At 41.9% G+C, this 115,343-nt stretch carries 98 protein-coding genes, 2 tRNA genes and 4 pseudogenes (2 of these 104 only partly in view); 58 read left to right on the top strand and 46 right to left on the bottom strand.

Annotated elements, in window-relative coordinates; genetic code table 11:
* From CJF29_RS16555 to rho, 3 genes are all read right to left on the bottom strand, one after another.
* Nucleotides 1-951, bottom strand: the 5' portion of a protein-coding gene (locus CJF29_RS16555) for a sensor histidine kinase (RefSeq protein ID WP_099147216.1). It extends 900 nt beyond the left edge of the window; the window shows 951 of its 1,851 coding nt (coding positions 1-951); the start codon lies at nt 949-951; the stop codon falls past the left edge of the window.
* 90 nt (nt 952-1,041) lie between these two features.
* On the bottom strand, nt 1,042-2,508 hold the full coding sequence (locus tag CJF29_RS16550) for a sulfatase (RefSeq protein ID WP_176553165.1): 1,467 nt from the start codon (nt 2,506-2,508) through the stop codon (nt 1,042-1,044).
* 284 nt (nt 2,509-2,792) lie between these two features.
* Entirely contained in the window at nt 2,793-5,117 is a 2,325-nt protein-coding gene (gene rho, locus CJF29_RS16545) for a transcription termination factor Rho (RefSeq protein ID WP_099147214.1), read from the bottom strand.
* Nucleotides 5,118-5,353: 236 nt separating this feature from the next.
* On the opposite strand from rho, the gene CJF29_RS16540 reads away from it, so the two are divergent.
* Nucleotides 5,354-6,190 carry a 4Fe-4S binding protein gene (locus CJF29_RS16540; RefSeq protein WP_176553164.1) on the top strand — a complete coding sequence of 279 codons (837 nt, stop codon included), beginning with the start codon at nt 5,354-5,356 and terminating at the stop codon, nt 6,188-6,190.
* On the opposite strand, the gene tilS is transcribed toward CJF29_RS16540, so the two are convergent.
* Nucleotides 6,175-7,455 (bottom strand): tRNA lysidine(34) synthetase TilS, encoded by a 1,281-nt coding sequence (gene tilS, locus CJF29_RS16535; RefSeq protein WP_099147212.1) that lies wholly within the window; start codon nt 7,453-7,455, stop codon nt 6,175-6,177. The two genes, CJF29_RS16540 and tilS, sit on opposite strands and share 16 nt — an antisense overlap.
* A gap of 145 nt (nt 7,456-7,600) precedes the next feature.
* Between tilS and feoB the strand changes: the two genes are divergently transcribed.
* From feoB to CJF29_RS16505, 6 genes are all read left to right on the top strand, one after another.
* Entirely contained in the window at nt 7,601-10,087 is a 2,487-nt protein-coding gene (feoB, locus tag CJF29_RS16530) for a ferrous iron transport protein B (RefSeq protein WP_004311369.1), read from the top strand.
* The gene (locus CJF29_RS16525) at nt 10,084-10,299 is read left to right on the top strand and encodes a hypothetical protein (RefSeq protein WP_004300786.1); all 216 of its coding nucleotides are present in this window, start codon (nt 10,084-10,086) and stop codon (nt 10,297-10,299) included. Before feoB ends, CJF29_RS16525 begins: the two co-directional genes overlap by 4 nt.
* 51 nt (nt 10,300-10,350) lie before the next feature.
* Nucleotides 10,351-10,422: transfer RNA gene (locus CJF29_RS16520), tRNA-Cys, on the top strand.
* A gap of 220 nt (nt 10,423-10,642) precedes the next feature.
* Complete coding sequence (locus CJF29_RS16515) at nt 10,643-11,236, top strand: hypothetical protein (protein ID WP_008648786.1); 594 nt, start codon at nt 10,643-10,645, stop codon at nt 11,234-11,236.
* Between the two features lie 200 nt (nt 11,237-11,436).
* Entirely contained in the window at nt 11,437-14,460 is a 3,024-nt protein-coding gene (locus CJF29_RS16510; RefSeq protein WP_022200197.1) for a PAS domain-containing protein, read from the top strand.
* Nucleotides 14,461-14,500: 40 nt separating this feature from the next.
* Nucleotides 14,501-15,379, top strand: coding sequence for a DMT family transporter (locus CJF29_RS16505; protein WP_022200196.1), 879 nt, complete (start codon nt 14,501-14,503; stop codon nt 15,377-15,379).
* Between the two features lie 59 nt (nt 15,380-15,438).
* Here CJF29_RS16505 and CJF29_RS16500 read toward each other — a convergent pair.
* Nucleotides 15,439-15,512: transfer RNA gene (locus CJF29_RS16500), tRNA-Thr, on the bottom strand.
* A gap of 94 nt (nt 15,513-15,606) precedes the next feature.
* Between CJF29_RS16500 and CJF29_RS16495 the strand changes: the two genes are divergently transcribed.
* Nucleotides 15,607-16,209, top strand: a complete 603-nt coding sequence (locus tag CJF29_RS16495) for a TlpA family protein disulfide reductase (protein ID WP_004300781.1) — start codon at nt 15,607-15,609, stop codon at nt 16,207-16,209.
* A gap of 144 nt (nt 16,210-16,353) precedes the next feature.
* Here the strand turns inward: CJF29_RS16495 and CJF29_RS16490 are convergent, their stop codons facing one another.
* Nucleotides 16,354-17,085 (bottom strand): class I SAM-dependent methyltransferase, encoded by a 732-nt coding sequence (locus CJF29_RS16490; protein WP_099147211.1) that lies wholly within the window; start codon nt 17,083-17,085, stop codon nt 16,354-16,356.
* 95 nt (nt 17,086-17,180) lie between these two features.
* Between CJF29_RS16490 and CJF29_RS16485 the strand changes: the two genes are divergently transcribed.
* On the top strand, nt 17,181-17,366 hold the full coding sequence (locus CJF29_RS16485; protein WP_004300779.1) for a hypothetical protein: 186 nt from the start codon (nt 17,181-17,183) through the stop codon (nt 17,364-17,366).
* Nucleotides 17,367-17,584: 218 nt separating this feature from the next.
* On the opposite strand, the gene CJF29_RS16480 is transcribed toward CJF29_RS16485, so the two are convergent.
* The 6 genes from CJF29_RS16480 to CJF29_RS16455 form a co-directional block, all read right to left on the bottom strand.
* Complete coding sequence (locus CJF29_RS16480; protein ID WP_022200194.1) at nt 17,585-17,962, bottom strand: VOC family protein; 378 nt, start codon at nt 17,960-17,962, stop codon at nt 17,585-17,587.
* Between the two features lie 14 nt (nt 17,963-17,976).
* Nucleotides 17,977-19,122, bottom strand: a complete 1,146-nt coding sequence (locus CJF29_RS16475; RefSeq protein ID WP_099147210.1) for a DUF4468 domain-containing protein — start codon at nt 19,120-19,122, stop codon at nt 17,977-17,979.
* A 13-nt stretch (nt 19,123-19,135) separates the two neighbouring features.
* Complete coding sequence (locus CJF29_RS16470) at nt 19,136-19,867, bottom strand: MBL fold metallo-hydrolase (RefSeq protein WP_022200192.1); 732 nt, start codon at nt 19,865-19,867, stop codon at nt 19,136-19,138.
* A gap of 67 nt (nt 19,868-19,934) precedes the next feature.
* Complete coding sequence (gene pdxH, locus CJF29_RS16465; protein WP_004300774.1) at nt 19,935-20,582, bottom strand: pyridoxamine 5'-phosphate oxidase; 648 nt, start codon at nt 20,580-20,582, stop codon at nt 19,935-19,937.
* Between the two features lie 43 nt (nt 20,583-20,625).
* Nucleotides 20,626-21,330, bottom strand: coding sequence for a pirin family protein (locus CJF29_RS16460; protein WP_099147209.1), 705 nt, complete (start codon nt 21,328-21,330; stop codon nt 20,626-20,628).
* Between the two features lie 63 nt (nt 21,331-21,393).
* On the bottom strand, nt 21,394-22,395 hold the full coding sequence (locus CJF29_RS16455; RefSeq protein ID WP_099147208.1) for a 2-hydroxyacid dehydrogenase: 1,002 nt from the start codon (nt 22,393-22,395) through the stop codon (nt 21,394-21,396).
* Nucleotides 22,396-22,603: 208 nt separating this feature from the next.
* Between CJF29_RS16455 and CJF29_RS16450 the strand changes: the two genes are divergently transcribed.
* Nucleotides 22,604-24,049 (top strand): OmpP1/FadL family transporter, encoded by a 1,446-nt coding sequence (locus CJF29_RS16450; protein WP_008648779.1) that lies wholly within the window; start codon nt 22,604-22,606, stop codon nt 24,047-24,049.
* Between the two features lie 83 nt (nt 24,050-24,132).
* Here the strand turns inward: CJF29_RS16450 and CJF29_RS16445 are convergent, their stop codons facing one another.
* Complete coding sequence (locus CJF29_RS16445) at nt 24,133-25,422, bottom strand: DcaP family trimeric outer membrane transporter (RefSeq protein ID WP_004321443.1); 1,290 nt, start codon at nt 25,420-25,422, stop codon at nt 24,133-24,135.
* Nucleotides 25,423-25,585: 163 nt separating this feature from the next.
* Between CJF29_RS16445 and CJF29_RS16440 the strand changes: the two genes are divergently transcribed.
* From CJF29_RS16440 to CJF29_RS16410, 7 genes are all read left to right on the top strand, one after another.
* Nucleotides 25,586-26,092, top strand: a complete 507-nt coding sequence (locus CJF29_RS16440; RefSeq protein WP_004300768.1) for an RNA polymerase sigma factor — start codon at nt 25,586-25,588, stop codon at nt 26,090-26,092.
* A 239-nt stretch (nt 26,093-26,331) separates the two neighbouring features.
* Entirely contained in the window at nt 26,332-27,012 is a 681-nt protein-coding gene (locus CJF29_RS16435; RefSeq protein WP_004321442.1) for a queuosine precursor transporter, read from the top strand.
* Nucleotides 27,013-27,020: 8 nt separating this feature from the next.
* Entirely contained in the window at nt 27,021-27,680 is a 660-nt protein-coding gene (gene queC, locus CJF29_RS16430; protein ID WP_004300765.1) for a 7-cyano-7-deazaguanine synthase QueC, read from the top strand.
* A 580-nt stretch (nt 27,681-28,260) separates the two neighbouring features.
* Nucleotides 28,261-28,716, top strand: coding sequence for a preQ(1) synthase (queF, locus tag CJF29_RS16425; RefSeq protein WP_004304260.1), 456 nt, complete (start codon nt 28,261-28,263; stop codon nt 28,714-28,716).
* Between the two features lie 37 nt (nt 28,717-28,753).
* A complete protein-coding gene (locus CJF29_RS16420) occupies nt 28,754-29,395 on the top strand; it encodes an HD domain-containing protein (protein WP_099147207.1) in 642 nt (213 codons plus the stop codon).
* A 78-nt stretch (nt 29,396-29,473) separates the two neighbouring features.
* Complete coding sequence (locus CJF29_RS16415) at nt 29,474-29,773, top strand: DUF6922 domain-containing protein (protein WP_004311349.1); 300 nt, start codon at nt 29,474-29,476, stop codon at nt 29,771-29,773.
* A complete protein-coding gene (locus CJF29_RS16410; protein WP_022200187.1) occupies nt 29,728-30,327 on the top strand; it encodes a nucleotidyl transferase AbiEii/AbiGii toxin family protein in 600 nt (199 codons plus the stop codon). The genes CJF29_RS16415 and CJF29_RS16410 overlap by 46 nt, the downstream gene beginning before the upstream one ends.
* A 19-nt stretch (nt 30,328-30,346) precedes the next feature.
* Here the strand turns inward: CJF29_RS16410 and rlmH are convergent, their stop codons facing one another.
* The gene (rlmH, locus tag CJF29_RS16405) at nt 30,347-30,820 is read right to left on the bottom strand and encodes a 23S rRNA (pseudouridine(1915)-N(3))-methyltransferase RlmH (protein ID WP_061447741.1); all 474 of its coding nucleotides are present in this window, start codon (nt 30,818-30,820) and stop codon (nt 30,347-30,349) included.
* 127 nt (nt 30,821-30,947) lie between these two features.
* On the opposite strand from rlmH, the gene CJF29_RS16400 reads away from it, so the two are divergent.
* The 7 genes from CJF29_RS16400 (at nt 30,948) to CJF29_RS16370 (ending at nt 36,568) form a co-directional block, all read left to right on the top strand.
* Entirely contained in the window at nt 30,948-31,340 is a 393-nt protein-coding gene (locus CJF29_RS16400) for a DUF4783 domain-containing protein (RefSeq protein ID WP_004326554.1), read from the top strand.
* Nucleotides 31,333-32,181, top strand: coding sequence for a carboxylating nicotinate-nucleotide diphosphorylase (nadC, locus tag CJF29_RS16395; RefSeq protein WP_004300759.1), 849 nt, complete (start codon nt 31,333-31,335; stop codon nt 32,179-32,181). Before CJF29_RS16400 ends, nadC begins: the two co-directional genes overlap by 8 nt.
* 249 nt (nt 32,182-32,430) lie before the next feature.
* Nucleotides 32,431-32,982, top strand: coding sequence for an RNA polymerase sigma factor (locus CJF29_RS16390; protein WP_004300758.1), 552 nt, complete (start codon nt 32,431-32,433; stop codon nt 32,980-32,982).
* A complete protein-coding gene (locus CJF29_RS16385; protein WP_099147206.1) occupies nt 32,966-34,015 on the top strand; it encodes an outer membrane beta-barrel protein in 1,050 nt (349 codons plus the stop codon). The genes CJF29_RS16390 and CJF29_RS16385 overlap by 17 nt, the downstream gene beginning before the upstream one ends.
* 11 nt (nt 34,016-34,026) lie before the next feature.
* Nucleotides 34,027-34,551, top strand: coding sequence for a DUF4943 family protein (locus CJF29_RS16380; RefSeq protein ID WP_004304253.1), 525 nt, complete (start codon nt 34,027-34,029; stop codon nt 34,549-34,551).
* Between the two features lie 177 nt (nt 34,552-34,728).
* The gene (locus CJF29_RS16375; protein ID WP_008648769.1) at nt 34,729-35,454 is read left to right on the top strand and encodes a DUF4858 domain-containing protein; all 726 of its coding nucleotides are present in this window, start codon (nt 34,729-34,731) and stop codon (nt 35,452-35,454) included.
* Between the two features lie 169 nt (nt 35,455-35,623).
* A complete protein-coding gene (locus CJF29_RS16370) occupies nt 35,624-36,568 on the top strand; it encodes an NAD(P)H-dependent flavin oxidoreductase (RefSeq protein WP_099147205.1) in 945 nt (314 codons plus the stop codon).
* 160 nt (nt 36,569-36,728) lie between these two features.
* Here the strand turns inward: CJF29_RS16370 and ald are convergent, their stop codons facing one another.
* Complete coding sequence (gene ald, locus CJF29_RS16365) at nt 36,729-37,835, bottom strand: alanine dehydrogenase (protein ID WP_099147204.1); 1,107 nt, start codon at nt 37,833-37,835, stop codon at nt 36,729-36,731.
* Nucleotides 37,836-37,964: 129 nt separating this feature from the next.
* A pseudogene (locus CJF29_RS16360) lies at nt 37,965-38,648 on the bottom strand (WG repeat-containing protein).
* 353 nt (nt 38,649-39,001) lie between these two features.
* Between CJF29_RS16360 and CJF29_RS16355 the strand changes: the two are divergent.
* Nucleotides 39,002-40,075: an IS110 family transposase gene (locus tag CJF29_RS16355; protein ID WP_008645115.1), complete on the top strand. Its 1,074-nt coding sequence runs from the start codon at nt 39,002-39,004 to the stop codon at nt 40,073-40,075.
* Between the two features lie 415 nt (nt 40,076-40,490).
* Here the strand turns inward: CJF29_RS16355 and CJF29_RS16350 are convergent, their stop codons facing one another.
* From CJF29_RS16350 to CJF29_RS16340, 3 genes are read right to left on the bottom strand one after another with little or no spacing between them, the layout of a single operon-like run.
* Complete coding sequence (locus CJF29_RS16350) at nt 40,491-41,828, bottom strand: RagB/SusD family nutrient uptake outer membrane protein (protein ID WP_074560177.1); 1,338 nt, start codon at nt 41,826-41,828, stop codon at nt 40,491-40,493.
* A gap of 12 nt (nt 41,829-41,840) precedes the next feature.
* On the bottom strand, nt 41,841-45,188 hold the full coding sequence (locus CJF29_RS16345; protein ID WP_074560175.1) for a SusC/RagA family TonB-linked outer membrane protein: 3,348 nt from the start codon (nt 45,186-45,188) through the stop codon (nt 41,841-41,843).
* 32 nt (nt 45,189-45,220) lie between these two features.
* Complete coding sequence (locus CJF29_RS16340) at nt 45,221-47,854, bottom strand: zinc-dependent metalloprotease (protein WP_099147564.1); 2,634 nt, start codon at nt 47,852-47,854, stop codon at nt 45,221-45,223.
* Between the two features lie 198 nt (nt 47,855-48,052).
* Between CJF29_RS16340 and CJF29_RS16335 the strand changes: the two genes are divergently transcribed.
* The 3 genes from CJF29_RS16335 (at nt 48,053) to CJF29_RS16325 (ending at nt 53,323) form a co-directional block, all read left to right on the top strand.
* Nucleotides 48,053-49,705, top strand: coding sequence for a M23 family metallopeptidase (locus CJF29_RS16335; protein ID WP_099147567.1), 1,653 nt, complete (start codon nt 48,053-48,055; stop codon nt 49,703-49,705).
* Between the two features lie 25 nt (nt 49,706-49,730).
* The gene (locus tag CJF29_RS16330; RefSeq protein WP_099147566.1) at nt 49,731-51,368 is read left to right on the top strand and encodes a C69 family dipeptidase; all 1,638 of its coding nucleotides are present in this window, start codon (nt 49,731-49,733) and stop codon (nt 51,366-51,368) included.
* Between the two features lie 209 nt (nt 51,369-51,577).
* Nucleotides 51,578-53,323 carry a phospho-sugar mutase gene (locus CJF29_RS16325; protein ID WP_032854661.1) on the top strand — a complete coding sequence of 582 codons (1,746 nt, stop codon included), beginning with the start codon at nt 51,578-51,580 and terminating at the stop codon, nt 53,321-53,323.
* 360 nt (nt 53,324-53,683) lie between these two features.
* Here the strand turns inward: CJF29_RS16325 and CJF29_RS16320 are convergent.
* Nucleotides 53,684-54,601 (bottom strand): annotated as a pseudogene (locus CJF29_RS16320) (DUF418 domain-containing protein); the annotation flags it as partial.
* A 79-nt stretch (nt 54,602-54,680) separates the two neighbouring features.
* Here CJF29_RS16320 and CJF29_RS16315 point away from each other — a divergent pair.
* Together CJF29_RS16315 and CJF29_RS16310 are read left to right on the top strand one after the other, a co-directional pair.
* On the top strand, nt 54,681-55,091 hold the full coding sequence (locus tag CJF29_RS16315) for a hypothetical protein (RefSeq protein ID WP_002558307.1): 411 nt from the start codon (nt 54,681-54,683) through the stop codon (nt 55,089-55,091).
* Entirely contained in the window at nt 55,033-56,109 is a 1,077-nt protein-coding gene (locus tag CJF29_RS16310; protein WP_002558306.1) for a transposase, read from the top strand. The genes CJF29_RS16315 and CJF29_RS16310 overlap by 59 nt, the downstream gene beginning before the upstream one ends.
* Nucleotides 56,110-56,136: 27 nt before the next feature.
* On the opposite strand, the pseudogene CJF29_RS16305 reads toward CJF29_RS16310, so the two are convergent.
* The 9 genes and pseudogenes from CJF29_RS16305 to cdd all read right to left on the bottom strand — a co-directional run.
* Nucleotides 56,137-56,856, bottom strand: a pseudogene (locus CJF29_RS16305) (acyltransferase family protein); the annotation flags it as partial.
* 79 nt (nt 56,857-56,935) lie between these two features.
* A complete protein-coding gene (locus tag CJF29_RS16300; RefSeq protein WP_099147026.1) occupies nt 56,936-57,499 on the bottom strand; it encodes a Crp/Fnr family transcriptional regulator in 564 nt (187 codons plus the stop codon).
* Nucleotides 57,500-57,505: 6 nt separating this feature from the next.
* Nucleotides 57,506-58,294, bottom strand: a complete 789-nt coding sequence (gene nudC, locus CJF29_RS16295) for an NAD(+) diphosphatase (protein WP_099147005.1) — start codon at nt 58,292-58,294, stop codon at nt 57,506-57,508.
* An 84-nt stretch (nt 58,295-58,378) separates the two neighbouring features.
* On the bottom strand, nt 58,379-60,079 hold the full coding sequence (locus CJF29_RS16290; protein WP_099147006.1) for an ABC-F family ATP-binding cassette domain-containing protein: 1,701 nt from the start codon (nt 60,077-60,079) through the stop codon (nt 58,379-58,381).
* A 369-nt stretch (nt 60,080-60,448) separates the two neighbouring features.
* Nucleotides 60,449-60,937: a GNAT family N-acetyltransferase gene (locus CJF29_RS16285; protein WP_099147007.1), complete on the bottom strand. Its 489-nt coding sequence runs from the start codon at nt 60,935-60,937 to the stop codon at nt 60,449-60,451.
* Between the two features lie 117 nt (nt 60,938-61,054).
* On the bottom strand, nt 61,055-62,428 hold the full coding sequence (locus CJF29_RS16280) for an FAD-dependent oxidoreductase (protein ID WP_099147008.1): 1,374 nt from the start codon (nt 62,426-62,428) through the stop codon (nt 61,055-61,057).
* A 100-nt stretch (nt 62,429-62,528) separates the two neighbouring features.
* Nucleotides 62,529-63,110, bottom strand: a complete 582-nt coding sequence (locus CJF29_RS16275; RefSeq protein WP_074560335.1) for a DUF417 family protein — start codon at nt 63,108-63,110, stop codon at nt 62,529-62,531.
* Nucleotides 63,111-63,198: 88 nt separating this feature from the next.
* A complete protein-coding gene (locus tag CJF29_RS16270) occupies nt 63,199-64,038 on the bottom strand; it encodes an AraC family transcriptional regulator (protein ID WP_004300715.1) in 840 nt (279 codons plus the stop codon).
* A 2-nt stretch (nt 64,039-64,040) separates the two neighbouring features.
* On the bottom strand, nt 64,041-64,523 hold the full coding sequence (cdd, locus tag CJF29_RS16265; protein WP_074560338.1) for a cytidine deaminase: 483 nt from the start codon (nt 64,521-64,523) through the stop codon (nt 64,041-64,043).
* A gap of 110 nt (nt 64,524-64,633) precedes the next feature.
* Between cdd and CJF29_RS16260 the strand changes: the two genes are divergently transcribed.
* From CJF29_RS16260 to CJF29_RS16155, 22 genes are all read left to right on the top strand, one after another.
* A complete protein-coding gene (locus tag CJF29_RS16260) occupies nt 64,634-65,539 on the top strand; it encodes a glucosaminidase domain-containing protein (RefSeq protein ID WP_099147009.1) in 906 nt (301 codons plus the stop codon).
* Between the two features lie 195 nt (nt 65,540-65,734).
* Nucleotides 65,735-67,111: an NAD(P)/FAD-dependent oxidoreductase gene (locus tag CJF29_RS16255; protein ID WP_074560340.1), complete on the top strand. Its 1,377-nt coding sequence runs from the start codon at nt 65,735-65,737 to the stop codon at nt 67,109-67,111.
* A gap of 182 nt (nt 67,112-67,293) precedes the next feature.
* Nucleotides 67,294-68,541 (top strand): efflux RND transporter periplasmic adaptor subunit, encoded by a 1,248-nt coding sequence (locus CJF29_RS16250; RefSeq protein WP_074560342.1) that lies wholly within the window; start codon nt 67,294-67,296, stop codon nt 68,539-68,541.
* A 17-nt stretch (nt 68,542-68,558) separates the two neighbouring features.
* Entirely contained in the window at nt 68,559-69,224 is a 666-nt protein-coding gene (locus tag CJF29_RS16245; protein WP_074560344.1) for an ABC transporter ATP-binding protein, read from the top strand.
* A 68-nt stretch (nt 69,225-69,292) separates the two neighbouring features.
* Nucleotides 69,293-69,919, top strand: coding sequence for a GIN domain-containing protein (locus CJF29_RS16240; RefSeq protein WP_074560346.1), 627 nt, complete (start codon nt 69,293-69,295; stop codon nt 69,917-69,919).
* Nucleotides 69,920-69,975: 56 nt separating this feature from the next.
* Entirely contained in the window at nt 69,976-71,253 is a 1,278-nt protein-coding gene (locus CJF29_RS16235) for an ABC transporter permease (protein WP_074560348.1), read from the top strand.
* 1 nt (nt 71,254) lies between these two features.
* Nucleotides 71,255-72,523 carry an ABC transporter permease gene (locus CJF29_RS16230; protein WP_099147010.1) on the top strand — a complete coding sequence of 423 codons (1,269 nt, stop codon included), beginning with the start codon at nt 71,255-71,257 and terminating at the stop codon, nt 72,521-72,523.
* A gap of 31 nt (nt 72,524-72,554) precedes the next feature.
* Nucleotides 72,555-73,844 carry an ABC transporter permease gene (locus tag CJF29_RS16225; protein ID WP_074638367.1) on the top strand — a complete coding sequence of 430 codons (1,290 nt, stop codon included), beginning with the start codon at nt 72,555-72,557 and terminating at the stop codon, nt 73,842-73,844.
* 29 nt (nt 73,845-73,873) lie between these two features.
* Complete coding sequence (locus CJF29_RS16220; protein ID WP_074559222.1) at nt 73,874-75,127, top strand: ABC transporter permease; 1,254 nt, start codon at nt 73,874-73,876, stop codon at nt 75,125-75,127.
* Between the two features lie 84 nt (nt 75,128-75,211).
* Nucleotides 75,212-77,821 carry a PAS domain-containing sensor histidine kinase gene (locus tag CJF29_RS16215; protein WP_074559223.1) on the top strand — a complete coding sequence of 870 codons (2,610 nt, stop codon included), beginning with the start codon at nt 75,212-75,214 and terminating at the stop codon, nt 77,819-77,821.
* Between the two features lie 129 nt (nt 77,822-77,950).
* Complete coding sequence (locus CJF29_RS16210) at nt 77,951-79,429, top strand: TolC family protein (RefSeq protein ID WP_074559224.1); 1,479 nt, start codon at nt 77,951-77,953, stop codon at nt 79,427-79,429.
* A 94-nt stretch (nt 79,430-79,523) separates the two neighbouring features.
* Nucleotides 79,524-80,873: a sigma-54-dependent transcriptional regulator gene (locus tag CJF29_RS16205; RefSeq protein WP_074559225.1), complete on the top strand. Its 1,350-nt coding sequence runs from the start codon at nt 79,524-79,526 to the stop codon at nt 80,871-80,873.
* 26 nt (nt 80,874-80,899) lie between these two features.
* Nucleotides 80,900-82,192, top strand: coding sequence for a sensor histidine kinase (locus tag CJF29_RS16200; RefSeq protein ID WP_008999915.1), 1,293 nt, complete (start codon nt 80,900-80,902; stop codon nt 82,190-82,192).
* A 97-nt stretch (nt 82,193-82,289) separates the two neighbouring features.
* Entirely contained in the window at nt 82,290-84,842 is a 2,553-nt protein-coding gene (locus CJF29_RS16195) for a DUF5686 and carboxypeptidase-like regulatory domain-containing protein (RefSeq protein ID WP_074559226.1), read from the top strand.
* 108 nt (nt 84,843-84,950) lie between these two features.
* A complete protein-coding gene (locus tag CJF29_RS16190) occupies nt 84,951-86,240 on the top strand; it encodes an inositol-3-phosphate synthase (RefSeq protein WP_008999917.1) in 1,290 nt (429 codons plus the stop codon).
* Nucleotides 86,241-86,402: 162 nt separating this feature from the next.
* Nucleotides 86,403-86,882 carry a phosphatidylglycerophosphatase A gene (locus CJF29_RS16185; protein ID WP_008999918.1) on the top strand — a complete coding sequence of 160 codons (480 nt, stop codon included), beginning with the start codon at nt 86,403-86,405 and terminating at the stop codon, nt 86,880-86,882.
* Between the two features lie 14 nt (nt 86,883-86,896).
* On the top strand, nt 86,897-87,364 hold the full coding sequence (locus CJF29_RS16180; protein WP_008999919.1) for a GtrA family protein: 468 nt from the start codon (nt 86,897-86,899) through the stop codon (nt 87,362-87,364).
* An 88-nt stretch (nt 87,365-87,452) separates the two neighbouring features.
* Nucleotides 87,453-88,103 carry a CDP-alcohol phosphatidyltransferase family protein gene (locus CJF29_RS16175; RefSeq protein WP_008999920.1) on the top strand — a complete coding sequence of 217 codons (651 nt, stop codon included), beginning with the start codon at nt 87,453-87,455 and terminating at the stop codon, nt 88,101-88,103.
* A gap of 52 nt (nt 88,104-88,155) precedes the next feature.
* The gene (locus CJF29_RS16170) at nt 88,156-89,073 is read left to right on the top strand and encodes a phosphatase PAP2 family protein (RefSeq protein WP_008999921.1); all 918 of its coding nucleotides are present in this window, start codon (nt 88,156-88,158) and stop codon (nt 89,071-89,073) included.
* Between the two features lie 47 nt (nt 89,074-89,120).
* Nucleotides 89,121-90,131, top strand: a complete 1,011-nt coding sequence (locus tag CJF29_RS16165; protein ID WP_099147011.1) for a lysylphosphatidylglycerol synthase transmembrane domain-containing protein — start codon at nt 89,121-89,123, stop codon at nt 90,129-90,131.
* A gap of 61 nt (nt 90,132-90,192) precedes the next feature.
* On the top strand, nt 90,193-91,365 hold the full coding sequence (locus CJF29_RS16160) for an iron-containing alcohol dehydrogenase (RefSeq protein WP_099147012.1): 1,173 nt from the start codon (nt 90,193-90,195) through the stop codon (nt 91,363-91,365).
* 230 nt (nt 91,366-91,595) lie between these two features.
* On the top strand, nt 91,596-92,930 hold the full coding sequence (locus tag CJF29_RS16155) for an ATP-binding protein (protein ID WP_099147013.1): 1,335 nt from the start codon (nt 91,596-91,598) through the stop codon (nt 92,928-92,930).
* 149 nt (nt 92,931-93,079) lie between these two features.
* Here CJF29_RS16155 and CJF29_RS16150 read toward each other — a convergent pair whose 3' ends face one another.
* The 6 genes from CJF29_RS16150 to CJF29_RS16125 all read right to left on the bottom strand — a co-directional run bounded on the left by CJF29_RS16150 (nt 93,080) and on the right by CJF29_RS16125 (nt 97,396).
* Nucleotides 93,080-93,529 carry an N-acetylmuramoyl-L-alanine amidase gene (locus CJF29_RS16150; RefSeq protein WP_099147014.1) on the bottom strand — a complete coding sequence of 150 codons (450 nt, stop codon included), beginning with the start codon at nt 93,527-93,529 and terminating at the stop codon, nt 93,080-93,082.
* A gap of 18 nt (nt 93,530-93,547) precedes the next feature.
* A complete protein-coding gene (locus CJF29_RS16145) occupies nt 93,548-93,841 on the bottom strand; it encodes a hypothetical protein (RefSeq protein WP_099147015.1) in 294 nt (97 codons plus the stop codon).
* A 121-nt stretch (nt 93,842-93,962) separates the two neighbouring features.
* A complete protein-coding gene (locus CJF29_RS16140) occupies nt 93,963-94,469 on the bottom strand; it encodes an HU family DNA-binding protein (RefSeq protein ID WP_099147016.1) in 507 nt (168 codons plus the stop codon).
* Nucleotides 94,470-94,657: 188 nt separating this feature from the next.
* A complete protein-coding gene (gene dnaB / locus CJF29_RS16135; protein WP_099147017.1) occupies nt 94,658-96,037 on the bottom strand; it encodes a replicative DNA helicase in 1,380 nt (459 codons plus the stop codon).
* A gap of 4 nt (nt 96,038-96,041) precedes the next feature.
* Nucleotides 96,042-96,665, bottom strand: coding sequence for a hypothetical protein (locus CJF29_RS16130; protein ID WP_099147018.1), 624 nt, complete (start codon nt 96,663-96,665; stop codon nt 96,042-96,044).
* Between the two features lie 461 nt (nt 96,666-97,126).
* A complete protein-coding gene (locus CJF29_RS16125; RefSeq protein ID WP_099147019.1) occupies nt 97,127-97,396 on the bottom strand; it encodes a DUF4248 domain-containing protein in 270 nt (89 codons plus the stop codon).
* A gap of 202 nt (nt 97,397-97,598) precedes the next feature.
* On the opposite strand from CJF29_RS16125, the gene CJF29_RS16120 reads away from it, so the two are divergent.
* Nucleotides 97,599-98,543 (top strand): tyrosine-type recombinase/integrase, encoded by a 945-nt coding sequence (locus CJF29_RS16120; protein ID WP_099147020.1) that lies wholly within the window; start codon nt 97,599-97,601, stop codon nt 98,541-98,543.
* A gap of 396 nt (nt 98,544-98,939) precedes the next feature.
* Entirely contained in the window at nt 98,940-101,894 is a 2,955-nt protein-coding gene (locus tag CJF29_RS16115; protein ID WP_099147021.1) for a hypothetical protein, read from the top strand.
* A gap of 511 nt (nt 101,895-102,405) precedes the next feature.
* Here CJF29_RS16115 and CJF29_RS16110 read toward each other — a convergent pair.
* A complete protein-coding gene (locus CJF29_RS16110; protein ID WP_099147022.1) occupies nt 102,406-103,980 on the bottom strand; it encodes an Rne/Rng family ribonuclease in 1,575 nt (524 codons plus the stop codon).
* Nucleotides 103,981-104,263: 283 nt separating this feature from the next.
* On the bottom strand, nt 104,264-104,539 hold the full coding sequence (locus CJF29_RS16105) for an HU family DNA-binding protein (protein WP_004300646.1): 276 nt from the start codon (nt 104,537-104,539) through the stop codon (nt 104,264-104,266).
* 211 nt (nt 104,540-104,750) lie between these two features.
* On the opposite strand from CJF29_RS16105, the gene mutY reads away from it, so the two are divergent.
* The 4 genes from mutY to CJF29_RS16085 all read left to right on the top strand — a co-directional run bounded on the left by mutY (nt 104,751) and on the right by CJF29_RS16085 (nt 108,414).
* On the top strand, nt 104,751-105,800 hold the full coding sequence (gene mutY, locus CJF29_RS16100) for an A/G-specific adenine glycosylase (RefSeq protein ID WP_099147023.1): 1,050 nt from the start codon (nt 104,751-104,753) through the stop codon (nt 105,798-105,800).
* A 91-nt stretch (nt 105,801-105,891) separates the two neighbouring features.
* Nucleotides 105,892-106,371 carry a single-stranded DNA-binding protein gene (locus CJF29_RS16095; RefSeq protein WP_004304191.1) on the top strand — a complete coding sequence of 160 codons (480 nt, stop codon included), beginning with the start codon at nt 105,892-105,894 and terminating at the stop codon, nt 106,369-106,371.
* A gap of 77 nt (nt 106,372-106,448) precedes the next feature.
* Nucleotides 106,449-107,804 carry a gliding motility-associated protein GldE gene (locus CJF29_RS16090; protein WP_099147024.1) on the top strand — a complete coding sequence of 452 codons (1,356 nt, stop codon included), beginning with the start codon at nt 106,449-106,451 and terminating at the stop codon, nt 107,802-107,804.
* Nucleotides 107,782-108,414, top strand: a complete 633-nt coding sequence (locus CJF29_RS16085; RefSeq protein WP_099147025.1) for a 4'-phosphopantetheinyl transferase family protein — start codon at nt 107,782-107,784, stop codon at nt 108,412-108,414. Before CJF29_RS16090 ends, CJF29_RS16085 begins: the two co-directional genes overlap by 23 nt.
* Before the next feature lie 161 nt (nt 108,415-108,575).
* Here CJF29_RS16085 and CJF29_RS16080 read toward each other — a convergent pair whose 3' ends face one another.
* The 9 genes and pseudogenes from CJF29_RS16080 to CJF29_RS16040 all read right to left on the bottom strand — a co-directional run.
* Nucleotides 108,576-108,800 carry a (4Fe-4S)-binding protein gene (locus CJF29_RS16080; RefSeq protein ID WP_004300640.1) on the bottom strand — a complete coding sequence of 75 codons (225 nt, stop codon included), beginning with the start codon at nt 108,798-108,800 and terminating at the stop codon, nt 108,576-108,578.
* 8 nt (nt 108,801-108,808) lie between these two features.
* Complete coding sequence (locus CJF29_RS16075) at nt 108,809-109,111, bottom strand: GNAT family N-acetyltransferase (protein ID WP_004300639.1); 303 nt, start codon at nt 109,109-109,111, stop codon at nt 108,809-108,811.
* A gap of 80 nt (nt 109,112-109,191) precedes the next feature.
* Nucleotides 109,192-109,762, bottom strand: a pseudogene (locus CJF29_RS16070) (hypothetical protein).
* A gap of 112 nt (nt 109,763-109,874) precedes the next feature.
* On the bottom strand, nt 109,875-111,653 hold the full coding sequence (gene tnpC, locus CJF29_RS16065) for an IS66 family transposase (RefSeq protein ID WP_004300191.1): 1,779 nt from the start codon (nt 111,651-111,653) through the stop codon (nt 109,875-109,877).
* An 88-nt stretch (nt 111,654-111,741) separates the two neighbouring features.
* Nucleotides 111,742-112,086, bottom strand: a complete 345-nt coding sequence (gene tnpB / locus CJF29_RS16060) for an IS66 family insertion sequence element accessory protein TnpB (protein WP_004297053.1) — start codon at nt 112,084-112,086, stop codon at nt 111,742-111,744.
* A 1-nt stretch (nt 112,087) separates the two neighbouring features.
* The gene (locus tag CJF29_RS16055; protein WP_170834904.1) at nt 112,088-112,456 is read right to left on the bottom strand and encodes a hypothetical protein; all 369 of its coding nucleotides are present in this window, start codon (nt 112,454-112,456) and stop codon (nt 112,088-112,090) included.
* 272 nt (nt 112,457-112,728) lie between these two features.
* Nucleotides 112,729-113,358 (bottom strand): IS630 family transposase, encoded by a 630-nt coding sequence (locus CJF29_RS16050; RefSeq protein ID WP_255299464.1) that lies wholly within the window; start codon nt 113,356-113,358, stop codon nt 112,729-112,731.
* Nucleotides 113,328-113,741 (bottom strand): helix-turn-helix domain-containing protein, encoded by a 414-nt coding sequence (locus CJF29_RS16045; RefSeq protein WP_099147678.1) that lies wholly within the window; start codon nt 113,739-113,741, stop codon nt 113,328-113,330. The genes CJF29_RS16050 and CJF29_RS16045 overlap by 31 nt, the downstream gene beginning before the upstream one ends.
* Before the next feature lie 219 nt (nt 113,742-113,960).
* A protein-coding gene (locus CJF29_RS16040; protein ID WP_099147514.1) for an MAC/perforin domain-containing protein crosses the window boundary here: on the bottom strand, nt 113,961-115,343 show its 3' portion. Its footprint extends 60 nt past the window's final position; only the last 1,383 of its 1,443 coding nucleotides appear in the window; the start codon falls outside the window, past its right edge — the gene reads right to left on this strand; it ends in the stop codon at nt 113,961-113,963.

Genomic DNA, 115,343 nt, shown 5'->3' with positions numbered 1-115,343 from the left:
ATTGATTTGGCGAATATAATTCATTGCGTCCAAAGAGTCTTTGCACGTATTGAATATTTCATAAATTTCACATGCTTCCTTGTTGTTTCCCATTAGTGTAAGTATGTGTGCACGATCTTTCAGCACTTGCAGGGATTTATATGAGTTGGCTGCTTTGGTATGCGAAAGTAATTCGTCAAGTGTGGTTAGTGCCTGAGTGTATTCTTTGGATTCAGTGTAGTAGCGTGAATACAGGTATTTAATCATTAAATGAAAATATGGGTACTGATGTTGCCGGTTGATTTGTTCGGTTTGTCGTATATGGTTTAATGCTTCCGGAAGATGATGCGTCTGGATGCAATAGAATGCCTGACAGTAAACAAGGTGAAAATCGTCTTGGGGATTCGTATCCTTGTCAATAACAGATTCGAGTTCCCGGATATTGTCTTCTATATCTGTCATTTGGTGATAGTTGAGCTTCGTCAGGATAAATTGAGACAAGATCGTTTTGATATATTGGTTGGCATGAGGGAGTTTCTGAATGATTTCTAATGCTTCCTTATACGATTCGATGGCAACTTGTGGTGTTGACGAACTTAAATAAGTATTTCCAATGGCGTGTAATGCGAGTGCTGTTCCCAAAGGATAGTCCATTTCTCTGGCTTTCTGGTACATCTGATTGGCCTGGTTGATGGCGAGACTGATGTTGCCTTCTGTGATTAAGGCTTGAACGGTCAGCAGATTTATCTGGAATAGGAGTGGGTATTGTTGTTCCTTTTGTAATTCCGGTTCTAAAAGTTTTTCCCAGGCAATGATGCTGTCGACAGGGGCGTCCGGACTGAATGGATGATTGTATTCAAGTAAAGGTTGTAATAAAGAAAGACGCTCTGAATTTGTGCGTGCAGCATATAAGGTGACCGATATTAATGCGGTTACGACTATTGCAATTATATGACGTCTGTGTTTTTTCACTTGATATAAGAATTGCTTGCTTGTAAGTTTATCTGCAAAAGAACTAAAAAGAGTGAAGATTACAAAGAAATCTTCACTCTTTTTTATAATTTATTTTCTTTTGAGTATCTCTCGTACTCCAGGGCCCTCGTGGTTGGGGTAGCCGGGAGTATGGTTTCTGCATCGTGGAGCGGCATCTACTTTCAAACTCCGGTAATCGTCTTTGGTGCGGGCGATGTAATCATCAAGCATGGCACGGTGTTCGGCGAGAATTTTACTGTATTTGGGGTCTTTGGCGAGATTCTTACGTTCTCCCGGATCCTTTTTCATATCATATAGCTCTTCACCGTTACCTTCCAGATAGTGAGTGTACTTGTATCTCGGTCCCCGTACCATACGTCCGGGAGTAACGACATATTCATATTCGCTATGCCATTCAGAAACTACATAGGGGTGAGTTTTTTTCTGTTTTTCTCCTTTTAATATAGGTGCAAGGCTGATTCCCGGTTTTTCGGCCGGAACAGGAATTCCAGCCAAATCACAAAGAGTAGGCAGAAGATCCAGTGTAGGTTGTGTCAATACTTGGTCTATGGGCTTTTTCTGTTGTTTGATTCCGGGACCTGCAAAGATAAACGGTACGTTGGTCATTTCATCGTAGAAGCTGATATGTTTGGTCACCATGCGGTGTGAAGCCATTCCATCACCATGGTCAGCCATGATAATAACGATTGTGTTTTTTCCGGCAGGAGTGGAGTAGAGGGCTTTCAATACGCTGTCTACTTGCTTGGAAACCATCTTGGTATAGTGTTGGAAAGCAGCAATGTAATGACGGTAATTCTCTTCATTCCAATGAGAGGCTTGGGTCATGCGGCGATGACTGCAGCAGATGTATTGCACAGGTTTAGGGATATTGCTCCAGTCTTCTACATCGAAATTGGCCGGTAGTTCCGGAAGGGTTCCGCTGATGGGGCGGTCGGTATGTACTCCTTCGTTCGCTCCTACAAATCCACAGATATTGTGAGGGTTCTGAAAATCAGCGATACAGATGAATGGTTCTTCCGGTGGATTACTTAGATAAGCAACAGCGTCTTCACATGTTCCTACGTCTAGGAAGCTGTCGTTATTAACCGGGAATTCCGGATCGGTGAATGGCTTGGCTACCGGTTCTTTATGCTTGAATCCTCTAAGTGAACCCATGTCGTGTGTTTTTCCGAAGTGTACGGCTTCGTAACCGTTTTCAGAAAAAAGACTTCCTAATGTCGGTACATTTTCGGGAATACGTGGGTTGATAGGTTCGCTGGAGTTGGAACGTACATTGGTTTGATGAGGCATCATGCCACTCCATAAAGCAGCGCGTGAGGGTTGGCTGAGAGGGCAGCCTACATAAGCATTGGAGAAGATAACTCCTCGTGAAGCGACTTCGTCAATAGGGAGGGTGCAGCCTTGTGTTTGTCCGTAAGCTCCCACAACGCGTTGTGTTAAATGGTCGCACTGGATAATCAGGAAATTGGGCTTTTCTTGGGCCTGCGCTGTCACGCTGCACAGGGCTAATCCCATGAATGGATAAATAGTTTTCATTACTGGTTAGAATTAAGTAATATTTGATTTGGAAGCAAAAGTAGGAAAAAAGGAAACGTAAAAAAGGGCGAGGTAGTAGTTTTGGACGCAAATGAAAGTATTTTGTACAAAAATGAAAGGTGTGGCAAGCGGTTAGGGGTAACTATCGGTGATGGGAGTTGAATGATAAGTGATAAACGGCAGGTGATAAGTCATAAAATGGGTTACAGAAAAAGAAAACGGTGAATAAACTGCACTTGTTATGGCGCAGTTTGTTCACCGTTTATTTATAAGTTTGCTGTTGATTAGCTGTTCATGCTCATCAGGAATTCGTCGTTGTCTCTGGTTTTTTCCAGACGGTCTTTAACGAAGTCCATTGCTTCGATCGGATTCATGTCGGCAAGATATTTGCGTAATATCCACATGCGGTCAAGAGTTGTTTTATCAAGCAACAGGTCGTCGCGACGAGTGCTGGATGCAGTAATGTTGACTGCCGGGAAGATGCGTTTGTTTGACAGGTTGCGGTCGAGCTGCAACTCCATGTTACCTGTACCCTTGAATTCTTCGAAGATAACTTCGTCCATTTTAGAACCGGTATCGATCAATGCGGTAGCAATAATAGTCAGTGAACCACCGTTTTCAATATTACGGGCAGCACCGAAGAAGCGTTTAGGTTTATGAAGTGCATTTGCATCCACACCACCGGAAAGAACTTTACCGGATGCAGGAGATACTGTATTGTATGCACGAGCCAGACGAGTGATAGAATCAAGGAAGATAACTACGTCGTGACCACATTCTACCAGACGTTTTGCCTTTTCCAATACGATACCTGCAATTTTTACGTGGCGTTCTGCCGGTTCGTCGAAAGTAGAAGCGATTACTTCTGCATTAACGCTGCGTGCCATGTCTGTTACTTCTTCCGGGCGTTCGTCAATCAGCAACATAATCATGTAAACTTCCGGGTGGTTGGCTGCGATAGCGTTGGCGATATCTTTCATTAAGATGGTCTTACCTGTCTTTGGTTGGGCAACAATCAATGCACGTTGGCCTTTACCGATAGGAGCGAAAAGATCGACGACACGGGCAGACATAGAGTCTGAATAACCGCCTTTGCAAAGTTTGAACTTTTCATCCGGGAAGAGAGGTGTCAGATGTTCGAAAGGAACACGGTCGCGAACGAAAGCTGCGTCACGTCCGTTGATCTTCGAAACCTTTACCAATGGGAAATATTTTTCTCCTTCTTTGGGTGGACGGATAACTCCTTCTACTACATCACCGGTTTTCAGACCAAATAGTTTGATTTGAGACTGTGATACATAAATATCGTCCGGAGAAGAGAGGTAGTTATAGTCGGAAGAACGGAGGAATCCGTATCCGTCCTGCATAATTTCCAAAACACCTACTCCGTTGAGAATATCGTCGAATTCATAAGGCTTTTCGCGCTCAATAACCTTGCGTTCCTGCTGCTGTTGTACCGGAAGGTTCTCACCCGCATTGTTCTGCTGAGCGGCACGTGGCATCGGTAAGCGTTGTTGGTTTTGGTTCTGGTTCTGATTCGGGTTCTGATTTTGATTTTGATTTGGGTTCTGAACCTGATTCTGGTTATTGTTGTTACGCTGGAAATTATTATTGTTGCTATTGTTGTTATTGGCGTTATTGCCATTGTTGTTAGCATTATTGTTGCCGTTGTTATTGTCGCGTGAGCGAACAATACGCGGACGTTGCTGCTGGGACTGCTGCTGTTGAGATTGTTGTTGCTGTTGAGGATGAGATGGTTGTTCCGGTGCTGTCTGTGCTGATTCTGTTTTAGTAGCTTCGAATTTTCCGAATAATTCGGTAGGAAGCTCTATTTTTTCAGAAGGCAGATCTTCGATTGGAATAAAATCATCGTCGTCAACGCTGGATAAGATATTGCTTTCCTCGTCGATAACGGGTGCAGCTTTCTTTTGTGGTTTATCTATCACCTTTTTCTCTACAACAGGTTTGTTAGGTTCAGTAGCCGGTTTATTTGTTTCTGCAACAGGCTTATTTGCTTCTGCAGCTGGTTTGTTTTTTGCTTTCTTCTCAGCTGTTTGCTGTTGTACCGGAGCTGGCTTTTCCGTAGTACCAGTAGCTTTCTCTGCAACAACAGGTTTAGGTTCCACTACTTTGGGTGCTGCCGGTTTTGCATTTTCTACTTCTTTTTTCTCTTCTGCGTCAGAGCTCTTACGAGGACGGCCTACTTTACGCTTGGGAGTAGCAGTGTTTTCTGCTTTAGCTTCTACAACAACAGTTTCTTTTTCTTTGTTTGTACTTTCTTCTTTCTTGGAAGGTTGTGGTGTAGCTTTTACAGGAGCGGTCTCTTTTGTCTTGTTAGCCTCTCCACTCTTTGTTGCGGAAACCACTTTGTCTTCTTTTTTGGTAGGAGCTACCCGTGAACGCTTTTTCTTTTGTTCTTCATTTTTGCGTTCTTCTTTTAGCTTATCTGCGGCAACTTTCTTTGTAGCTCCTACAATGGCCTGTTCATCGAGTATTTTATAAACAAGGTCTTCTTTTTTGTATGAGTCTGCTTTTTTTATGCCTAACTCTTTGGCAATAACTTGAAGTTCCGACAGATTTTTGTCGTTTAATTGGATAATGTTATACATATAGTATGGTAAGTTATTAATATTTCTTTTTTTGCTGAATTATGGACAGCATTACTACAGCTCATGGCTACAGATATGCGAGCATACGTTTTGTTTTTTATTCTGAATTAGGGATGTATATGTTGAATCGTAGAATGTTTCAACGGGGCAAAGATAATAATTTTTTTTGGTTTCATGAACAATCAAACATTTTTTTCCACGTAAAAGTGTATCTTTGCTACATAAAAGAAAATAGTATGACAGTAAATGAAGCTCATTTAATTTATTTTTCGCCTACACACACATCTAAACAAGTTGCGGAGGCGATTGTTCACGGGACGGGCATAAAAAATATTTTTCCTATTAATGTAACGCAGCAGATTGCGGATGAAATTGTGATTCCTACATCTTCTTTGGCTATTATTGTAGTGCCTGTGTATGGAGGACATGTCGCTCCTTTGGCAATGGAACGTTTGCAGTATATCCGTGGAGTGGATACTCCTACCGTTTTGGTAGTGGTTTACGGAAATCGCGCTTATGAAAAAGCTTTAATGGAACTGGATGCTTTTGCTATTCCTCACGGATTTAAAGTAATTGCCGGGGCAACTTTTATTGGAGAACATTCATATAGTACCGACAAATACCCGATTGCAGTGGGATGTCCTGATGAATCGGATTTAGCCTTTGCTGCGGAGTTTGGGAAGAAAATCATGGAAAAAATACAGACAGCTGATAGTATGGATACCCTTTATCCGGTGGATGTACGTGCTATCAAACGTCCGAGTCAACCATTCTTTCCCTTGTTCCGTTTTTTGAGGAAAGTCATCAAGTTACGTAAAAGTGGTACACCGCTTCCCCGCGTTCCTTGGGTGGAAGATGAGGATTTGTGTACCCATTGCGGGTTATGTGTGGTCCGTTGTCCGGCAGGGGCTATAACGAAAGGGGACGAGCTACATACGGATGAGGCTAAATGTATCAAATGTTGCGCTTGTGTAAAAGCTTGCGTTAGGAAAGCAAGGGTGTATGAAACTCCTTTTGCAGCTTTGTTATCAGATTGCTTCAAGAAACAGAAGTTGCCTCAGACTATTTTGTAAATCACGACGCGCTTAGTCGTTTCATCAATACGAAAGCGGTTGTCTGTTCGTTCGCCTATCAGCCATGCGATGTGTTCTCCACAGCAGAGTACCCATTGGCGTTCTTTTTGGCTGATAGAAAATTTGCGGTCGGTCAGATAATCGCTTATTTTTTTCTTTCCTTTCATTCCAAAAGGAATAAAAGTGTCTCCCGGCTGCCATTTTCGGTAATGAATTTCTCCATTCAGTTTGTCGGCATCAAAACAGGCAATTTCCTTTTCACATGGAATGAGAAAATCCGGGGTGTATTCTTTTTCTTCTTTGATAATTTGAAAAGGAGGAAGAGTCTCATTTTCAGATTCAACTGTTTCTATTAATAGGAATTCTCTGTCTTTTATCACTCTCCATTCTTTGCTACAGAATTGCTTGCCCGGTTGGCTATGAAGCGAATGGGCGATATCTTTGATTTGTGCGGAATTGAATCCTAGAGGATGCAGGACTTCGAATAAGATGGCTTCGGGTGCCGGTTCCTTTACTAAATCACTGATTCGGATACCTTCTGCTGTAATGACTTTCTTTTTAGTTTCCTCTATACATTTATTATATATAGTAGCTACATCATTCAGATAATTACTCGTATCTGTCAGAGTGTTTTTGACTGACGGATTAATTTCCTGCATGAGGGGAAGGAGGTTGAGCCGAATTTTATTGCGGGTATATTCGTCTTCCAGATTGGTGCTGTCTGTCACATAATCTTGTCCGATGTTTTGCAGGTAACGAATTATTTCTTCGCGGTTGATACAAAGCAGAGGGCGTACGATGGCTCCATTGCGGGGGCGGATTCCTAACAGACCGGTAATTCCTGTTCCCCGAATCAGGTTAAGTAGTATAGTTTCTATGCTATCATCCTGGTGATGGGCCACAGCGACAACATCTGCCTGACATTCTTTTCTAATTTTCTCGAACCATTGGTAGCGGAGTTCCCGTGCGGCCATTTCAATCGAAATATGTTTTTCTGTTGCATATTGGGTCGTGTTGAAATCAATGGTATGTAAATGGATTTCCATTCTTTCGCAAAGTTGGCGGACAAATAACTCGTCCCGGTCTGACTCTTTGCCTCGCAGGTGGAAATTACAATGTGCGGCTTCGCAATGATAGCCTGCTGTATGCAGAATATATAGTAATGCCACCGAGTCGGCACCACCACTCAATGCGACCAGGATTTTATCATCTGGTGAGAATAAATGTTCCTTTTCTATATATTTTGTAACGCGTTGTTGTATCATACCTGCAAAGATACGAGTTTATCAATAAGTTTTTTTATTTTTTCTGAATCTTTTAGAGGATGAAAAAAGCTGCTATTTAAAAACATTCTAAATAATTTGCATGCTCCGAAGTTATGAATTATCTTTGCCAAAAATTTTGAGAGTTATGCGTTTGTCCGAATTAAAAACAGGAGAAAAAGGTGTTATTGTAAAGGTATTGGGGCACGGTGGTTTTCGTAAACGTATTGTGGAGATGGGCTTCATTAAAGGTAAAACGGTTGAAGTGCTGTTGAATGCTCCGCTAAAAGATCCCATAAAATATAAAGTTTTAGGTTATGAAATTTCTCTTCGTCGTCAGGAAGCTGAAATGATCGAAGTTATCAGCGAAGAGGAAGCAAAAAAACTGGCCGAGAAGACTGTTTATCATGAAGGATTGCCTGAAGACCTTTCAGTAAAAGAAGAAGATATGAAACGGTTGGCGTTAGGTAAACGCCGTACCATCAATGTTGCTTTGGTCGGAAACCCGAACAGTGGCAAGACTTCTTTATTTAATCTTGCATCCGGTGCTCATGAGCATGTTGGAAACTACAGCGGCGTAACCGTGGATGCCAAAGAAGGTTATTTTGATTTCGAAGGTTATCATTTCCGTATTGTCGATTTGCCGGGAACTTATTCTTTGTCTGCTTATACGCCGGAAGAAATCTATGTCCGTCGTCATATTATCGATGAAACTCCGGACGTGATTATTAATGTAGTCGATTCCTCTAATCTGGAGCGAAACTTATATCTGACTACTCAATTGATAGATATGAATGTCCGCATGGTGGTAGCTCTGAATATTTATGATGAGTTGGAAGCCAGTGGAAATACATTGGATTATCATCTGTTGAGTAAGTTGTTCGGGGTGCCGATGTTGCCTACTGTCAGTAAGAAAAATCGTGGATTGGATACCTTGTTTCATGTTGTTATCAATCTGTATGAAGGAGTAGACTTCTTTGATAAACAGGGAAATATGAATCCGGAAGTTCTTAAGGATTTGACCGAATGGCATGATTCTCTGGAAGATCGTAAGAACCACGAGGAAGAGCATTTGGAAGATTATGTACGTGAACATAAAAAGACGGGGCGTGTCTTCCGGCATATTCATATCAATCATGGTCCTGATATCGAAAAAGCGATTGAAGCTGTAAAAAGTGAAGTGTCCAAAAACGAATTTATCCGTCATAAATATTCTACCCGTTTCCTATCCATTAAATTGTTGGAGAATGATCCTGACATTGAGCGCATTGTGCGGACATTACCAAATGCGGATGAGATATTCCATGTCCGTGATAAGATGTCGAAGCGTGTTCAGGACACAATGAATGAGGATTGTGAATCGGCTATTACGGATGCTAAATATGGATTTATCAGTGGTGCACTGAAGGAGACATTCACAGATAATCACTTGGAGCAGGCGCAGACAACAAAAGTGCTGGATTCGATCGTAACTCACCGTGTCTGGGGATTTCCTATTTTCTTCCTTTTTATGTATCTGATGTTTGAGGGTACGTTTGTCATTGGAGAATATCCGATGATGGGGATTGAATGGCTTGTCGAGCAGATTGGTGACTTGTTACGCAATAATATGGCGGAAGGTCCATTTAAAGATTTGCTGATTGATGGAATTATTGGTGGGGTAGGAGCGGTTATTGTCTTTTTGCCGAATATCTTGATTTTGTATTTCTGCATTTCTCTTATGGAAGATTCGGGTTATATGGCTCGTGCAGCTTTTATCATGGATAAAATCATGCATAAAATGGGATTGCACGGAAAATCATTCATTCCTTTGATTATGGGATTTGGATGCAATGTACCTGCTATTATAGCTTCCCGTACTATTGAGAACCGGAAGAGCCGTCTTATTACAATGTTGGTAAATCCTTTGATGTCTTGCAGTGCGCGTCTGCCAATTTATTTATTGTTGGTGGGTGCTTTCTTCCCGAACAATGCAAGTCTGGTGTTGTTAAGTATTTATGTGATTGGTATTGTACTGGCTGTGGTAATGGCCCGCTTGTTTAGCAAGTTTCTGGTGAAGGGTGATGATACTCCATTTGTGATGGAACTTCCACCTTACCGGATGCCGACAGCAAAATCGATCTTCCGTCACACATGGGAAAAGGGAGCGCAGTATTTGAAAAAGATGGGAGGCATTATTATGATTGCTTCTATTATAATCTGGTTCTTGGGGTATTATCCGAATCATGATGCTTATGAAACAGTTGCCGAGCAGCAGGAAAATTCTTATATCGGCCAGTTGGGACGTGGTATAGAGCCAGTTATAAAACCACTGGGATTTGATTGGAAACTAGGTATTGGCTTGCTTTCCGGTGTGGGAGCGAAAGAATTGGTAGTAAGTACATTAGGTGTCTTATATGCAGATGATCCGGATGCTGATTCAGTAAGTTTGGCAGAACGAATTCCGATTACTCCATTGGTTGCTTTCTGTTATATGTTGTTTGTATTGATTTACTTCCCGTGTATTGCGGCGATAGCGGCTATAAAACAGGAATCGGGTAGTTGGAAATGGGCGCTTTTTGCTGCTTGTTACACAACGGGATTGGCTTGGCTTGTATCATTTGCTGTTTATCAGATTGGAGGATTGTTTGTATGAATAATTGGCAAGATTGGGTAGTCGGAGTACTGGTTGTACTCTGCATTGCCCGCGTCATATATGGAATATTTCGTTTTTTTCGTCGTACGCGAGAAAATCAGAATCCTTGTGACAGCTGTGTAAGTGGCTGTGAACTAAAGGATATGATGGACAAGAAACGCGGAGAGTGCGATGTAAAGAAAAAAAGTACAAAGAAAAATTGCTGCGGATAGTTGGTAGTTTCAAAATTTGTACTACCTTTGCAACCGCAAACGAGAAATAATGGTTCCTTGGATGAGTGGCTTAGTCAGCGGTCTGCAAAACCGTGTACGGCGGTTCGAATCCGCCAGGAACCTCAAGTAACACTTTGAATTCCTTGAAAGTCAAGTACTTTCAAGGAATTTCTTTTTTGGGGGACCATTCTGGGGACCAATTAGGTAGTATATTATGGATATACCGTTACTGCATGCGCTAATCCTTTTTATTTTAGGTTTTTCCCTACTGACAATTATGGAATTCACTTATTAATTCTGATTTTCCTGCGTTACTTTTGTTCTAAACCAAAAGAAAAACGCCATGAAAAAGATTTTATTTATCCTGTTTGTTGCCCAGTTTATTTTGGCTCCTTATATAATAAAGGGCTATGGTGCAAATCTTGTTGAAGATAATTATGAGTATTCGGGAGTTGACCAAGGGAGAGAGACTGTTGAAAAGGATATTTTAGGTAATATCATTATCCGTGATGATAATGGTAATAGAAAGACTATTGAAAAGGATATCTTAGGGAATATCATCATTCGTGATGATAAAGGCAATAGAAAGACTATTGAAAAGGATATTTTGGGGAACATCATTATCCGTGATGATAGAGGCAATAGAAAGACTATTGAAGAAGATATTCTAGGAAATACCATTATCCGGGACGATAAGGGTAATAGAAAAACTATAGAGAAAGATATTCTGGGAAATACTATTATTCGCGATGACAAAGGTAATAGAAAGACGATTACAAAAGATATCTTTGGGAATACTATTATCGAGGATGATAAGGGGAATAGAACAACTATTAAAAAAGATATTTTTGGAAACGAAATAATTGAATATGGTAACGGTCATGGGAAAATTATTAAAAAGGATATTTTTGGAAATACAGTCATTGAGGAGTATTAAAATGTACTTTTTAAAATGATAATATATGGGATGTCATTTGAGATAGGGGTTATTCACAATATCGTGGATAGCCCCTTATTGTATGTTATAACCTGGCAATAATATTTTCGCTATAAAATCATATTATAATCGTAAAAGTGTATATATTTGCATAGTGCGGAGATAAAATATTTATTTCTAAGTTATTCAAGGATAAAGAAATGGAACACAAACAATTACTAACTGTATTTAATTCACTTCCTGTTGGAATAGGTTTCTTCACAGCCGATGGCACTCTGGTAAGATGCAATGAAAGCTTCTGCCGAATTTTTGGCGCTGACTCGCAAACGCTTCTTGGTAATAAACTCAACATAAATGAAAATTCTGTGGTTCCTGACGTGGTGAAGGAAGCAGTTCGTCGTTGTGTTCCGGTACAGATGAGTTTTTTGTATGATTTCGATAAACAGAGAACCGATAAACGCTTTTTCTCTACGCGTACCCGGACCTGCTATTTGAAATGTAATGGTAATCCTCTTTATGACAATGATGGCAAGTTTGTTAATTACATTTTTATCTTTGAAGATATTACAGAAACGGTGAAAAGTGAAGAGGTACTCCGTCAAAGTCGCCGGAAAACGGAGCTTGCTATGAAGGCAGCCAACATCATGTTTTGGGAATTTGATGCAGTGGCCAAATTATTTTATAGTGATAATGAACCGCTGAATGGATACGATCAGTCTAAGCCAGTTAGTATGGCACTATATCTGGAGACTTTGCATCCGGATGACCGTAGTCAGGTTACTGAAGTAATGGAAAGAATGAGCAATGGGGAAGATTTTTCTTTTTCTTTTGATAGCAGGGTTATGTTACCGGATAGCTCAACCTGGCAATTTTGTACGATAAGCGGTGCTCCTTATGAATTTGATTCTAATAAGAAGGTATTGAAATATGTTGGTACCCGAAAGAATAATACGGAGGTGCAGAAAAAGGAGCAGTTCTTCTATAATATATTAAATAATCTTCCGTTATCTGTTCATATCAAAGATGTAGAGAATGATTTCCGCTATGTTTTTTGCAATGAAGAGAGTAAGCTCATGTTTGGTACCAGCGAAGATAAAACTACTTATGATGTGCTGAGTGAAGAAGAAGTAGAGCGTATTCAGAAGACTGATTTAGAGGTATACAATACTGGGAACCCTTATTTCGGCATGGAACGTATTATACTGAAGGATGGACGCAGCTATGATACTATTGTTCGCAAAAGTATAATTGAAGATGATGGCAAACGCTTTCTGTTAAATACCCGCTGGGATCAGAGTTTACAAAATGAACTGAAGCGTCGTGCACAGCTGTTAACTGTCACTATGGAAGCGATGAATGCCTTCACCTGGTTTTTTGAGCCGGCTAAGAACAGGGTGAGTTTCGGTGAAGGTTTTGATAAAAATGGGAAAAAGGCATCAGAAATTAATTCGGTCGAGAAATATCTGACTCTCGTACATCCTGATGACCGACAAAAGTTTGCTGAAACTTTGCAAAAGGCGGTAGAACTAGGAAGCGGTGTATGGGATGTGGAATATCGCATTGACTTTAAAGGAGATGGCATGTATCAATGGTGGGAAACGCGTGGCCTTGTTGAAACCACAACTTTGAACGATGCTCCTTATAAGTATTTGTTCGGTATGACGCAAAATATCGATTCCTATAAACAGACTGAATTGACCTTACTAAAGAATAAAGAAATACAGGACGCTTTGGTACGACAGAATGAACTGGTTCTTAACAATACGAATTCAGGGTTGGCCTACATCACGAAGGAATATATGGTTCAATGGGAAAATATTTCGTTATGTTCAAAAAGTCTTTCTTTTGAAGCCTACAAAAAAGGTGAACTTTGCTATAAAAGTACATATAATCGTACTTCTCCCTGTGAAAATTGTGTGATGCAACGTGCTTTTGTTTCATTACAGACGGAACAGATGAAGTTTTCGTTGGACAGTGCGCATACCGTTGAAGTGTTTGCCACTCCCGTAGTTCTTGAAGATGGATCTGTGGATGGTGTTGTAATTCGCGTGGATGATGTAACGGAGCGTGAAAAAATGATTAAGGAATTGCAGGAAGCCAAACATCAGGCAGAGCAGTCTGATAAATTGAAATCTGCGTTCCTGGCGAATATGAGTCATGAAATCCGTACTCCCTTGAATGCTATTGTAGGTTTTTCGGAGTTGATGGCTTATGCCGGAGAAGAAGAAAAGGCGGACTATATCCAGATTATTAATAGTAATAATGAGTTATTGCTAAAACTGATAAATGATATACTTGATTTATCCAAGCTGGAAGCCGGTTCGGTAGAACTGAAATACGAACCGTTCGACTTATCCGAACATTTTGAAAACATGTTTACTTCCATGAAGCAGCGCCTGAAGAATCCAGATATCGTGTTAACTGAAATCAATCCTTATCACTGTTGTCGGGTAACTCTGGACCGTAATCGCGTGGCACAAATTATAACGAATTATGTCACTAATGCTATCAAATATACTTCAAAAGGTTCTATTAAAATGGGATATGCATGTAAGGATGGAGGCGTCTATTTTTATGTGAAAGATACCGGTATTGGTATAGCTGATGATAAAAAAGGAAAAGTATTCCAGCGTTTTGAGAAACTTGATGAGTTTGCCCAAGGTACCGGACTTGGACTTTCTATTTGCAAGGCAATTGCAGAAGCTATGGGAGGTAAAGTCGGCTTTGAATCGGTACACAATGAAGGATCGCTGTTTTGGGCATTTTTACCTTGTGAAGTCGATACACTTTCTATGGTAGAAGAGAAGAAAGAAGAGAATATCTCCGGAGGAGAGTTTGGTGCGAATGACGAAGTGATGGAGAAGAGTGCCGGTCGGAAAACAATTCTCATAGCTGAAGATATACAAAGTAATTATCAGCTGGTGTCTACTATCCTGAAGGATCATTATGATTTACTGCATGCGGAGAATGGGCAAAAGGCAGTGGAAATAGCGCGTAGCCAACATGTCGATTTGTTGTTGATGGATATGAAAATGCCTGTACTGGATGGATTGAAGGCTACAGCTGAAATACGTAAGTTTAATGCTAGCTTACCTATCGTCGCACTTACCGCCCATGCTTTCGATTCTGACCGGATTGCTGCAATAAAGGTCGGCTGTAATGAATATCTGGTTAAGCCGCTTGAAAAAATGAAATTAATGGTGGCATTAAAGAAATATTTATAATCTTTGCATTGTGAATATCTGGAATTAGTTGAATATATCGATGAATCGTATTAAAGGTATACTTTATGCGGCGGTATCCTCCTCCACTTTTGGGCTGGCTCCGTTTTTTTCTATAACTCTGTTGTTAGCTGGTTTTTCGGCTTTCGAGGTGCTTTCTTATCGTTGGGGAGTGGCTGCTATTGTATTGACACTGTTTGGATGGTGTTCGGGATGTAATTTCCGGCTGGCAAAGAAAGATTTGTTAGTCGTTTTTTTATTAAGTTTGTTGCGGGCAACCACCTCATTCAGTTTGCTCATTGCCTATCAGAATATAGCCACGGGGGTAGCATCGACTATTCATTTTATGTATCCGTTGGCTGTATCATTGGCAATGATGTTTTTCTTTCATGAAAAGAAATCTCTTTTGGTGATGCTTGCTGTTTTAATGTCTTTGTTTGGTGCTGCTTTACTGTCATCGGGAGAGTTGGAGGCGAAAAGTGGTGATACAATAGTAGGATTGGTGGCGGCTTGTATTTCTGTCTTTTCTTACGGAGGATACATCATTGGGGTTCGAACAACACGAGCCGCTCAAATCAATTCCACTGTACTGACATGTTATGTTATGGGGATGGGAGCTGTTTTCTATCTGATAGGAGCTATGGCAACTTCCGGGCTTCATCTGGTGACAGACGGTTATATATGGCTGATTATTTTAGGACTTGCATTGCCGGCTACGGCTATTTCCAATATAACTTTGGTACGGGCAATTAAGTATGCGGGACCTACACTGACTTCTATTTTAGGTGCGATGGAACCACTGACAGCCGTTGTGATCGGTGTCTTTGTTTTTAAAGAACTGTTTACCCTGAATAGTGCTATTGGAATTCTTTTGATTTTGTTGGCTGTGGGTATGGTAGTATTTCGTAAGCAAAAATCTTAAAGAAGATATTAATAAAAAATGCTGCTTATCTGATGTGATAAACAGCATTCATTCTGGAGAGCCTCTTGTCGGATTCGAACCAACGACCCCGAGATTACAAATCACGTGCTCTGGCCAACTGAGCTAAAGAGGCGTTTTTCTTTTGCGGGTGCAAAGGTATGAATTTCTTTTAAAAATGCAAATACATCGCATACTTTTTTTATATTTGCAAAGTTACCAATGATTAGATGAAAATGAAAATTATGAATGTATGTAGTGTGGCGCTTTTAGCCATAGGTATATGGGCTTGTTCCGGACAGAAGAAAGGAACGGCGAATGTTGAAGTTGCAACAGATAGTGTAGAAGTAACTGCGGATGCAAAATCAGTTCAGGCAGATAGTACAGGATATATTGTTCGGGTAGGAGAGATGGCTCCGGATTTCACAATTACCTTGACAGATGGGAAGCAAGTGAGTTTATCTTCCCTTCGTGGTAAAGTTGTCATGTTGCAGTTCACTGCAAGCTGGTGTGGGGTTTGCCGTAAAGAAATGCCGTTTATCGAGAAGGATATTTGGTTGAAGCATAAAAATAATGCAGACTTTGCTCTGATTGGCATTGACCGTGACGAACCGCTTGACAAAGTACTGGCTTTTGCAAAATCTACCGGAGTCACTTATCCGTTAGGACTGGATCCGGGAGCTGATATCTTTGCGAAGTATGCATTACGTGAATCTGGAATAACGAGAAACGTGTTGATTGATAAGGAAGGGAAAATTGTAAAGCTGACTCGTTTATATAATGAGGAAGAGTTTGCTTCTCTTGTGCAGGCAATTAATGAAATGCTGAAATAAAAGAGAGCCTTCATCAGATGTTTCCAACGGAACATATATGAGTATATAAAAATAGTAACGCTATCCTGATGTGATGGCGTTACTATTTTGGTTATATAGTGACGCTATCCGGAGTGTATACCGTCACTATATGAAGATGCATTTTCAAGCAATGCTAAGTTTGACCAGGTAATCGTAATGCTTTCCTTCTTTTATCAATTCTGCCTTAAAACCACATTCGGAAGCATATAAGCTAAGAGTCTGGAAATCTACATATAACCAGTCGAATGTGTCTCCTTTTACATCTTTATATTGCATTTGGAAGTCGATCTCTCCGTAGTAATCTCCGGCCAGATCGATGACTATGCTACCGTCTTCCTCTTCAAAAAGATAACGCAAATCACTGGAATCCATAAATATGCATCCACCGGGGTGGAGAATACGTTTCATCCGTTGGAAAAATTCGGGCATATTATTCAGCCGTCCGATGATTCCGGAACCATTCATGAGCATTAGGATTGTATCGAATGTTTCGGAAAATGTTTCATCAAAAAGGTTGATGAGGCGGGGATCGTTCACTCCACGTTGTTTCATTACTTCGACAGATAAAGGAGAAATATCAATGGCGCATACGTCTTTTCCCATTTCCTGAAGTGCCAGCGCATGGCAACCACTTCCGGCACCTACATCCAAAATCCGTCCAGTAGCCATTTGCAGGGCGGTACGCTCTAGTATAGGCATAGACTGTATACGACGAAACAGTTCTTTGACGGGAATTTCATCTTCTTCGAATTGAGAAGAAAATACCCGCAAACGATCAGCTCTGTGATGATTAAAATAATCAGAAATAGCGGTTCCCATCGGGTCCTTTTCTGCAGAAAGAGTTGTTGTTGCCATTGGTGGTTACGATTGTTAACTCTGCAAAGATAAATAAATCCGCAGAAAAGGGTTATCTTTGCCGTCGGAAATGTTGAATACTAATCAATGATTATATGAGTATAGAAGAAGCAATCATGGGTGGAATCGTCTTTAAAGGTAAGAAAGATAAGCCCAAAGAAGAGGAAAAGGTGAAAACGAAAGCGAAAAAAGCGACGTATATTCGTGGACAACATGGTTCGGGTGCAGCGAAGATGAAAGCAGATATCCGGAAGAAAAGAGCTAGCCGACATAAAAAATAAAGGCTGTAGCAATAAACGGATCATCAATCCGGTTGCCTTTTAATCATTGAGGAGTGGCTTTTTTCTGATTAAGCAACTGGCAAGGTGGTGTTTATTTTCGGATACATATTTATAGTATTTGTTGTTTTAGGTATATATACTATGTGTTTGATAGATCATATATTCTACATAAAAAGTGGGGGCAGGATAATTATCCTGCCCCCACTTTTTATATAAAATCACTTCTGTGGGAGTATTTCAATCCAGTAATCATCCGGGTCATTAATGAAATAAAGCCCCATGGCAGTGTTCTCAAAACATACACAATTCATTTCTTTGTGATAGGCCCTGATTGCATCGTAATCACCGGCTACACGAAAACATAGGTGACTTTCGTTTTCCCCCAGTTCGTATGGAGCAATATGATCTTTGAGCCATGTCAATTCCAATAGGAAACCTGTTTCATTATCTGTCAGGTAAACTAGTGTGAATGAACCGTCGGATGCTTCTTTCCGATGATGTTCTTTTAAGCCGAGTGCTTTCTCATAAAAAGCGATACTCCGCTCCAGATTTGTAACGTTGATATTAAAATGGTCAAATTTACTTTTTATTTCCATTGTTGCAATTTTCCTTATTTTTTCATTAAGAGTTTCACAATTTCTCCAACATAGGTACGGGGTTGTCCGGCTTGCGGAGTTGTCTGTGAAGGCATTTTCTTACATTCGATAACAGCTGAAGGAGTTGTCTGGTTCGGGGCATACAATTTCAGTGTATAGCTGTCTGCCTTTTCTATTGCCTCATAAGGTTGGGCGGGTGAAAGTGTGCAATATGCAACAGCTTTTCCTGATTGATAACCTAATGCACCACCTGCATTTGCAGTCATATTGGTCATGTTGAACTCATCTTTTCCAATACTGATTACTAATTTACCACTTCCCATTAAGGCATATACTTCGCCCGGAATTTGTTTCAAATCAATTTCTGTATAACCCGGCATATCTGTGGAAGCTTTGCCTACTGGAGTAGCAGGAGTGAGAGTCGCAGCAGGAACTGTAGTTTGAACGGGTTCGGCGGTCGTCACTTTAATATCAGTCTTTTTATCTGTGCCACCAATGATAATCGGGCCTGCGGCTGCAACGATTGATGGAGTTTGTTGCTCTTCTTCTTTCTTCTTTTTCTCTGTCTTCGGACGAGTATCAGGTGCTCCGAAAGCTACTGCTACATCCATAAACATATCATCTGCGAAGTCTACAGTTTTTCTACGCCATTTAGCCAGGCCGCGCACTAATTTGGTCTTTGCTTTATTGAGCGCATATTTATCAGTAATCCATTCTTCCGCTTTGTATTTCTCTGTTTCGCGATAAGTGAAACGGATTTTCTCAAGCTCTACTAGGCAGTTGCCGGGTTTACAGGTAACGGTAATCTGATAGTTGACCAGTGTACGGTCTAATGACAGAGCACTGGAACTGAAAACAATCCATTCTTCTCCAACACCGGCAATTGTTCCCTTTGCTTCGTCAGAGAAAACAATGCGGCTATCAATATTTTTATTTTCTTTCAGACGTTCGTCCATCCACTTTGTCATTGTGTCGTAGATTTGTGCCTGACTCATTCCGGGAATCTGGAACTCTTTGGAAAATACTACTTTACCATCTACTTCAGGAACAGCTCCTACAAGGTACCTGGTGTCGTCTTTCTTCTCTTTTGCAGAATCTGCCTTCATCGCCATCGGCAATGCAAGGAACAGGGTAAGAAACAGAATCGTAAATTTATTCATAATTATCATGTGTTTATTTGGTAATCTCAAAACTTTCGCCCCGATGGGTGATGCTGATAAAACGGCATCCGGCATTTTCAGCAAAACTACGAAGCGCATTTCCCCCCTCATAATCTTCACTGAAGTGCATGGGCACAAATATAGTAGTTTTTATTTGTTCGATGAACTGTTTTGCCCCTTTCATGTAATCTTTTCCCATTCTTCGATCCACCGGGAATAGTACTAAATCGATGTTTGGCGCTTTTTCTTTTAAATATTTAACTTCTGCAAGGAAATCACCATTGGCTTTTCGGATCTCTTCTTCAGTAGATTCCTCACTCCAATGCCAGTTGTTCAAGTCGCCGGCATGGAAAATACTCCAATCTTGCAGGTGAAGCAGGAACGAACTGCCGACATCCGTTGAGCCGAAAGCATCGATACGAATTGTCTCGTCTTCGTATGTTTCTCCTTTTTTAATATAGAAAGCATCTTCGGCTTTGGCACGATGGGATTTCAAGATATCTTTGGAGAAAATATATTGAATGTCGGGGCGTTGTTTTTTCCAGGTCAATATCTCACGGTTAAAGTGGTCGGGATGGAAATGGGTGGCCAATACATATAGTTTACCCGGCCTTTGCAGGAGATAATCATGTACGATTCCCCGGTTATGTTCCGTTTCGGAAGAATCTTTGTAGTAATCGATGATAACGGTTACACCTTCCATTTCGATGGCGAAACCGCTGTGATAAATATAATCCAGTGTCATAAGCTGACTATTTTATAATTGCAATATTACGTATTCTAGTTGGAGTTGCCAAGAAAAATCGACGAAATCAAGGAGCAAGACGACTGATTTTCCATTCCCCGTCCGGTTGCAGGGTATATAGAAAACGGTCATGCAGACGGTTGGGGCGTCCTTGCCAGAATTCAATCCTTGTAGGGGTAACGGCATATCCGCCCCAATTATCGGGCCTCTCCACTTCTTTTCCGATCCACCGGGCTGCCTCCCTGACAAAAGACCGTATTAATTGCATTCGGCTTGTTATAGGTTGACTTTGGGGAGAAATTCGTGCACCGACCCGACTTTTATAAGGACGTTTCCGGAAATATTCATCCGATTCTTCCGGAGGAACTTTCGTCGCTATTCCCTCTATATGTATTTGTCTTTCGAGGGCGTGCCACACAAAAGAGAGGGAGATATACGGATTTTGTGCCAATTGCCTGCCTTTACGGCTTTCATAATTGGTATAGAAGACAAATTTTCCATCATGGAGCCCTTTTAATAATACGGTACGCGTGGACGGTCTCCCTTCAGGGGATACGGTTCCTACAATGACAGCAGTTGGTTCATCCACCTCTGCGTCAATTGCTTCTTGTAGCCAACGGTTGAAAAGCGAAAGCGGGTCGCCCGGAAGTTCATTTTCCCGCAACCCGCCTTTCGTATATTCCTGTCGGATATCTGCTATGTTTAATTTCGCCATAAGATTATCTGGCAGTTTTAGTTCTTAATTTCTAATGATGGAATCACATAGGTACTTCTATTAATAGAATATGTGAATCTTTCAGTGTCTCCAGTTCGAAACTGTTGGTATCGTAAACACCCATACCGTCCCGGCGTTTCAACACTTCGCCATCTACTACAATTTCTCCTTCAATGAGGAAAATATAGACGCCTGCATGACTTTGATGCATGTGATAACCCAGTTTCTTTCCGGCTTCTACTTTACCGATTGAGAACCAGGTGTCTTGCAAAAGGGAAGCAGGTGTACTGCCGTCAGGAGATACGATGACTGCCAGTTCATTCGGACGTTCCAACTCTGTGATACTGAAATCCTGATAAACGGGACGGGTGTTCCGTTCTCTTGGCATAATCCAGATTTGCAGGAATGCTACCGGTTCTACAGGGCTTGCATTCACTTCACTGTGGAAGATTCCCGTTCCGGCACTCATTGTCTGAATTTCTCCAACAGTAATGATGCGGCTGTTCTTCTTGCTGTCTCCATGTTGCAGATGTCCTTTCAGAGGGATGGAGATGATTTCCATATTCTTATGCGGGTGAGTCTGAAAACCTTCTCCGGGTGCAACTTTGTCATCATTCAATACGCGAAGGGCACCAAAGTTGATACGATTGGAGTCGAAGTATTCGTCAAAACTAAAAGTATGGTAACTATCCAACCAATCATACTGGGAATGTCCTCTTGTATCTGCTTTATGTATTACTTTTTTCATAAAATCTGTCCTTTCTCTTATTTGTTTATATGTTTTGTAAACAAAGAAAGGAGCTTAAAAGTTTTATTTCTTCACTTCATTTAGCAAAGGCTTATGATTGATAAAATCTTTTATGTTTTGCAGGGTGGTCACCGCAATATTCTCCATCGCTTCATGTGTGAAAAAAGCTTGATGAGAAGTGACTATCACATTGTTGAATGAAAGTAAGCGGGCGAGTACATCATCGTCGATGATGCGGTCGGATTGATCTTCATAAAAGTATTCGCTTTCTTCCTCATATACGTCCAGTCCTGCGGAACCTATTTTCTTGTTCTTCAACCCTTCAATCAATGCATTGGTATGAATCAGCTGTCCACGGCCGGTATTGATAATCATAACTCCGTCTTTCATTTTGCTGATAGAGTAGTCGTTAATCAGATACTTGGTCGCTTCGGTGAGCGGGCAATGCAAAGAGATGATATCCGAATTGTGATATAGTTCGTCCAGTGAAGTATAAACTATTTGTTCTTCACAGGCGAAGTTATGGTCCGGATAGAGGTCGTAAGCCAATATGTTCATTCCAAACCCTTTTAAGATGTGAATCAGTATTTTCGCGATTTTTCCTGTACCGATGATGCCTGCTGTTTTTCCGTGCATATCGAATCCCATCAGACCGTGCAGGGAGAAATTACCATCTTTGGTACGCCAGGAAGCACGGGGAATTTTCCGGTTTAGCGATAGCATAAGAGCTACGGTGTACTCTGCAACGGCATAAGGAGAGTAGGCAGGAACCCGTACTACGGTAATTCCGGCAGCGGCGGCAGCATCTAAATCTACATTATTAAATCCGGCACAGCGTAGTGCCAATAGTTTTACTCCGTTGGCTGCCATCACACGGATTACTTCTGCGTCGGCAACGTCGTTCACAAAGATGCAGACAGCATCCACTCCTTGTGTCAGTAGTACGTTGTTCTTATTCAGATGCCCTTTGTAGTAGCGTATCTCAAACCCGAACTCTTTGTTTTTGTCATTGAAAGAGGACTCATCATAAGGCTTTGTGCCGAAAAATGCAATTGTATAGGCCATAATATTATTCTATAAATTATATAATATTAAACGTTGGAACAGGTGAATTTGTTTAATCAATCCATCATTCGAAAAACAGATTGTTTCATTAGAAACAGTTTGATTTTTCAATTAAAATGGCGGATAAATGAAAATAAGTGCACAAATATGTGCTCCCTGTGCAATATTGTTATATCTTTGCGCCGAAATAATTTTAAAAAAGATTTAGATGAGAAAAATTTCGTTGATTGGTCTTGCAATGTTGATCGTTTCAATTCCAACTTTTGCCGGAGATTATCTAACCAATACGAATCAGAATGCTGCTTTCTTACGCATGATAGCCCGCGGCGCTTCCATCGATGTTGATGGAGTTTATAGTAATCCTGCCGGACTGGCATTTCTTCCCAAAGATGGTCTTCAAGTAGCACTTACTATTCAAAGTGCATATCAGACCCGTGATATTGCTGCAACAAGTCCTTTATGGACCATGGACGGACAGACTACTGTGCGTAATTATGAAGGGACGGCTTCTGCTCCCGTTATTCCTTCCATACATGCTGTCTATAAAAAAGGTGATTGGGCGTTTTCCGGTAGCTTTGCCATTGTAGGTGGTGGTGGAAAAGCTTCTTTCAACACAGGATTGCCTATGTTTGATGCGGCTGCTATTAGTTTGGCAAATTCTGCGAGTGGAGGGATGCTGAAACCTAATATGTACAATATTAATTCGGCTATGGAAGGTCGTCAGTACATCTATGGTTTTCAGTTAGGAGCAAGTTATAAGATTAATGAACACTTCTCTGTTTTTGCTGGTGCGCGTATGAATTATTTTACTGGTGGATATAAGGGGCACTTAAATATTAGTCTGAAAGAGGGTGTAGCTCAACAGTTGGGTGCTGCTATAGTACAACAAATCATGGCTGCTAATCCTGGTATGAGTTTGGAACAAGCAACTCTGGCAGCTCAGGCACAATCGGGTCCTTTGCTTCAAAAACTGGATGATACAAAGATTGAGCTTGATTGTGACCAGACAGGTTGGGGATTGACGCCTATTATCGGTGTAGATGCTAAATTCGGAAAGTTGAATTTGGCAGCGAAGTACGAATTTAAGGCTAATATGAATATTGAAAATGATACGCATACGCGTGAGTTTCCGGATGCAGCTGCGGATTTTATGGCACCTTATGCGAATGGTGTGAACACGCCGAGCGACCTTCCTTCTATGCTTTCTGTAGCAGCAAGTTATGAATTTTTGCCATCGTTGAGAGCGTCGGTAGAATACCATTTCTTTGATGATAAGAATGCCGGTATGGCGGATGGCAAACAGAAGACACTGAAACATGGTACACACGAGTACTTGGCCGGTGTTGAATGGGATATCAATAAACTGTTCACAGTCAGTGGAGGTTATCAGAAAACAGACTACGGATTGAGCGATGCTTTTCAATCAGATACAAGTTTCTCTTGTGATTCTTATTCTGTAGGTTTCGGAGGTCGCATTAATTTCACACAGGCATTGAGCCTTGATGTTGCTTATTTTTGGACTACATACAGTGATTATACCAAAGAAAATCCACGACGGGGTGGTTTGCCTGAATCAATGGCATCATTAGTAGATAAAGACGTTTATAGCCGTACCAATAAAGTATTTGGCGTTAGCGTGAACTACAAGTTCTAAATTTCTAATCCTTTATATGTATAGAAAAGCCGTCTCGGACATGATGTTGAGACGGCTTTTTTGTTTTACTGTTCTATGTTTATTTAGAAAGAATACTGTACCAGCATATTCAACCGGTTAGCGTGACGAGTTGCGGAACTGAAATCAGTGCGCCATCCTCTTAAATATTCAACACCGACTTGCAGGTTACTGCTTACATTCCAGAAAGCATTAGCTACCAGGTATTGTCCTTTGCGATAGGATTCCGGATTTTCACTTGGATATCCGTTTTCAGAATAAAGTCTGGATAAACTATATGTACCGGATATAAAGATGCTCGGACAAAGGTTGTATTGCAACCCTGCATACCATCCCAGCATTGGGAGAACCTGCATTTTTCCCTCATTATCAGGATCGGGAACGATATCTACGTTCAGATTACTTAAATCGTTCAGGTAAGATCCGATACCTTTTCCATAATTAAACTGTCCGAATGCCTGTAATTTCTTCGTAATATTGAAGGTTGTAGATGCTTGCAGACCGAAGCCGGTGGCGGAATAGGCTTTCTCATGTACATTACTTGAGTAGGTCATACTACGGACAATGGCACCTAATTTAACGTGACTGCTACTATTCCAGTTATACTGTACGGAAGTGGCAAAGTCCGGCATTCGTTGGGTGTTGATAGACAAGTCATTGTTGGTTGTACCGTCTACTGAAGGCATTTCCATCGAAACACCGAATTTCCAGTTTTTCAACTTATCGCACATATAGCTCAATTGCGTAGTGCGGTAAAAGGCTGATCCGTTAGGACCTGCAAAGTCGATGGTAGGAGGCAGTGCGGAGAGGTCCATGAACGAACCGTAGCTGTATCCGATCGTGAAACCGAGGAATTGCGCATAAGCATTCTGCAATTCAAAGGTTTTTCCGTCACCCCGGAAGTTTCCGGCTGTGTAGACAACGAAGTCTCCCAGATGTTTCGTACGTCCTACCAGTTTGAGGAATAGGGTAGAAGTGGTGATGTCCATCTGGAATTGATTCTTGGCAAAATTGCCGCTTCCGCGTTGTGGAATCAATGCCGGATAGAAATCGACATCATTTACGATACCGTTAAAGTCATACTCTGCTGTTGCACGAACATATCCTCCGATACCCAGGGCAAATTTCCCTTTCTGGTCGGTTAGCAGGAAACGGGGAGCATTCGGGTCGTGGAAACGCATCTGCGAACGGTCGTTCATGATTCGGATGATTTCATCTCCTGCTTTGTTTTTCGAAACAAACATGATAGAATTCGGTTCTTCATCTTCGATGACTACCTTCTGTTGTGCATAGGCACAGAGGGGGAAAATTCCTATCCCCAGTAGCATAGCTACCATTTTAAAGCTTGTTTTCATTATCAGTTAAGTTTTAGGTGAATGCCCAATGAACAACTAAAAAAAGAAATGGTTGAGAGGGGCAAAGGAAAAATTGCCAAACTAATCGGAAGAATTGCTATTTATAATGATTCTAAAAAAACGGACCTTTGTATCGTACTAATTAGATAAAGGAAATACGACGATGGAAAAAGTTGATTTTACTCAAGGAATATTAGCGATACAACCGGATTTGCATCGCTTCGCATATAAATTGACGGCAGACCGCGAATCTGCTAATGATTTGGTTCAGGATTGTTTGTTGCAGGCATTAGATAATCAGGAGAAGTTTACGTATAGCAAAAATCTGAAGGGATGGATGTATACGCTTATGCGTAATATTTTCGTGAACAACTACCGTCGCACAGTTCGTGAAATGAACCTGATTGATGATAGTTACTCCATCAATCAACAACATCTGATAGAAGATGAAGATGCTGATAGATTCGAGTTTACGTATGATATGAAACAGTTGTACCGGGTGATACATTCCATACCGGAAGAGATGAAAGTGCCTTTTCAGATGTTTGTAGCCGGATTTAAGTATAGAGAAATTGCCGAAAAATTAGGATTGCCGATGGGAACGGTAAAGAGCCGTTTGTTTTTCATCCGTAAGCGGTTGAAAGAGGAATTGAAAGACTTCTCCTCTTGATGCGGATGCCTGATTGAGTGATGTGTTTTTAAGGTCAAAGTGATGAGCCTTCCTGTCAGAATACGACGACTGACAGGGAGGCTTATTTTTTCTTCAATTATCGGGAAGACAGATTCTGGTAAGATGAATGTGATAATTCCAGTTTTATTTTTTACCTTTGCACTCCGAAAGAATAAAAAATGTATGATGCCGTGAATAGCGGTCGTGTATTCTAGAACACCACGTAAAAAACAGGAATTATGAAAGAAAAAGTATCTGTACCCTTTATGCTGCTGGGCATTCTGTTTAATGTCTGTCTCATTGCAGCCAATCTTCTTGAAACAAAAGTAATTCAGGTAGGTAGTCTGACCGTGACAGCCGGATTATTGGTTTTTCCTATTTCTTATATTATTAATGATTGTATCGCCGAGGTTTGGGGATTCAAGAAAGCGCGGCTCATCATTTGGAGCGGTTTTGCCATGAACTTCTTCGTGGTTGCTCTTGGGTTGATAGCTGTTGCCATTCCGGCTGCTCCTTTCTGGGAGGGCGAGGAACATTTCAATTTTGTGTTCGGTATGGCTCCCCGTATTGTGGCTGCCAGTCTGATGGCTTTTCTGGTAGGCTCATTTCTCAATGCGTATGTGATGAGTAAGATGAAAGTAGCCAGTCAGGGGCGTAACTTTTCGGCCCGTGCCATCTGGTCGACTGTTGTAGGTGAGACTGCCGATTCATTGATTTTTTTCCCGGTAGCTTTTGGTGGAGTTATTGCCTGGAAAGAACTGCTTATCATGATGGGGATTCAGATTGTGCTGAAATCCATGTATGAAGTTATTATCCTTCCGGTGACAATTCGTGTGGTGAAAGCAATCAAGAAAATAGACGGTAGCGATGTTTACGACACCAATATCTCTTATAATGTATTGAAAGTCAAAGATATTTAATATAGAATATGAATAGAGAAGCAGCATTGGTTGTGTTTAGTGGTGGGCAGGATTCTACCACTTGTTTGTTTTGGGCAAAACGCAACTTTAAGAAAGTATATGCCTTGAGTTTTCTTTATGGTCAGAAGCATCAGAAAGAAGTGGAGCTTGCACGGGAGATAGCCCGGAAAGCGGAAGTGGAATTTGATGTGATGGATGTTTCCTTTATCGGACAGTTAGGTCATAATTCATTGACCGATACTACGATGGTGATGGATCAGGAAAAACCTGCAGATAGCGTTCCTAATACCTTTGTTCCGGGACGTAATCTGTTTTTTCTAAGTATCGCAGCAGTATATGCCCGTGAACGTGGTATTAATCATTTGGTAACGGGAGTTTCTCAAACAGATTTCAGCGGTTATCCCGATTGCCGTGATGCCTTTATCAAATCTCTTAATGTAACTCTCAATCTGGCTATGGATGAACAATTTGTGATTCATACCCCTTTGATGTGGATTGATAAGGCAGAAACATGGGCATTGGCCGACGAACTGGGGGTATTGGAACTGATTCGCACCGAGACTTTGACCTGTTATAATGGCGTTCAGGGAGATGGTTGCGGACATTGCCCGGCTTGTACATTGCGTCGGGAAGGATTGGAAAAGTATTTAAAAAGTAAGAATCAATAATATCTCTACATAGAGATTAAAATGCGTTTTTTTGCTGTCATCTGTCACATTGTTGTAGATAAATGTTTGATTATAAGATTTCTAGTTTGTGACAGCAAGTAGTGACAGCAGCTAAATTTGACATTTTGCCGTCACATCTATTGTCACCGGTAAGTTCTAATTAATAAATGATAGTAGTTTCTGTCCGGAATGTATTGGCTTAGATTAGTTTCAACAGCTTGAAACTGTTGTTTCATCAGTGAGAAACTAAAGTTTCAACGGTAGGAAACTAAAGTTTCTAACGCTTGAAACTATAAGTTCCAAGACTTGAAACAGTTTGTTCCAAGTAATGAAACACTTTGTTTCAAGGCGGGAAACACATTGTTTCAGGCAATGAAACACACCGTAACAAGTAAGATGAGGAGAAAGCAAACGTAGGATAAGAGTTGATGGTGATAGGTGATAGATGCGGTGATAGGTTATAAAATGAATCCTTCACCACTAAAACCTTGATGAATAAGGCGTTTGAGGCAGGACGGTGATAGGTGAAAGAAGAAATGCGTTTTTTTGTTTAGAGTAGAGGTTGTAGTTAATGAGTGCAATGACAGAATTAAAAGACCAACTTTCCTTATTAGGAAGAAAAACCGAGTATAAACAAGATTATGCTCCTGAAGTACTGGAAGCCTTTGATAATAAGCATCCTGAAAATGATTACTGGGTACGTTTCAACTGCCCGGAGTTCACAAGTCTGTGTCCTATTACCGGACAGCCGGACTTTGCCGAAATACGTATCAGCTACATTCCTGATATAAAAATGGTAGAAAGTAAGAGTTTGAAACTCTATCTTTTCAGTTTCCGCAGTCATGGAGCCTTTCATGAAGATTGTGTGAATATCATAATGAAAGATCTTATCCGATTGATGAATCCCAAATACATAGAAGTAACGGGAATATTTACTCCTCGTGGTGGTATTTCCATTTATCCGTATGCCAATTATGGTCGTCCGGGAACAAAGTTCGAACAGATGGCAGAACATCGTTTGATGAATCGGGAATAATATAAATAAAAGAATTCATTAGCTAAAAAGATCGAATATGACTCATCATGTGCCTGCTGAATTGCAAAACTATGTTCGGCAAAGTATTATCCCTCAATACACTAACTTTGATAAAGCGCATCAAATTGACCATGTAGAAAAGGTTATTGAGGAAAGTCTGAAATTAGCGACTCATTATGAAGTCGATTATTCGATGGTTTATGTCATCGCTGCTTATCATGACCTGGGGTTGTATGAAGGACGTGAATTTCATCATATAACCTCCGGCAAAGTGTTGTTAGCCGACGAAACTTTGCGGCGTTGGTTTACGGATGAGCAGCTGTTGCAGATGAAAGAGGCGATAGAAGATCATCGGGCTTCCAATAAACAGGCTCCCAGAACAATCTATGGAATGATTGTTGCCGAGGCTGACCGAATTATTGATCCCGAAGTTACTTTACGCCGTACCGTACAATATGGGCTGTCTCATTATCCGGAGATGGATAAAGAAGAGCAATATGCCCGTTTTCGGAAACATCTAACTGAAAAATATGCAGAAGGAGGGTATCTGAAGTTATGGATACCCCAATCGGATAATGCCGGACGGTTGGCAGAACTTCGTCAACTAATTGCGGATGAAAAAAAACTTTGTAGAGTTTTTAATAAAATCTATGAAGAAGAGAATAATACAGTTTTGTGAAATATAGCTGTTAGCTTGCGTTCGATTCATTTTTTATTTTTATCTTTGTCATATTTAAGGATTGCAATACGATAGATAATGGAAGAATATATTACTCGATTTTCAACATATCTTTTTTGGGATGTCAATAAAGATGATTTGGATATGGAGAAGCATTCACAATATATAATAAAGAGAGTGCTTGAATATGGTATGTTGCAAGATTGGAATATTGTAAAACAATATTATGGACTTGGGAGAATCGTCGAAATAGCTAAGGGGTTTCGTGAATTGGAGCCTCGGGCTTTAGCTTATCTTTCTGCCATTTCACAAACTCCTAAAGAACAATTTAGATGTTACACTTATCAACGGTCGAATCCACAACACTGGAACTTTTAAAAAAGTTGCAACAGTTACCTGTACTTTGTAATACTCGTCTAGTCGGTGGTACTGCATTAGCTTTGCAATTAGGACATCGAAAGTCGGTCGATTTGGATTTTTTTGGTCAGATTAATGTAGATTCTCAAGATTTGAAGGAAGCTTTGCGAACACTTGGGACACTGACTATCTTAAATGATTCTAAGAATATACACATTTACGTATTGAATGAGGTTAAAATAGATATCGTGAACTATACTTATCCTTGGCTTGATGATGTCGTATATAAAGATGGGATACGTTTGGCAAGTCCTAGAGATATTGCGGCAATGAAAATTACTGCTATTGAAGGGAGAGGTACTAAAAAAGATTTTGTAGATATTTACTTTTTGTTGAAAAAGTATTCATTGAAAAATCTATTGGATTTCTATTCTCAAAAATATCCTGACTCATCTTCTTTTATGGCTATGAAAAGTTTAGCTTATTTTGAAGATGCGGAGGAGGAGCCAATGCCTTATATGTTTGTGGATGTATCTTGGGACGAAATTAAAAAGTCTATTTTGTCTCGTTTATAATAGTATATGAGATAAGTTACTATTCATGATGATACGGCCCTCCATTCAATATAGTCATCGCCCGATAAATCTGCTCAACGAATATCAGCCGGATCATCTGATGTGAGAAAGTCATCTTGGACATTGAAATCTTTTCGTGTGCCACTTGATAAACTTTTTTAGAAAAGCCATAAGGCCCTCCGATAATGAATACCAGTCGTTTGTTGACCGTGTTCATTTTTCGCTTCATATATTCGGCAAACTCCAGAGAACGCATTTCTTTTCCGTGCTCATCGAGCAATACCACCACGTCGCCCGGTTGGAGAGCTTTCAATATCAGTTCCCCTTCCTTTTCTTTCTGCACTTCCATTGAAAGACTCTTCGTGTTTTTCAATTCAGGAATCACTTCCATGTCAAAAGTGATAGACCGTTTAGTGCGCTGGATATAGTCGTTGATAGCAGTTATATAGTGTTGTTCTACGGTTCGTCCTACGACGAGCAAGGTTGTTTTCATACGTCTACAATTCTGATTATTGCACAAAAATAGGCATTTTTTATGTTATTCTGCAATTAATGCTTACCTTTGCCTATCATTAGTTGAAAGTTTAAGCCTTTAAACTTCAACTTAAAAGCTTGTAATTATGAAAAAACGAGTGCTCGTAGGAATGACCGCATTGCTTCTTTCCCTCTCGTTGCTAATGGCGCAAGAGATACCGGCAGGAGTGATTACGGCATTTAAAAGAGGAAGCTCGCAAGAGCTAAGTAAGTATATGGGGGACAAGGTAAACCTGGTGCTCCAAGGTCGCTCGACAAACGTTGACAAACAGAAAGCAACAGCTGCGATGCAGGAATTCTTTACGAAGAATAAAGTCAGCGGATTTAATGTGAACCATCAGGGAAAACGGGACGAATCGAGTTTCGTTATCGGTACGTTGGCTACTACTAATGGGAACTTTCGTGTGAACTGCTTCCTGAAGAAAGTGCAGAATCAATATTTAATACATCAAATAAGAATTGACAAGATCAATGAATAAGGAAAAAGAACTGATCGACAAGTTGATCGATCTTGCTTTTGCAGAAGATATAGGTGATGGCGATCATACCACCCTTTCATGTATTCCCGCTACGGCAATGGGAAAATCAAAATTGCTTATCAAAGAAGCCGGTGTGTTGGCTGGCATCGAAGTAGCTAAAGAAATCTTCAACCGTTTTGATCCTACCATGAAAGTGGAAGTATTTATCAATGACGGAACAGAAGTGAAACCGGGTGATGTAGCAATGGTAGTGGAAGGAAAAGTGCAATCTTTACTTCAGACCGAACGCCTGATGTTGAACGTGATGCAGCGTATGAGCGGCATTGCAACAATGACCCGTAAATATGCAAAGGTATTGGAAGGTACAAATACCCGTGTGCTTGATACCCGCAAAACAACTCCCGGTATGCGTATCCTCGAAAAAATGGCAGTGAAAATCGGTGGCGGAGTAAACCATCGTATTGGTCTGTTCGACATGATTCTTCTGAAAGACAATCATGTGGACTTTGCCGGAGGTATCGACAAAGCAATCACTCGTGCCAAAGAATATTGCAAGGAAAAAGGCAAAGACCTGAAAATAGAAATAGAAGTCCGCAGCTTCGACGAACTGCAGCAAGTTCTTGATCTCGGCGGAGTAGACCGTATCATGTTTGATAACTTCACTCCCGAAATGACAAAGAAAGCAGTAGAGATGGTAGCAGGCAAATACGAAACCGAATCTTCGGGTGGTATCACCTTTGATACTCTTCGTGAGTATGCCGAATGTGGCGTAGACTTCATCTCTGTAGGAGCTTTGACTCATTCAGTGAAAGGGCTGGACATGAGTTTCAAAGCATGCTGATAGTATATAATAAGCGGTGAACTGTAAGCGGTGAACGATAAACAGTAAACGGTGGATATTTTGTAGCATGATTATGCGCAGCTTTGTTCATCATTTACCGTTTATCGTTCATCGTTTTTTTCTTTCCCGTTTATTATTATCTATCCTTTAACTTCTTTTAGCAATATTCCTTGCAGCATTCCTCAAACTCTCGCGTCTAATGAGCAAACGACGCAGACATACGTTCGATTTTAAAAAAAGTAATTGACTTTGGAAAACGAGATAGAACTGATAAAGGGCTGTCGGGCAGGAAAGGATTCAGCCCGAAAGGAACTTTACACTCTCTATTCCAAGCAGATGCTGGCGGTATGTTTCCGCTATACGGGCGATATGGATGCGGCGCACGATGTACTGCATGACGGTTTCATCAAGATTTTTACCAACTTTTCGTTCCGGGGTGAGTCTTCACTTTGTACATGGATTACCCGGGTGATGGTTACTCAATCACTCGATTTCCTGCGACGGGAGAAGCGAGTCAGCCAGTTGGTAGTGCATGAAGAGCAGCTTCCCGATATACCGGATATATCGGATTCGGGAGGAGGGGCTGGAATCTCCGAAGAGCAGTTGATGGCTTTTATTGCCGAATTGCCGGATGGTTGCCGAACCGTTTTCAACCTTTATGTGTTTGAAGAGAAATCGCACAAGGAGATAGCCAAGATGCTTCATATTAAAGAGCATTCATCTACTTCGCAGCTGCACCGGGCCAAATATTTGTTAGCAAAAAGAATTAAAGAGTATAGAAATCATGAAGAAAGAAAATGATGAAATAACCGATCTGTTTCGCACGCGTCTCGCTGATGCCGGGATGAGTGTACGGGATGGCTTTTGGGAAGAGCTCTCGCAGGAAATTCCTGTGGCTTGCCAGCATCGTCGTCGGATTCTGCTCTTCCGTGTAGCGGCTGCGGCATCTGTATTGCTTGTTTTGGCAGCCTCGTCGGCTACTTTCTTGTATTTCTCTCCAAAGGAGGAAATGGAAGAAGCATTTACAAAGATAGCCGTGACGAATGGAGGACAGATGGATGGAGATGGAATACGCGTCAATCAGTTGCCGTTGCCGGTAGAACCGGTGTTGCCGAAACCGGCTCCGAAATCTTACGGTATGCTGTCGCAATATACGGAGGAAGAAGATTCTCTTTCTATCACTTTCTCTATGTCGTTTTCTTTTTCTTCCACTACTTCTACGGGAAATGGCAACCGATATGGTAATCAGGGGCATAATGGTTATTGGCAGGCAACAAACGGTAATACAGGATCATCTGTCGCTTCGGAAGAACAGTCGAATGTCGATATGTCTCAACCCAAAGCAGTGAAAAAGCATCGCTGGGCGATGAAAGTTCAAGTGGGTACAGCACTTCCGGCAGATAACGGTACTTATAAAATGCCGGTTTCCGCAGGGGTGACGGTAGAGCGTAAGTTGAACGATTTTCTTGGCATAGAAACCGGATTGCTCTATTCGAACCTCCGTTCTGCAGGGCAGCACTTGCACTATCTGGGAATCCCCGTTAAAGTGAACGTGACGTTGGTAGATACGAAAAAAATCGACCTTTACGCTACTGTAGGAGGAATAGCCGATAAATGTATTGCCGGTGCACCGGACAACAGTTTTAAAGAAGAACCTATCCAGCTGGCAGTGACTGCCGGTATTGGAATCAACTATAAGATTAATGACCGACTTGCTGTTTTTGCCGAACCCGGAGTTTCGCATCATTTCAAAATAGATTCGAAACTGGCTACGGTACGAACAAAACGGCCGACTAATTTTAATTTACTTTGCGGACTTCGCATGACGTATTAATCCTTATGAAAATGAAAAAAACACTACTAATGCTGTGGATGGCTGTTTGCCTGATCGTATCCTTTACAGGATGCACCAGCGAAGAAATGGATTATAACAATCCGGATGTTGCTCTTTTTGTGAAGCAATTGAAGTCGGGTACGTACAAGATGAAGAATGAAAAAGGGGTGGTGGAGGTTCCTCATTTCACGGAAGAGGATATCCCCGAACTTTTAAAATATGCAGAAGATCTGACTATTATCCCTTCTTTTCCGTCGGTTTATAATATGAACAACGGTAAGATTCGGTTGGGTGAGTGTATGCTTTGGGTGATTGAATCTATCCGTCAGGGCACACCTCCGTCATTAGGTTGCAAAATGGTATTGGCGAATGCTGAAAATTATGAAGCAATCTATTTCCTGACCGATGAGGAAGTACTCGATGCAGCCGCTTGTTATCGTAGTTGGTGGGAAGAACGCCAATATCCGAAAACGAGATGGACAATTGATCCGTGTTACGATGAGCCGCTTTGTGGATCGGGTTATCGTTGGTGGTAATAAAGGGGGAGGAGCCTTCGGAAAGTAAAAAATAGGAAACATTCATGTGGGAATATTTGTTTGTATCAGTAGTCTTTTGCTGCTGACAGGGGGATTATTACGCTCAAAAGATAGCCTCTTATACGTACAAATGTATATGAAGTGCTCCGAAATATAGGTAATGAAAGAGTAAAAAGAATGGATGGATTAAAACGGGTTATAACAACGATGGCACTGTGCCTGACCGCTGTATTTGCATATTCGCAAGTATGGACGGCGCAAGATTCTTTGCATTTGAAGAAATTGCTGGAGAGTGACCAGGAGTTGCATTTAAATATGGATGCTGTGAAGTCGATTGATTTCGGAAGCGCAGTGGGTACTCCCCGGATGTCGGAGGAGAAAAGCTGGATGATGCCTGACGAATCGCTTCCTGAAGCGTTGCCTAAACCGAAAGTGATGTTGACTCTGATGCCATATAAAGCGAATACCCGCTATAACTGGGATCCCATCTATCAGAAGAAGATAAAGATCGATAAAAATACCTGGCGGGGTGATCCTTTCTACGAGATACGCCATCAAAGATCTTATTCAAACTGGGCACGCAATCCGATGGCAAAGGGAATGCGTAAGTCGTTGGATGAGATACAGGCGAGTGGGGTGCGTTTCCGTCAGTTGGGTGAACGTGCTAACGGAATGATGGTGAACACGGTAGTGATGGATGCACCTATTCCCTTGTTTGGTGGGAGTGGAGTGTATATCAATGGTGGAACTATCGGCGGACTTGACCTGATGGCTGTCTTTACAAAAGATTTCTGGAATAAGACGGGACGGGATAACCGTGCCCGCACATTGGAAGTGTTGAGAACTTATGGAGATTCTACCACTGTGTTGATAAATAAACCAATTGAACAGATTGCCCGTTGAAGGCGTTATAATGATGTGTTGATGTAGCAATGCGCTAATGTGCTGACTAGAGAATGTTTGTAATTGAATAATTAGTATATTTGTGTGTTGTTATGTTGGCGCATTGTTATATAGCTCTGTCACTATTATTGGTATCTTAGTATATTAACACATAGATAAATTATTGGTTATGAATAGAATTACTTCTCTTCTGGGTATTCGGTATCCTATTATTCAAGGTGGTATGGTGTGGTGCAGCGGTTGGCGTCTTGCTTCTGCTGTGAGCAATGCCGGTGGACTGGGATTGATCGGTGCCGGTTCCATGCATCCGGACACTTTACGCGAGCATATCCGTAAATGTAATGCGGCCACGAAATTGCCTTTTGGTGTAAACATTCCTTTGATGTATCCCCAGATAGAAGAGATTATGAATATTGTGGTGGAAGAGGGAGTGAAGATTGTTTTTACCTCTGCCGGAAATCCGAAAACGTGGACTGGGTGGTTGAAAGAACGTGGAATAACGGTTGTTCATGTTGTTTCTTCTTCCCGTTTTGCTGTAAAATGTGAGGAGGCTGGAGTAGATGCGGTAGTGGCAGAAGGGTTCGAAGCCGGAGGGCATAATGGACGTGAAGAAACAACAACTTTCTGTTTGATTCCGGCTGTACGTGAGGCTACAACATTACCTTTGATAGCTGCAGGAGGTGTCGGCACAGGGGAAGGAGTATTGGCTGCTATGGTGTTGGGAGCCGAAGGGGTGCAGATAGGAACCCGTTTTGCTCTGACTGAAGAGAGTTCAGCGAGTCCGGTATTTAAGGATTATTGCTTGAGTCTTGGTGAAGGAGATACTAAGTTGTTATTGAAAAAGCTGGCTCCGACGCGTTTGGTAAAGAATGCTTTCCGCGAGGCGGTGGAGAAGGCTGAAGATAGTGGTGCTTCTGCTGAAGAATTACGAAGCTTGCTGGGAAAAGGACGTGCAAAGAAAGGAATGTTTGAAGGAGACTTGGAAGAAGGTGAACTGGAGATAGGTCAGGTTTCGGCAATAATATCCCGTCGACAGTCGGTGGCAGAGGTGATGAACGAATTGGTTGAGTCTTATTGGCAGGCGGTGGAGAAGAAATATTTGTTTGAAAGATAAATGATAATTTCTATTTCACCACAGAGGACACGGAGGACACAGAGTTCTTCTCTCTCTTTCCGTAAGTAAAACAGAGAGATCAATACGATTCTCAATACGTGAGACTCTGTGTTACTAAAAAGATTAAACCTCTGTGTCCTCTGTGTCCTCTGTGGTGAAATTATAGGCTGACAGGTTCGTACTTCAAACCAAATACGTCGGCTACGGCCTTATAAACGATTTTTCCTTCTACGATATTTAATCCGAGTGCTAATGCTGGATTCTCTTTGCAGGCTTTTTTCCATCCCTTATTTGCTAAAGCCATTACGTAGGGGAGGGTAGCATTAGTCAGTGCAAGAGTGGAAGTGTAAGGCACAGCTCCCGGAATATTAGCTACTGCATAATGAACAATTCCATCTACAATATAAGTCGGTGCGCTGTGAGTAGTCGGGTGAGACGTTTCGAAACATCCTCCCTGATCGATTGCCACATCCACTAATACTGTGCCGGGCTGCATCATTGAAAGCATCTCTTTGGTAATCAAATGTGGTGCTTTATCACCGGGAATCAGTACAGAACCGACAACTAAATCAACATCCGGTAATTCTTTTCTGATTCTTAGTTCGGATGCGTACAATGTCTTTACATTCTTCGGCAGTGTTTCGCTCAAATAGCGCAGACGTGCCAGATTTATATCTGTAATAGTGACATCTGCCCCCATTCCTGCAGCTATTTGTGCGGCATTGCTACCTACAACTCCACCTCCTAAAATTAATACTTTAGCAGGTTTAACACCTGGCACGCCTCCCAAAAGAATACCTTTTCCACCTTGCGGTTTTTCCAGAAAACGGGCGCCTTCCTGGATAGACATACGTCCGGCAACTTCACTCATAGGAATTAATAAAGGCAATGAGTGATCTGCTTCTTCTACAGTTTCATAAGCCAGGCATATTGATTTGTTGGAGAGCATGGCAAGAGTTAACTCCCGGTCGGAAGCAAAATGGAAATAAGTGAATAGTAACTGTCCTTTTCTAATTAAGTTATATTCGGTGACTATCGGTTCTTTCACCTTTACGATCATCTCGGCAGTGGCGTAAATGTCTTCTATTGTTGGCAGGATATGCGCGCCGACAGCTTGATATGCTTCATCCGGAAAACCGCTATTTATTCCCGCTGTATGTTGGATAAATACCCGATGCCCTTGTTTTACCACTTCGGCCACCCCCGAAGGTGTCATGCCAACACGGTTCTCATTGTTTTTGATTTCCTTTGGTACTCCGATAATCATAATGTTACGTATTAAAGATTTAACATGTTCGAATGTACGAAAAATCCCCTTACGTTGTTATTCGTAAGGGGATGTTTTAGAACAGAATGCCTCGCGTGTTGAGATGAATAAATGCGTAGAGTGGTTATTTTATAGACATTCACTGCCCTGCTTGTTGATTTTCATGTTTTTTCCATAGAGACCCACTCGAGCTATGTTGTTATAAAAGGGTTCTGCAATATCGTACTTAAAAGGAAGTACTTCTTGGTTGTCTTTGTTTATATACCCCCACTTGGACGACTGGCTTTCAATACAGACAGCAGCCAATCCTTCAGAGAAAGAGCATCCATTATCATATTTCAAGGGAATGACAACTTCTCCTTTCTTATTAATGAATCCTACTTTGTTGTGTAGCGAGACGAGGGCTAATCCTTCCGCGAATTGTTCTATTTGACTGTAAGTCGGTGGAAGAATGTAGTTTCCTTGTCTGTCAATCAGTCCCCATTATCCATCGTGGCATACCCGTGCGCATTCTTGCTCAAACGAGTGAGCGGCTGCGTACTTAAACGGAATCCGTATCTGTCCGGTATGGTCGATGAATCCGTATTGGGAATTGAGTACTACCATCCCTAATCCTTCTTTAAAAGAGAAAGCCCGTTCATACATTAGAGGGATGACAACGTCATATCCTTTATTGATGTATCCCCATTGGATTTTTCCTTTAACGGGAGCCAATCCTTCGGAGAAACGGCCAATTGCCGAAAAACGCTTTTTCTTATTAGCTACCCCATAAGCTAAAAAAGAAGCAAAGAACTTTGTAATAGTGTTGCTCATTTTTCTTATTGTTTGTGTGGTAAGCGTCCGGATACCATTATATACAAGAGAAGCTCTAAGTTTGCAGTTAATAGATAAGAGGTCGGAAATTTATTTTAAAAAAGTCAAGCGAGACGAATAATTACCTCCGCATCTTATCAGGAAAATATCAGTCTTATTATCTTTGTTGTATTAAGATAAAGACTGATAGGCGGGAAGAGGACACCATAAAAGAGAAAGCACTTGAGGCTAGCCCACGTAACGGCCTCTCTCCGCCAAGCTGCAAAGCTCCGATAGAATATCAAGGTTGCGAGCCTATTTAGAGTTTAGAGTTCAAACAGCTTTTACCAGTCTTAGAAAAGTACAGCAAAAATATGAAAAAATTATTTATTGGAATTGATTTTTCAAAGGAGAAACTTGACGCGACGATAATTCTCGCATGTGGAATGAACGAAATAGGCTCCCGTGAGTATGGGTGTTTCCCAAATAACACTACGGGCTACCGCAAGTTATGTAATTGGGTTAAAACAAACGCTTGGAATACAATTGCTGAGGAATGGCTATTCTGTGGAGAAGACACAGGTTCATGTAGTATAGGACTGAGCAAATGGCTTTACGGAAAAGGCTATGACATATGGATTGAGAACGCTTACGCCATAAAACATAGCAGTGGTATCCAGCGTGTGAAAAACGATAAGGCGGACTCAGCAATCATTGCTGAATACGCATGGAGGCAACAGGACAAGGTTGTACCCTTTGAACCATTGAATGAATCCCTTGCGCAACTAAGGGAGATTTTCCTCTATAGGCATAAGCTAGTTGGGCAAAGAGTGGCAATGGAATTACGAAAAGAGGACAAATCACAATCAAACAAGTCAAAAGCAATATCCTTCATCAACCGCAAGAGCAAACACCTTATTGCGGAGATAAACAAAACAATTGCCGAATGCGATAAGGCCATTGATAGCATAATAGAGGCGGATGAGGAACTGAAAGAAAATTATGCTATTATAACCTCAATAAAAGGCGTAGCCAGGCAAAACGCAACCTGTATGTTGGTCTACACAAACAACTTCAAAAAATTCGGATATGACCCAAGAAAGATTGCATGCTATTATGGAGTTGCCCCCTTTGGTAAACAATCCGGAACGAGTGTAAATACACCTGCTCATACAAGCCATTTCGCCAATAAACTTATTAAATCATTATTAGGACAAGCAGCTCATATAGCCAAAATATATAATCCCGAAATTAGAGATTACTATCAAAGACTGATTAGTAAGGGAAAGAAGCCTCAAGTGGCTTTAAATAATGTCAAGAACAAACTCATAAGAATCATAGTGGCATTAGTCAGGAAGAAAGTACCATATGATCAAAATACATACAAATATTATGAAGAACGAGAAGTTATAGAAAGGAAAAAGAACGAGAAGTTAATTTATTGTTAAACGGAATAAGAGATTAGGATATTAGCATAGAATACGTGGACGTCGTTAGTTCATTCTATTCAAGGTTCTGGTAAACCTATTGGGAAATGAACAACAGAGTCCACGCCCTTGTATATAACAAAGACGTGAACGCTTAGTTGCCATTATCTCCCCAATTTAAGAATTTACCAGATTCTGAATAGAGATAATATTCTAAACGCTTCTACGTTATTAATCGTAATAAGTCGCTACAAAGATATGGATTTCTTGTTAAAGAACAATATATTTGAGGGATAAAGATTTTGCGATGAATGAGATATGTAGATAGAATGTGAAGTGGTTAGTAGATAGACTAAAAAAAACTCCCCTTACGTTTTAGGTAAGGAGAGCTTCTTTTAGTCTATTGTCAGACAGTTTCTATGAAGGATGCCTGTTATTAGTTTAAAAGTCCTGGATTAGCATCAATTGCATCTTGTGGAATACGCAATGTGTAACGGGAATCATCTTGTACAAGTGTGTAGGTTACGTCTTCAATTACTTTTTTGATTTCCTGCCGGGTAGTTCGGCGTAAATCAAACCAGCGATGTCCTTCAAAAGCAAGCTCACGAGCACGTTCTTTCAGAATTTCTGTGATTAGCTTTTCTTGGCTCATCGCATTTATTTCATTCTTTTTCTGCTCATAGCCTTCTGATGTATAACGATTCTCTATTAGTTTCAAGAGCCGGGTACGTGCTTCTGGTAATTTGTTTAAATGTGCAGCAGCTTCGGCTGAATTTAGATAAAGTTCTCCGGTACGGAAAGTACATTTGAACTTAGATTCACCACTTTTGCTGGAAGTATAATTCCCATTTTGATTTACTTTATAGTACTTGTTTGGGCGTAGATCTTTTCCTTCCTCATATTCTTGCAAAAATGAAGGGTAAAGTAGGAGTGATCCGGCATAATCGCTATTCGGGAAAACCTCATAGGCAGTGATCATTTCTATGGATGTAAATTCATTAGGAAGTTTGTCTCCTTCATCATTCAAGTTCACTAATGTCGATTTTCCAGCTAATACACGTTCCGAAGCTTCATAAGATTTGGCCCATTCACCCATATATAAATATACCCGTGACTCCATTGCGTCTACTGACAATGTTGAAAAACGGTATGAATATTGAACTTCCCATTCTTTTTTGTTAATCAGCTTCCGTGCTGTTTCTATATCAGACAATATAGAGGTATATATTTCCTTTACAGTGTTTCGTGATGGTATTTCTTCTAAATCAGTATTGAGTTTTAGAGGAATCGCCTTGGTTTCTAATGCTCCGGCAGCTGTATAGGGCTGTCCATAAAGATTAACCAATATAAAATGCATATATGCTCTCATAAGGTAAGCTTCTCCAACTAATTGATTAATATCTTCTTGGCTTCCTTCTGATATTTCATCTCTTTTATCAATGATTGCGTTAGCATAATAGATATTGGTATAATAGGCCGCCCAGCCAAATTGTCTCGTACTTGCATTCGGATTAACATCATTCCATTTCTCAACATCTCCTAAAGCATTTTTTGAAGTGGCGTCAGACTGTAATATGGTTGCGATATCTGTCCTGATTTCGCATATTCCTCTGTCATTGAGTACAGTATTGTAAGCTGTTGTGAATAAAGCTCTGTATTCAGCCAATGTATTAGGAATTACTTGGCCTACTGGTTGTATGTCCAAATAACTATCACAGGAAGATAATAGTAGGCTTCCTATTAATGTGAATATATAATATATTTTCTTTGTCATAATCTATTTTTTTTAAAAGTTAAGACTCAGGTTGAATGTAATAGATTTAGGAACTGGAGTAGAGTATAGGTTACCCATTGATTCCGGATCCATATAATTATCGTAGTTTGAACTGATAACAAATAGGTTACGAGCTTCTAAGCCTACAGTTGCTCCTCCGATACTTAGTTTATGTAGCCATTCGGATGGAACCCGGTAAGCAAGACGTATATTTTGTAAACGTACGAAGCTTAACTTCTTCACCCAGATATCCAATGACCTGTAAATATCATTTCGAGTACTGAACAAGTAGTAGTCAGCCGGATTGTAGTTGTATGTTGCTAATGCAGGGAATTTTCCTGTTTTATTTTCCGGTGTCCATCTATCCAGTATGTCTCTATTCATATTGCGTCCTGGATCTAAGTCAGATACATTATAACTTGGAGTTGTTTTTACGTGTGCTCCAAAATTATAAGAAAAATTCAAATTCAGTTCCCAATTGCGGTAATTGAACGTATTTAGAAAACCGCCCGTATAGGGAGCATCTGACGTTCCGATATAACTGTAGAAATCTCTTTGTTCTTCACTATTCGGCCCTATTTGGTAAGTGCCAAGTCCGTCTTCATTCGATGTCATTCTGAATAATTCTTCTACAGTGACAGCTTTCCCCTCTTTATTCTCAAGATAGATTTGTCCAGTCTCGGGGTTTATACCTTTGGTTTTCAATGCAAAGATTGCACCTACGGGGTATCCTTCCAAGCTAGGAGTCACTTGGTTTTTATCTGTAAGTACTTTTAGTACTTTATTTTGGTTATATGCGAAGTTGAAAGTTGTGTACCAAGAGAAGTCTTTAGTGGTGATATTACGGGTTTGCAGGTTTATTTCGACACCTTTGTTTTCCATACTAGCCCAGTTTATAGACATATTAGTGAATCCATTTTCCAAAGCTAATGCTTTAGAACCAATTAAGTCTGTTCCTTTTCTATAGTAGTAATCTACACTAAGATTGATGGCTTGATTGAGTACAGAAAAATCTATTCCTAGATTGTAAGATGCTGTTTTTTCCCAGCGTAATTTACTGTTGGGAGCACTATTGATAATAATGTTTTCTTCACTGTAGCCAGGTAAAATGCTCACATTATCATATTTTCCGACTAGGAATGGAGAGGTTCCCTTATCAATATTTCCTTGTAAGCCATAAGAAAGACGAAGGGCTAAATTATCGATCCATTTGTATTGTCTAATGAACGATTCATTAGATAAACGCCATAAGCCACTTACCGAATAGATTGGCAAGAAACGATATTTCTTATCTACTCCGAATAAATCAGAACCATCCATGCGTACACTTCCTCCCAATGTATAACGATTCATTAAAGTATATGAACCATTGGCAAAGAAAGAAGCAAAAGCGTTTTCCTTGTATGACTTGGTTTTTAGATTCCAATCATTAGCCTGTGTTTCATCTTTAAATATGAGATTTTGGAATGTCAGTTTCTTGGGATCATATCCGTATCCGGTTGAGGCTTGATTGTCTACCCAGTTTTTACGGATTTCCGAGCCGGCCATTATTTGTATATCATGTATATCACCGAATGTATTTTTGTATTCTCCCTGGATTTTCCATGTGAGTTGTGAGGTTGTGCTATTAGTTGTTTTAAGCATACCTCCTTTCGGTATAAGATAGGTTTGTACGCCATTTTTCCAATATTTATTGTTTTCACGTATATTCCTGATATTATATGAGTTTATCCCGGCATATTCTTCTTGAGACAATTGATCCCATTGCACACCAATCTGTGAATAAACTTTCCACTGATCGTTAAAACGTAGTTGAACGTCAAAGATAGAATTGATGGCTGTGGTGACAGATTCTTTATTTGTGTTTGCTCGTTCTTCGAATATATTAAAGCCTTGCTTTTCATCTGTTTCACTACTTTTGACTACGTCGTAATCGTAAAGGTAGTTTCCTTGTTCGTCAAATGGATCAAAGTAAGGATTAGCGATACGTGAATAATATACTGGGTTGATGAGTCCGTAAGTGTCAGTCATAAATGTGTTATTCTTGCGTCTGTTGGCAAAAATAGACATTCCAATTTTTAACATTTTGTTGACTTGATAAGAGGTTTTACTGGTCAGGTTAAAACGACTCATGCTTACACCAGGTACATTTCCGTTTTCTTTTACATAACCGAGGGAATTGTAATAAGTAACCTTTTCGCTACCACCGGAAATGCTAAAGTTATATTCTTGTGTGAAAGCATCTCTGAATAATATATCATTCCAGTCTGTATTGATTGTTTTCAGTTTGTTTATAGCATTTTGGGCTTCAGGTGTCAGTCCGTTCCAGCCCTGTTCTTTATAGATGTCTATTAAGTTATATTGCTTCATGATCGCGGCAACTTTTCCTTTTTCAGGAAATACTGCTATCGGATCTGTTACCCCCCATAATATGTCAAATCGTGCTTCTTTCAATAATTGAAGTTCCAAATCGACTTTCTCTTCCGAGTTTAGTAAGTTGAGTCGTGAAGTGTTGAGGTTAGGGGTGTAAGTCAATTTAGTATTGAAGTTAATAACAGGTTTTCCAGTTTTTCCTCTTTTGGTTGTTACCACAATTACGCCATTTGCAGCACGTGCGCCATAGATGGCAGTAGCAGCTGCATCTTTTAATATCGTAATGCTTTCAATGTCGTTTGGACTCAACCCTGCGATAGAAGATTGCGACATATTTACGATGTCATTATCGTTGTCTTTGTTGATTTCAGGAATATCAGTCCCCTCCAAAGGTATTCCATCCAATACCCATAACGGGTCTTGTGTTCCATTCAATGAAGCTGTACCACGAATACGAATACGTGCAGGAGCTCCCGGTGCGCCGGAAGTTGTCGTAACGGCTACCCCCGCAACTTGTCCGGCTAATGCCTGGTCGATACTTTTTGCTGCGCCTACCATTCCGTCTGTAACGTCTACTTTAGCAATAGCAGCAGTCAGTTTACGACGTTCCAGTTCTTGATAACCAGTTACTACTACGTCTCCTAGTGTGTGTGATGAAGCTTGAAGGACAATACGATAAGTATCTTTTCCAGCTTGCAACACGATATTTTGTTCTTCAAAACCTATATAACTACAATGTAGTCTGGTCACCTTTTCCGGAATGGAAATGGAGAATTTGCCATCCATATCAGTGATAGTACCTAGAGAAGTCTGTGATACTCCAGCTTTTTTCAAATCGTCTGCATTAACATATACAGAAGCACCGATTAGAGGTTCATTGTCTTCACCGGATATAACGACTCCGGTGATTGTGCGGTTAACAGCGTTGGCTGTAGCCAACGTGCTAACAAGAAAACATATAAGAACGTATAAGTATTTTTTTCTCATCAATATAGATAATTAAAGTGATTGATTTTGTTTTATTTGATTCCCAAAGCTGTATTAATACGTAGGATCATGTCTTCATAATGATAGCGTGCAGCAGTATCAGAAGTGCCGAGGCGGTTTTGCAACAATTTCTTGATACGTAATAACTCTCCGCGTTTCACCGAGATAGCATCAGAAATACGGTTGAGCTGACTGCCGTAGAAGTTGAGCACACGTGGAGCACCCATTCGGTCTTCCTGACGAAGTGCCCGTTGTTCGGCGGCATAACAACTACAGAAAGGAGTAGCATGGTCAAGCAGGAAATGCTCGCTTGCAATCTTCTTGTTGATTTTTACAGCTTCGGGTTCTGCGGCTGCTGTAAGTAATGCATCGAGGAAGTTTTTCTGCAAAGAACGTTCCATAACATTGGGGATGCCACCACGTTCGGTAATACCGAAAATGTTTTTATGAAGTCCGTCCATAAGCTCCACTACTGTAAATGCTTTCTTTCCGTTGACAGATTCATTCTCTATCATACGCATCAAACGAGTGTTGCCTAGTAAATCCCAAAGGATATAGGCTTGGGCGTTCTTTAAGATTTGCGTAGGAGCATTCTCCTGTTTTCCGATTGGAGTGTTGCGGAGCAGATAGGTATATTGTCCTACTTCCGTGTCAAACAGCCATTTAGGATAGGTCAATACTTCATCCATCAAGAATTTCAATGAAGCTTCTTGTTTCTCTTTCTCAACGAATGTATAAGTCTTGACACCGTCTCCTACAATTGTATTTTCAATATATATACCGCCGATGTTGGCAAGTACATGATATAAGTAGCTGTTCCACTGGTTGATAACTGCATAGTAGAGACGCGACGCTTCTTCGTAAGTTTGTCCTTTTTCTCCGGTGGTAGTCCATTGAAGAATTTGTGGAACGATACGTTTCAGGTTTTCGATGCCATATAAAGAAGAACGGACCGGATCATCACCCAGGTCTTCGTTCTGTGCGCGTGGATCTACTGCGTCACGTACATCCTGCGCTTCACTATACTTATAAAGACGATCGGTATGCTTACTCAAGAAATCGAATAAAATATCCTTTTCTTCTTCCGGAGTATTCTTTCCGTACCAACGATAACCATATTCGATAGCAAACATATCATAAGGACCGATATGCGGAGAAAGAACTTTTACCCCATCTCCAAGCTGTGCAATATAATTGAATCGTGCATAATCCATGATAGATGAAGCGGTAGAATTCATTCTGGAAGTAAATGCTTCGGAACGTAACGAATCCGTCGGGAAAGCCCATGAACCCATCATATTGTGACGGAGTCCCAATGAGTGGCCTACCTCATGGCAAGCAACGAACCGGATGGCATCTCCCATTAAAGCATCGGGTAATTGCACATTGCGTGCTTCCGGACACACAGTTCCAGTCTGCACAGTGATCCATTCGCGTACCATAGAAAGCACATTGTGCCACCACATAATATCAGCTTCCAGAATTTCTCCGGAACGTGGGTCTAACAGGGAAGGTCCCATTGCATTTTTCTTTTCTGAAGCAGCGTAAGTCAGTACGGAGTAATTGACATCGTCCATGTCTATATGCATACTGTCTGTGATTTCCTTGGCGATAATCGCGTTCTTGAAACCTGCTTTTTCGAAAGCAATCTGCCAGTCCTCGATACCTTTTTTAATGTACGTACGCCATTGGTAAGGTGTTGAATTATCAATGTAGAATACGATTGGTTTGGCAGGCTCCACAAGCTGTCCTTTCAGATAAGCCTCCCGGTCTTCCGGTTTGGGTTCCATGCGCCAGCGAGTGATATATTGTGTTTTATCCGTACCTTGTTGTGCATCACTAAAACTTAATAACGGATTAGTGAAATAACCGACTTTCTGATTGTCGAATCGTCCCATCATCGGCTTTTCAGGCAACAAGAGAATAGAAGAACTGACTTCCACCGTCACATAAACAGTGGTAGTTCCTTCTGTAACTCTGGTAGTCAATTCGGAAGTTGCCACGACATTGTTTGAAAAGGATTTGATGGATAAAATACGGGATAAATTTTTGATAGCCGAAGTACCCAGATTGATATTAGTAAATACATTATTAATACTGGTTTCAGTACCGTCATAAATATCATTCACCTTGATTACTAATGCAGTAGAATCTGCATTAATTGCTTCAATTTTGAATGCGGCAATCAATGGAGAGATAAAATTATCCTTTACCGAACGGAAGATGGCATCCGTTTGGGGGGCCAGAGGTAATGGGCGTTGTTGTCGTAGCATTAATTTGCCCGTAGCTTTATCCCATTCCATGCAAACCATCTGATTCTCGTAGTTTACTCCACGGTTTACACCTGCATCATTAAGTTCGGCAGGAACTCGTTGCAGTTTGTTGACAACTAATAAATCACGTCCCAAAAGTGAGGTGGGAATTTCAAAATAATAGTCATTCTTTTTTTGGTGTACAGCAAACATTCCTTTCGTTGTTTTACTGTCTTCCACTAATTTTTCGTAGTCGCTTTTACTCTTCTCTTCTTTCTCTTCTGGTTTCTTCTTTTTCTTTTTAAACCAACTCAGATTTTCTGTAGCGGGGGTAGTTGCAAATGCCGAGAGCGTTTCTCCACTCAGCAATATACATGCAATGACCGCTGCCATTACTTTTACATACATTCTCATTGAGTTTCTAACTTTTAATTATAATTAAAAAACAGCCACAAAAGTACTAATATTAATAACATAATGACTACTGATTTGCAATGAATATAACATTTAAAAGAAATATTAACTAGAATCTAAGACCATCATTCCTCCCAGATATTTCATAGTTTAGTGGGAATAGTGTACATTTGCGGGAGTAAAAAAGTGAATGGAATGATGAGACGATATATCACTGCTTTGATGCTGGCTTGCTGCATCGGAGGGTATGGACAAGAGAAAAAGCAAGCAACCTTTGTGCCTCCTTTTGACTTTCCTCTTACATTGAGTGGAAACTTTGGAGAAATCCGCTCCAATCACTTCCATGGCGGGCTGGATTTTAAAACAGGCGGAGTGATCGGTAAACCCGTTCTTGCTCTCGCTGATGGTTATATTTCGCGTATTCGCGTAACGAATGGATCGGGGTATGTACTTGATGTCTGCTATCATAATGGTTATTCAACTATCAACCGCCATTTGAGCGGTTTTGTTTCTCCCATTGCCGAAAGGGTGGAGAAACTTCAATATGAAGAAGAGAACTGGGAAGTGGAGATTGTGCCTGAACCGGGAGAATATCCGGTAAAAGGAGGTCAACAGATTGCATGGAGCGGCAATACCGGATATTCGTTCGGCCCACATCTTCATCTGGATGTGTTTGAAACGGAATCGGGGGATTATATTGACCCTATGCCTTTCTTCCAGTCGAAAATAAAAGATACACGTGCTCCGAAAGCTGATGGCATCCTCTTTTTCCCGCAACCGGGCAAAGGAGTGGTGGATGGAAAACAGGAGAATAAAACGATTCTTCCCAATAGCGAACGTCCTGTGGAAGCATGGGGAGTGATAGGGCTGGGTATCAAGGCATATGATTACATGGATGGCGTAAGTAACCATTACGGAGTTTATTCTGTTGTGCTCACGGTAGATGGGAATGAAATATTTCGCAGTACCGTAGATCGTTTCTCGCAAGAAGAGAACCGGATGATTAACTCTTGGACGTATGGACAATATATGAAATCTTTTATTGATCCGGGAAATACGTTGCGTCTGCTGAAAGCGTCGAATGATCATCGTGGTCTGGTGACGATTGACGAGGAACGGGATTATCACTTCTTATATACATTGAAAGATGCTTTCGGAAACACTTCCAACTATCGTTTTACCGTGCGGGGCCGGAAGCAGCCGATTGAACCGTTGAATCATCGGGAGAAATATTATTTCATCTGGAATAAGACTAATTATTTGCAAGAGCCGGGATTGAGCCTGGTTATTCCGAAAGGAATGTTGTATGACGATGTCCCCCTCAATTATCAGATGAAGGCGGATAGTGGTGCCGTTGCTTTTACTTATCAACTGAATGATAAGACGGTTCCATTGCATGCAGCTTGCGAACTTCGTATCGGATTGCGTAGAAAGCCGGTTGCCGATACGACCAAATATTATGTGGCCCGCATCACTCCGAAGGGAGGAAAGTACAGCGTAGGCGGAAAGTATGAAGACGGATATATGAAAGCTGCCATCAAGGAGTTAGGAACTTATACTGTTGCCATCGACACCATTCCGCCGGAGATTATTCCTGTTAATAAGAACCAGTGGGGAAGAAACGGAAAGATTGTCTATCGGCTGAAAGATCAGGGGACGGGAATTGCTTCCTATCGCGGGACGATTGACGGTAAGTATGCACTTTTCGGACGCCCCAATATGGTGAAATCGTACTGGGAATGTGTACTTGATCCGAAACACGTGAAGAAGGGCGGAAAGCATACGATCGAGTTTACAGTGACCGATGGTTGCGGAAATGAAACGGTAGCTCGTGAAAGTTTTGTTTGGTAAATTATTAAAAGTGAATCATATATTTATGAAGAAAAGAATTATTTTTTGTGCTGCTGTATTTATGGCGGCTGTGGCGAACACTTTCGCTTGCACTAACCTGATTGTCGGAAAGAATGCGTCTGCCGATGGCTCGACAATCGTTTCCTATTCTGCCGACTCGTATGGCCTGTTCGGAGAACTTTATCATTATCCGGCTGCTACCTACCCGAAGGGAACGATGTTGAAAGTGTATGAATGGGATACCGGCAAGTATCTGGGAGAAATAGAACAGGCACGTCAGACTTACAATGTAGTTGGTAATATGAATGAATATCAGGTTACGATTGGTGAAACGACTTTCGGCGGGCGTCCGGAACTGGCGGATTCTACAGGGATTATTGATTACGGAAGTCTGATTTATATTGGTTTGCAACGTTCGCGCACTGCCCGTGAAGCAATTAAAATCATGACCGATTTAGTACAGCAATATGGTTATTATAGCGAAGGAGAATCCTTTACTATTGCTGATCCGAACGAAATATGGATCATGGAAATGATTGGTAAGGGGGCTGGAATTCGTGGAGCTGTTTGGGTAGCTGTACGTGTACCCGATGATTGTATCTCGGCTCATGCCAATCAGTCACGTATCCACCAGTTTGATATGAATGACAAGGAGAACTGTATGTACTCTCCGGATGTCGTTTCTTTCGCTCGTGAGAAGGGATATTTTAATGGAGTAAATAAAGATTTTAGCTTTTCGTTAGCTTATGCGCCTCTTGATTTTGGTGCCCGTCGTTTCTGTGAGGCACGTGTGTGGAGCTATTTTAATAAGTTCACGGATAATGGAAAAGAGTATCTTCCTTATATTGAGGGAAAGACTGATACTCCAATGCCTCTTTTCGTGAAACCGAAACATAAACTGTCTGTACAGGATGTAAAAGATATGATGCGCGACCACTATGAAGGTACGCCTCTCGATATTTCCAATGATTTTGGAGCAGGTCCTTATAAGACACCTTATCGCCTTTCTCCTTTGAACTTTAAAGTAGACGATAAGGAATATTTCAACGAACGTCCCATTTCCACTCAACAAAGCGGATTTGTATTTGTTGCACAAATGCGTGCTCATAAACCAGACCCGATAGGTGGTGTACTCTGGTTTGGCGTGGATGATGCTAATATGGCGGTATTTACTCCGGTGTATTGTTGTGCAACGAAAGTTCCGGTATGCTATACCCGTGTGGATGGAGCCGATTACATTACATTCTCCTGGAATTCAGCTTTCTGGATTTTCAACTGGGTGTCTAATATGGTTTATCCGCGTTATAATTTGATGATCGGTGATGTACGGGAAGCACAGAAAGAAATGGAAACCACTTTCAACGATGCACAGGAAGGCATTGAAGAGATGGCTGCCAAACTATTGGCTAAAGATAAGAACGCAGCAGTTGATTTCCTGACAAATTATACAAACATGACTGCACAGAGCACTTTCGATACTTGGAAACAATTGGGTACATTCTTGATTGTGAAGTACAATGATGGAGTAGTGAAGCGTGTTAAAGATGGTAAGTTTGAACGTAATTCTATCGGACAACCTGCCGGTGTGATCCGTCCCGGATATCCGAAAGAATTCTTGCAGGAATATGTCAAACAGACTGGCGATAGATATTTGGTAAAATAAGAATTGAAAATGAAAGATTAAAAATGAAAGATTAAAATGGGTTGACAAGTTGTTGCTGTGGGATGGCTATTTACTTTTAATCTCCGGTTTTTAATTTTTAATTTCTAATTTTTAATTGAATACCTAGGATTTATAAACTTATTATTTTACATTTGTGTGCTCAAGAAATTGATAATAGATAATTCATTAACCAATAAATAACAATCGAAATGGAAAATCAGGAACTTATTAAACAGGTCACTGAAAAAGCCGAAAAATGGCTAACCCCGGCTTATGATGCTGAAACCCAGGCTGAAGTGAAACGCATGTTGGAAAACGATGATAAAACCGAACTTATTGAAGCTTTCTACAAAGACCTTGAATTTGGTACTGGTGGTTTGCGTGGTATCATGGGAGTAGGTAGCAATCGTATGAATATCTATACGGTAGGTGCTGCCACTCAAGGACTTTCCAACTATCTGAAGAAGAACTTCAAAGACCTGCCACAAATTTCTGTAGTAGTCGGTCATGACTGCCGTAACAACAGCCGCTTGTTTGCAGAGACATCTGCTAATATTTTCTCTGCCAATGGTATTAAAGTATATCTGTTTGACGATATGCGTCCGACTCCGGAAATGTCTTTTGCTATCCGTCACCTCGGTTGCCAGAGCGGTATCATTCTGACTGCTTCTCACAATCCGAAGGAATACAACGGTTACAAGGCATATTGGGACGATGGTGCACAGGTATTGGCTCCACACGATAAAGGCATCATCGACGAAGTAAATGCCATTGCTTCCGCTGCTGACATTAAATTCCAGGGAAATCCTGATTTGATTCAGATTATCGGCGAAGACATTGATAAAATTTATCTGGACATGGTGAAAACCGTTTCTATTGATCCGGCAGCTATCGCCCGTCACAAAGATATGAAGATTGTCTATACTCCGATTCACGGTACAGGTATGATGTTGATTCCGCGTGCATTGAAGATGTGGGGATTCGAAAACGTATTCACTGTTCCCGAACAAATGGTTAAGGACGGTAACTTCCCGACTGTCGTATCTCCGAATCCTGAAAATGCGGAAGCTCTTTCTATGGCTGTAAACCTTGCTAAAGAAATTGATGCTGAACTCGTAATGGCTTCCGATCCGGATGCTGACCGTGTGGGTATCGCTTGTAAGGATGACAAGGGCGAATGGGTACTGATTAACGGTAACCAGACCTGTATGATGTACCTTTATTATATTCTGACTCAATACAAACAACTGGGTAAGATTAAAGGTAATGAGTTCTGTGTGAAGACAATCGTTACTACCGAACTTATCAAGAAAATCGCAGATAAGAATAACATCGAAATGCTTGACTGCTATACTGGATTTAAATGGATTGCCCGTGAAATTCGTCTGCGTGAAGGCAAACAGAAATATATCGGTGGTGGCGAAGAAAGCTATGGATTCCTTGCTGAAGATTTTGTTCGTGATAAAGATGCTGTATCTGCTTGCTGTCTGATTGCTGAAGTTGCCGCATGGGCAAAAGATAATGGCAAATCTTTGTATCAGTTGTTGCTTGATATCTACGTAGAATATGGATTCTCTAAAGAGTTTACCGTAAACGTAGTGAAACCGGGTAAGAGCGGTGCTGAAGAAATCAAAGCAATGATGGAAAACTTCCGTGCTAATCCTCCGAAAGAATTGGGTGGCTCTAAGGTGATCTTAAGCAAAGATTATAAGACGCTGAAACAGACAGATGATAAGGGTAACGTAACTGCCATTGATATGCCGGAACCATCTAACGTTCTTCAATATTTCACAGAAGACGGTAGCAAAGTTTCTGTTCGTCCTTCAGGTACAGAACCGAAGATTAAGTTCTATATGGAAGTTCAGGGTGAAATGGGATGCCGCAACTGTTATGCTTCTGCCGAATCTGCCGCCATGGAAAAGATTGAAGCAGTGAAAAAATCATTGGGTATCTGATTTTGTCTCTTCTGAAATTTCAGATATAGATCATAAAAAGATAAATAATAAAATAGCGCCTCTATAATCTTTTGAAGATTGTGGAGGTGCTTCTTTTTTCTCTGTACATGGCCCTGATTCTGCCTATTTTCGGGCATTTTCCCTCTCTTGGTACAGTTCTTTCATTTCCTTTGCATTCTTTAAGTCCACTTGCAAATCCTTCTTGCGAGAATCTTGTTGTATTGGCATCATCTCAATTTCAACAGGCAGGCTGCGGATATACGCATGTGTTGTTGATGCTTTAGAGTGATACGTTCAGTTTCATATTCGTAAGTTGTTCGTTTGTAGTTGTGTGTATTTCGTGGCCTGCTTTTCTTCCTGTTATTTCTTGGTTCCTATCCAAGTCCATTTATGCCATATTGTTTCCAATGGTCCTTGTTTATGGCTAGACAGCCACCATTTGCAGAACTTAACCTGTAACAGGAAAAGAACGATACCTATAATCAAGCTAAGAGTATATCCACAGTAAGGAGCAAGATAAAGCCCGAATGGGAAATAGATAATAGCTCCTAAAATAGATTGGGAAATATAGTTGGTCAAACTCATTTTTCCGTAGAATCGTAGGTTGGATACGGCTTTCTTGAATTTATCCTTCTGATAAAGCAACATGAAAGAAGAAACAAGTACAATCGTGAATGCAAACTTCTGCCACATATCAAAAGCAGTACCTATTGTTTGTTGAATCAGGCTGCTGTCACTTTGCATGATCTGTTCTTTTAAAGAATATAATGGTGCGAAACTGATAGCTGTGATAATGAGAGCTTTCGTCCAGAATTTCAGATGAGATTCGGTAGCTACAAACAATTCTTTGCGTCCGATATACAAGCCAAACAGGAATAGTCCGGCAGTTTGCAAAAAGCGTCCCGCACCGATAGCCCAGAACAGACTTGCTTTCTGTCCCAGAGTGATATTGCCTATCAGAAAATCCCAGAAGTTTCCGGCTTTGGTGTAATCTGCTACTTCAGCATACATTGCTCCGACATTCAAATCGGGTAGGGTATAGGCAGGATTGAAAAGACTCATTATGTAATGGAACCATTCAATCGGTTGCAATGAAAACAAGATGGCGGTGATTAGAATAGCTTTGTCGCTCCACTTACGTACGATAAACAGTACGAGACTGACTACAACGAACAGCAACAGGACATCTCCTGCGGGAAAGAAAGCGGCATTAAGAGTGGCAAATCCTGCAAGTAATACCATTCTCCATAAAAAACGGTAACCGAAATCTGGGGCACGTGTAAAAACCTGTGTTTTCGTTTGTTATTTTTTGCTATAAAAAATCTTTGTAGTACCTTTGTTTTGCAATCATATAGCAATGTCAGAGAATCCATTAGTAAAGCTATTAAGCTACATACTCCCTTCGGAGTTCAACGAATATTTTGACCTTACCGATGTTAAGGAAGAAGAACGTGGCGTGGAGAAGATTCTCCATCTGTATCTTCACGAGAAGAACCTTCAGCCGGATGGTCACACAGAGCTGTCTCCCAACGGTTTCTACCCGGAATCATGCATCAACCACTTTCCTCTCAACGAGCACCGTACCGTTCTGCACGTATGCCGTCGCCGTTGGAAGGACGGTTTGGGCAGGACGTATAGCAGAGATTGGGAGTTGACAGCAAAAGGAACACGGCACACTAAGGAGTTTGCCGCTTTTTTAAAAGAATTCCTTGGATACATCCCCGATTACAGCCAGATCACTCCAGAAACCGTATCACATCAAGGCTGACGAGTTCGAACGTGCCTACAAGGATTTCCTCAGCGGTTACCGCACGTGGAAAGAATTGTCACATGCGGAGGACTGGCTTGTCTTCTATAAGAACATAGGGCCACAACTGAGCATTGACGAGACAGCGCTCTCTGACGGTGAACTTTATACAATAATCTCCAACAAGGCTGCCCATGGCGGCAAGGGAGCTATCGTGGCCATTATCAAGGGGACAAAGGTCGAGGATGTCGTAAAGGCGTTGATGCGCATCCTTTGGTACGAGAGGGCTAAGGTGCTGGAGGTAACGATGGACTTCTCCGAGAGCATGCATTCCATAGTAAAGCAGTGCTTCCCGTATGCCACGATAACCATCGACCGCTTCCATGTCCAGAAGGACTGCTACGATGCCATGCAGCAAGTGCGTATCAGGCACAGGCGCGAGGCCCAACGTACCGAAGTGGAAGCGCGCGAGCAGCACAAGCTCCGTAACAAGAAGAATGCCGAGGCACGAAAGAGACGTCTTGAGAAGAATGGAGGCAAACGGAAAGGAAAACAAGGACGGAAGCCTAACCGCAAGAATGAGAAGTACGAGCCTGTGAGGCTGTCAAACGGAGATACCGTCTGTGAACTCCTGACGCGCTCACGCTATTTGCTGATGACATCGGCAGATAAATGGACAGCGACTCAGAAAATCCGTGCAAGGCTGCTGTTTGAACTCTATCCTGATATGAAGACCGCATATTCAATCTCGCACTCTTTGCGCATGATTTTCAATAACAAAAACGCCACAAGGGAAAGCGGGAAGAAAAGCCTCGCCCAATGGTATGCAAAAGTCGGAGAGTTCGGAGACGAAAACTTCAACACTGTTGCAGCAACCATCTATGAACGGCAGGGAGAGATTCTCAACTACTTCATCAATCGGTCTACCAATGCGTCTGCTGAATCTCTTAATTCAAAGATCAAGCAGTTTCGAGCACAACTACATGGGGTTATAGATGTAAAGTTCTTCTTATTCAGACTCTCAAAGATATTTGGCTAAACACAGGTTTTTGCAAGTGCCCCCGAAAGGAATATCTGCGGCACAAAAATAGAAAATGAAAAATAAAACGACCACTCCTACTTCTAACAATGTTCCGATGGAATAAGAAATCTTTTTATTGTATATGGATTGGTATAACTGATAAAGTAAAACTCCTACAAAAAAGTCTGGCAGGCGGGTGATTGGATTTACATACCAGTATCCCTTAATTTGTTCTTCAGGAGTCAGATGCATACCAATCAGCATGACCAGCAGGCAGACGAAAAGAGTGATGCATAGATTCCGTTTACTGTTTAAGAAAGGAATGATAAGAGGAAAACAGAAATAAAACAACTGTTCGCAACCCAGACTCCACGAAGGGCTATTGAATGAGAAGAAATAATTTGCAGAAGGGAAGAACGGTTGCAGTAGAAAAGTGGAAGCGACAACGTGTTTGATCCAGTCCATCGTATCACTATATTGAACGTATCCTCCTATACATGCGGCAATCAATAGTGTAAGTAGATGTAGGGGATAAATGCGGGCAATACGTGCTATCCAGAAAGTGCGTTTAGTGGTGGTCTTTTCTAATAGCTTTTTCTGATAGTTATAGGCAATAATGAAGCCACTAAGGATAAAAAAGAAGCTGACTCCAACAAACCCCTCTTTAAAGAAGTGAGCGTCGAAACTTGGATCCAGAACATAACAGTGTGCTCCGAATACCATCAAGGCAAATAAAATGCGTAAAGAGGTTAATGTGTTAATCACGATACTTTATCTATTTTTGTATTTGCCTACAAAAGTACTGTTTTTCTGCAATATATAAATTCACATAGATTAAAAAGAATCAGGATTCGGAACGTAAACGGCTAAGATGCTGGGGAGTCATGCCAAGGAAAGAGGCTATATATCCCAATTGAGCACGGTGAATGACGTCGGGTTGATCGCGTAAAAGTTGTTCATAACGTTCTTTAGCCGGAAGATATAAACGGTTGATATGGTGAATATCCATATACAGTAAACATTCTTGGTGAATGACACGTCCCCAGTTGGCAATTTCTATATTAGCTTCATAAATCTGGTTTAAGTCTTCAATACGTATGGCGTATAATTCACAATCTTCCAGTAATTCTACATATTCATATCCCGGTTCGTTGTGATATAAATCTTTCATGGCAAAGGTCATATCACCTTCGCGTGAAAACCAGATAGTGATTTCTTCGCCGTCACGTAAACAATAGGACCGGCAAAATCCTTTTTCAATAAAGTAGACGTGACGGTCTGATACTCCGCCCTGTATCAGTAAATGTTTTTTAGGAAGCTCCATCTTCTTCATATAGCTGAAGAGTTCTTCCAGAGAGTTATCAGATACCGGATAATACTGACGGATTCCTTTGATGATATTTTCCATATTCAATTACTCATTTGGATGCTCTATCCACCAATCAATCATTTTTCGGGCAAGACTAAGTTTTCTGGGTAGTTCGGGTAAATGATCTCTTGTATAAAAGTCTCCCGAACTCAACTCCTCATCTTGGAGCTTGATTTCCCCTCCGGCATAATCAGCAATGAAGCCGACCATTAGTCCGCTAGGATAAGGCCAGGGCTGGTTACCAAAATAAGTGATATTCTTTACGTCCAGTCCGGTTTCTTCTTTCACTTCACGTGCTACACATTCTTCTAATGTTTCTCCGGTTTCCAGAAACCCGGCAACGAGACTGTTGAATGTTCCTTTAAAATTGCGGGCATGCACTAAGAGCAGTGAATCTTTCTTTCTCACTAATACAAGAATCGCTGTGGATATGGAAGGATATACCTCCCGACCACATTTCGGACAACGTTTCATGATAGACTCTTTCTGTTCCATCGGCGTGCCACAGGCAGAACAGAAACGGCTGTTTCTATCCCAATGCAGAATCTCATGCGCTTTTCCTGCAGTCTGGTAATGAGATAAAGGAAGATAATCATAAGAGGCACGAAGTCCTATCATTGCCCATTGCTCCGATTCTTCAATGGGAGAGGAGAGGGAGAAAGCTTTGCAGTTTCTCCCTTCCAGTGTTGTGATATTGTGTACTGTTGTTTTTTCTTTAATAATGATAGGAGAACTTTCTCCACATGGGACGGCATACTTACCATCCCCTTTTTTCTCAAGAAGCAGTTGATCTTTATAAAAGATAAACCACCATGATTGTACTGTCTGCTCCATTTTATTCCAATTCTTTTCTTCGCGCTGCGAAGTTATAAAAAAACTAGGTTGATATTTAGACTTACCGGATAAAATATCAATAGGCTAGCTTAATAAAATACGTTGCTCGATACCGATTTCCTGAATAAAATAATCGTCGTGTGAGATTGCAATTACAGTACCCGTATAGCTCTTGATGGTAGCAGTGATGATTTCAATGCTCTGTATATCCAGATTGTTGGTCGGTTCATCCAGAATAAACATATCGGGAGTATTATTGCTAATCATCAGGCAGCAGAAAGCAAGGCGCATTTTCTCACCACCGCTAAGTTTCCGACAGGATTTATCCCATTCGGAAGCGGGGAATAAATAACGGTTTAGAATAATCTTTATTTCATGCTCCGGCAGGTTCCGGTTATTGAAAGCGTAAGCCTGTTCCAGGATACTGTTCCGGTCGTCGATGATAGAATATTCCTGATTCAGATAGACATAGGTGAATTCCATTCGTGTCAGGTTTCCTTCTTGTGGCTGAAGCTGTCTGGTGATTAGCTTCAAAAGAGTTGTTTTCCCACTGCCGTTGGCCCCTTCTATACGGAGGCGGTCCCCACTCTTTAGTTGGAAGCTGATGGGTGTTTGCCAAAGTTGCTGTTTGAAGTCGCTATTATCCTGAATATCATTACTGTCTGGACTGGAATGATTACCAGTATCAGCAAGATTTGCTTCATTATTCATCTGAATATGACTGTTGATTGAGTTGGGATGATAACCGAAGTTAATCTCTTTTGCTGTCACCAATATCTTTCCGGTGTGGAGCGAGGAACTATTAAAATCGGTTTTTAGTGTAGCGGTCGAGGAGAGTGAACTTCGAAGTTGGTTACGTTCGCTTGTTAACTTCTCGGCTTTCTCCTGATGGGTGCTGTTAAGTTTACTGGTACTCTTTTTCGATTTTCCTTGAAGCGCGTTGAGCACAATGCGTGGAACTCCCTTTTTAATATTATTCTTTTCTCCGCGCACATTTTGTTTGTCCCTGCGTTCGACTGTTTCGCGTGCCACTTTGCGGGCAATGCGCAGTGCTTTCTCTTTTTCTTCGATACGTTGCTGCAATGCTTCCTGCATCAGCGTTTTTTGTTCTTTGTAGAATTCATAATTTCCACCATAATAATTGATTTGATGCTTTTCCAGTTCGCATATTTCGGGGAGAAGATTAAGCAGAGTGCGGTCATGACTCACCACTAACAGCGTGGAGCGACATTTCTCTACCCAGTCGTATAAACGTTGCCTGCCGGAAGAATCAAGATGATTGGTCGGTTCATCCATCAGTACGACAGATGGGTGATGAATGTCCATCCCTGCCAGAAATACACGGGTCTTTTCACCGCCGCTAAGCAAATTCATCGGGTAGGATAGAGTAAACTGTCCTAGCCCCCATAAATCGAGAGCGGCAATGGAACGTTCTTCAATATTCCAGTCATCATTCAGGATGACGAAATTTTCGTTTGAGGCATCTCCTGACAGGATAGCATGTAAGGCTTGTTGCTTACGTTCTATCCGGAGTGCTTGAGCGATAGTCAATGAATCATATTGCCCGAAATGTTGCGGGATATAATATAGGTCGTCCGGACGGACAATGACACCGGAAGAGGGTGAAAGTTGTCCGGCAATAATTTGCAGCAAAGTAGATTTACCGCACCCATTGTTACCGACTAATCCCAGTTTCTGCCCCTTACTGATGGCGAAATTGAGATCACTGAATAATACTTCTTTATCCGGATGGATATAGCTGATTTGCTGAATACTTATAGACATAATGATCTATTGGGTTTGAGGTTGAAAATAGAGTGAGGGAAAATCACAGGATAGGGGGGAACGACAAACACAATACTGGCTAAACAACACGGATTTCGTGATGCTTAACGAAATAGAAAAAGCATATAAGAAAAGTGATGTTTACTTAGAAGTGTTGTCTTACTTACTAATTCTCATTGCGGTAGGTATATAGTTTAACTTGGTTGCAAAGATAACACTTTCTGTTAGATTTCACTCTATGAAGGTTGAAAAAGAATAAAATTCATTTATTTAGAGGCTCTGTTTTTCTCATCCAGAGCCCCTGATTACTCCAAATACAGCCTCTGCTTATCCTATTTAGAAGCTGTGTTTTTTTATGATAGTTTATAACTACGGAATGAGCAACAACTCATAATCCACTACTCCCAGCCAGCGATTAAATTTCCGCCCAACTTGCTCATATCCGGCTACTTGCTTAAAACCCAGTTTCGCATGTAAAGCGTAACTGGGTTCATTCCCTTCCGTTATGCAGGCAATCAGCGCATGATAACCACTCTCTCGACACTCCTCTATGAGTCTTTGCATGAGTAGTCGCCCGATACCTTTTCCAATATGTTTGGCAGATAAGTAGACCGTTGTTTCTAATGTATATCGATATGCGGCTCTTTCTTTCCACAGATGCGCATAACAGTAACCTACCACTTCATTATCTATCTCATAAACAAAATAAGGGAAGTTAGCAGAAATCTGTGTTATGCGCTCACGCATATCTTCAACAGCAACAGGTTCGGTTTCGAATGTGGCCGTACTATTTATAACGTACTCGTTATAGATTGCTGTAATTGCTTTTGCATCTTCTAAATCTACTTTCCTTATCATAATTTCGTATAGCTAGCGGAATCCTCCTTTTTATTAGGGAGTTTTCCTGTATTCAATCAATTATGGAACGAAGTACGTTATTTTTTCTGTTTTTTGCAAGCAAACAGCCTATTTATCTTATACGTCAAACAATTGGTTTAATCCCTCACTCATGCTGGGATGCGTGAAGATAAAATCGCGTAAGAATGTAGACGTTTGCCCCGTTTTCATAGCCATAGCTACGATATTGATGATTTCTGAAGCATCGGCACAAAATAATGTACAGCCCATAATCTTCCCGTTATGATTATTGATGATGGCTTTTAGCATACCATCTGTCTGTCGCAATGTACGGGCACGGACAACGGAAGATGCCGGCAACCGGGAAACCTTAAATGAATATCCCCTTTTCAGAGCTTCTTCTTCACTGATTCCGATATGTGCCAATGGCGGATCAATAAACACTGCATATTGAACAGGATCACGATCTCCGATATCACGTTTTTTGTCACCGAAAAGCTGATCGCGGATAATCCGGAAATCATCCAGAGAGAGATAGGTGAATTGTGCTCCGCCTTTTACATCCCCCATTGCCCATACATGGGGAACAGTGGTACGTAACTGATCGTTTACTATGATAGCTCCGTGCGCATCGACTCCTACGCCTGCTGCTGACAGGTTTAATCCCTCAATCATCGGTTTACGTCCCGTTGCGATGAGAATGGCATCTCCATCCACATAATAAGGAGTGCCGTCGGATACGTCCGAGTAAGTCAGTGTTACTCCATCATTGGTGTCATGGATAGACTGTGCACGCGCGTTCAAATGGATTTCAATACCTTTCTTATCCATTACTTCTTTGACGCTGTTTGCAATATCCCGATCTTCACGAGGCATAAATTTATTTCCTCCTTCGAGTATCGTCACTTTACTGCCAAATCCGGCATACATAGAAGCAAATTCCAGTCCTATATATCCTCCGCCTATGATAATCAAGTGATGGGGAAGGACGTTTAAATCCAGAAGCGTACTACTGGTATATACATGTTGGCTTTGCTGAATGCCGTCTATTGCCGGAATGATAGGAGTAGAGCCTGTATTGATAAATATCTCTTTACTTTGCAGCTCGATGTCTCCTTCCGGAAGCGCAACTTTTATCGTATTGGAAGATACGAAAGAACCCGTCCCGGTGTAAATAGTCACATTAGGACGTTTGTTTAGTCTTTCGTAATTATCATTTCTAAGAAAAGAGGTGAGACGGTTCTTTCGACTGATGGCTTGTTTGTACATATTCGCCTGTTTGGGAAAATCGTCATGGTAAAGCAAGGCGGAAACCTCTGCTTCATGCACCAACGTTTTGGTGGGAATACAGGCTACGTTAGGGCAGGTTCCTCCATACATCATGTTGGAACGTTCCACGATGGCAACTTGCCATCCGCGGTTGGAAAGTTCGGCAGCCAGGGTCTTTCCTGCCTTGCCGAATCCTATTATTATTGCATCATATTGTTTCATAACTTCTTTTTATTAACGATTCGTATGAGACTATATAACAGTCTGAAAATACGATTTGTTCCGCAATCTCAAGAAGTCAGCACTTTCTGCAAGGGGAGCATTAGTCTTTTTTAAGTGTTTTGAGTACTCGTTGTGACGAGTCGGATAGTAACACTACGGCACTGGCTAAGATCACAATATCTTTAATCACCAATCGTCCTGCACCGGATAGTAACGGGAATCCGAACTCTCCGCTTCCCAGGTCGGGAACCCAGACTTCCGGGGTAGTGACGAGAAAAGAAAGTGTTCCGAGCGTCATGATAATGGCAAGGGCGTCACCTGCCAATCCCACTTTTGGGAAAAAGATGCCTAGAAATACCAGTATGCCGATGCTCATAATAAGAGCTCCCAGTCCGTAGGAGAAAGTATAGGTACGGTTTGCTTCGTGCCATGCTCGATTTTCCGGGACGAAAGCACCCTCCGCATTTTTGTGTTCTTTGTATTCGGGCGCACCTTTAGCATAGAAGAAACTCATGAAAGGACTGTTGGCAACAAACGGGACAATCCCGTCGGCTTCATAATGGAAATACTTCAATCCGCCTATCCATACAAATACTACCAGAATGGCTACACGGATAAATTGAATACCGAAACTTTTCAGACTTGAAGTGAAGGTCAGTAAAGCGATAAATTTCTCTTTCATTTTGTTGGGGTTTTAATGGATTTATCTAATGTTGCAAAGGTCGTTCATTCTCCATACTCCCCAAATAGCAATACTTCCGTATACCTTATCAATTTTTCCCTTCCTGTGTATTTCTGAATTGTACGGCACTCTGTCCGGTCATATTTTTGAAGAAACGGCTGAAAGAGGCCTGGTCTTCAAATCCAAGAATATCGGCAATTTCTTTAGCACTTTTGTTGCTGTAAAGCAAAAGGCGTTTGGCTTCCGCTTCCACCCGTTCGTGGATTACCCGGAGTGGCGAGGGCAGTTTGCAGGTTGAAAAGATGTTCGATAGTGTCTTGGGAGATTTATGCAGCATGTCGGCATAGTCCTGTACCTGCTTTTTCGTCCGATAATGCTCGTCAACCAAGTTATAGTATTGGCGGACAATCTCGAAACCGGATTCTTTTTCACGGGTGATATTCATGCGATGACGTGCAATACGAGTACATTGAATGATGAAGCGTTTCAGCAGGATGCGTAGCATCTCCTCCTGCAGGCTGTCGGAAACGGTAAACTCGTTTTCCAGTGCTTCGGTAATGGTGTCGAGCTCTTTACGTTCTTTTTCATTCAGGGTAAAACGGATCAGGTGAGAAGAACCGTTGAACAGGAAACCGCTGCATGACACTTCATGGTCATTGCCATAAATGCAATAGAAGTTACTGTTGAACAGCAAAGTCAGGTATTCGCCGTCAATCGATTTAAATTCGAGGTGTTGCAGATGAGTGAGTGAAATCACTTCATCTTTGGTAAGCATCATTTCCTGATGGTCGATTTCTACTGTGATGCTTCCGCTGCGTACCCATATAAATTTATAAAGCCCCTTTTCTTTTTGCAGTGCTTTTTCTGTCAGATAAGAGTCTGTAAGTGCGAGTGTTCCTTTTAGTTTCGTGTGATATTGTTGTAACATAGCTAGTCCTCCATTGCTGATGCGTCAAATGATAGCGGCAGTAGGTCGCCTATACTTTTTACTTCGTAGATACATTCTTTGCCATATAATAGGATACGGATGGGTTGTTTGTAACGCTTTTCCGTTTCCAGAATCACTTGCCGGCAAGCGCCGCAGGGAGGAATCGGTTGGTCGATGAAATCTTTTTCCGTTCGTGCCGCGATGGCAAGAGTGACAACCGGCTGGTCGGGATATTGGGAATTGGCATAGAATAAGGTAGTGCGTTCCGCACAAAGTCCTGACGGGTAGGCGGCATTCTCCTGATTGGTTCCTGTCACAACAGCTCCGTTGCCCAATAACGCAGCGGCACCTACGGAGAAGTGGGAATACGGAGAATAACTACGAGCTGTTGCCTCTATGGCAGTCTGCATAAGTGCCCGATCGGCCTCATTCAACTCATCATATTGATATACTTTAATAATAGCGGTAATTGTGAGGTCTCTCATATACGTTAGGGTATTGGTTTCTACAATTAATGTTACAAAGTTAGGAAAGAGATTGATAATCCCAATTATTTTTCGGATTTTTGTGCCATCTAATCCACATCTGAACTAAAATGGAGAATAAACTGTATAGACTTATCTTTTTAACCATTGTTTTCTTCTTTGCCGTAGGAGTGCAGGCACAGAAACGAAATGCCCGTTACATCGAATATATAAATAAGTATAGTGATTTGGCTGTTGAACAGATGAAGCTTCATAAAATTCCGGCCAGTATCACACTGGCGCAAGGGTTGTTGGAAAGTGGTGCCGGATACAGTCAGTTGGCACGAAAGAGTAATAATCACTTTGGTATTAAGTGTGGTGGCAGTTGGCGGGGGCGTAGTGTTCGCCACGACGACGATGCGCGTAATGAATGTTTCCGTGCCTATAAACATCCTCGTGATTCTTACGAAGACCATTCCTACTTCCTTAGAAGAGGGGCCCGTTACGCTTTTCTTTTCAAACTGGATATCACCGACTATAAAGGGTGGGCTCGTGGACTGAAAAAGGCGGGATACGCCACCGATCCTTCCTATGCTAATCGCCTGATTACGATTATCGAAGATTATGATTTGTATAAATACGATCGTAAGGGTGTATATTCAGAACGGAAACTGAAAAAGAATCCTTGGTTGATGAACCCGCATCAGGTGTATATTGCGAATGATATAGCCTATGTTGTAGCCCGCAACGGTGATACTTTTAAAGACTTGGGTGACGAATTTGACATTAGTTGGAAGAAACTTGTGAAATATAATGACTTGCAGCGTGATTATACGTTAGTAGAGGGAGATATTATCTACCTGAAGAGCAAGAAGAAAAAGGCTTCCAAACCTTATACCGTATATATTGTAAAAGATGGAGATTCCATGCATGGTATCTCTCAAAAATATGGTATTCGCCTCAAAAATCTGTATAAGATGAATCGTAAAGATGGCGAATATGTCCCTGAAATCGGAGATAGATTGCGCCTGCGATAGAGACTCGTAGAACTTTTTTTTGTTTGGCGCCGATGAACAGCCTTTCCGGCACCGGGGAGGACATGTTTCGGTACCGAGGAATGGGTGTATCGCCACCGATGAATGAATCCGGCTTCTTTCTTCATGAAAGTTTCGAATTTTGAAAACTTAATGACTCATTGATGTGTTATTATCTTGATAAAACATGATTATAATATGAGTCTTAACATTGCAAAAAGTAATAAGAAACGTGTCGTTATAGTAGGCGGTGGTTTCGGTGGCTTAAAATTAGCTAACAAGCTGAAAAAGTCAGGCTTTCAAGTCGTATTGGTAGACAAGAACAACTATCATCAGTTTCCCCCTTTGATTTATCAGGTGGCTTCGGCCGGTATGGAACCTACTTCCATCTCTTTCCCCTTTCGTAAAATATTCCAGCGCCGGAAAGATTTCTATTTCCGTATGGCGGAAGTACGTGCCATTTTCCCGGAAAAGAATATGATACAGACTTCCATCGGAAAAGCAGAATATGATTATCTGGTGTTGGCTGCAGGAACTACAACCAACTTTTTCGGTAATAAACATATTGAAGAAGAAGCCATGCCGATGAAAAATGTTTCGGAAGCAATGGGATTGAGAAATGCTCTTCTTGCCAATCTGGAACGTGCCTTAACTTGCTCAACCAAACAGGAACAACAAGAGTTGATGAATATCGTCATTGTAGGAGGTGGAGCAACCGGAATAGAGGTAGCCGGAATACTTTCCGAAATGAAGAAATTTGTCCTGCCCAAAGATTATCCTGATATGCCGAGTAGCTTGATGCATATATATCTGATTGAGGCCGGGCCGCGACTGCTTGCTGGAATGTCGGAAGATTCTTCCGCTCATGCCGAACAGTTTCTCCGTGAAATGGGAGTAAATATCCTGTTGAACAAACGCGTTGTAGATTATCGTGACCATAAAGTGGTACTTGAAGATGGTACGGAGATTGCTACGCGTACTTTTATCTGGGTGAGCGGTGTTACCGGAGTGACTATCGGCAACATGGATCCTTCGTTGATAGGACGTGGTGGACGTATTAAGGTCGATTCGTTCAATCGCGTAGAGGGAATGAGTAATGTGTTTGTTATTGGTGACCAATGTATTCAGGTTACTGATGAAGATTATCCGAACGGACATCCTCAATTGGCGCAAGTGGCTATCCAGCAAGGAGAATTATTGGCAAAGAATCTGATACGTATGGAGAAAGGACGGGAGATGAAACCTTTCCATTACCGTAATCTGGGTTCGATGGCGACTGTAGGACGTAATCGTGCCGTGGCAGAGTTTAGTAAAGTAAAAATGCAGGGATGGTTTGCCTGGGTGATGTGGCTGGTTGTTCATCTGCGCTCTATTCTTGGGGTACGCAATAAGGTTATTGTGCTCTTGAATTGGGTATGGAATTATTTCACTTACGATCAGTCTATGCGTATGATTGTCTATGCCCGTAAAGCAAAAGAGATTCGTGATCGTGAAAAGGTGGAGGAAACTACCCATTGGGGGAAAGAACTGGTACAAGAGGAAAAGAACCCCTCTATTACATCATCATCCAAGTAGACAAGCTTCCTGTCGACAGGATGATAGATGCTATTCTGAACGGTAAATTCGTACAGGGTGTCCGATATCGGACACCCTGTGTTTTTTTGTTATATTCTATTTATCAGTTACTTACGGTTTTGGCATAGATTTGGTATATGAAGTACCGAATTGATACATCATAAAATAGTAAATGATCGGATATGGACAGAGAAATTCCTAAAGAGGTACGTCAAAAAGAACGTAATAAGAAGATAATTCGTTATTCATCCATTGGAGTGGCAAGTATTATTGTCATCGGTGTACTTATATCTGTATTAAGGGCAGGAGTGGAGGCAAAGGATCTTGTCTTTTCCACAGTCGATAAAGGGGTGATTGAGGTAAGTGTCAGTGCTTCCGGTAAGGTTGTCCCTGCCTTTGAAGAAATTATTAATTCTCCGATCAACAGTCGTATTATTGAAGTCTATAAAAAAGGGGGAGATAGCGTAGACGTAGGTACTCCGATTCTGAAACTGGACCTTCAGAGTACGGAAATTGAATATAAGAAGCTGCTGGACGAGGAACAGATGCGTCAGTATAAACTCGATCAGCTTCGTGTCAATAATCAGACGAAACTTTCCGATATGGCAATGCAGATTAAAGTGTCGGCAATGAAATTGAGTCGGATGAAAGTGGAGTTGAGAAATGAACACTATCTGGACAGCCTCGGTGCAGGAACAACAGATAAAGTACGCCAGGCTGAATTGAGCTATAATGTGGCTCAATTAGAGTACGAACAACTTCAGCAACAATATAAAAATGAGAAGGAAGTAGCTGCTGCCGAATTGAAAGTTCAGGAGCTTGATTTTAATATCTTTCGCAAGAGCCTTTCCGAAAAGAAACGTACGTTGGATGATGCACAAATCCGTTCCCCGCGTAAAGCTATTCTTACCTATATTAATAACCAAATTGGTGTACAGATTTCCGAAGGCGGACAGGTGGCTATCATTTCTGATTTGAGCCATTTTAAAGTGGAAGGCGAGATTGCGGATACGTACGGTGATCGTGTAGCAGCCGGAGGAAAAGCAATTGTTAAGATAGGGAGCGACAAACTGGAAGGGACAGTTAGCAGTGTTACACCACTATCCAAGAATGGTGTGATATCATTTACCGTTCAGTTGAAAGAAGATAATCACCGCCGCTTACGTTCCGGACTAAAGACAGATGTTTATGTGATGAATGCTGTGAAGGAAGATGTAATGCGCATAGCCAATGGCTCTTTCTATGTGGGACGCGGTGAATATGAACTTTTTGTCTGCAACTCGGATAATGAACTGGTAAAACGTAAAATACAGTTAGGAGATTCTAATTTTGAATATGTAGAAGTGTTGAGCGGATTGCAACCGGGTGATAAAGTAGTAGTAAGCGATATGAGTGCTTATAAGAACAAGAATAAGTTGAAAATTAAATAAACTAAATACTAGAAGTTATGATAACATTGAACTCTCTTTCTAAGATTTATCGTACGGACGAGATTGAAACAGTAGCATTGGAGAATGTGAATCTGACGGTAGAACGTGGAGAATTTCTAAGTATAATGGGACCTTCCGGATGTGGAAAATCCACCCTGCTGAACATAATGGGATTGCTTGATGCACCTACAATGGGAATGGTGGAAATCAACGGGATACGTACCGAAGGAATGAAAGACAAGGAACTGGCGGTTTTTCGTAATAAAACGCTCGGTTTTGTATTTCAGTCTTTTCATTTGATTAATTCGTTGAATGTGATGGATAATGTAGAGTTGCCTTTACTTTATCGTCGTGTTGGCAGTAGTGAGCGAAAGCGGTTGGCACAAGAGGTGCTGGAAAAAGTGGGGTTAAGTCATCGTATGAGGCATTTCCCTACACAACTTTCCGGTGGTCAGTGCCAACGTGTTGCTATTGCCCGTGCTATTATCGGTAATCCCGAAATAATCCTTGCCGATGAGCCGACAGGTAACTTGGATTCAAAGATGGGAGCTGAAGTAATGGAGCTGCTTCATCGGCTGAATAAAGAAGACGGACGCACCATCGTCATGGTTACCCATAATGAAGAACAGGCGAAACAGACTTCCCGCACCATTCGTTTCTTTGACGGACGTCAGGTACAGTAGGAACCTGCGTTTTATACATAAAACTAAATAGAAAAATAGATTGATATATCTCTAAATTAAAAATCACCATGACAAAGAATATTTTCATCGTTGCGATAGCTGTTTTGTTAAGTGTTGCTTTTTGTTCGTTATCGGCACAAAATGTGAGTAAAGATTATAATGTAGGCGACTTTTCCGCCATCAACCTGCAATCTGTCGGAAATATTATTTTCACTCAATCGGCAGAATGTATCTGCCGTTTGGAAGGACCTTCCGAATTTGTAGAGAAAACAAGGGTGACAGTGAAAAATGGAACTCTGGTTATCTCTTATAAAGATAAAAATGCCAGGAATGTCAAGGATCTGACTTTCTATATTACTGCTCCCGATTTGAGTAAAGTGAAAATAGACGGAGTAGGAAACTTCGATGCAAAAGAAGAACTAAAACTTAAAAATATAGCTTTCGAACTTGATGGAGTAGGCAACTGTAACGTGAAAAGTCTTTATTGCGATGAGTTGAAACTCGATGTTGACGGAGTGGGCAATATGAAGCTGAATGTTGATTGCAGCACTATCAAGGCTAAAGTGGATGGAGTAGGAAATATCACTGTATCCGGTAAAGCGGATGCAGCTTTCTTTAAGCGGGATGGCGTTGGTAAAATCAATTCCAAAAACCTGAAATGTAAAGACGTAACAAAGAAAGGTTGGAATTTCTAATGTAGAACATTCTTCTGTGAACTCCTGTAGAATCAAATCAAAAAAAGAATAAGAAGATGTGGAAGCAATACATAAAGCAAGCTCTTTACCAGTTGAAGGAGGACCGGCTTATTAGTATTGTCTGTATGGTAGGTACAGCTTTGGCTATTTGCATGATAATGGTGATCGTGCTGACATTGCAGATACGGATAAAAGACTGTGTGCCGGAAGTTAACCGTTCACGATCATTGTATGTCAAGGCTATGACATCCCGGCATAAAGAGCAACACAATAATGCTGCCAGCAGCCAGATGTCCGTTACGACTGCTCGTGAATGCTTTAAGACGTTGACAATACCTGAAGCGGTTGCCATTACTTCCGTTAATAATAAGATGCGCGCTTCTCTTCCCGGAGGAGGCAGGATGAGTGTAGATGAAATGGAGACGGATGAAGCTTTTTGGCAAGTCTTTAGCTTTGAATTCTTGTGTGGCAAACCATATACGAAAGCCGATTTTGAGAGCGGGCTGTCCAAGGCAGTAGTTTCTGCCAGTGTGGTACGCCGTCTGTTCGGTACAACTGACGTGGTAGGGCGTACCATCCAATTAAATAAAGCCGATTATACCATTACAGGAGTGGTGAAAGACGTATCAAAGTTGGCGACAGCTTCTTATGCACAAGTCTGGATTCCCTATACATCGACAGATTTGGCTTCTTTTTCATGGAGAGAAAATCTGATGGGACCTATGCGGGCGGTCATTCTTGCACGTTCGTCTGACGATTTTCCAGCTATCCGTGCTGAAGTCGAAAAATATCGTCAGGTCTACAATAGTAAGCTGAAGGATATGGAATTGATTTATCGTGGTCAGCCGGATACTCAATTTGCCTACCTTTACCGCCATTGGGGGACAGATCTGGATATGAAACACATTGTCAGGCGATTCATCCTTATCATTGTGATTCTCCTCTTGGTTCCAGCTATCAACCTAAGTAGTATGACTTTATCCCGTATGCGGAAACGTATGACGGAAATCGGTGTCCGGAAAGCATTCGGTGCTACTGCCAACGAATTGTTGCGACAGGTATTCTGGGAGAATCTGATATTGACACTGCTTGCGGGAGTACTGGGACTGATATTGAGCTATTCAGCTACTTTCCTGTTAAACTCATTCCTTTTTGGTAACAGTGAGAATGCAGGTCTTGCCGGGGAAACTTCTCTCTCTACTGATATGTTGTTCAGTCCGTTGACGTTCCTCGTTGCATTCAGTTTCTGCCTGTTATTAAATCTATTGAGTGCCGGTATTCCGGCTTGGAGAGTGTCGAGAATGAACATTGTGGATGCAATAAACCAAAGATAAAATGATGAAACAGTTATTGAAACAAATATATAATGAGCGCCGGAGCAATGCTTTTCTATGGATTGAGCTATTGTTGGTGTTTGTCGTATTGTGGTATATCGTTGATTTGGTTTATGTCACTTTGGATATCTATTATCAGCCAATGGGCTTTAATATAGAAAATACGTATGTATTACGTATGAACCGTCTTACCAATAAATCTACCGATTTTAATCCGGAGCTGACTGTTAAGGATGATATGACTGCTTTAAGGGAAATAGCCGGACGTTTGTCCCGTCATCCGGAAGTTGAATCTGTCTGTATCTCTCAAAACAGTATTCCATATAATGAAGGGTGCAGTGCAACGAGTTTCCGTTTCCCGGATAACGACACGGTTTGGATAAGTACGATGGATCGTTGGACGACTCCTGAATATTATAAGGTGTTTCGTTTCCGGAATATCGATGGTTCCGGTCATGAAAGTTTGGTGAAAGCTTTGGAGAAAAATACAATAATCGTTCCTGTCGATGTTGCAGACTATTATCCGGATGCCACTTTCCATGGAAAAGACCTTTTGGGTAAAGAAGTTCGCATGAGTGATACCAACCTTCGTATTGCAGCTTTAACGGAACCCGTTCGCTACGATCATTATAACATTACCGGAAAACCTTTTACCGGAACCTATATCGGCACTTACCTCTCTGACGAACAAATGGAAACGGTCGAAAACGTAGCCTATCTCGAATTAAGCCTGCGTGTCCACGAAGGTGTAGACGATGGGTTTGTGGAACGTCTTATGAATGATGCCGACCGTATCTATCAGGTAGGGAATATTTATATACTTGATGTCACTCCATTAAGCAAAGTCCGGACAGCCAGTGAGATAGACAATGATAATGAATTGCGTACCCAGTTCTGTATTCTCTTTTTCTTGTTGTTGAATATCTTTCTGGGAGTGATCGGCACTTTCTGGTTCCGTACCCAGCAACGCCGGGGAGAAGTCGCTTTACGCATGGCGATGGGAGCTAACCGGAAAAACATATTCTATCGTTTGATTACGGAAGGTTTGTTACTGTTAAGCATGTCGGCTCTTCCTGCCGTATTGATTGCATTCAATATTGGATATACTGAACTGGTGGATATATCACAAATGGCATTTACAGTACCCCGTTTCCTGATAGCCATTTTATTGACATATCTCTTGATGGCGATAATGATTATTCTTGGCGTGTTGTATCCGGCTCTGCAATCAATGAAAGTGCAACCGGCCGAAGCACTAAGAGATGAGTAAGAAATATACTGAACTTTATTCTGAAATGATAATGATAAAACTCTACTTTAAACAAGCATTCCATCTGTTGAGGGAAAATAAACTGCTTTCTTCTATTTCCATTATAGGTACAGCTTTGGCTATTGCTATGATTATGGTAATTGTCATCACTTTACGTGCAACAATCGCTCCTTTTGCACCAGAGACCCATCGTGACCGGATGCTTATTTTCCGGTTTGCCGGACTTCAAAATAAGTCCAATGTGAATTGGCAAAGCAATGGTCCTATCGGATACAATACAGCAAAGGCTTGTTTCAAAGCAATGACAACTCCCGAAGCTATTTCCATAACTAATATTTCACAGGAAACAATGCTGGCTGCTAAACCGGCAGGTGAGATGGAGAGTTGTAGTGTGTTGCAAACAGACGATGTATTTTGGAAAATATTTGAATTTGAGTTTATGTCCGGCAAACCGTATGATAGTGCCGATTTTGATGCCGGAGCAGCAAAAGCCGTAATCTCCGAAGATATGGCACGCCGTCTGTTCGGAACATCAGAAGTGGTTGGAAAAACATTCCTTTTGAATCATTCTGCCTATATTGTTTGCGGAGTGGTGCGTCCGGTCTCTAAACTGGCGAAGTACGCCTATGCACAAGTTTGGATTCCTTTGAGTTCTACAAATGCTTTCACAGACACTTGGGGCGATGATAATATTATGGGCATGACTGCCGTCTATATTTTAGCTAAATCGAAAGGCGATTTTCCAGCTATTCGTCAGGAAGCAGACCGTTTGCGGGCTATCTTTATGGCAGGGCATCCCAATTCCGATTTACTCTATCGCGGACAGCCTGATACCTATTTTGTGGCCGCACAACGCTATTCCGCCAACAATCCTCCGGCTGTGAAAGAAGCAATACGGCAATACATACTGACATTACTTGTCTTGTTGATTGTCCCTGCCGTCAACTTGTCCGGACTCACTTTATCACGTATGCGTAAGCGTATCTCTGAAATAGGAGTGCGAAAAGCCTTTGGTGCACCCAGACGGGAGCTTATGATGCAGGTATTATCCGAAAATATGATTTATTCCCTATTCGGGGGAATTCTCGGACTGGTATTAAGTTATGTTGCTGCTTTCCTTTTGGGGGGAATGCTTTTTTCCGTAGACTTTGTATCCAATGGTGTGGAGGATTTACGGACTATGTGTATCGACTTGCTGTTCGATCCTGCCGTGTTCCTGCTGGCATTTCTGGCTTGCTTCTTGCTCAATTTGCTAAGTGCCGCTATTCCGGCATGGAAAGTAACTCGCACCAATATTGTGGATGCCATCAACGAAAGATAATTCTTCAAATCATCTAAATTCTAAAGAAAATGCAACTATTAAAACAAATATGGAATGAACGCCGGTCAAACGGATGGTTATGGTCAGAACTATTAATAGTTTTTGTTGTCCTGTGGTATGTGGTCGACTGGACGTATGTAACAGCGTGTACTTATTACGAACCGGTAGGATTTGATATTACTGATACATATTATTTAGAGCTAAGCCTGAAAAACGATAAGAGTGATTCCTATCTTTCGAAAGAGCAAAAGAGTACAACTTTAGGACAAGATATTATTGAGTTGACCAATCGTCTCCGTAGATTGCCGGAAGTGGAAGCTGTTTCTGTATCTAGCAATTCGCGTCCTTACATTGGAAGTAATTCCGGCATAATGTTGCGTCTTGATACGTTGGTTAGTAATCCGTTGCAGCGGGTGGTGACTCCTGATTTTTTTCAGGTATTTCGTTATCAAAGTACCGATGGACGCGGATATCAGCCATTGGTACAGGCTTTAGAAAATGGCAATGTGGTAGTAGGTGAAAATTTCTGGTCAAAAAAACACAAAGGGGACCGTGTACTGTTGGGTAAGGAAGTGGTTAATGTAGATGATTCTACGGAGGTATATAAAATAGGAGGTTTATCAACGAAGGTACGTTACAATGATTTTTGGCCTAATTATAGTGATCGATATGTGGCTATTGCTTTTACGGAAAAGGAAATGGCGAAATTGGAAGGGGAGTTTTATCCTTCAAATATAGAAGTCTGTTTGCGGGTGAAACCGGGGACTTCCAAAGACTTTGCAGAGTATTTGATGAAATTGTCCGCCAACCAGTTGAGTGTCGGTAACCTGTTCATTCTGAAAGTGCATGATTACGAAGATATACGCAATGATTTCCAGCAAGGGAGTTACAATCAGGTACAGGTACGTTTCTGGATGATGGGATTCTTACTGCTCAATATCCTGTTAGGTATTGTTGGCACATTCTGGTTCCGTACACAGTACCGTCGTGCTGAATCGGCGCTTCGTATAGCGGTTGGGTCCAGCCGGATACAGCTTTGGCAACGGCTGAATAAAGAAGGATTATTACTGTTGACGCTGGCCGCTTTGCCTGCTGCTGTGATATGTTATAATATCGGCTACCTGGATTTGACGGAAGGATATCTGGAATGGGGAGTGGTACGTTTTCTTATCACATGTGCCATTACCTATTTCTTGATGACTTTAATGATTCTCGTTGGCATTTGGTTTCCTGCTCGTCAGGTAATTCGCATACACCCTGCCGAGGCGTTGCGCGAAGAATAAAAAACTTGGGCTATCTGTTTGTTTTCAATATAATTAACGTATCTTTGTCGGCATAATATTGAAAACACCGCAGGCTTTAATTATATGAATCGACGCTACTATTGTTTGCTTATCGTTCTGTTTTTTGCTGTTCTTATTCAGGCGGCAGCAGCGGAACGTACATACAATATCCTGTTTATACAGTCATACACCTCACAGACTCCTTGGCATAACGACCTTAATCAGGGGTTGGTCAAAGGATTTAAAGAAAGTGGCCTGAAGGTGAATATAACAACGGAGTATCTTGATGCCGATTTTTGGGCATTCAACTCCGAGAAAGTAATTATGCGTCGTTTTTGTCAGCGTGCCCGTGACAGGCAGACCGATTTGATTATAACAGCAAGTGATGAAGCTTTCTATACTCTTTTTGCCTGTGGAGATTCGTTGCCTTTGCAGATACCGGTCGTGTTTTTCGGCATTAAGTATCCCGATATGGAGCTGATTGCTACTCATCCCAATGTTTGCGGGTTCACTGCCAATCCGGATTTTGATGTCATATTGCGTCAGGCGCAAAAGATATTTCCCCAGCGGAAAGAAGTGGTATGTGTGATAGATAACAGCTTTTTGAGTAACAAAGGCCTTGAAGATTTTGAAGAAGAGTGGAAAATCTTTCAAAAAGACAATCCGGATTATAGAATGAAAGTCTATAATACCCAAAATCATACAACGAGTCACATCATTGCTGCTATTTGTTACCCTCGTAACAGCTACGAACGTCTGGTGGTTGCTCCTAAATGGTCGCCTTTCCTTTCATTCGTTGGCAAAAACTCAAAAGCTCCTGTATTTTCGAGTCAGAATGTGGGGTTAACTAATGGCGTATTCTGTGCATACGATTCCGACAGTTATGCTTCAGCGTTATCGGCAGCTCAAAGGGCTGCTTTAGTCTTAAAAGGTACATCTCCCCAAGAGATAGGAGTGACAGAAATCACGCAGGGATTCATCTATGACTATAAACAGTTGGATTATTTTCATATTGCCTCTGATAAAGTATCCTCTAGCGGAACCATCGTCAACGAACCGTATTGGGAGAAATATAAATACCTTTTTATACTGCTCTATCCATCTATCCTGGCATTGCTGATAGCTTCTATCGTGTGGTTGATGCGTGCTAACCGGCGTGAATCCAAACGACGGATTCAGGCACAGACCCGTTTGCTCGTGCAGAATAAGCTTGTGGAACAGCGTAATGAGTTTGATAATGTATTTCATTCTATCCGCGATGGTGTGATAACGTATGATACCGATTTACACATTCATTTTACAAATCGCTCCTTATTACAAATGCTTCACTTGCCGTATGAGTCAGGTGGGCGTTTTTATGAAGGAATGATGGCAGGTAGCATCTTCAAAGTATATTATAACGGTCAGGACATTCTTCATTCTATGCTGAAGCAGGTAGCTGCTAAAGGAGAAAGTGTGAAGATACCCCAGGGAGCTTTCATGAAAGAAGTGCATAGTGATAAATATTTCCCGGTGTCGGGGGAAATAGTCCCGATCCGTTCAAAGGATACGATTACTGGTATGGCACTTTCCGCACGGAATATTTCGAATGAAGAAATGCAGAAGCGTTTCTTTGATATGGCAGTAGACGAAAGCTCCATATATCCATGGCAGTTTGATATGGAAACGAACTGTTTCATTTTCCCGCAAGGTTTCCTGAAGCGTCTCGGATATGATGAATCGGTAACTACGATCTCTCGTGACGAAATGGATCGCTCTATCCATCCTGAAGATTTGAAAGAAATAAGTCCCCTGTTTGATAGAGCATTGACGGGAGAGGATTCTAATACCCGTTTGAACTTCCGTCAGCGGAATGTCAACGGAGAGTATGAATGGTGGGAATATCGTTCTTCCGTAATCACGGGGTTGACACAAGATTCATTGTACAACATATTAGGTGTTTGTCAGAGTATCCAGCGATATAAGACTGCCGAGCAGGAGATGAGGGAAGCACGTGATAAAGCCCTTCAGGCTGACAAACTGAAATCGGCGTTCCTTGCCAACATGAGCCATGAGATTCGGACTCCGTTGAATGCGATTGTAGGTTTCTCCGATTTGCTAAGCGATACTAGTGGTTTTACAGGAGAAGAGATTGCCCAGTTTATCGGAACTATTAATAAAAATTGCGGCCTGTTGCTGGCTTTGATTAATGATATTCTTGATTTGTCACGTATTGAATCGGGAACCATGGAATTTATGTTCGCAGAACATAACCTGCCGCTGTTATTAAAGACCGTTCATGATTCTCAACGCCTGAATATGCCACCAGGAGTAGAGTTGGTGTTACGTATGCCCGAAAGTGATAAAAAATATCTCACAACGGATAATGTACGTTTACAGCAAGTAGTGAATAACCTGATTAATAACGCTGCTAAATTTACAAGTAGCGGTTTCATTACTTTTGGCTATGAGGATGATGAAATTCCCGGATACACCCGTGTCTTTGTGGAGGATACCGGAGTCGGTATTTCAGAGGAAGGTATTCGTCATATATTCGAACGATTCTATAAAGTTGATAATTTCACACAAGGGGCAGGTTTGGGATTAAGTATTTGTCAGACCATTATCGAACGTCTGAATGGTACAATCTCCGTCACCTCCGAAGTCGGCAAAGGCACTCGTTTCACTGTGCGTCTTCCTAACTACTGCGAATAATCGAACGTTCATTTTTGGGCATAGTGTTCGAAAATGAACACTTTTCTTATTTTATAATCTGTTGATAATAAAAACGTTACTTTTTTGGCACATCGTTTGATCCCCTCTTAGTGGAAAATACTGTGCATAATGAAAAAGAAAAGTATATTGTTTGCTCTTGCTGCCGTTTGCTTGCCGTTGGCATTGTCGGCACAGAAAGAAAGGGAAATAACCTTGAATGAAGCTATTGCTATGGCGCGTGCTCAATCTGTTGACGCCGCTGTTGCCCTGAATGAATTGAAAACGGCCTATTGGGAATTTCGCACCTTTCGTGCCGATCTTTTGCCGGAAGTCAACCTGACCGGAACCCTGCCCAATTATAACAAATCATATAGTTCTTATCAAAATTCGGATGGTTCTTATGGTTTCGTCCGTAATAACACATTGGGGCTTACCGGCGATCTTTCCATCGACCAGAATATCTGGCTTACCGGTGGTAAACTCTCGCTTACTTCCTCTCTCGACTATATCAAACAATTGGGAGCCGGGGGCAACCGCCACTTTATGTCTGTCCCTGTCACCTTACAACTCACGCAACCCATCTTTGGAGTGAATAATATAAAATGGAACAGACGAATCGAACCGGTTCGTTCTGCCGAAGCGAAAGCAGCTTTTATCACTGCTACCGAAGAAGTGACGATGCGTGCCATTACTTATTATTTTAATCTTTTGTTGGCAAAAGAAAATCTTGGCACAGCGAAACAGAACCAGACAAACGCCGACCACCTTTATGAAGTGGCTCTTGCCAAACGTAAAATGGGACAGATTTCCGAGAATGAACTCTTACAGCTCAAACTTTCCTCCTTGAATGCGAAAGCAGCGTTAACGGAGGCGGAGAGTGACCTCAATGCCAAGATGTTCCAGCTCCGTGCTTTTCTAGGAGTGGGAGAAGATGAAATATTAAGCCCTGTTCTCCCCGAAGCGGTGGATCGTCCGAAGATGGAGTACAATCTGGTTTTAAATAAAGCATTGGAACGTAACTCGTTTGCACAGAATATCCGTCGCCGCCAGTTGGAAGCTGATTATGAAGTAGCCACCGCACGCGGAAATCTGCGTAGCGTCGATTTGTTTGCAAGCGTCGGATATACCGGCGAGAACCGGAACTTCCCTGCCGTTTACCGTAACTTGCAGGATAATCAGATTGTTCAGGTAGGTGTTAAGATTCCGATTCTCGATTGGGGAAAACGTCGTGGAAAAGTCCGGGTAGCCAAGAGCAACCGGGATGTAGTGCTTTCAAAGATTCGTCAGGAACAGATAAACTTCAATCAGGATATTTTCCTGTTAGTGGAGCATTTCAATAATCAGGCACAACAATTGGATATAGCCAAGGAAGCCGATGCGATAGCCCAGAAACGATATAAAACGAGTATTGAAACTTTCCTGATAGGTAAAATCAATACCTTGGATTTAAATGATGCGCAGAACTCTAAAGATGATGCAAGACAGAAACATATTTCCGAACTTTATTATTATTGGTATTACTATTATCAGATTCGCAGTCTGACGTTATGGGATTTTCGTACCAATACCGAACTTGAAGTTGATTTTGATGAAATCATCCGGCAATAAAAAAAGAGAAGAGTGATGTCGGTTGCTATTTTTTTGTAGCTTTGTACAGTCATAGCAGTAAAACAATACCTTTGATTAAAAAGAAACATAAACTATGATTCTGATAATTGACGACGACAGCGCAGTGCGTTCTTCGCTTAGCTTCATGTTGAAGCGGGCAGGCTACGAAGCACAGACCGTTCCCGGTCCACGGGAAGCAATGGAAGTGGTACGTTCCGTAGCACCGGATTTGATTTTGATGGATATGAACTTCACTCTTTCCACAACGGGTGAGGAAGGTTTAACCCTGCTCAAACAAGTAAAAATATTCCGTCCCGAAGTGCCAGTGATCTTAATGACCGCTTGGGGAAGTATCCAACTTGCCGTGCAAGGAATGCAGGCAGGAGCCTTTGACTTCATTACGAAGCCATGGAATAATGCCGCCTTGTTGCAACGCATCGAAACAGCACTCGAACTTTCCGGCACTTCACAGGAGACAACCCAGGAACAGAGCGAGTCTTTCGACCGCAGCCACATCATCGGGCGTAGCCAGGGATTAATGGATGTGTTGAACACGATTGCCCGCATAGCAAAGACCAATGCTTCTGTACTGATAACAGGAGAAAGCGGAACTGGTAAGGAGCTGATAGCCGAAGCCATTCATATCAACAGTCAGCGTGCCAAATATCCTTTTGTGAAAGTGAACCTCGGAGGGATTTCCCAAAGCTTGTTTGAAAGTGAAATGTTCGGGCATAAGAAAGGAGCTTTTACCGATGCTTCCGCAGATCGTATCGGACGTTTCGAGATGGCAAACAAAGGAACGATTTTTCTGGATGAGATCGGTGATCTCGATCCTTCGTGTCAGGTGAAGTTATTACGCGTATTGCAGGATCAAACATTTGAAGTGCTCGGTGACAGCCGTCCCCGCAAGACAGATATCCGGGTGGTATCAGCCACCAATGCCGATTTGCGTAAGATGGTGGGCGAACGTACTTTCCGTGAAGACCTGTTCTATCGTATCAATCTGATAACGGTGAAACTGCCGGCTTTGCGCGAACGTCGTGAAGATATTCCTTTGCTGGCACGTCATTTTGCCGACCGCCAGGCTGTAACCAATGGATTGCCCCGTACGGAGTTTGCTGCCGATGCCCTGCAATTCTTGAGCCGTTTACCTTATCCGGGGAATATCCGTGAATTGAAGAATCTGGTGGAACGCACCATTTTGGTAAGTGGTAAACGGCTTCTCGATGCTTCCGATTTTGACGCCCAGTACATCCGCCACGATGATGCAAGAGTAGCCGAAGGTGCAGCACTCGCAGGCATGACTTTAGACGAAATAGAACGTCAGACCATTCTTCAGGCTTTGGAACGCTGCAAAGGAAACCTTAGCCAGGTAGCTACGGCATTAGGCATCAGTCGTGCCGCCCTTTACCGACGCCTCGAAAAATATAATATTACAGTATAAAAACAAACCGTTAATTACAGATAAACGTGCGTATAAAAGGACTTTTTTACATACTTGTCATTCTGTTGTTGGCATTGGGTAGTATATTGCTCTATCTCTCCAGTCAGATGAACGCGCTCTTTTTCTACATAGGAGAGGGGCTGGTGCTTTTTATCCTGCTTTATCTGACATTCTTCTATCGTAAGATAGTGAAACCGTTGAATACTATCGGAAGCGGTATGGAACTGCTGCGTGAGCAGGATTTCAGTAGCCGTCTTAGTCCTGTAGGACAATATGAAGCCGATCGTGTGGTGAATATCTTCAACCGCATGATGGAACAGCTCAAGAATGAACGTCTTCGCTTGCGTGAGCAGAATAACTTTCTTGATCTGCTGATTAAGGCTTCTCCAATGGGAGTTATCATCACCTCCCTTGATGAAGACCTTGCGGAACTGAACCCGATGGCTTTGAAGATGCTGGGCGTTCGTCTGGAAGATGTACAAGGCAAGAAGATGAAAGAGATTGATTCTCCGTTGGCGGTGGAACTGTCCAGCCTTCCGAAAGGAGAGACGGTTACCGTCCGTCTGAACGACTCGAATATCTACCGGTGCACTCATTCCTCTTTCATCGATCGTGGATTCCAGCACCCTTTCTATTTGGTGGAAACCCTTACCGACGAAGTGATGAAAGCGGAAAAGAAAGCCTATGAGAAAGTAATCCGCATGATTGCTCATGAAGTGAACAATACGACTGCCGGCATCACTTCTACACTGGATACGGTAGAACAAGCCCTTTCCAGCGAAGAAGGAATGGATGACATTTGCGACGTGATGCGTGTGTGTACCGACCGTTGTTTCTCGATGAGTCGTTTCATCACCCGTTTTGCCGACGTTGTGAAAATCCCCGAACCGACACTTTCTTCTGTCAATCTAAATGATTTGGTTTTCACCTGCAAACGCTTTATGGAAGGAATGTGTAATGACCGTCATATCACCCTTCGCATGGAAATAGATGAAAGCCTGAAAGACGTTATGCTGGATGCTGCTCTGTTTGAACAAGTACTCGTAAACATTATCAAAAATGCAGCGGAGAGCATTGAAGCCGATGGAGAAATAATAGTCCGTACTATCTCTCCCGCCACTGTTGAAGTGATAGATAACGGCCAGGGAATCAGCAAGGAAACAGAAGCTAAACTGTTCAGCCCTTTCTTCTCCACCAAACCGAACGGCCAGGGAATCGGACTTATCTTTATTCGTGAAGTCCTGATGCGCCATGGATGCACATTCTCTTTGCGAACCTATGCCGACGGCCTGACCCGATTCCGCATTATTTTCCCCTAATTGTGTCAAATAAGAACATTTCTTCCATCAAATAGACCTTTTTTTGTCTTAAAATCACTCATACCTTTGCCCCGCTCAATTCAATAGGATTTAAGGTATGAGATTAATGAAAAAAGGCACATTGACGCTCTTTCTTTTATTGGCTATCAGTATTCCGCTAAGTGCGCAGTATGTGGTACAAGGGGTGGTGACTGATTCTCTGACCAAAGAGCCTTTGCCTTATGCATCTGTACGCTTAAAAGACACGACAGAAGGAACTACTACCGGAAGCGACGGACGTTTCTATTTCAAAACCAACCGTTCCGAAGCAGTGCTTGTCATCTCTGTAATCGGTTATAATGACTATATCCGTTCCATCCGTCCTGCCCGTAACGCATCGTATAAAGTGACGCTTTCGCCTACCGAATATGCCCTCGGCGAAGTAGTGGTAAAACCTAAGCGCGAGCACTACCGGAAGAAAGATAATCCGGCCGTAGAGTTTGTGCGCCGCATGATTGAAAGCCGTGACAACCATTCCCCCTACGAAAAAGACTTCTGGCAACGCGAACGTTATGAAAAGACCACTTTCGCATTGAACAATTTCGATGAAGAGAAACAGAAGAAATGGCTATATCGCAAATTTGATTTCCTTACCGAATACGTAGACACTTCTGCCGTCACCGGTAAACCGATTCTGACAGTATCAGCCCGCGAACTGCTTGCCACAGACTATTACAGGAAATCTCCCCGTTCCGAGAAGCAATGGGTGAAAGGGCGTAAACAGGCCGGTGTCGATGAATTTCTCTCCAAACAGGGGATGCAGGCTGCCATCAATGAAGTCTTTAAAGACGTGGACATCTACGAAAATAATATTTCCTTGTTCACGAATAAGTTTGTCAGTCCATTGTCCCGTATCGGCACAGGCTTCTATAAATATTACCTGATGGATACCTTACAGATTGCCGGAGAACCCTGTGTAGACCTAGCTTTTACACCATTCAATTCCGAGTCTTTCGGTTTCAACGGACATCTCTATGTGGTGCTCGACTCTACTTATTTTGTCAAACGTGCCGTATTCAACTTCCCCAAAAAGATAAACCTGAACTTTGTGGATTATATGTTGCTCGAGCAGGAATTCAAGCGTGCCGAAGACGGTACCCGCTTGCTCGACCACGAAAGCATCACTGTTGAGTTTAAACTGACCGAAGGGCAGGATGGTATTTTTGCCCGCCGTGTGGCAGATTACAGCAACTATACCTTTACCCCGACTGCTGAAGCCGATAAAGCTTTCACCAAGCCCGAACGCATCATCGAAGAAACCGAAGCCTTGTCTCGCCCCGAAACATTCTGGGCGGAGAACCGTCCGCAAGCCGCCATCTCCCAACAGGAGAACTCGGTAGACCGCCTGATGACACAATTACGCAGCTATCCGGTATATTACTGGACGGAAAAAGTGCTTTCCATTCTCTTTACGGGATATATCCCTACCTCCAAAGAAGCCCCCCTTTTCTATATCGGCCCGATGAATGCAACCATCAGCGGCAATACATTGGAAGGTCCCCGCATCCGTGCCGGAGGTATGACAACCGCCTGGCTCAATCCGCACCTGTTTGGCAAAGGATATGTGGCTTACGGTTTTAAAGATGAAAGAGTGAAAGGATTGGCGGAACTGGAATATTCGTTCAAGAAGAAAAAAGAATACGCCAATGAATTTCCCATCCATTCTCTGAAATTGCGTTACGAATCAGATGTGAACCAGTACGGACAAAACTACCTGTACACAAGCAAAGACAACGTGTTCCTAGCCTTGAAACGTGAGAAAGACGACCGTATCGGCTATTTCCGGCAAGCGGAGATGACCTATATCAATGAATTCTACTCCGGCTTTTCTTTCCAGTTAACGGCACGTACACGAAAAGATGAGTCCTCCTACCTGATCCCTTTCTTAAAAAAGGAAGGAGATGCATACACTCCGGTCAAAGATTTCTCTATCAGTGCGGCAGAGTTAAAACTGCGTTATGCTCCGAACGAGAAATTCTTCCAGACCCAATGGAACCGTTTCCCTGTGTCATTGGATGCACCGGTGTTTACCCTGTCTCATACCCTTGCCGGAAAAGGCGTGTTGGGTAGCGATTACACCTACAATCATACCGAGGCCGGTATTCAGAAACGCTTCTGGTTTTCCGCATTCGGCTATACGGATATTATCCTGAAAGCCGGAAAAGTGTGGGACAAAGTTCCTTTTCCGTTGCTAATCATGCCTAATGCCAACCTTTCTTATACCATCCAACCCGAATCCTACTCGTTGATGAATGCGATGGAGTTCATGAACGATGAATATTTCTCGTGGGATGTTACGTATTTCCTCAACGGATGGCTGTTCAACCGCGTTCCGTTGTTGAAAAAACTCAAATGGAGGGAAATAGTTTCCTGTCGGGGTCTATATGGACATTTGAGCGACAAAAACAACCCTGCTTTGAGTGACGGTTTGTTCGCTTTTCCGATAGAAAACACGCAAACAATGGGAAAAACACCTTACGTGGAGGCGGGTGTCGGTATCGAAAACATTTTCAAGGTGTTACGTTTAGACTATGTCTGGAGACTCACTTATCGTGATTCTCCCGGGATTGACAAATCAGGCTTGAGAATAAGTCTCCACATGACCTTTTAAAAGTTAAATCCTGCTAATTGCAATGTTTATATGACAAATAAAGACCGTATTAGTAATTAATTAATCTTATTTTTGCATCAATTTTAGTTTAATTTTAATAGAATAGAAATGAAACAAGAAATTAAACCCGCTACCGGGCGTCTTGGCGTACTGGTAGTTGGAGTGGGTGGTGCGGTAGCTACCACGATGATTGTAGGTACACTAGCCTCTCGCAAGGGACTGGCAAAACCGATAGGATCTATTACCCAGTTAGCCACAATGCGCATGGAGAACAACGAAGAAAAACTCATCAAGGACGTTGTGCCTTTGACGAATTTGGAAGACATTGTTTTCGGAGGATGGGATATTTTCCCGGACAACGCATACGAAGCTGCTATGTACGCCGAGGTTTTGAAAGAAAAAGACCTCAACGGAGTGAAAGAAGAATTGGAAGCTATCAAACCGATGCCGGCTGCTTTCGATCACAACTGGGCAAAACGTCTGAATGGTACGCACATTAAGAAGGCCGCTACCCGTTGGGAAATGGTAGAACAACTTCGCCAGGATATCCGCGACTTCAAAGCTGCTAACAACTGCGAACGTGTAGTTGTACTCTGGGCTGCAAGTACTGAAATTTACATTCCGTTGTCTGACGAACACATGTCACTCGCTGCTTTAGAGAAAGCAATGAAGGAAAACAACACTGAAGTGATTTCTCCGAGTATGTGTTATGCGTATGCTGCGATTGCAGAAGACGCTCCGTTCGTAATGGGTGCTCCTAACTTGTGTGTAGATACTCCTGCTATGTGGGAATTCTCTAAACAAAAGAATGTACCTATCTCTGGTAAAGACTTCAAGAGTGGTCAGACACTGATGAAAACCGTATTGGCTCCGATGTTCAAGACCCGTATGCTGGGTGTGAACGGTTGGTTCTCTACCAATATCCTCGGTAACCGTGACGGTGAAGTACTCGATGATCCGGATAACTTCAAGACAAAAGAAGTCAGCAAGTTGTCTGTAATCGATACTATTTTCGAACCCGAAAAATATCCGGATCTCTATGGAGACGTTTATCATAAAGTACGTATCAACTACTATCCTCCTCGCAAAGACAACAAAGAAGCATGGGACAACATCGACATCTTCGGATGGATGGGCTACCCGATGGAAATCAAGGTGAACTTCCTTTGCCGCGACTCTATCCTTGCAGCTCCTATCGCTCTTGACCTTGTGCTGTTCAGTGACTTGGCTATGCGTGCAGGCATGTGCGGCATCCAGACTTGGTTGTCATTCTTCTGCAAGAGCCCGATGCACGATTTCGAACATCAGCCCGAACACGACTTGTTTACACAATGGAGAATGGTAAAACAGACATTGCGTAACATGATTGGTGAAAAAGAACCTGATTACTTAGCTTAATCAGTAACCCCAAATAATAAGTTGAGATTGAGATTTACCATCCTATAAAGACTGGTGGATGCTCAACCTCAACTTTTACTTTTTTATTGTACAAATTCCCGATCACATTCGGGAACTCATGGCATAACCGACTCGTAGTTTGTAATTAGTAATTAGTAATAAATGAAGCGTCCTCCCTTTCTACCTGTTTTTATAGGCACGGGCTTTGGCTCCGGTTTTTCTCCTTTTGCTCCCGGCACGGCTGGGGCGTTACTGGCTTCTATCATTTGGATTGCATTTTATTTCCTCCTTCCTTTCCCTGTTGTATTATGGCTGACCGCCGCTTTGGTGATTGTATTTACATTCGCCGGCATTTGGGCTGCCAATAAACTGGAAACTTATTGGGGGGAAGATCCTTCGCGTGTGGTAGTGGACGAGATGGTAGGAGTATGGATACCGTTATTGGCCGTTCCCAATGACGACCGTTGGTTCTGGTACGTGATTGCAGCTTTTGCCCTGTTCCGTATCTTTGATATAGCCAAGCCGTTGGGCATACGCCGTATGGAAAGCCTGAAAGGTGGAGTAGGTGTGATGATGGACGACGTTTTGGCGGGAGTGTATAGTTTTATTTTGTTAGTGGGAGCAAGATGGGTGATTGGCTGAAAAGAGTTGCACGGATGATTTCCCAGAAAGGTGGCATCTTCATGTTCTTGAGGGCGCAGCTTTCTGCTCAAATGGCAACTATTGCAGACTTTCTCGTTACGATTCTTCTGGTCAGGCTATTTGAAGTCTACTATGTATATGCCACCCTGGCGGGGGCTATCTATGGAGGAATCGTCAATTGTGTTATCAACTATAAATGGACCTTTAAATCGAAAGGAAAGAAAACGAATGTCGCTGCAAAGTTTATCCTTGTATGGATTTGTAGCGTTTGGCTAAACACGTGGGGCACGTATGCACTGACAGAATCATTAGCAAAGATTCCCTGGGTACGTGATACGCTTAGCCTGTATTTCGGAGATTTCTTCATTATTCCTAAAGTGGTAGTAGCAATCATCGTGGCATTGTTCTGGAACTATAATATGCAGCGTGTCTTTGTTTACCGGAATATAGATATAAGAAGTTTATTCGGAAAAAGAAACTGAAAAAAAACAGATTGAAAAAATCGATTGAAAGAACTGATTGAGAAAACAGAAGATTTAGATAAAAATAGCTATAAACAGATTTAAACAGATGAATTACAGAGATTATTTACAACAGTTGATTTATAAGATTATCAATCCCCTGATACGCGGAATGATTAAAATAGGGATCACTCCTAACTTTATCACCACTACCGGATTTATCCTGAATGTAGTAGCGGCAGGAATGTTTGTATATGCCGGCATTTATGGCGGTCAAAACGATCTGGCCATTATCGGCTGGGCAGGCGGTGTGATTTTGTTTGCCGGATTATTTGATATGATGGACGGACGTGTAGCTCGCCTGGGTAACATGAGTTCCAAGTTCGGTGCGCTTTACGATTCAGTACTCGACCGTTATAGTGAATTGATGACCTTCTTCGGTATCTGTTACTATTTGTCAATGAAAGACTATTTCTTTTATGCACTTATTGCCTTCATAGCACTAATCGGCTCACTGATGGTAAGCTACGTGCGTGCCCGTGCCGAAGGACTGGGAATCGAATGTAAAGTGGGATTCATGCAACGTCCGGAGCGCGTAGTGCTGACCAGTCTCGGAGCTTTATTCTGTGGCGTTTTCAAAGATATCACCGCTTTCGAACCGATTCTGATTATGATTGTTCCTCTTGCCTTTGTTGCAGTGTTTGCCAATATCACAGCTTTTGCACGTGTGAGACATTGCTACAAAGCGATGAAAGAATAATCTATCATTTATCAACTATCACCTATCAACTAATATGATAAAGAATATTCAAATGCCGTCGAAGAGAGAAGCCCTGACTGTGACAGTCATTATGGCTCTTTTCCTTTTGCTGACAGGTATCTTCATCGGGCTTCGTTCCGAGCACCTGTTAATGGCGGTACTCTATTTAGTTTTATTTTTTGCCGGACTGCCTACTCGTAAGTTAGCAGTAGCTCTGTTGCCTTTCGCCATTTTTGGAATCTCGTATGACTGGATGCGTATTTGCCCCAACTACGAAGTGAACCCGATTGACGTGGCCGGACTGTATAATCTCGAAAAGTCCCTCTTCGGAGTGATGGATAATGGCCTTCTGGTTACCCCTTGCGAATACTTCGCAGCGCACAACTGGCCGATAGCAGACGTCTTTGCCGGAATCTTCTACCTTTGCTGGGTTCCTGTTCCTATCCTGTTCGGGCTTTGCCTGTATTTCAAGAAGGAAAGAAAAACCTACCTTCGCTTTGCACTGGTATTTTTATTCGTCAACCTGATCGGCTTTGCCGGTTATTATATCCATCCGGCAGCTCCACCCTGGTATGCTATCAACTACGGTTTCGAACCGATACTGAACACATCCGGCAATGTAGCAGGATTGGGACGCTTTGATACTTTCTTCGGAGTGACCATCTTCGATTCGATCTATGGACGCAATGCAAACGTCTTTGCGGCAGTACCTTCACTGCACGCAGCCTATATGGTAGTTGCATTAGTGTACGCCATTATTGGTAAATGCAGATGGTATGTGATTACCCTTTTCTCTATTATTATGGTAGGTATTTGGGGAACAGCCATTTATTCATGCCATCATTATATCATTGATGTATTACTCGGTATCTCTTGCGCATTGATCGGCTGGCTGGTATTCGAATATGTATTGATGAAAATCCCGGCATTCAAAAGATTCTTCGAAAGATATTATGCATATATAAAGTAGATCTATCCCCGTGCTGGAATAAATCGTACTAAGTCATACAAGAAACAGTGAAGAACAAATATCGTAATATATTCCTCGCTTTTGGTATCATCGCCGTCCTGATTATGATATTCACTTTCGATATGGATTATCAGGAGCTTTGGATGAATCTGAAACGTGCAGGGATATATTTACCTTTGGTCTTGTTGCTGTGGCTGTTCGTCTACCTGATTAATACAGTCTCGTGGTATATAATAATCCGTAGTAGCGGAAAAACCGGCTTTTCATTTGCCCGGCTCTACAAATTCACCGTGACGGGATTTGCACTCAATTACGTGACTCCCGTCGGACTGATGGGCGGTGAGCCATACCGCATTATGGAACTGAAACCCTATATAGGAATCGAACGCGCCACCTCTTCCGTGATTCTTTACGTGATGATGCACATCTTTTCCCACTTTTGCTTTTGGTTGAGTTCAGTCTTGCTTTATGTCTGCCTGTACCCGGTGGGGTGGGCGATGGGAATGATCCTGGGAGCTATAACCCTCTTTTGCCTACTGATCGTTATTCTTTTCATCAAAGGCTACCGGCATGGGATGGCAGTAGCTTTTGTCCGCATGGGTAGCCGTATTCCTTTCCTGAAAAAGAAAGTCGTTCATTTTGCAAGTGCACATAAAGAGAAACTGGAGAATATAGACAAACAAATCGCACTTCTCCATCAGCAAAAGAAACAAACCTTTTATAGTGCCCTCTTATTGGAATATACCGCCCGTGTAGTCAGCTGTTTTGAAATCTGGCTGATACTGAATGTGCTGACCACTAACGTCAGCTTTGCCGACTGCTGCCTGATTGCAGCTTTCTCTTCTCTTCTTGCCAACCTGCTGTTTTTCCTGCCCATGCAACTGGGAGGTCGTGAAGGCGGCTTTGCCCTTGCCGTAGGTGGACTTTCCCTTTCCGGAGCCTACGGTGTCTATGCCGCTTTGATTACCCGGGTGCGTGAAATGGTCTGGATTGTTATCGGACTTGCACTGATGAAAGTAGGAAACTTTAAACAATCAAAAGAAAAATATTCTGCTTAAATTTATAACTTTGTCTGACTTATAAAGGATCTATATAAAAAGACCTATAAAGAAAGCGACAATGAATAATTTTATCTTTTACAGCCCTACCGAATTTGTATTCGGACGGGACACGGAAGCGCAAACCGGAGCATTAGTGCAGAAATATGGCGCACGCAAAATAATGATTGTCTATGGCGGTGGCTCTGTGATACGCAGCGGATTATTGGCTCGTGTTGAGAAATCATTGCAGGAAGCAGGGATTCCCTATTGTATGCTGGGCGGTGTACAGCCTAACCCGATAGACACGAAAGTATATGAAGGAATCGACCTCTGCCGGAAAGAGAACGTAGATATGATGCTCGCCGTTGGTGGCGGCTCTGTGATTGATACGGCGAAAGCTATTGCAGCCGGAGTTCCTTATGACGGAGATTTCTGGGACTTCTACATCGGAAAAGCCATTGTGACGAAAGCATTGAAAGTAGCCGTTGTGTTAACGATTCCTGCTGCCGGAAGCGAGGGTTCCGGTAACACCGTCATCACGAAAGTCGATGGCTTACAGAAATTAAGCCTCCGTGCTCCCGGTGTACTACGTCCTGTTTTTGCCGTAATGAACCCCGAACTGACCTACACACTTCCTCCTTTCCAAACCGCCTGCGGCATTGCTGATATGATGGCACACATCATGGAACGCTATTTCACCAACACGAAAGATGTAGAGATAGGCGACCGTCTGTGCGAAGGCACACTACTTGCCATCATCAAAGAAGCAAACACCGTCATGAAAGAACCTGAAAACTACGGAGCCCGTGCCAATCTGATGTGGAGTGGAACCATTGCCCATAACGGAACCTGTGGTGTAGGTTGTGAAGAGGACTGGGCTTCCCACTTCCTTGAACATGAAATCAGTGCTATTTACAATGTAACTCATGGCGCCGGACTTTCCGTAATCTTCCCTGCCTGGATGACATGGATGACAGAACACAATGTGGATAAGATAGCCCAATACGCTATCCGGGTGTGGGGAGTGGCAGAATCTGACGATAAAAAGGCGGTGGCCCTTGAAGGAATTTCCCGCCTGAAATCCTTCTTTACTTCCATCGGCCTGCCTGTGACCTTCAAAGAACTTGGCATTGAGAATCCCGACATCGACCGCCTTGTAGATAGTCTGCACCGGAATAAGGGCGAATTGGTAGGCAATTATGTCAAATTAGCGAAACAGGACAGCAAAGAGATTTATCGTCTGGCATTATAAGAAAAACAGATATAACCAACAACTGCATCATTTGTCTTCTGATAGAGGGGTACAGTTGTTGGTTTGTTTCTTTTGCCCCATCTTTGGAACAGTATTATAAATGCTTCCCCTCTTTATGCAACAAAAACAGTATAGTTATGCCCCATTTTTAGAACAAAATTCGAGTATTTTACCCCATCTTTGAAAACTTTTTATAACTTTGTTGTTGATAACCAATAAGTTTGTGATTCATGTTTAAAAGAGATATATTGCTTCATTTGGAAAGATGGAAAGTCGATGCGCACAGAAAGCCTTTAATATTACGTGGAGCGAGACAAGTAGGTAAAACAACGGTAGTTAACGAATTTGGGAAACAGTTTGAAAATTACCTTTATTTGAATTTGGAGAAACGGGAGGCAGCATCCTTATTTGAGTTGAATGTGCCTCTAAAAGATTTGATGCCTTTGTTCTTTGCACATTGTGGAAAGGTAAAGAAAGAGGGACAAATCTTGCTTTTTATTGATGAAATTCAAAATTCGGCAAAGGCGATGGCATTGTTGCGCTATTTTTATGAAGAATTACCTGATATTTATGTGATTGCTGCCGGTTCATTATTAGAAAACCTGATAGATGTGCATGTTTCATTTCCAGTGGGAAGGGTGCAATATATGGCATTGCGTCCTTGTTCATTTCGCGAGTTTCTGGGTGCTGTCGGCGAAGAAGCTTTAGTGACTGTTTTAGATCAACCGGAAGTCACTTTCGCTTTTCATGACCGTTTGATGTTATTGTTTAATATCTATACGCTGATTGGAGGCATGCCGGAAGTTGTGCAGCTTTATGCAGAGAGCAGGGATATTCTAGTTTTGGAGTCCACTTATGAAACCCTTTTGCAAGGATACCGGGATGATGTGGAAAAGTACGCTCAAGGGAAACGACTTCCGGAAGTGATTCGTTTTATCTTAAAGGAGGGATGGCATAAAGCCGGGCAAGCAGTAACTTTAGGGGGATTTGCCGGTTCGTCTTATAATGCCCGGGAAGTAGGAGAGGCTTTTCGTCTGTTGGAGAAAGCAATGCTATTGGAACTAGTTTATCCGACTACGGCAACGGAAGTTCCGGCCACTCCTGAAATAAAGCGTATGCCCAAGCTGGTCTGGTTGGATACAGGATTGGTGAATTATGCGGCACAGGTGCAGAAGGAAGTTTTGGGAGCAAAAGATATAATGGATGCTTGGCGTGGTATGATAGCGGAGCAGATTGTGGCGCAAGAACTGTTGACACTGACAGATAAAGTCAGTCAGAAACGTTGTTTCTGGGTACGTAATAAGAGCGGTTCAAATGCAGAAGTCGATTATGTCTGGGTACAGGATTCCATGGTTTATCCCATTGAAGTTAAGTCAGGACATAACGCCCATCTACGTTCCTTGCATTCTTTTATGAATCGCTCTGTGCAGACAGTTGCAGTCAGAATATGGTCGCAGCCCTATGCGGTGGATGAGGTGAAGACGGCAGACGGGAAAGAATTCAAATTGATTAATCTTCCCTTTTACCTCGTTGGAAAATTAGACAGCATATTGCGTCGGTTTTAAACGACCTTTGATAACGAGTAGTCTTGTAAAATCATAAAATAAAGATTAGGCACGGATTACACAGATTACACGGTTAGTGCTATGCTTATACAAAGCAACCGTGAAATCCGTGTTATCCGTGCCTAAATTATAATAAAGCTAATCTTTTTTTAGACTTTATCCCAATCCTTTTCAGCATTGAAGCAAGGACAGGCTTTGATCCATTCTTCCGGTTCAATCTCGCCGTTTCCGTTCAGGTCGGGGCTAAGATCCCGGTGTCCACATATCCGGCAATCGGGATACTCTTTCAATAAAGCAAGAATCAATACGCGCAGAGAGTGTTTTTGCCAACAGGTGCGTGTGTCCTTCGGTTGTCCCATGCAGTCGAGTCCTCCTTCGTAGCAGATACCTATACTTTCCTTGTTGAAACCGCGACAATGCGCACCGACCTTTTCTATCGGACGGGTAGACTTTATATCACCGTTCTTGCGGATATAAAAATGATACCCCGTTCCGTTGAATCCGCGCCTGCGGTGACAGATATCCAGATCATATTCCGTGAAGCTCTTGTCCTCGCGCGTGGCGGAGCAATGGATTACTATTATATTGATAGTTCTCATGGATAAGACCGTTCATTGTCAGGCTTCTGCCACACTACGTTGCGAGCACTCTTTATGGATACATTGCAAGGTGGCAGCCTGCGCCAGCTGACCTCTTAATGAGAATATCTCCGTATGCATCTCTTTCACTTTCGAGCTAAGGTCGAAATAATCCTTCAACACTTTTTCCAACTGCTGCATCAGAAAAGTATATTGGTCTTTCACCAGTTCGCTGAACTCTTTTACTTCTTGCGCCATTACTTTGCGCTTTTTGCGGTTACTGCCCAGAAAGGGCAGGATTGTCATAATGATCTCTATGATTTTATCAAGCATTTTAATAAATTGAGAATTGAGAATTGAGAATTAAAAAATAAATGTAGAAGGAAACAGAAACCGCATGGAGAGTAACTGTAGAAATCACTCCGTAATATCCATGCGGCACTGTTTTTTAAGATTAAGCTGCCGGGTCCGGAGCTTCGCCACTTCCGCCGCCATCACCGCTTCCGCCGTCTTTTCCGTCGTCGGTGCTTTCTCCGTCGCCCTTTGCTGCCAGGATGAAATCGACATTATTCTCGCCTCGGGTAGTGGCATGACTCGTATTCACCAGCTGAAGCGCCTTATCTGCTACGAAACGGACATTTACTTTGCGGATGCTGCGCACCGTGCAATCTTTCTCCTTTTCCGCCCCTTCGCTGCTCAACGTGATATGGAACGTACCCAATCCGTCAATCTTCACCTTGTCGCCCTGGGTAAGCGACAGGCGTAATTGCTCGACAAAAGCCTCAATGGCATGCTTCACGTCTCCTGCAGTGAGCGAGGAGTTCGCTTCGATGGCATCCGCCAGCTTGTTGATGTCCATCACTCTCACTGTACCCGATTTCTGGCGTACATAATACAACATCTGTGAATCGGGTTGATTCACATACTTTCTGCGCTGATAGCGCTCCACTAATACATTCATACAATTAAAAAGTTAAGGTTTAAGTAATAAAATTTTCTCTGTCCTTACGACATTACAAATATACGAAATATGAAATGGAAAGTCAAGTATTTTGCTATATATTTTGTGTGTATAATGAAATAAAATAAGAAAATGATTTCTGCTATATATTGTAATATAAAATTGTATGTTATTAGTGTAATTGTTTCTTATTTAGTGTGTTTCAGCATATACTCTAACGGAGGGACATATTCGGTGATCTTGGTCATTTCCGGATTATGTCTGAAATAGACGTTTCCTGTCTCTCCGTTGCGTTGCTTGGCTATGATGACTACTCCCAGGCCTTCGGTGGGATAACCACTTTCCCGGTCGGTCGTTACCCTTGCAAGGGCGGGACGGTAGAGCAGCATGACGACGTCTGCATCCTGTTCAATGGCTCCGCTCTCGCGGAGATGGGCCAGTTCGGGCCGGCCGGCAGGGCGGTTTTCCGATTCGCGGTTTAGCTGGCTAAGCAGTACGACCGGTACATTCAGTTCTTTGGCTAGCAATTTTGCCTTGCGGGTGGCTTGTGCCACTTCCTGTTCGCGGTTGCGGTTGTTTTGACCGGTCGTCATGTCGCAGAGTTGCAGGTAGTCGATAATAATAGCATCGCACGCATGTTGGCTTTGCAGCAGTCGCGCGCTGGAACGTATATGTTCCATGTTGACCGATGTGCTGTCGTCTACGTGTATCGGTAGGCGTTTGAGGTCAGCGGCTGTTGTGCGTGCCTCTACGAGTTCCTGTTGGCTGACGGTTCCCGATCGCCAATGGCGGGCACTGATTTCGCTGGTCGCTGTCAGCCATCGGTCTGCTAGTCGTTCTCCTTGCATCTCGAGGCTGTAGACAGCTACGGCATACCCTGCCATTGCTGCGCTTCGTGCCATGTGTAGTGCGAATGCCGTTTTTCCTACGCTGGGACGGGCGGCGACCACCACCAACTCGCCTTTCTGTAGTCCGGACGTCATGCGGTCCAGATCCGCCAGTCCGGTAGGGAGGCCGGTCACTCCGTTTTTGTTGTTGGCGATACGTCCTTCGGCTTCTACCATGGTGGCGGTCATTAGTTCATCCATGTCGCGCATGTGGTTGTTATGGCCGAATTCGCCTTCCAGACGGTCGAGCAGGTTATGTGCGTCTACCAGTGAGTCGTCGATATCCATCGTTTCGTCTAGCGAACAGGCGAGGAGTTTGTTGAACCCCAGAATCATTTCGCGTCGCAGATATTTCTCGTGTACGATCTGCGCATGATATTCAAGATGGGCGGAGGTTGCCACCTTGCTGCTCAATTGGGTGATGCCGAACGGTCCGCCCGCCTCTTCGAGCTTTCCACGGTGGGAAAGCTCTTCTTTTACGGTGAGGATGTCTATCTTTATTCCTGCATGATACATGGCCAGTATGGCGGCATAGATAACCTGATGGCGCAGGACGTAGAACATTTCGGGACGCAGCTTGTCGGCTACCAGTGGTATGGCTCCCTGCTCTATCAGGCAGGCGCCGATGATGGCTTCTTCTATTTCGGGAGCCTGTGGTGAAACTCTGTTTTCGGTATTCATAGGATCAGTATTCGTTAAGAAAAGCTTTGTTGGATAAATAGCTGGCGGCATGGAGAAGGAAATTGATGTTCGTTTGGTGGAAATAATATTCCTCTATCCTGTCGATGGCGAGTTGTTGTTCCTTGTCGCTCAACTTTTTCCATTCGCGTTGTGCTTTGGCGATATTCTCTTTGGGGAGCTGCGTGATGCTGTGGAATTCATTCCAGAACAGGTGGAACTGTTCGTTGACGGTTTTCTTTTTCTGCTTGTCGCTGTCGGGAACTCCCACCCACTTGTCGTATTCGGTGACACGGATATGCAGGGAGGAATTGTTGGGGTGGGGGATGATTTCTATAATTCCCAGCGTGGCAAGCTCGTGTATGAACCGGAAGGCTTTTCCGACAGACCAGTGGAAGATGTGGCTCCAGTCACGATAACTAAATAGGCTTTCGCCTCTTTTGCACAAGCAGTCTTTGTTCTGTCGGTCGTTATAGAGTGTATCCGAATAGTTGACTTTCATCAGGATTTTCAGGAGTGCTTCTAGTTCTCCTTCTTGCATGTGCAGGTCTTCTATCTGCTGCTGTACTAAGGCTTTAGGGATAATGAGAAAACCTTGTTTCAGCATGGCTTGGAAATTGATTTTTTTCATTGGGTATTATTTAAATTTTCTGTAAAAGTACGCTGTTTCCGTGCGGTTTGCAAGGGGTGTGCCTGTTTGTGGACGGGTGTGGACGAAGAAGAATAGTTGTGGTACGTAAGTTGTTGTATTTTTGTTTTCTTTCATGGGGCGAAGAAGTGATCGGGAGATGAAATGGATGCTCTGTTTGTGTTTGATAAAGCTTCTGCCGGAGATAGACAGAGCCTTCGTTAGGGGGATTCGGAGGCTCTGTTTGGAATGAAAAAAACGGTCATTTTGCCGAACGCTTTGTGGAACGCTTTTTTCTTTCGGTAAATAGCTGTATAAATGATAGTTATCTTCTTATCTGAAAAAAGTGGTGAACGCAAAGTGGAATACATAATAAACAATAAAAAGATAAATGATATATTTAAAAATATATAGTTCGATTTTCCTTTTATTCCTTGTCGATGTTTTCGTTTTCTACTACGTAATTAAACGTTTGTCGGCAGGTCGATGTGGGGAGGTCCCCAATGACGGTAAAGGATTAGTTGCATTTCGGGACTGATGTCGATTGTTTGGCAGGTGTAATACGCGGCAGCCAGTTGTTCATTCAACGTCTTGTCTGCTTTGATGCGTTTGCGCATTTTTTTGCTGGCGGAAGAGGCGTTTGCCAGATCAGGAAAATATTCTTTCGCCAACTCGGAGAAATACTTGAATCCATTGATGCTGTAGTGTTCGACAGCTGGTTCATTGTTGTTCATAACTTTGTTGTTTTTTAGTAATTAAAAGAGTTGTTTGTTTAAAAAACTGCGCAAATGTATGAAAATAAATTTGATAGATAATGTGAATATTTCAGTTTTTAACTTTATAATTTTATGTATGTAAATTTTTGTATATATATTTTCGTATTTTACTAAAGTAAATTATGGGAATAGTAAATATTAATTATTAAATTATTTTTTAATGAAGAAGGAAAGTTTTACTTCGTTTATGAAGCAAGTGGCTGTTGATTTGCAGCAGAGTGGGAATTTAGGGACTGCTCATGTATATAGAAGTAGTTTGAATGCGATTCTTACTTTTCAGGGTTCCGGTTGTTTGTCGTTCCGGGAAATAACTCCGGAGTGGCTGAAGCATTTTGAGGGTAGCCTTCGGGCTCGTGGGTGTAGCTGGAACACGGTGTCTACATATCTTCGCACGTTGCGTGCGGTTTACAATCGTGCTGTCGATCTTCGGAAGGCGCCTTATGTGCCACATTTGTTTCGCTCCGTATATACAGGTACGCGGGCGGACCGTCGCCGGGCATTGGATGCGGAGGATATGAAGAAGGTATTTGCCCGTCTGTTGCAGTCGGATGCGGTTACTTCTGCCATGAGGAGTGCGCAGGAGTTGTTCATTCTTATGTTCCTGCTCCGGGGATTGCCTTTTGTCGATTTGGCTTATCTGCGTAAGAGTGATCTCCGGGGGAATGTGATTAGTTATCGTCGTCGTAAAACGGGGCGTCCGCTGTCTGTGACGTTGACCTCGGAAGCGATGTTTCTTTTACGGAAGTATAGGAGCCGCGAGGAGCAGTCGCCCTATTTATTCCCGATTCTTCACAGTGACGAAGGTTCGCCAATGGCGTATAAGGAATATCAACTGGCTCTGCGCAATTTTAACTATCAGTTGGAACTGGTGGGAAAGCTGCTTGGACTCAAAGATCGGTTGAGCTCATATACCGCACGTCATACTTGGGCGACCACTGCGTATTATTGCGAAATTCATCCGGGCATTATTTCCGAAGCAATGGGACATTCGTCTATCACTGTAACAGAAACTTATTTGAAACCTTTTCGAAGTAAGAAAATTGATGAAGCAAATAAACAGGTGATCGACTTTGTAAAACGCTCGGTGATAGGTACAAGTGCTTGATTTTTACTCTGTTACTTCGTAGGTAACGGGTTGAAATATCGGTGCAAATATGAGCATATTTCTTAAAACAACCAAACGAAATCATACATTTTTTCTAATAAACTACTCAAAAGAGGAATTAAACAAATAAAACACACGGATTCTTTGTATTAGGACTTTGTTAACTTCTAAATTTTGCAAAAGATTTCCCTCCCTCTACTGCCTTTCAGAAGCAGGGGTAAAAATGTTTCATTGCTTATCGTCTCATTTTTCAGTATTGACTACTCCAAAAGAGCAGGTACAAAGGTTTATCCGTTACCTACGAAGTAACGGGCGGCTATTATTGAAACTTAGTGTTTAATAATATATTATTAATGTAATTTTTAAGTAGTTATGAAGAAAAAATTTGTTAGGGTAATGCTTTTTGGGGCATTGACGCTTGCGGTTAGTACAACTGTAACGAGTTGTAAGGACTATGACGATGACATCAAAAATCTGCAAGAGCAGATTGATAAAGTTACGTCCACTAATCCGGTGAGTACAGAGGACATGAAAGCGGCCATATCTAGTGCCATTCAAACTTTGCAGACTCAATTGCAAACTGCTATTGATGGTAAGGCGGATAGCAAGGCAGTACAGGATTTGCTGAAAACAGTAGAAGCATTGCAGACTGCGTTGGAAAACAAAGCAGATGCAAGCACTATTAAAACATTGGGCGACCAGATTACCGAACTTTCGAAACAAGTAAACTCAATTGAGGGAACTTTGAACGAAACGAAGAAAGATTTGGAAGCTAAAGTTGCCGACCTGACAGAAAAGTTGGCTGGTGCTGCATCTAGCGAAGACCTGAAAAAATTAGCCGATGAACTGGCAGAAGCTAAGAATGAATTGAAAGCTGTAAATGATATGGCTGACAATAATGCAGCTGCTATCGTTGAGATAAAAGCTAATATCTTGGAATTGCAAAAATTGGATGGTAGAATCACCGCATTGGAAACATTCAATCAAAACGCTGCATCGAAGGATGATTTGGCTGCTTACGTAGCCCATTCTGAACTTGCAGGCTTGGTTGACAATGAAGTACTGGAGTTGTTGAAAGACAATGGCTCTATTGCTAAATATGTAAACGAGGTTATTGAATCACAGGTATTGGCGGAAACCTCCGCTATCAATCTTGCTATCAAAGGTGTAGACGATAAATTAGCAACGTTGAGTACTAGTTTTGAAACTTATAAGAGTGAACAGGCAACTGCTTACCAAACTGTTACCAGTAATATCACTACGCTTACTACATTTAAAACAACTATCGAAACAGCTTTAACTAATGGTGGTTATGCAAATTTTGAAGCCGTATTGACGGAAATCTCTACGATCAAAGATAGCTATGGTTATTGCGCTACGAAAGAAGCTTTTGATAGTAAAGTAGAAACCTATCTTACTACTTATAAAAGTGAGGTAGATGGGCAGTTTAATACATTAAAAGCTCGTATCACAGCACTTGAAAACCAGATTCAGAGCGTAGTTTATGTTCCTGAATATGAGGATGGTAAAATCATCTTTATGTCTTATTTCTACGATAATAAATTGGTGGCTGAAACAAAACCGATCCAGATGAAATTCCGTACTTCTCCTGCAACGGCCGTTGCCAACTTCGCAGAGAATTATGCTCCTTCGTTCGACGGACAGGAAATTAAGACTCGCGCAGCCGAGATTTATAACATTGAGAAAACGGAAGTAGACGAAGCTGCAGGTATTGTCACTTTTACGGTTTCTACTTCAACGGACAAGAGTTTCGCTGTTAGTCTGAATCTTATCGCTAAAGATCAAAGCAAAAATCTGACTAATATCAGTTCGAACTATTTCCCGGTAATTTCGGATTATAGAGCGATTACTGATGTAAAAGTGAAATCACCGAATGAAGCAATTGATTATATTCTTTATGATAAACCTCTATCAGTTGTAGATTATGCAACAGGAGCTGTTCTTCAGATTACTGGTAAAGACAGAGCTGGTGATGTGATTACTGATGAGCCAATGGCAAGCAGTGTGAATGCCGAGAAGTTCGTAGTGTCATATAAGGTAGAGGGAACTGATCCAGATTCTTATACCATTGAGAATGGTGTGGTGAAATTGAAGGAGTATAATAACGTTTCTTCTAATGGTAAAAAAGCAACTCCAAAAGCCACTGTAATAATCACTGGTACTGATTTCAAACAAGTTACTACTTTTGCTGATGTTACCGCTAAAGCGGCATCGTCAGATCCGGAAGTTACTTCAACTCTTTCGCCAGCTCAATTTGATGGAACAAAAGAATACGTAGCTGATGTAACAATTGCTTATGGTACTGGTGGTGGTCAGATTGGTATTAGTAAGGAAGCTTATGAAAAATTGCCAGCAGAGAATTTTGACTTTAAAGATGCAAATGGAGTATATTTGAAACCTAAAGATAACACTAAAAACGAATTGGTAATTGTAGTCCCGAAAGGTACGGTAGCAGGTACTTATACACCGGAAGTGAAAGTAAAGGTATCTGATGTACAGAACTTTACTTTGAAACCATCAATTACAGTTGAGGTAACAACTGCTGATTATACATTGACGTATGATGATAAGATTATTACTGGTGGATCAAGTTTGGCTTTGATCGCAAATATTCTTCCGGCAGACAAGCCTACATCTATGAATTTCATGATGGAAATCCCTTCTCTCTTTAAGAACTATGCAACGATTGTGGACAATGCTAAGAAGGTAGGTGCTACTGTTCAGTTCTCACTGGAAGAAGCGATCACTGGTGTTAGCCTTGCAGACAATGTATTGAAAGTGGATAATACATACTCTAACCCTATTCCTGCTAAGGCTATAGTAGTTGTTGCTAAGGTTATTGCTAAAAATGCGGCTGGAGCAGATATAGAATTAGTAGCTTCTAAGGAAACAACCTTTACTCTTGCTGATCTTAGTGGTGAATGGACTGCTCCGACTGACGCGATAGTGAAGATTGGTAGTGATAAATTGGATGCAACTGCTCAACTTGCAACAGGAGCTAAATGGACAGCTTCTAATGGCAAGGTAATGTGGAACGCAGGTCAGGAAGTAAAAGCTGGTAGCGATTGGGGAGTAACTCCATTGGGTATATTCGGATTTGTAGCTCCTACATTCGTATTAGATAATGCCTCTGACACTAATTATGTTAAATTAGATAAGAATACGGGTGCTTTGACTCTTACCAATACAGGAAAGCAGCTGAAAGCTGAAGCTAGCATTGTTGTTAATATTGTTGCCGAGTCACGTTGGGGAACAATTACTAATTATGGTAGCGGTAAGACGGTTACAGTGAAAATAAATCCGACAGCATTGTCAAGCGCTATTTCATAAATCCCTTCTTCACCTATGTGTGAAAAGATATTTTTTTACCCCAGAACAAAGCGAAGGACACAGCTTGTGAAAGTCCATCCTTCTATCTTTGTTCTTCTATAAGAAAAGGGATGCCTTCCCTAATTTCCCACTGGCATCCCTTTTATCTTTACTTCGAATGTATCTCCTTACATTATGCTAGTACGCTAAAATCTTTAATACTAGTACCCCATTTCCCTATAAATTAAGGAGATGCTTTGAGAGAATACAGAAAGCCCGGGCTTGCGAAAGTCCGGGCTTTTCAATCTTTAAGAAGAAATCTTAGTTGTAGATTATCGCACGATAATTACCAGATACCCATTCTTTCTATTTTACTTCCTCACATCCCCCCTTTTATGAGAAAAATAATTTTAATCTGCTGCTTCCAAATGATGATGATAAACATACTCGTCTGTTATATTATGATTTGAAAGAAGAGCGAGCAACAATCAAACAAAAAGGCGACCCGTACCTAACGAGCCGCCTTTTCTGTCTATTTGATTTCGATTTCTTCCTTCATATCGATTTCCTCTCCATGTGTATCATAGAACACATATTGCAGGAATGCGAGTTTCTGACTTGGAATAATCTTAATACCGAATCCATATTTCATTTGCCACTTCCGTTTCAGGGAAACGAGTCCCTGATTGATGTAGGCGGCAACATACGGATGGACGTGTAACGAGAATTTCTTAACCTTCAGTTTATTGACCAGGTAATCAATTTTACTCTCCAAAGTGTCCGTAAAGAGAATGGACGATTTGATGGTGCCTTTGCCGAAGCAAGTAGGACAGATTTCGGTCGTGTTGACGTCCATTGCCGGACGCACACGTTGGCGTGTAATCTGCATTAGCCCAAATTTGCTAAGCGGCAGAATATTATGCCGTGCCCTGTCTTTCTGCATATTGGCACACATTCGTTCATAAAGCTTTTGACGGTTTTCGGCTTCATTCATATCGATGAAGTCGACGACAATGATACCACCCATGTCTCTTAATCGCAGTTGGCGGGCCAGCTCGTCGGCGGCTCCCAGATTTACTTCGAGTGCGTTACCTTCCTGCCCGTTGGCATTCTTGGTGCGGTTACCGCTGTTCACGTCTACTACGTGAAGCGCCTCAGTGTGCTCAATAATCAGATAGGCACCACTCTTGTAAGAGACTGTTTTACCAAACGATGATTTAATCTGCTTGGTGATACCGAAATTGTCGTAAATGGGAAGTTGGCCTTTGTACAGTTTCACGATATTAGCCCGGTCGGGCGCAATCAGTGATACGTAATCCCTAATTTCATTGTACACAGCCTCGTCGTTGACGTGAATATTCTCAAATGATGGGTTGAAGAGGTCGCGCAACAAACCTACGGCGCGGCTGGTTTCTTCATAAATCAACGTCGGGTACTTGGTGGCTTTTTGTACTTTTACCATCGCATCTTCCCAATGCTTAACCAAAACTTTAAGCTCTCCGTCGAGTTCGGCTACGCGTTTGCCTTCGGCTACCGTGCGGACAATGACACCAAAGTTTTTAGGCTTGATGCTCATTAGCAGTTGTTTAAGGCGGGCGCGCTCTTCGCTCGATTTAATTTTTTGTGAAACAGAAACCTTATCATTGAAAGGGATCAGTACGAGATAGCGTCCGGCAAACGAAATTTCGGACGTCAGTCGCGGTCCCTTAGTGGAGATCGGTTCCTTAACGATTTGCACCACTACTTCTTGTCCTACTTTGAGGGTGTTGGATACGGTTCCATCCTTGTCAAGGTCGGGAAGCAGGGTTGCTTTGCTGATGGAGGTCAGCTTCTTTTTGTCGCTTAAAGTCTGCTTTACAAACTTTTCGAGTGAGTTAAATTGAGGACCCAAGTCTAAATAATGAAGGAAAGCGTCTTTCTCGTAACCGACGTCTACAAAGCATGCATTTAGTCCGGGCATCAATTTCTTGATACGTCCCAAATACATATTGCCCACAGAGAAAGAAATATTTCTTCCTTCGCTTTGAAGTTCCACCAGGCTCTTATCTTCGAGAAGGGCGATGGAGACCTCTTTGGGCTGTACGTCAACTACTAGTTCACTTGTCACTGTTTTGTTTCCTTATTATTGATTGAATCTCATTTATATGAACAACTTTTTTGACAAATTGTTCATTTAGGGTTAGCTACTTAAACAAAGAACAAACTTGAAAGACATTAGCTTCGCAAGTTTGTTCTTTATTTCTGTGTGATCCAGACTTAAAAATTATTTTTTGCTTTTATGTCTGTTCTTTCTTAGTCTTTTTTTACGCTTGTGCGTAGACATTTTATGTCTTTTTTTCTTTTTTCCGCTTGGCATAGCTTCACATTTTATGGGTTAATACTCTTGTTTATTATTTCTTTACTGAAATTGTAAATGTCTTAGCCGGTTTGAAAGCCGGAATGTTGTGCTCCGGAATAATGATCGTAGTGTTTTTAGAAATGTTACGAGCAGTTTTCTGTGCTCTTTTCTTTACTACGAAACTACCAAACCCACGCAGGTATACGTTCTCATCGTTAGACAGTGAATCCTTTACTGCATCCATAAATGCCTCAACTGTTGTAAGAACTGTCTGCTTATCAATCCCAGTTTTCTTTGTAATCTCGTTTACAATATCTGCTTTAGTCATTTTTCCTTAAAAAAAATATTATTACTATGTTATTGCTAATTTTTTGGACTGCAAATATATAGCTTTTTAAGCTCCTAAAAAAATATATTCTGCACATTTTTCTAAAAAAATAGTGGCATAGGGTTTTCTTAGAGCTAAAAGAGTTACTTTTGTGTGCCTTTTGAGTAGGATATACAAGATAAATGTTAGATAATACATTAGGAATGAGGATATGAACGAGTTTACGAAAACGATTGTAGAGTGGTATGAAGAGAATAAACGTGAACTGCCCTGGAGGGAGTCTGCCGATCCGTATCTGATCTGGATTTCGGAGATTATTCTTCAACAGACGCGGGTGGCGCAGGGGTATGATTATTTTCTTCGCTTTATCAAGCGTTTTCCCGATGTACAGACTTTGGCTGCTGCGGATGAGGACGAGGTGATGAAGTATTGGCAGGGGTTGGGGTATTATTCGCGTGCCCGCAATCTTCATGCTGCCGCCAAAAGCACGAATGGTGTTTTCCCGAAAACATATCCGGAAGTGCTGGCTCTGAAAGGAGTGGGGGAGTACACGGCGGCAGCTATCTGTTCGTTTGCTTACGGTATGCCTTATGCGGTGGTGGATGGCAATGTGTATCGGGTGCTTTCACGTTATTTCGGTATAGATACTCCGATTGATTCGACGGAAGGAAAAAGACTCTTTGCAGCATTGGCAGATGAGATGTTGGATAAAAAGCATCCGGCTGTTTACAATCAGGGGATAATGGATTTCGGAGCGATTCAGTGTACTCCGCAGTCGCCCAACTGTTTGTTCTGTCCGTTGGCAGGCGGTTGCTCGGCACTTTCGAAGGGGTTAATGACAAAGCTTCCGGTGAAACAGCATAAGACAAAGACTACCAACCGTTACTTCAATTATATTTATGTACGTGCGGGCGCGTATACCTTTATAAATAAACGAACAGGAAATGATATTTGGAAGAATCTGTTCGAATTGCCATTGATAGAGACTCCGACGGCTCTTTCGGAAGAAGAGTTTCTTGCTTTGCCAGAATTCCGTGCATTCTTTGCATCAGGGGAAGTGCCGGTGGTACGTTCTGTTTGCAGGGAAGTGAAGCATGTGTTGTCTCACCGGGTGATTTATGCTAATCTGTATGAAGTAACATTATCTGAAAATTTGACTTCTTTCGGTGATTTCCAGAAAATAAAAGTGGAGGAACTGGAGCAGTACGCTATTTCAAGGCTGGTGCAAACTCTGCTGCAAGCACTAAATGGCAAGTATTAAGTTTTAATACTTAAAATTCTTGCATCCTATTGTTATTCTGTTTAATTTTGGCAGCAGATTTAATTTTAAGAATCATAAACTTGATACAGATATGTCAGTAAATAGAGTGATATTGGTAGGAAATGTAGGACAAGATCCTCGGGTGAAATACTTCGATACAGGTTCGGCAGTAGCAACTTTCCCATTGGCTACGACGGATCGTGGATATACGTTGGCTAATGGAACCCAGATTCCCGAAAGAACAGAGTGGCATAATATCGTTGCATCTAACCGTTTGGCGGAGATTGTAGATAAATATGTGCACAAAGGTGACAAGCTGTATCTGGAAGGGAAGATAAGAACGCGTTCTTACAGTGACCAGTCGGGTGCTATGCGCTATATCACCGAAATTTATGTGGATAATATGGAAATGTTGTCTCCGAAAGGAGCCAACCCGGGTGCGGGAGCTTCTGCTTCCGGACAGCCTGCTATGGGACAGCAGCAACAACCGGTTGCCGGCCAGCCGCAACAAACGCAGCAGTCGCAGGCGCAACCTGTACAAGATAATCCGGCAGATGATTTGCCGTTCTAAATAATGTGATAGTGTGCCAATCGATTTTTTCTAACTCATTGGCACATTATCTTTTGTTTAACTAAAATATAAACTCTTTGGACTCAGATGGTTATTTAAGCCAATTGGCTGATATTTTCAACGGTATTACCGTAAACACTCCTTCTATCTCTGCTATTATTGCCATAGCGCTGGCAGGTGTGCTCCTGCTTGCTTCCGGCTTTGCTTCGGCTTCCGAAATAGCTTTTTTCTCGCTATCTCCTTCTGATCGGAATGATATTGATGAGCGCAATCATCCTTCCGACGATAAAATAAGTGCTCTTCTTGGGGACACCGAACGTCTCTTGGCAACGATATTGATTACGAACAATTTTGTGAATGTGACCATTATCATGCTCTGCAATTTCTTCTTTATGAATGTGTTTGTTTTCCATTCTCCGTTGGCAGAGTTCCTGATACTGACCGTCATCCTGACCTTCCTCCTGTTGTTGTTCGGTGAAATTATGCCTAAGATTTATTCGGCACAGAAAACATTGGCCTTTTGCCGTTTTTCGGCACCGGGAATTTACTTTCTGGAAAAGGTATTCCGTCCGATAGCTACTGTGCTTGTGCGTTCGACAACTTTTCTGAATAAGCATTTTGTGAAGAAGAGTCACAATATTTCTGTGGATGAACTGTCGCACGCGTTGGAATTGACGGATAAAGCGGAGCTTTCTGAAGAGAATAATATTCTGGAGGGAATTATCCGTTTCGGTGGGGAAACCGTGAAGGAGGTGATGACATCACGTCTGGATATGGTCGATCTGGATATCCGTACATCTTTCAAGGAGGTGATGCAATGTATCATTGAAAATGCTTATTCACGTATTCCTATCTATTCTGGTTCACGGGACAATATTAAAGGGGTGCTGTATATTAAAGACCTTCTGCCTCATGTCAATAAGGGGGATAATTTCCGTTGGCAGTCATTGATTCGTCCGGCTTATTTTGTGCCGGAGACGAAGATGATTGATGATTTGCTGCGTGACTTCCAGGCGAATAAGATTCATATTGCTATTGTTGTGGATGAGTTTGGAGGAACTTCCGGACTGGTAACGATGGAGGATATTATCGAAGAGATTGTAGGTGAGATTCACGACGAATACGATGATGAAGAGCGTACATATGTTGTCTTGAATGACCATACCTGGATATTTGAAGCGAAAACGCAATTGACGGATTTCTATAAGATTGCAAAAGTAGACGAAGACGAATTTGAAAAGGTGGTGGGAGATGCAGATACATTGGCAGGTATGTTGCTCGAAATTAAAGGTGAATTCCCGGCGCTGCATGAGAAAGTGACGTATCACAATTATGAGTTTGAAGTGCTCGAAATGGATAGTCGCCGTATATTGAAAGTTAAGTTTACAATTTTGCCGAAGGAAGTGGAAGATGGCGTTGTTTCTGCAGTATAAGACGAATGGTATACAGTGGGCTGTCTGGAAGATGGAAGAGTCTTTGGATGCTTTATTGCTTCTTTTGCCCGGTGCGCGAAGAGCTTTCTGTGAGCAGGAATTGAATCGCTTTGTCTCCGAACGTCGTAAGATGGAATGGTTGTCGGTTCGTGTTCTGTTGTATTCCATGTTGCAGGAGGATAAGGAAATCGGTTACTCTCTCGAGGGGAAACCTTATCTCACAGATCATTCTTTTTTTATCAGTATTTCTCATACGAAAGGTTATGTGGCGGTGATGCTTGCTTCTTCGGTTCCGGTAGGCATTGACATTGAACAATATGCCCAACGGGTTCACAAGGTATGCGACCGCTATGTCCGTCCTGACGAGCAAGTAGAATCTTATCAGGGAGATATAACTTGGGGGCTGTTATTGCATTGGTCGGCAAAGGAAGCTGTTTTCAAGCGGATGGAAAATGCGGATGCTGATCTTCGTAAACTCCGGCTGACGCATTTTATTCCTCAAGAGGAGGGGACGTTTCAGGTTCAGGAGTTGGTTACGGCGCAGCAAGAACTTTATTCTGTCGGTTATCGTATTTGTCCGGACTTTGTATTGACGTGGACATTGAATTGAACGGACGAGGAAATGTGTGAGGCTCTTTTCTCGGTGTGTTATCATTGTCCGATTGTAGTGTCTTTCTAAAACGAAAAATGAGACTGCCTCATTTTTTTATTTTGAAGCAATCTCATTTTTATGAATTCAAAGCCTTTCAGGCGAAGTCTTTCACTATTGGGTTATTTCTCTTTTTTATTAAGTCGATAGCTCAATGCTCCTGACGGACATTTGCCGATTTGTGCAATTAATTCTTCTGTTGTCGCATTTTCAATCTGCACCCAGGGTCTTTCTTTGGGATGATAAACATTGGGTAGCATCTTTACACATATTCCGGCGTGCTGACATAATTCAGGCTGCCACACAATGGTCAGTTCACCATTGGTATATTCAATTTTTTTTCCCATATATGTATTTATTTAATATGAATACCACGCATTACAATTCGCTTCCATTCCGGATGTTTGTGAATATATCCGGCTACAAACGGACAAAGCGGTACCAAACGTAGACCTTGTCGCTCGATGTCTGCCAATGCTTTTTCCGCAAGTTGTGAGCCTACTCCCTTGCCGCCTAATGAGGCGGGTACTTCGGTATGTACAAGGTATATTTCTCCATTGTTTGATTTGATATAGTCTATTTCAGCTATTTTGCCATCGATCTGAAATTCATACCGATGTTTTTCTTCGTTGTCTATTAATTTATAATCTTCTGCCATAATTTTTACGTATTAAGTTCGATTATAATATAAACACTTGGGGAACACTTTTGTTTTACGCGAACAAATATTCTCCAAGTTTATAATCTTTCCAATTGAACTGTGAAGTGTCTCATTAAGGGAGCTTCCCAGGCGATACGTACTCCATGAGTGATTCTTTCTCTGCGTTCATATACATTTTTGAGGGCGGCAGCTATTACATTCATGTGATTGTCGGTATATACTCTGCGGGGGATTGCGAGGCGAAGTAGGTCAAGGCCGTTAAAGCGATTTTCATGGGTCACCGGATTACGGTCGGCAAGGATATAACCGATTTCGCATCCATGGATACCGGCTTCCAGGTAGAGCTCTACGGTTAGCGTCTGCGCCGGGAATTCTTCTTGAGGAACATGTGTCAGCACTTTAGGCGCATCAATGAAGATGGCGTGTCCTCCGGCATAGCTTTCATCAGCTAGCATCATTCCCGCCCATTGGCAATCGCTCATCGCTCCGGTGCCGGAGTCGGTGATGAGGTCTATATAAACTTGTTCTGATTTGAGTTGAAAAACATTATAATGTGCTTCTTTAATCCATAGCTCGCACTCTTCACGTGCTTTTTGGGATGGGTTCTACCATCTTTATTTTCCATGATTCAGCAAAAGGTAACTCCATTATTGTATATTTAATAGTTTAGACCGTAACCATACTATTTTCCGCCACGCCAATTTTATCGGCTGTCTTTCAGCCGATAAAATAAAAATGCCCGTAAGAAAATATTTTTGTTTTAACATTCCGGTTTATAGAAACATGGCAGAAGAGCCTTCTTGTCGCAGTCCTTACCATGAAGAATACATTCAAACAAGTGTTTCAGGTAATTCTGAGGGTCTATGCCGTTCAACTTACAGCTTTCTATCAGAGAGAAGGTGAATGCAGAGTTTTCTGCCGCATCCTCACTGCCAACGTTCATACAGTTCTTGAGCAGCAGCTTTACAGGTTTCATCCTTTGCTCACAGAGGTTGTTCGAGATTTCTGCTGAACCGTCCTTGAGGATATTTCTCAAGGATTTCCACTGGTTTATCGTATAGTTCACGGCCTTTCTCATCAGTTCGTTAGCCATAATCTTCGCATCCTGCATCATAATGACCACCTTATGATGGATACGTTCAAGAATCGGTCCTGTTAGCTTAAGCCTTCTTTCCTTAATCTGCTCACCGCTGAGTTTCATCATACGGAACAGGTCTTCATTTCTGAACATCTCACCGATAGGATCTATTATGTCCATCGCTGTTCTGTCTGAAGGCAGGGCATCAACCCACAACCTTCTACAATGCGTCCAGCATCCTATATGAAGCACCTTTGAGTCGTCTCCGTCAAACATCCTGTAAACCGTATATCCGTCAGTGGATATGGTTCCCATAAAATATTCCAGGAATGATTTTGCCGCATCGGACGACCTGCTGCCGTTATTATAGTGATAATAGACCATCTTAATATGCTTGGCAAAGAAAGCCCATAAGTACTTTCTCCTGTAAGCCTTACCTTCCTTTGTTTCCACTCCAACAAGCTCAGTAGTCTCATCAACCATAAGGTAATTAGCTCTCTGTACAAACTCCTTGAAGACATCTTCCATGAACTCCCTTAGTTTGGCGATTCCGTTATGGATATAGCTGTTCAGCGTGGTATTGCTTATGTGGATACCCTCTCTTGCAAGCAGTCTTATCTGTCTGTTCTCAGGCATGCTGAAGTCATATTTCAGACAAAGCAGACGGGCAAGCAGTTCAGGAGAGAAGATACCTCCAAGGTTTTTCAGCGGATGTTCCATGGTGCTTGTGAAAGTGCCGTCCGCAAGCTTTACCCTTGCCACCTTGTAAACATGCTCCACGTTATAAGCCCTTACATGTTCTATGACCCTGTATTCCCACACATCAGGCATACCGTTGCGGTTCATAAACCGTCCCCCTTCTGGAAGCGTGTAATACTCGTCCACTTCATGTACTACCACCTTGTCAACTTTCAATTTTGTTTTCCCGGCACGTGGTGCGGTTTCCTTTCTCCTTGAAGGTTTGCTGTTCTGGGCAGGTATGTTGCCGGAAGAGGTATTGCTGCCGGTTTCGTTATCATCGGTCTTATTATTATCATCCTTCCTGTCAGAACCGTCATACTCGGATTGTTCCAGAGCGGACTTGTCGAGATTACGGTTGTTCAACAGCCTTCTTTGCTCGGAAGTACGGCCGAAACGGTGTTTCCTGCTGTCCTCAAGCTGAAGTCTGAGATTGGAGATCTCGTTTGCCAGCATCCTGTTCACCTCATCCTTTGCTTCAAGCTGCTTTCTCATAAGTTCCATTTCTTTCCTGTAATGTTCAACCGTGGTTGACTGCTTTTCGATGGTATCTTTGAGATCATTGATGGTATCTATCAGATTTTTAGAGTTCTCCCTGTTGGATTCTTCAATAGACTCAAGCCTCGCAATCAATTCTTTATTCTGTTTGCGAAGACCTGCCTTTTCCTCATTCGCCAGACCCAGCTGGCAGCAAAGTAACTCGTATGCTCTTTCATCAATCATGATATAAAGGTACGAAAAATCAGGCACTTACGCAAACTTTTTACCGTTTATTTTTTATACTATCCTGTTGATAATCAGTATGTTAATATTAGCCTTTCGGACTAACGTACATCTTGTCAACTACAATGCTTTCCGTAAGATAAGCCATGTCCGACCACTGTATCCGGTAGCACCTGGAGACTTCATCAAATACAGGTTTCTTGAATTTGCCCATAACAGGACGTTTTTCGTAAAGCACATAAAAACCGCGTTCGTAATGAAGTATCTTCACAACCTTTCGGTTCCGGGACATGAACATATATACATTGGACGCATCGCTCGGGTCAAGGGACATTTCTTCCCTTATACTCTCACACAGACGGAAAATGCCTTTCCGCAAATCAACATTACCGTTAAACAGGTAATAGTTAAGGTTAGCACTCAGTCCAAGCATATCATCCTATCATTTTATTAAGCAACAGGCTCAAATCAAGAACGGTGGTGTTTCTCAGGAACAGTGTTGCGCCAGACGCCAGCTGTAACTTGATCCATTTTATTGGTGGTTCACCTTCAGGATGTTTCACGTCCAACTTCACAGTTGGACTATTGCATGGTTTCCCGGTTATCTGGACTTTGGCAACCTTGGGCTGCTCAACCTGGACTGTCTTGCCTAACTTCTCACTCCACAACTGGTGACGCTGCCAGTTCATGAACTTGTCGTAATTTACACCATAATCAGCACAGAACTCTCGAAGATCTTTGGTCTCGCTGCATAACTGGTAGAGGTCATATACCTCCTGATAGTTTACTTTTTCTTTTGCCATAATCATTCTTGTTAAAGGTTACGGCGCAAAGATATGGCGGCTAACAACTTATGTCAAGGCGGAAAATAGAATGGTTACGTTTAGACCGACGAATATAACTAAAAATATGAATAATGCGGTTCGTTTATGACTTTTTGTTTAAATATTTTTTAGAAATTTACTTTAGTATTATCTATGAAACTATGTATTTAGTGGAATTTCGTTTTAGTTTGAGGTAAAATAAATCCATAGATATTACATGTGTTTATTTATTATTAAGTAACTAATCAAAATTAAGCAGCATAATGACTAAAGTTAATATTCAGTTGTGTTCCTATCGCCGCCAAAGCCCTATTTGTGGCATAAAACAGCGATTCTGTAGTGACATAATCTTGCGGTCGGAGCCATTTCCCTTTCATAATACGCCAAAGGGTCTCCACAATGTTCAAATGAGGAGAGTATGGGGGAATGTAGAAAAGAAAAAGTCCCCGTTTTTCCCATATTGGACGCATTCGCTTTATTTTCTCATTACGGTGTACACTTGCATTGTCAAGCACAACAAATGTCTTTCTGTTGAGCTTGAAAGAGAACCTGTCGAGGAAATCCACGACTTTCTCTGCATCAACAGAATCGCAGGTGCAGAAACCTTCAAAGCGGTTATTCCTGTCAATCATACCAAAGATGTTGAGCCGTTTGGCTTTTTCGACAGGAATGTAAACGTCTTCTCCGGAAAACTGCCACCCGTAAGGGACATAGCCTTCCGTGCAGATATGAGATTCGTCACCATAGAAGAGGTCGATGGAGCCTTTTTCAAAAAGTACTTCAAGTTCTTGCAGCTTCTCGGTCTTATACGCATAGAGCTGCGGCGAGGGCTTACCCTTAGGACGTTTTCTTATACGTCTATATCTTGCGCCAATGCGGATAAAAAACGTTTGAACGTCGATTCGCTCGCTTCCTTGCCCGAAGCATTCTGCCAGGCTTCTTTGGCTGCACGCACACTCTGTCGGTCCGACTCGATGGCTTTGCGCACAGCTTCCTCGTCCGAACAGTCCATGATGGCTTTGCGACCTTGTCCCGGACGTGTATATAATCCTTGGATTCCTTGGTTTTCGAAACGTTTGACCCAACTGCCAACGGTTTGGGCGGTCATTTCCGTTTGTGCTCCCACTTGGGGCGCACTCAAGCCCTCTGCTTTGAGCAATATGGCGCGGCAACGCATACGAAAACAATGGCTTTCGCCTGTACGGAAACCGGTGGTAAGTTCCCGACGTTCGGAATCGCTCAACGTCAATTTCTTGATTTTCATTTGTCTTGCGGTTTGGTTCGAGACAAAGATAATGCAATTTCGACATATGTGAAATAATTATGAATAACTACTTAGTTAAATATTTATGGAATATTAAATAATTTCTCATGAGCTGAAAGCTCTTATTTATTACTTAAGTTATCATTCGTTTTTATTTCTAGATGCTAAATAAAAAGATTAAAAGAGGGTGATTTAAGCACCCTCTTTGGAGAGAAGGATTTATATTTTAGCTGAAAGATTCCAATATAATTCACTCTCGTCAATTACTGTAGAAGCATTATATAACTTAAGATCAAATGATGATAAGTATAAATTGTTTGCTATGTTTTTAAGTTTAAAATCCTTGTCATTAACAAATTCCATTTTCCATAATTGAGTATTATCATTTTTGTTGACGCTGAATTTAAGTGAATTGTCTAAATAATCATTTGCTCTTCTTTTAATTTTTATATAATCATCTTCTAATTCAATGCTAACAAGACAAACTCTTCCCATTGGATTTCCTCCTACAATAGCTCTTATAGGAACAAAACATATATTACTGTTTTCTGATATCTCTGCTATGACAGCTGCTCCTATTTTACCTTCAATCATAGTGCGGGGTGATATGATTGTTGTATTAAATGGATTATTGTATTGCTTTAAGTGTAAAGCTAATTCTATATTTTTTCTTTTAGTAATGTCATCTATGAATTCACTAATTAGATAAATTCTGGTATCAGGATTACCTATTCCAATTAATGATTCTGTTTCAGGTGTTACACTATTCATCCAACTAACATAATCAAAGGATACATTATCTAATTTTCCGTTGGGATCTTGACTTATTATAGAAGTCACAGTTTGGGAACCACCTTGTGTTTTTATGTATATATTTACATTCTTAAAACTGTTAAATAAGTTGCTATCATAATGTACATTTGCAGTGATTGATGACGTTAAGAAATTAGACGATGCTTTAAATTCTTGTAGTTGTGTTGCTTCGGTACTAGTATATTTTCCTGTATAAAAAGCAGAAAATTTACCTCCTAATAGTATATCAGTCATAACATGTGTACCATATTTTTCAACTAACTCTTTACCTGATAAACTTTTTAAATCGGATAAAAATACATCTGTGAAAAAATATTTAAGTCTTGATGGTGTTGTGTATGGTAGGGTTAGTCTTCGTGTCATTTTAAGTGCATCAACCCTATAAAAAGCATTTCTTTCCTCTTTAGTTCCTCCTGAATTTATTGTTGCTTCTAGATCTAATGAAAATAATTTTAAAATTTTGTCTCCGATATTCGCAGTGGCATGTATATTGAGATTTTCTGTTAATGTATATACAGATGAACCATATACTGTTTTTGTTTCTGTCTTTCCATGTAATATTGATGTTTCAATATCTGCAGGAGTAAATATAACTTCTTGTCCGGTGATAGGATCCCGTCCTAGTCCTTTTTGAAGTCGTTCTACGTCTATAACTTTGGCTTTTGCATATAAAGGGTCTTGGAAATCAGAATAAAAACAGTTATAACCATAACCCAATAAATCGTAATTACCATCGCCTGCACTCCTTGTAACAGGGGTGCTTTCTTTTAATTGGTCAATAATTAGTTC

The sequence above is a fragment of the Bacteroides celer genome (assembly GCF_002632415.2).
Lineage (GTDB): Bacteria > Bacteroidota > Bacteroidia > Bacteroidales > Bacteroidaceae > Bacteroides.
Note: the sequence above shows the minus strand (reverse complement) of the source record. Positions and strands in the feature narration are given on the sequence as shown.

What these genes read in the sequence shown, in the direction of transcription:
- CJF29_RS16180 (WP_008999919.1), top strand. Translation starts at nt 86,897, where the DNA reads ATGATTTCCCAGAAAGGTGGCATCTTCATGTTCTTGAGGGCGCAGCTT.
- CJF29_RS16325 (WP_032854661.1), top strand. Translation starts at nt 51,578, where the DNA reads ATGGAAAATCAGGAACTTATTAAACAGGTCACTGAAAAAGCCGAAAAA.
- CJF29_RS16215 (WP_074559223.1), top strand. Translation starts at nt 75,212, where the DNA reads ATGAATCGACGCTACTATTGTTTGCTTATCGTTCTGTTTTTTGCTGTT.
- CJF29_RS16375 (WP_008648769.1), top strand. Translation starts at nt 34,729, where the DNA reads ATGGATGGATTAAAACGGGTTATAACAACGATGGCACTGTGCCTGACC.
- CJF29_RS16525 (WP_004300786.1), top strand. Translation starts at nt 10,084, where the DNA reads ATGAATAATTGGCAAGATTGGGTAGTCGGAGTACTGGTTGTACTCTGC.
- CJF29_RS16245 (WP_074560344.1), top strand. Translation starts at nt 68,559, where the DNA reads ATGATAACATTGAACTCTCTTTCTAAGATTTATCGTACGGACGAGATT.
- CJF29_RS16075 (WP_004300639.1), bottom strand. Translation starts at nt 109,111, where the DNA reads ATGGCAGAAGATTATAAATTAATAGACAACGAAGAAAAACATCGGTAT.
- CJF29_RS16490 (WP_099147211.1), bottom strand. Translation starts at nt 17,085, where the DNA reads ATGGCAACAACAACTCTTTCTGCAGAAAAGGACCCGATGGGAACCGCT.
- CJF29_RS16230 (WP_099147010.1), top strand. Translation starts at nt 71,255, where the DNA reads ATGATGAAACAGTTATTGAAACAAATATATAATGAGCGCCGGAGCAAT.
- CJF29_RS16515 (WP_008648786.1), top strand. Translation starts at nt 10,643, where the DNA reads ATGAAAAAGATTTTATTTATCCTGTTTGTTGCCCAGTTTATTTTGGCT.
- CJF29_RS16235 (WP_074560348.1), top strand. Translation starts at nt 69,976, where the DNA reads ATGTGGAAGCAATACATAAAGCAAGCTCTTTACCAGTTGAAGGAGGAC.
- CJF29_RS16300 (WP_099147026.1), bottom strand. Translation starts at nt 57,499, where the DNA reads ATGGAAAATATCATCAAAGGAATCCGTCAGTATTATCCGGTATCTGAT.
- CJF29_RS16240 (WP_074560346.1), top strand. Translation starts at nt 69,293, where the DNA reads ATGACAAAGAATATTTTCATCGTTGCGATAGCTGTTTTGTTAAGTGTT.
- feoB (WP_004311369.1), top strand. Translation starts at nt 7,601, where the DNA reads ATGCGTTTGTCCGAATTAAAAACAGGAGAAAAAGGTGTTATTGTAAAG.
- CJF29_RS16185 (WP_008999918.1), top strand. Translation starts at nt 86,403, where the DNA reads ATGAAGCGTCCTCCCTTTCTACCTGTTTTTATAGGCACGGGCTTTGGC.
- CJF29_RS16385 (WP_099147206.1), top strand. Translation starts at nt 32,966, where the DNA reads ATGAAGAAAGAAAATGATGAAATAACCGATCTGTTTCGCACGCGTCTC.
- rho (WP_099147214.1), bottom strand. Translation starts at nt 5,117, where the DNA reads ATGTATAACATTATCCAATTAAACGACAAAAATCTGTCGGAACTTCAA.
- CJF29_RS16125 (WP_099147019.1), bottom strand. Translation starts at nt 97,396, where the DNA reads ATGAACAACAATGAACCAGCTGTCGAACACTACAGCATCAATGGATTC.
- CJF29_RS16225 (WP_074638367.1), top strand. Translation starts at nt 72,555, where the DNA reads ATGATAAAACTCTACTTTAAACAAGCATTCCATCTGTTGAGGGAAAAT.
- CJF29_RS16120 (WP_099147020.1), top strand. Translation starts at nt 97,599, where the DNA reads ATGAAGAAGGAAAGTTTTACTTCGTTTATGAAGCAAGTGGCTGTTGAT.
- CJF29_RS16330 (WP_099147566.1), top strand. Translation starts at nt 49,731, where the DNA reads ATGAAGAAAAGAATTATTTTTTGTGCTGCTGTATTTATGGCGGCTGTG.
- CJF29_RS16170 (WP_008999921.1), top strand. Translation starts at nt 88,156, where the DNA reads ATGCCGTCGAAGAGAGAAGCCCTGACTGTGACAGTCATTATGGCTCTT.
- CJF29_RS16095 (WP_004304191.1), top strand. Translation starts at nt 105,892, where the DNA reads ATGTCAGTAAATAGAGTGATATTGGTAGGAAATGTAGGACAAGATCCT.
- CJF29_RS16410 (WP_022200187.1), top strand. Translation starts at nt 29,728, where the DNA reads ATGTTACACTTATCAACGGTCGAATCCACAACACTGGAACTTTTAAAA.
- CJF29_RS16420 (WP_099147207.1), top strand. Translation starts at nt 28,754, where the DNA reads ATGACTCATCATGTGCCTGCTGAATTGCAAAACTATGTTCGGCAAAGT.
- cdd (WP_074560338.1), bottom strand. Translation starts at nt 64,523, where the DNA reads ATGAGAGACCTCACAATTACCGCTATTATTAAAGTATATCAATATGAT.
- CJF29_RS16470 (WP_022200192.1), bottom strand. Translation starts at nt 19,867, where the DNA reads ATGACACTGGATTATATTTATCACAGCGGTTTCGCCATCGAAATGGAA.
- CJF29_RS16190 (WP_008999917.1), top strand. Translation starts at nt 84,951, where the DNA reads ATGAAACAAGAAATTAAACCCGCTACCGGGCGTCTTGGCGTACTGGTA.
- CJF29_RS16285 (WP_099147007.1), bottom strand. Translation starts at nt 60,937, where the DNA reads ATGATAAGGAAAGTAGATTTAGAAGATGCAAAAGCAATTACAGCAATC.
- CJF29_RS16460 (WP_099147209.1), bottom strand. Translation starts at nt 21,330, where the DNA reads ATGAAAAAAGTAATACATAAAGCAGATACAAGAGGACATTCCCAGTAT.
- CJF29_RS16275 (WP_074560335.1), bottom strand. Translation starts at nt 63,110, where the DNA reads ATGAAAGAGAAATTTATCGCTTTACTGACCTTCACTTCAAGTCTGAAA.
- CJF29_RS16540 (WP_176553164.1), top strand. Translation starts at nt 5,354, where the DNA reads ATGACAGTAAATGAAGCTCATTTAATTTATTTTTCGCCTACACACACA.
- CJF29_RS16115 (WP_099147021.1), top strand. Translation starts at nt 98,940, where the DNA reads ATGCTTTTTGGGGCATTGACGCTTGCGGTTAGTACAACTGTAACGAGT.
- CJF29_RS16210 (WP_074559224.1), top strand. Translation starts at nt 77,951, where the DNA reads ATGAAAAAGAAAAGTATATTGTTTGCTCTTGCTGCCGTTTGCTTGCCG.
- CJF29_RS16335 (WP_099147567.1), top strand. Translation starts at nt 48,053, where the DNA reads ATGAGACGATATATCACTGCTTTGATGCTGGCTTGCTGCATCGGAGGG.
- CJF29_RS16450 (WP_008648779.1), top strand. Translation starts at nt 22,604, where the DNA reads ATGAGAAAAATTTCGTTGATTGGTCTTGCAATGTTGATCGTTTCAATT.
- CJF29_RS16175 (WP_008999920.1), top strand. Translation starts at nt 87,453, where the DNA reads ATGAATTACAGAGATTATTTACAACAGTTGATTTATAAGATTATCAAT.
- nadC (WP_004300759.1), top strand. Translation starts at nt 31,333, where the DNA reads ATGAATAAGGAAAAAGAACTGATCGACAAGTTGATCGATCTTGCTTTT.
- pdxH (WP_004300774.1), bottom strand. Translation starts at nt 20,582, where the DNA reads ATGGCGAAATTAAACATAGCAGATATCCGACAGGAATATACGAAAGGC.
- CJF29_RS16440 (WP_004300768.1), top strand. Translation starts at nt 25,586, where the DNA reads ATGGAAAAAGTTGATTTTACTCAAGGAATATTAGCGATACAACCGGAT.
- CJF29_RS16495 (WP_004300781.1), top strand. Translation starts at nt 15,607, where the DNA reads ATGAAAATGAAAATTATGAATGTATGTAGTGTGGCGCTTTTAGCCATA.
- CJF29_RS16445 (WP_004321443.1), bottom strand. Translation starts at nt 25,422, where the DNA reads ATGAAAACAAGCTTTAAAATGGTAGCTATGCTACTGGGGATAGGAATT.
- ald (WP_099147204.1), bottom strand. Translation starts at nt 37,835, where the DNA reads ATGATTATCGGAGTACCAAAGGAAATCAAAAACAATGAGAACCGTGTT.
- tnpC (WP_004300191.1), bottom strand. Translation starts at nt 111,653, where the DNA reads ATGATTGATGAAAGAGCATACGAGTTACTTTGCTGCCAGCTGGGTCTG.
- CJF29_RS16455 (WP_099147208.1), bottom strand. Translation starts at nt 22,395, where the DNA reads ATGGCCTATACAATTGCATTTTTCGGCACAAAGCCTTATGATGAGTCC.
- CJF29_RS16280 (WP_099147008.1), bottom strand. Translation starts at nt 62,428, where the DNA reads ATGAAACAATATGATGCAATAATAATAGGATTCGGCAAGGCAGGAAAG.
- queC (WP_004300765.1), top strand. Translation starts at nt 27,021, where the DNA reads ATGAATAGAGAAGCAGCATTGGTTGTGTTTAGTGGTGGGCAGGATTCT.
- CJF29_RS16435 (WP_004321442.1), top strand. Translation starts at nt 26,332, where the DNA reads ATGAAAGAAAAAGTATCTGTACCCTTTATGCTGCTGGGCATTCTGTTT.
- CJF29_RS16160 (WP_099147012.1), top strand. Translation starts at nt 90,193, where the DNA reads ATGAATAATTTTATCTTTTACAGCCCTACCGAATTTGTATTCGGACGG.
- CJF29_RS16195 (WP_074559226.1), top strand. Translation starts at nt 82,290, where the DNA reads ATGAGATTAATGAAAAAAGGCACATTGACGCTCTTTCTTTTATTGGCT.
- CJF29_RS16255 (WP_074560340.1), top strand. Translation starts at nt 65,735, where the DNA reads ATGAGTCTTAACATTGCAAAAAGTAATAAGAAACGTGTCGTTATAGTA.
- CJF29_RS16080 (WP_004300640.1), bottom strand. Translation starts at nt 108,800, where the DNA reads ATGGGAAAAAAAATTGAATATACCAATGGTGAACTGACCATTGTGTGG.
- CJF29_RS16475 (WP_099147210.1), bottom strand. Translation starts at nt 19,122, where the DNA reads ATGAATAAATTTACGATTCTGTTTCTTACCCTGTTCCTTGCATTGCCG.
- CJF29_RS16480 (WP_022200194.1), bottom strand. Translation starts at nt 17,962, where the DNA reads ATGGAAATAAAAAGTAAATTTGACCATTTTAATATCAACGTTACAAAT.
- dnaB (WP_099147017.1), bottom strand. Translation starts at nt 96,037, where the DNA reads ATGAATACCGAAAACAGAGTTTCACCACAGGCTCCCGAAATAGAAGAA.
- CJF29_RS16205 (WP_074559225.1), top strand. Translation starts at nt 79,524, where the DNA reads ATGATTCTGATAATTGACGACGACAGCGCAGTGCGTTCTTCGCTTAGC.
- CJF29_RS16400 (WP_004326554.1), top strand. Translation starts at nt 30,948, where the DNA reads ATGAAAAAACGAGTGCTCGTAGGAATGACCGCATTGCTTCTTTCCCTC.
- CJF29_RS16415 (WP_004311349.1), top strand. Translation starts at nt 29,474, where the DNA reads ATGGAAGAATATATTACTCGATTTTCAACATATCTTTTTTGGGATGTC.
- queF (WP_004304260.1), top strand. Translation starts at nt 28,261, where the DNA reads ATGACAGAATTAAAAGACCAACTTTCCTTATTAGGAAGAAAAACCGAG.
- CJF29_RS16350 (WP_074560177.1), bottom strand. Translation starts at nt 41,828, where the DNA reads ATGACAAAGAAAATATATTATATATTCACATTAATAGGAAGCCTACTA.
- CJF29_RS16045 (WP_099147678.1), bottom strand. Translation starts at nt 113,741, where the DNA reads ATGAAAATCAAGAAATTGACGTTGAGCGATTCCGAACGTCGGGAACTT.
- CJF29_RS16380 (WP_004304253.1), top strand. Translation starts at nt 34,027, where the DNA reads ATGAAAAAAACACTACTAATGCTGTGGATGGCTGTTTGCCTGATCGTA.
- CJF29_RS16505 (WP_022200196.1), top strand. Translation starts at nt 14,501, where the DNA reads ATGAATCGTATTAAAGGTATACTTTATGCGGCGGTATCCTCCTCCACT.
- tilS (WP_099147212.1), bottom strand. Translation starts at nt 7,455, where the DNA reads ATGATACAACAACGCGTTACAAAATATATAGAAAAGGAACATTTATTC.
- CJF29_RS16355 (WP_008645115.1), top strand. Translation starts at nt 39,002, where the DNA reads ATGAAAAAATTATTTATTGGAATTGATTTTTCAAAGGAGAAACTTGAC.
- CJF29_RS16485 (WP_004300779.1), top strand. Translation starts at nt 17,181, where the DNA reads ATGAGTATAGAAGAAGCAATCATGGGTGGAATCGTCTTTAAAGGTAAG.
- CJF29_RS16085 (WP_099147025.1), top strand. Translation starts at nt 107,782, where the DNA reads ATGGCGTTGTTTCTGCAGTATAAGACGAATGGTATACAGTGGGCTGTC.
- CJF29_RS16340 (WP_099147564.1), bottom strand. Translation starts at nt 47,854, where the DNA reads ATGAGAATGTATGTAAAAGTAATGGCAGCGGTCATTGCATGTATATTG.
- rlmH (WP_061447741.1), bottom strand. Translation starts at nt 30,820, where the DNA reads ATGAAAACAACCTTGCTCGTCGTAGGACGAACCGTAGAACAACACTAT.
- CJF29_RS16290 (WP_099147006.1), bottom strand. Translation starts at nt 60,079, where the DNA reads ATGTCTATAAGTATTCAGCAAATCAGCTATATCCATCCGGATAAAGAA.
- CJF29_RS16345 (WP_074560175.1), bottom strand. Translation starts at nt 45,188, where the DNA reads ATGAGAAAAAAATACTTATACGTTCTTATATGTTTTCTTGTTAGCACG.
- nudC (WP_099147005.1), bottom strand. Translation starts at nt 58,294, where the DNA reads ATGGAGCAGACAGTACAATCATGGTGGTTTATCTTTTATAAAGATCAA.
- mutY (WP_099147023.1), top strand. Translation starts at nt 104,751, where the DNA reads ATGAACGAGTTTACGAAAACGATTGTAGAGTGGTATGAAGAGAATAAA.
- CJF29_RS16130 (WP_099147018.1), bottom strand. Translation starts at nt 96,665, where the DNA reads ATGAAAAAAATCAATTTCCAAGCCATGCTGAAACAAGGTTTTCTCATT.
- CJF29_RS16150 (WP_099147014.1), bottom strand. Translation starts at nt 93,529, where the DNA reads ATGAGAACTATCAATATAATAGTAATCCATTGCTCCGCCACGCGCGAG.
- CJF29_RS16220 (WP_074559222.1), top strand. Translation starts at nt 73,874, where the DNA reads ATGCAACTATTAAAACAAATATGGAATGAACGCCGGTCAAACGGATGG.
- CJF29_RS16055 (WP_170834904.1), bottom strand. Translation starts at nt 112,456, where the DNA reads ATGGCAAAAGAAAAAGTAAACTATCAGGAGGTATATGACCTCTACCAG.
- CJF29_RS16270 (WP_004300715.1), bottom strand. Translation starts at nt 64,038, where the DNA reads ATGTTACAACAATATCACACGAAACTAAAAGGAACACTCGCACTTACA.
- CJF29_RS16145 (WP_099147015.1), bottom strand. Translation starts at nt 93,841, where the DNA reads ATGCTTGATAAAATCATAGAGATCATTATGACAATCCTGCCCTTTCTG.
- CJF29_RS16155 (WP_099147013.1), top strand. Translation starts at nt 91,596, where the DNA reads ATGTTTAAAAGAGATATATTGCTTCATTTGGAAAGATGGAAAGTCGAT.
- CJF29_RS16510 (WP_022200197.1), top strand. Translation starts at nt 11,437, where the DNA reads ATGGAACACAAACAATTACTAACTGTATTTAATTCACTTCCTGTTGGA.
- CJF29_RS16260 (WP_099147009.1), top strand. Translation starts at nt 64,634, where the DNA reads ATGGAGAATAAACTGTATAGACTTATCTTTTTAACCATTGTTTTCTTC.
- CJF29_RS16105 (WP_004300646.1), bottom strand. Translation starts at nt 104,539, where the DNA reads ATGACTAAAGCAGATATTGTAAACGAGATTACAAAGAAAACTGGGATT.
- CJF29_RS16370 (WP_099147205.1), top strand. Translation starts at nt 35,624, where the DNA reads ATGAATAGAATTACTTCTCTTCTGGGTATTCGGTATCCTATTATTCAA.
- CJF29_RS16315 (WP_002558307.1), top strand. Translation starts at nt 54,681, where the DNA reads ATGTCAGAGAATCCATTAGTAAAGCTATTAAGCTACATACTCCCTTCG.
- CJF29_RS16250 (WP_074560342.1), top strand. Translation starts at nt 67,294, where the DNA reads ATGGACAGAGAAATTCCTAAAGAGGTACGTCAAAAAGAACGTAATAAG.
- tnpB (WP_004297053.1), bottom strand. Translation starts at nt 112,086, where the DNA reads ATGCTTGGACTGAGTGCTAACCTTAACTATTACCTGTTTAACGGTAAT.
- CJF29_RS16550 (WP_176553165.1), bottom strand. Translation starts at nt 2,508, where the DNA reads ATGAAAACTATTTATCCATTCATGGGATTAGCCCTGTGCAGCGTGACA.
- CJF29_RS16140 (WP_099147016.1), bottom strand. Translation starts at nt 94,469, where the DNA reads ATGAATGTATTAGTGGAGCGCTATCAGCGCAGAAAGTATGTGAATCAA.